This is a genomic window from Streptomyces sp. NPDC048481 (assembly GCF_043200075.1).
Classification (GTDB): domain Bacteria; phylum Actinomycetota; class Actinomycetes; order Streptomycetales; family Streptomycetaceae; genus Streptomyces.
Genome location: NZ_JBICXC010000009.1, coordinates 57,672 through 170,028 on the forward strand (window position 1 = coordinate 57,672; position 112,357 = coordinate 170,028).

The window sequence follows — 112,357 nt, forward strand, 5'->3', positions numbered from 1 at the left end:
CCATCAGCCGGCCGGTGTCCCGGTCGCCGGTGACGACGTTGAAGACGCCCTTGGGCAGGATCGAACCGATGATGTCGGCGATCAGGACCGTCGAGGCCGGGGTGGTGTCGGACGGCTTGAGGACGACCGTGTTGCCGGCCGCGATCGCCGGGGCGAACTTCCACACCGCCATCATCATCGGGTAGTTCCACGGCGCGACCTGCGCGCAGACGCCGACCGGCTCACGGCGGACGATCGAGGTCATCCCGTCCATGTACTCGCCGGCCGAGCGGCCCTCCAGCATCCGGGCCGCGCCCGCGAAGAAGCGGATCTGGTCCACCATCGGGGGGATCTCCTCGGAGCGGGTCAGCCCGATCGGCTTGCCCGTGTTCTCCACCTCCGCGGCGATGAGGTCCTCGGCGCGCTCCTCGAACGCGTCCGCGATCTTGAGCAGGGCCTTCTGGCGCTCCGCCGGGGTGGTGTCGCGCCAGCCGGGGAAGGCCCTGGCGGCGGCGGCCATGGCCGCGTCGACGTCCGCCGGGCCGGACAGCGGCGCGGTCGCGTACGCCTCGCCGGTCGCGGGGTTGACCACCTCGGTGGTCCGTCCGTCGGCGGCGTCCCGGAACTCACCGTCGATGTAGTTGCGCAGACGACGCAGCTCGGTGCTCACTGCCGGCCCTCCAGATGTGGGTGTCCATTGACTGAGACACCCACACTAATCAATGCGCTGACGTTTTCAACACCCCCGATCCCGCCACGGCTGCGGAATCCGCAGATCCCGCACACGTAAACGACGAATTTCATCGCCCCGACCTTGCGGAACTGTCGAGACGTCGTGCACAGTGTGGCCGTGGCCAGTCGAAGCGCAGAGCACAGGGACTCCCGCGAGTCCAGGAACGGCAGCACCCCTCACCTGGATGCCGTGAGCCTCGCCATCATCGAGCAGCTCCAGGAGGACGGCCGCCGGCCGTACGCCGCGATCGGCAAGGCCGTGGGCCTGTCCGAGGCGGCCGTGCGCCAGCGCGTCCAGAAGCTGCTCGACCAGGGCGTGATGCAGATCGTCGCCGTCACGGACCCGCTCACCGTGGGCTTCCGCAGGCAGGCGATGGTCGGGGTCCACGTCGAGGGCGACGTCGAGTCCGTCGCCGACGCGCTGACCGCCATGCCGGAGGTCGAGTACGTGGTGATGACGGCGGGCTCGTTCGACATCCTCGCCGAGATCGTCTGCGAGGACGACGACCACCTGCTCGACGTGATCAACAAACGCATGCGCGCCCTGCCCGGCGTGCGCTCCACCGAGAGCTTCGTCTACCTGAAGCTGAAGAAGCAGACCTACATGTGGGGAACCCGATAACCGTGAGGACCCGATAACCGTGAGCACCAAGGACCTCAGCCGCACCGCGTACGACCACCTGTGGATGCACTTCACCCGCATGTCCTCGTACGAGAACTCGCCGGTCCCGACCATCGTCCGGGGCGAGGGCACCTACATCTACGACGACAAGGGCAAGCGCTACCTCGACGGTCTCGCGGGCCTGTTCGTGGTCCAGGCGGGCCACGGACGCGTGGAGCTCGCCGAGGCCGCCTTCAAGCAGGCGCAGGAGCTCGCGTTCTTCCCGGTGTGGTCCTACGCCCACCCCAAGGCCGTGGAGCTGGCGGAGCGCCTCGCCCACCACGCGCCCGGCGACCTCAACAAGGTCTTCTTCACCACCGGCGGCGGCGAGGCCGTCGAGACGGCCTGGAAGCTCGCCAAGCAGTACTTCAAGCTTCAGGGCAAGCCGACCAAGTACAAGGTCATCTCCCGCGCGGTCGCCTACCACGGCACTCCGCAGGGCGCTCTGTCCATCACCGGTCTGCCGGCGCTCAAGGCCCCCTTCGAGCCGCTCGTCCCGGGCGCGCACAAGGTGCCGAACACCAACATCTACCGTGCCCCGCTCTTCGGCGACGACCCCGAGGCCTTCGGCCGCTGGGCCGCCGACCAGATCGAGCAGCAGATCCTCTTCGAGGGCCCGGACACGGTCGCGGCCGTCTTCCTGGAGCCCGTGCAGAACGCCGGCGGCTGCTTCCCGCCGCCGCCCGGCTACTTCCAGCGGGTGCGCGAGATCTGCGACCAGTACGACGTGCTGCTCGTCTCGGACGAGGTCATCTGCGCCTTCGGCCGCCTCGGCACGATGTTCGCCTGCGACAAGTTCGGCTACGTCCCGGACATGATCACCTGCGCCAAGGGCATGACCTCGGGCTACTCCCCGATCGGCGCCTGCATCATCAGCGACAAGCTGGCCGAGCCGTTCTACAAGGGCGACAACACCTTCCTGCACGGCTACACCTTCGGCGGCCACCCGGTGTCCGCTGCCGTGGGCCTCGCCAACCTCGACCTGTTCGAGCGCGAGGGCCTCAACCAGCACGTGCTCGACAACGAGGCCGCCTTCCGCTCCACCCTGGAGAAGCTGCACGACCTGCCGATCGTCGGCGACGTCCGCGGCAACGGCTTCTTCTACGGCATCGAGCTGGTGAAGGACAAGGCGACGAAGGAGTCCTTCAACGACGAGGAGACCGAGCGCGTCCTGTACGGCTTCCTCTCCAAGGCGCTCTACGACAACGGCCTGTACTGCCGTGCCGACGACCGGGGCGACCCGGTCGTCCAGCTCGCCCCGCCGCTGATCTCCGACCAGGAGACCTTCGACGAGATCGAGCAGATCCTGCGCGCCACGCTCACGGAGGCGTGGACGAAGCTGTGACGTCAGCCTGATCAGCTGATCAACACCGGCCCCGGCGTCGACCGTTCGAGTGAGAAACGGCGGCCCGGGGCCGCGTGCTGTCCGGATGCCCCCGCTCGCCTCCTTAGCGTGCCAGTGACCGATCGGCCCTGCCTTCGTTCCCCCGGTCGGGGGATCGGCACGGGAACCACAGATCTGAACCGAGGTGTACGCCCATGGAGGCCCCGCCGGACAACGACGTGCTCTGGGCACGCTCCCTGCACTTCTCGCACCCCGACGGCTCCCCCGGGCTGGCCGGAGTCTCGCTGGGTGTGCGGGAGGGCGAGATCCTCGCCGTCAGCGGCCCGCGCGGCAGCGGCAAGACGACCCTGCTGCGCTGTCTGTCGGGTCTGACGACCGCCCGGCGCGGCGAGGTCTGGTTCAACAGCGTGCCCGTGCACACGATGGGTCCGACGGCCCGCGAACGGCTGCGCCGCGACCGCTTCGGCTGGATCGACCCGGTGCCGCTCCTCGTCCCCGAACTGAACGTCTGGGAGAACGCGGCGCTGCTCCTGATGCTGCGCGGCACCGGTCGCCGCCGGGCCAAGGCCGCCGCGCTGGAGTGGCTGGAACGCCTGGACATCGGCGACCGGTCCCGCTGCCGTCCGCACGAGCTGACCCAGGCCGAGCGCCAGCGGGTCTGCATCACCCGTGCCCTGGCCCCGGCCCCCTCGGTCCTGTTCGCGGACGAGCCGACGGCCCCCCTGCACCGGGCGGACCGGGCGCACGTCCTGCGCACCCTGACCACCGCCGCCCGCTCGCACGGCATCACGGTCGTCCTCGCCACCCACGACGCGGAGACGGCGGCCCTCGCCGACCGCACGGTGCCGCTGCTGGACGGGCGCCGGGTCAAGACGGTCCACCTGCCCCCGGTCGCCGAGTCGGAAGGCCGGGGGGCGGCGTGCTCGCTCTCCGTCTGACCCGCGCCGCCCGTCCCGCCGTCCAACTGCGGCGGCTGCTGGTCGCGGCGGCGTCGGCGGGCACCGGGTTCCTCCTGCTGAGCACTCTCGGCCACGCCCTGACCCACCCCGAGAACCCGGCGGCCTCCGCGCTGCGGCTGGCCTGGTGCCTGGTCCCGCTGGCCGCGACCGTCCACCTGGCGTTGGCGGTCGCCCGCACCGACCCCGGCACCCGGCCCCGCCCCGGACTCGCCGCGATCGGCCTGGGCCCGGCCCGGCTGATGGCCGTCTCCGCGACGACGACGGCCCTGTCGACGCTGCTCGGCTCGATGCTGGCGCTGCTGTTCTTCCTCCATCTGCGCGGCGACCTCACGGGCATGCCCTTCGACGGGGCGGCCCGGGACTTCCTGGCGGCCGGACGGCCCCTGCCGTGGCCCGCCGCCCTGACCCTGCTGGCCCTCGCACCCCTGTCCTCGTCGATCGCGGTCGTGCTCATGCTGCGCCCGCGCGACACCCGGGTCGCGGCCCGGACCGCGCCGCGGATGTTCGGCCGGTTCGGTGCGTACGCGACGACGGGACCGGGCGAGACGTTCGGCGCGTACGGCAGGTTCGGCAGCCGGGCCGTCCGGCCCCTCGCCGGCCGCGCCGCCGCAACGGCTCCCGCCCCCGCCTCCGCCGCGCACGACGTGCCGTCCGCGCCGGACGGCACGCTCCCCGCCCCGGCGGACGGCGGCCCCGGCGAGACGGTCCCGGCCGCCGTGAACGGCTCCGCGCGGCAGGACGTCCCCCCGGCCCGCGACGTCCCGGCCCCCGACCCCACCGCCCTGCCCTGGGGCACGGCCCTGCTGGCGGTCGGTCTGGCCGTGGAGGCGTACGCCGGCCGCGGCCCCGACGTCGGCGGGCTCCCCCTGCCCGGCGGCCTGCCCACCGGGCCCGCCGCCGTCCTGCTCGGCTGGACGCTCACCGCGGTGGGGCTCGCGCTGGCCGGCCCCGGCCTCACCCACCTGTGCGGCCGGCTGCTCCAGGCGGCCCGCCCCGGCGCCCTGCGTCTGCTCGCGGGCCGCGGGCTGATGCAGGAGGCCTCCCGCATCGGCCGCCCGCTGGGCGTGGTCTGCGCGGTGGGCTCCGGCGCGTACACGATGGCCCGGCTGTACGACCCGGCCGACCCGTCCTTCGGTCCCCTCACCACCCTCGGCGCCGTGGTCGTGGCCGGCTGCACGCTCGCCACGCTGCTGACCGCGGCCGTGGAGGCCAGGCAGTGCCGTGCCGACACCACGGCCGCCCTCCTGCGGCTCGGCGCCCCCGCCAAGACGCTCCGCAGCGCCGCCGCCCTGCGCACCGCGGCCCTGCTGGCGCTCTTCGTCCCGCTCACCCTGCTCGTGGCCGAGCTGGCCGCCCTCCCGCTGATGCGCTGAACCCTCCCCGTTCCGCGCCTCCCCGGAAAAAATCTCTCCGGCTCCGATGAGTTCCGCGCGGCCACCCGGTCCACCCCTCGACACCGCACACGGCGACAGCGATCCCCCGGGAGAGACCAGATGAGCACCTCCGCCCACCAGCAGATGATCTTCGTGAACCTTCCCGTGAACGACCTCGACGCCTCGAAGAAGTTCTTCACGGAGCTGGGCTACTCGATCAACCCGCAGTTCAGCGACGACAACGCGGCCTCCGTGGTGATCAGCGACACGATCGTCGCGATGCTGCTCACCAGGCCGTTCTACTCGACCTTCACCAAGAAGGAGATCGCGGACGCCACGACCACCAGCGAGGTGCTGATCGCGCTGAGCGCGCCGAGCCGCGAGAAGGTCGACGAACTGGTCGAGCGGGCGCTCGCGCTGGGCGGTTCGCCGAGCGGCGAGACCCAGGACCACGGCTTCATGTACGGCCGCTCCTTCGACGACCTCGACGGCCACACCTGGGAGATCGTCTGGATGGACCCGTCGGCCGTCGAAGCCTGACCGGCGCCACACCGTCCGGACCGGACCAGAACGGCGAACGGCCCGGGGCGCCGGTCCGACGGTGCCTAGCATGGGCGGGTGCATCCGACGACACCCGCCCAGCCGTTCGACGGTTCCCCCGACCGCGAGATCGAGTCCCTCGCCGAGTTCGACGAGGTGGTGGCCGCCCACGGCTCTCTCGCCCACTTCCGCGTCCAGTCCGTCGACCTGACGGACCGTACGGACGCTCTGCTCTCCCTCGACGCCTCGGGCGCCGTCTTCCTCGGCTGCCCGATGGACCCGGCGGCCGCCGCCCGCGTCCGGGCCTGCGGCGCCCTGGTCTTCCCGCCCGTGCCGGGCCTGCCCTTCGACCCCTACCGCGGCCATGTCTACTCCCCGGACGAGCTGTTCGCCTCCCTCGACGAGGGGTACGAGGCGACCCCGGACGCGCTGACGTACGCCTGGTTCCAGCGCACGAAGGGGGACGGCGACATCTTCGGCTCCATGCTGCGCTCGATCCACGACGACGCCGTCTCGGACGCGCTCGACGAACTGCTCGCCGGGCAACGGGTGGTGGGCGTCATGGGCGGTCACGCGATGGCGCGCGGCACCGAGGAGTACACGGGCGCGGCCCGGCTCGGCCGTGAACTCGCCCGCGCCGGACTGACGGTGGCCACCGGCGGCGGGCCGGGCGCCATGGAGGCGGCCAACCTCGGCGCGTACGCGGCGCCCTTCAGCGCGGGAATGCTCACCGAGGCCCTGCGGATCCTCGCCAAGGCCCCGAGGTTCACGCCCTCGGTGACCGACTGGGCGCGGACCGCCTTCGAGGTCCGCGCGAACTGGCCCGGCGGCGGCCCCTCGGTCGCCGTGCCCACCTGGTTCTACGGTCACGAGCCGCCGAACCCGTTCGCCGCGCACATCGCCAAGTACTTCTCCAACGCCACTCGTGAGGACGGGCTGTTGGCCCGCTGCACCGCGGGCGTGGTGTTCCTGCCGGGCGCCGCGGGGACCGTCCAGGAGATCTTCGACAACGCGACGCCCAACTACTACGAGTCGCGGGGCGAGCCGACGCCGATGGTCCTCGTGGACCGGGCGCACTGGACGCGGCGGCTGCCCGCCTGGCCGCTCCTTCAGTCCCTGGCCCGGGAGCGGTCGATGGAGTCCCGCATCACCCTCGTCGACCGGATCGAGGAGGCTCCGGAGGCCCTGAAACGTCTCAGTGGTTAATAAGCAGGCAAAGCCAACCGCTCGCGGGGGTCGCGACATTGACAGTGCTTATGAAACGCTTATAGACCTGTGAGTCTGCTGGGGATGGTGACGCACTCGGCTCACCCGGGGGCGCCATCTCCCCCTCCACCCCCCGCAGTTGCGCTTCCCGTAAAGGACAAACGTGTCCCTTTCCCGCCGTACCGCCGCTCGTTCGGTGCGCATGCTCGGTGTCACCGCCGCCTCCGCGGCCCTTGCGCTCAGCGCCGCCGGCACCGCGCTGGCCTGCGACATATCCGAGTTCTCCGCCGCCGCCGCCTGTGACGGCGCCAAGGGCGTCATCACCGTCACCGACAAGGACCCCACGGGCGTCCCGGCCGTCGTCACGGTCTTCCTCGAGAACAACGGCGCCGACCTCCGCCAGGTCGGCAAGGAGCAGACCGTCACCGGCTCGAAGAAGGGCGTCACCGTCTCCTTCGCCGAGGACTGGGAGCCGAACGCCGAGTACCGGGTCCACGTCGTGGCCGTCAAGGGCAAGAAGACGCTCGTCGACGCCGACATCGCCCCGAACGTGACCACCCCGTCCAAGGCCTGCCAGGCCGACGACACGACGACCCCGACGACGAGCCCGTCCTCGTCTCCGTCGTCGACGCCCTCCACGCCGTCGTCGCAGACCGCGTCGCCGCCGGCCGGGACGGCCACCTCCTCGCCGGCCCCCTCCGACTCGGCGGGCGACAGCGCCGCGCCCCCGGCCCCGGCGAGCAACGCCCCCTCGCCCGCTGCGCAGGAGTCCAACCTCGCCGAGACCGGCGCCAACTCCAACACCGGCCTGATCGTCGGCATCGCCGCCGCTCTGGTCGTCGTCGGCGGCGGAGCGGTCTTCTTCGGGATGCGCCGCCGCGGGGCCAGCCACCGCTGACCCGAACGGCCGCGCGCCGCGCACGGCACACAGGGAGGGCCCGCCCCGCATCGGGGGGCGGGCCCCACCCGCGTCCGCGTCAGCCGAAAGTCGCCTTCTCCACCCACAGTTCCAGCAGGCCGCGCTCGCCCAGGACCTCCAGCTCCGGGCTGTCCAGCGGCAGCCGGCCGTAGAAGGCGAGCAGCACGGAGGTGAGCGGGCCGCGCAGGGTGACCGTCGCCCTCTCGTGGCCGGGGCGCCATTCGACGCCCCGCCCGGTGAGTTCGACCACTCTTCCCCACGCCCCGGCCGCGCCTTCGCCGGTCGCGCCTCGCACCGCCCCCGGCTCGGCTGGCGCGTCCGTGGCGTGCAGGTGGAGGGTGCCGTCCGCGAGGAGCAGTTCCCGGGCCGTCGCGTGCGGCTCGTTGCACTGCGTCCACCGCACGAGTTGCAGCCACTCGTCCACGGCGTCGGCGGCCACGTCCGGCGCGACCTCGTAGGGCAGTCCGGCGGCGAGCGCGGCGTCGGCGCGGTGCACGGTGATCTCGTGGGTCATCCGGCGCGCCCAGAACCCGCTGTCGGGCACTCCGGCCCAGCTCCACACCTTCGTGTCCGGCCCGGCCTCGCGCAGCGCGCCGACGACCAGTTCCCCGCTCCGCGCGAGCCAGGCGTCGAGCGCCGCCGGATCGCCCTCGCGGTCAGGTCCGCCGAGCAGCGGGATCCGCTCGTCCGGGACGTTCTCCCGCGCCCGCGTCCGCACCAGCGCGTCCACCCAGCGCAGGGCGCCGCCCATGTGCCGCACGAGCTGCTCCAGCGACCAGTCGGGGCAGGTCGGCACGGTCGCCGTTAGATCCGCCCCGGAGGTCACCACCGCCCGCAACTCATCCACCTGAAGGGCGATTTCGTCACAATACCGGTCATGCGCGAGAACAGTCACAGCGAGCACCCTAGGCGCCGTCGGTTGAGCACGGCATCCGGGTTTCGGCCCGGCGGCTCAGTCCGGCACCACGGTCTCGGCCGGGGCGCCTCAGTCCAGCACCACGGTCTCGGCCGGGTCGAAGGACACCCCCACCGTGCTGCCGACCTCGGGGGCGTCGCGCAGCGCGCACGCCGCCTCCAGTCTCGGCGCGCCCTCCGGCTGGAGGTGCAGGGCGACGTGCGTGCCCCGGAAGGTGCGGGCGGCGACCGTGCAGCGCAGCCCGTCGTCCGCGTCGCCCAGGAGCACGCCCGCCGGCCGCACCAGCAGGGTGCGCGCCCCCTGGGCGGACCCTGCCGCCACCTGCGTCTTGCCCCACGGCGTGACCGCGACCTCGCCGGTCACGGTGGCCTCCACGACGTTGTCGAAGCCGAGGAACCGGGCCACGAACGCGTCCGCCGGCCGCTGCCAGACGTCGAGCGGCGTCCCGGACTGGGCGATCCGGCCGTCCCGCATCACCACGACCCGGTCGGCCAGCGCGAACGCCTCGCCCTGGTCGTGGGTGACGGCCAGCACGGTGGTGCCCAACCGGTCGAACAGCTCACGCAGTTCGACGACAAGCCGCTCGCGCAGCGACCGGTCGAGCTGGCCGAGCGGCTCGTCGAGCATCAGCAGCCGGGGGCGCGGCGCGAGGGCCCGGGCCAGCGCCACCCGCTGCTGCTCGCCGCCGGAGAGCGAGGCCACGGCCCGCCTCGCCGCGCCCGGCAGCCCGACGAGTTCGAGCAGCTCCGCCACCCGCTCGCCCTGCCGGGCCCGGGGCATGCCCTGCATCCGCAGGCCGAAGGCCACGTTGCCGCCGACGTCGCGCTGCGGGAACAGCTGGTGGTCCTGGAACATCAGCCCGAGCTCGCGCCGGTGCGCGGGCACCCCGGCCTGGTCGCGCCCGTCGAGCGAGACCCGCCCGGCGTCCAGGGGCTGAAGACCGGCCACGGCCCGCAGCAGCGTCGACTTGCCGCTGCCGCTGGGCCCGAGCACGCACACCACCTCGTGCTCGGCGACGGCCAGATCGACGGCGTCCAGCACGGCCCGGCCGCCGAACCGCACGGTGGCCCGCTCCAGTTCGAGCGCTCGCATCAGAACTCCCCCGCCCGGTCGGTCCGCAGCCGCTCCAGCACCAGCAGGGCCACCGCGCACACCACCATCAGAATCGTCGAAAGGGCCATCGCCTGGCCGTAGTTGAGTTCCCCGGCCCGGCCGAGCAGCCGTGCGACGGCCACCGGCAGCGTCGGGTTGTCGGGCCGGGCGATGAACACCGTCGCCCCGAACTCCCCCAGCGACACCGCGAACGCGAACCCGGCCGCGACCAGCAGGGCCCGCCGCACCATCGGCAGGTCGACCTCGCGCCACACCCGCCAGGGCGACGCCCCGAGCACGGCCGCCGCCTCCCGCAGCCGCTGGTCCACCGCCCGCAGCACCGGCAGCATGGTCCGCACGACGAAGGGGACGCCGACCAGCGCCTGCGCCAGCGGCACCAGGATCCATGTGGTGCGCAGGTCCAGCGGCGGCTCGTCGAGCGCGATGAGGAACCCGAAGCCGACGGTCACCGCGGACACGCCGAGCGGCAGCATCAGCAGCGCGTCGAAGCCCCGGACGAGCCGTCCGGCGTCCCTGCGGGTGAGCGCGGCCGCGGCGAGGCCGCCCACGGTCACGGCGATCGCGGTCGCGGCGAGCGCGTACCGCAGCGAGTTGCCGACGGCGTCGATCGACGGGACGAGGAAGACGTTCCCATCGTCGCGGGTCAGCGCCCGGTAGTAGGCGAAGCCGGGCGCGTCCAGCGAACGCTGCACCAGCACCGCGAGGGGCAGGACCAGCAGGACGGCGATGCTCGCGAGCACCCCGGCGAGCAGCGCCCACTGCCCGGCCCCGCGCGGCCTGCGCGCCGTCCCGGCCGCGTCCACCAGCCGCAGCGAGGTCTCCCGCCGGCGCACCGTCCAGGCGTGCACGGCGAGGATCGCGCCGACGGCCGCGAACTGCACGATCGTCAGGACGGCGGCCGTGGACAGGTCGAAGATCTCGGAGGTCTGCCGGTAGATCTCCACCTCAAGGGTGGAGAAGGTGGGCCCGCCCAGGATCTGCACCACCCCGAAGGAGGTGAAGGTGAACAGGAAGACCATCAGCGCGGCCGCGGCGACGGCCGGCCCGAGCGCCGGCAGGGTCACCGTGCGCCAGGCCCGCAGCCGGGACGCGCCCAGCATCCGCGCCGCCTCCTCCTGCCGCGGGTCCAGCTGCGCCCACAGCCCGCCCACCGTGCGGACGACGACCGCGTAGTTGAAGAAGACGTGCGCGAGCAGGATCGCCCACACGGTGGTGTCGAGGCGCACCCCCCACAGCTCGTCGAGCAGCCCGCCGCGCCCGACGAGCGCGAGGAAGGCCGTGCCCACGACGACCGTCGGCAGCACGAACGGGACGGTGACGACGGCGCGCACCACCTGCCTGCCCGGGAAGTCCAGACGCGCGAGGACGTAGGCGCCCGGCAGCGCCACCAGCAGGGTGAGCGCGGTGGAGGCGAGCGCCTGCCAGGTGGTGAACCACAGCACGTGCCGGACGTCGGACTGCCCGAGCACGTCCCACAGCCGCCCGAAGCGCCACGCCCCGTCGACGTGGAGTCCCCGCGCGACGATCGCGGCGACCGGCCAGGCGAAGAAGACCGCGAAGAACGCGACGGGCACGGTCAGCAGGCCGAGCCGGGCCGCCGCGCCCCGCCGGCCGGCTCCCTTGCGCGGGCCTACTTCAGTACGAGCGAGGTCCACGACTTGACCCACTGGTCGCGACGGTCGGCGATCTTCGCCGGGTCCATGGTCTCGGGAGCCTTGGCGGCGGGCCCGAACCGGGTGAACTCGGCGGGCACGGCCGCGTCCTTCGCCACCGGGTAGACGAACATGTTGAGCGGCATGTCCTGCTGGAACTCCTTGCCGATCAGGAAGTCGATCAGCGCCTTGCCGCCCTCGCTGTTGCCGGCGTTGCTCAGCAGGCCCGCGAACTCGATCTGCCGGAAGCAGGTGCCGGTCGCGACGCCGGTCGGCGCGGTGGCCGGCTTCGGGTCGCCGTAGATCACCTCGGCGGGCGGCGAGGAGGCGTACGAGACGACGAGCGGCCGGTCCGCCTTCGCCTTCTTGCCCCCGGCGGAGCCGGAGAACTCCTCGTTGTAGGCCTGCTCCCAGCCGTCGACCACCTTGACGCCGTTGGCCTTGAGCTTCTTCCAGTAGCCCTCCCAGCCTCCGTCGCCGTACTTCGCGGCCGTGCCGAGCAGGAAGCCGAGGCCGGGCGAGGAGGTGGAGGCGTTCTCGGTGACGAGGAGGTCCTTGTAGGCGGGCTTGACCAGGTCGTCGAAGGAGGCGGGCGGCGCCAGCTCGTGCGCGGCGAAGTACGCCTTGTCGTAGTTGACGCAGATGTCGCCGAAGTCGACCGGCGTGACCCGGTGCTTCTTCGCGTCCAGCTGGTACCGGCCGTCGACCCGCGCCAGCCCCTTGGCCTCGTACGACTGGAACAGCCCGTTGTCGAGGGCGCGCGACAGCAGGGTGTTGTCGACGCCGAAGAAGACGTCGCCCTGCGGGTGGTCCTTGGTGAGGATCGCCTTGTTGACGGCCTGCCCGGCGTCGCCGTCCTTGAGGACCCGCACCTTGTACCCGGACCGCTTCTCGAAGTCGGCGAGGACGCTCTTGGAGACGGCCCACGAGTCGTGGCTGACGAGGGTGACCGTCTTCGAGGACGCCGAGGCCGTCGAGCCGGTCGTGCCCGAGGCGCCCTTGCCGTCCGTGGACCCGCACGCGGACAGCACGGGCGACACGACCAGGCCGAGCCCGACGGCCACGGCCACGAAGGTCTTGTTCTGCACTGGATTTTCCTCCTGGGGTTGACCAGGAAGAGACGCGGCCCCGCCCGGGTCCGCACGGACTCCGGGCAGGGCGCAACAGCTCGAGTGATGACCGAACTTCCTACCCAGAATGACCTGGGCGAGGTTCAGAGGGTCTGCGGGCCTGGGTGCCGCACTCTCAGCGCTGTGGCGCTCCCCTGTCGGAATATGAAGATGTCGGAATATGAAGTTGCGTACGGTCCTCAGACTACCGCTCGGTGGCCGCGAGCTGACCGCACGCCCCGTCGATCTCCTGACCACGGGTGTCCCGGACGGTCACGGGCACCCCGTGCGCGGCGATCGCCTCGACGAAGGCCTTCTCGTCCTCGGGCCGCGAGGCCGTCCACTTCGAGCCCGGAGTCGGGTTCAGCGGGATCAGGTTGACGTGCACGGGCTTGCCGCGCAGCAGCCGGCCCAGCCGGTCACCACGCCACGCCTGGTCGTTGATGTCCCGGATCAGCGCGTACTCGATGGACAGCCGGCGGCCCGACCGCGCGGTGTACTCGAACCCGGCGTCCAGCACCTCGCGCACCTTCCACCGCGTGTTCACGGGGACGAGGGTGTCGCGCAGTTCGTCGTCCGGCGCGTGCAGGGAGATCGCCAGGCGGCACTTGAAGCCCTCGTCGGAGAACCGCTGGATGGCCGGCACCAGCCCGACCGTCGACACGGTGATCCCGCGCTGCGACAGCCCGAGCCCGTCCGGCGCCGGGTCGGTCAGCGCGCGGATGGCGCCGACGACCCGCTTGTAGTTGGCGAGCGGCTCGCCCATCCCCATGAAGACGATGTTGGAGAGCCGGGCCGGCCCGCCGGGCACGTCCCCGTCGCGCAGCGCCCGCATCCCGTCGACGATCTGGTGCACGATCTCGGCGGTGGACAGGTTCCGGTCGAGCCCCGCCTGCCCGGTGGCGCAGAACGGGCAGTTCATCCCGCACCCCGCCTGCGAGCTGATGCACATGGTCACCCGGTCCGGGTAGCGCATCAGCACCGACTCCACGAGCGTGCCGTCGAACAGCCGCCACAGCGTCTTGCGGGTGGTCCCCTGGTCCGTCGACTGGTGCCGCACGACCGACATCAGATCCGGCAGCAGCGCCTCGCGCAGCTTCTCGCGCGCGCCGGCCGGGATGTCCGTCCACTCCGCCGGGTCGTGCGCGTACCGGGCGAAGTAGTGCTGCGCCAGCTGCTTGGCACGGAACGGCTTCTCCCCGATCTCCGCCACGACCTCCTTACGCTCGGCGGGCGAGAGGTCGGCGAGATGCCGCGGCGGCTTCTTGGCTCCGCGGGGGGCGACGAAAGTGAGTTCTCCGGGTGCAGGCATAACACGTCCAGTGTGGCAGATCATCGCCGGGGGCCCGGGCCGGGTGCGGGGTGGGGGTGGTCACCCGCCCCGCTCCGGAGCTCGATCGGGGACGCAGAGGGTCATGGGTGGGCCGGTACGACGCTGGGTGGGCCGGTACGACGCGGAGGCCGGACCGTCCGCGCTCGCACACGGCGTGGACCCCGGTTCGCATCCGGGTTTGGCCACCCTGGGTTCCCGGGGCGCGCGCCGGCATCCCTCGATGTCGGGGGCGTCCCCGGGGCGGGTGTGTCGGGCCCGCCCCGGGGCGGGCCGGGGCTCATGCCGGCAGCGGGCCCGTCGGTTCGTCGAGCGCTGCGGGCTACGCCGTGCGGTGCTCCAGTCGGTCCTTCAGGAGCCGTTCGTTCACCGGGAACTCCTTGCGGACCTGACGGCGGACGACGAGGGGGACGAGGAGCTTGCCCATCCCCTTGCCCTCGAAGTCGAGGTCCATGATCACGCGGGAGCGGCGGCCCTCGTCGACGGGGAGGATCTCGCCGTGGAAGTGGCCGCGTACGGGGCCGTCGACGCCCTGCATGGACCAGGCGCGCGGCGGATCGTACTCGGTGTACTCCATGGTCATCGGCATCTCCCGGCTACCGATGTGCCGGGTGACCCGCACGCGGGAGCCGACAGCGGTCGGCCCGGGGTCGAGACGCTCCGCCGATACCGCGCTCGCCTGCCATTCGGGCAGGTGGGAGGGGTCGATGACGTAAGCCCACACGTCGTCGGGAGTGGCGTCGACCTCGATCGACTCATGGAAGTCGGACATACAGCCCGCCCCCTTTCAGGGCGATCCCCCCTTTTTGCTGACTCTGCCGGGCGCCCCCGTGTGCCGCCCTCTCCAGGATCGTCCCACCGGGCCGTCTCCGCGACCACGACGTCCTCGCGACCACGACGGCGGGCCCCCTGCCCGGACGGTCGGGAAGGGGGCCCGCAAAGGCCGGTGCGGTCGTACGGTCAGCCCGACCCCACGAACAGCACGAGCAGGAGCCAGACGACGGGCGCCGTCGGCAGCAGGGAGTCCAGTCGGTCCATGATGCCGCCGTGGCCCGGGAGCAGCGTGCCCATGTCCTTGATGCCCAGGTCCCGCTTGATCATGGATTCGCCGAGGTCGCCGAGGGTGGCGCTGGCGGCGACGGCGAACCCGAGCACCAGGCCCTGCCACCAGGTGCCGTCGTCGATGAGGAACTGCATGCACAGCGCGCCGGCCGCCATCGCGAACGAGACCGCGCCGAGCAGGCCCTCGCGGGTCTTGCCCGGGCTGATGCGCGGGGCCAGCTTGGTCCTGCCGAAGCGCCAGCCGACGGCGTACGCGCCCGTGTCGCTGACGACCGTCAGGAGCAGGAAGGTCATGACGCGGAACGCGCCGTCCTCGGCGGTGAGCATGAGGGCGACGAACGTGGCCAGGAACGGGACGTAGAAGGCCGCGAAGACGCCGGCGGTGACGTCCTTGAGGTAGCCCTCGGGCGGTTCGGTCATCCGCCAGACCAGCACCGCGAGCGCGGTGAGGGCCATGGCCACCCAGGCGCCCTCCGGCCCGCGGACGTATCCGGCGACCACCATCCCAGCCCCGCCGACCGCGAGCGGCACGAGCGGAGCCTTGATGCCCTTGCGCTCTTGGAGCCTGCTGGTCAGCTCCCACAGGCCGACGACGACGGCGACGGCGATCACGCCGATGAAGACGGCCTTGACGACGAACAGCGACGCGACGATGACCACGCCGAGGCCGACCCCGACCCCTATGGCCGCGCCCAGGTCGCGGCCGGCGCTCTTCTTCGGCGGCGGCGCGGTCGCCGGGTGAGGGGCGTCGGGCATGGGCTCCGGATTCTGCGGCGCCGCCGCATGGGGCTGTGCCGTCGAGGTGTCGTCGCCGTGGGCGGCGAGGCCGTGGGGCCGGCCGCCGTAGGGCGCGTTGCCGTGGTTCTCGTGGAACAAGGGGCCGCCCACGCGGGCGGCCCCCCGGTCGTCATCCTGGTTTCCGCCGTGTGCGGGGACGTCGGGGACGATGGGCATGGGGCGAGTCTGCTGCGCCTCAGGCGCATCGTACGCGGGACCCGCCGGGGCGGCTCCCTGGACGGGCCCCTGGTCGGCGGGCCCCCAGTATCCGGCCCGCGACCCGGCGTGCGGCGGTGAGCCCCAGGAAGAGTCGTTCATCAGACCTCGAGCAGCTCCGCTTCCTTGTGCTTCAGGAGCTCGTCCACCTGCGCGACGTACTTCGCGGTGGTGTCGTCGAGTTCCTTCTCGGCACGGCGGCCCTCGTCCTCGCCGACCTCGCCGTCCTTGATCAGCTTGTCGATCGCGTCCTTGGCCTTGCGGCGGACGGCGCGGATGGACACCTTGGCGTCCTCGCCCTTGCCCTTGGCGACCTTGATGTAGTCGCGGCGGCGCTCCTCGGTCAGCTCGGGGAACACCACTCGGATGATGTTGCCGTCGTTGCTCGGGTTGACGCCCAGGTCGGAGTCGCGGATCGCCTGCTCGATGTTGCGCAGCGCGGTCTTGTCGAACGGCGTCACGACCGCCATGCGCGGCTCCGGCACGGAGAACGAAGCCAGCTGGTTGATCGGCGTCGGCGCGCCGTAGTAGTCGGCAACGATCTTGTTGAACATCGCCGGGTGCGCACGGCCGGTGCGGATCGCGGCGAAGTCCTCCTTGGCGACCACGACGGCCTTCTCCATCTTCTCCTCGGCCTCGAGGAGGGTCTCTTCGATCACCACTTGCTCCTGCGTGTCTTGAGTAGGCCCGGCTGCGGATCCTTGCGAGAGGGCGGCGGCCGGCTGCGTCGCGTCTTCTTCCTGCACGGTTCCCGACCGGCAGGACATTGTCCATCCTCCGCCCAGGGTCCGTCCCCCGGTCGGACGTTGCCGGGGAGAGCCCGGACGGCGCCGGTCAGGACCGGCTGCCCTGCTCCCCCACGAGCGTGCCGATCTTCTCACCCTTGACCGCGCGGGCGATATTGCCCTCGGCCAGAAGCTCGAAGACGAGGATCGGCAGCTTGTTGTCGCGGCACAGCGTGATCGCGGTCATGTCGGCGACCTTGAGGTCGCGGGTGATGACCTCGCCGTAGCCGAGGGCGTCGAACTTGACGGCCCCCGGGTTGGTCTTCGGGTCGGAGTCGTAGACGCCGTCCACGCCGTTCTTGCCCATGAGCAGCGCCTCGGCGTCGATCTCCAGCGCACGCTGGGCGGCGGTGGTGTCGGTGGAGAAGTACGGCATGCCCATTCCGGCGCCGAAGATGACCACGCGGCCCTTCTCCAGGTGCCGCACGGCCCGCAGCGGGATGTACGGCTCGGCGACCTGGCCCATGGTGATGGCGGTCTGCACGCGGCTGTCGATGCCCTCCTTCTCCAGGAAGTCCTGGAGGGCGAGGCAGTTCATGACCGTGCCGAGCATGCCCATGTAGTCCGAGCGGGCCCGGTCCATGCCGCGCACCTGGAGCTCGGCGCCGCGGAAGAAGTTGCCGCCGCCGATGACGACCGCGATCTCGGCGCCGTCACGGACCACGGCCGCGATCTCCCGGGCGATCTTGTGCACCACGTCGGGGTCCACGCCCAGGCCTCCGCCGCCGGAGAATGCCTCACCGGACAGCTTCAGCAGAAACCGGCCGCGTAGTTTGCCGTCGTCGTTCTTCTGGGCCTTGGTGGTCATGGGAGATCCCGCCTCTTTCACGTGGTGCACATACGAAGAAGGCCACTGCCGGTGGGGGGTCGTGGGCAACCCGTGCGCGGCAATGGCCTCCTCGTCAGATCTGCTGTCGTCCGTCACGCGTGCGCGTGACGGCGTACCGGACGACTGCTTCCGACCCTATCGGGCCGACGCGTCGCTCGCGGTACGGACTCAGATGCCGACCTTGATGCGCGTGAAGCGCTTCAGGGTGACACCGGCCTCGTCCAGGACCTTCTGGACGGACTTCTTGTTGTCCAGGGCGTACGGCTGACCGAGCAGCGTGGCGTCCTTGAAGAAGCCGTTGAGGCGCCCCTCGACGATCTTCGGCAGGGCGGCCTCGGGCTTGCCCTCGGCGCGGGTGGTCTCCTCGGCGACGCGGCGCTCGGACTCGACGACCTCGGCCGGCACGTCCTCCTTGGAGAGGTACTTCGGCGCGAAGGCGGCGATGTGCTGGGCGACGCCCTTGGCGATCTCGGCGTTGGGCTTGTCGAGCTCGACCAGGACACCGATCTGCGGGGGCAGGTCGGGCATCGTGCGGTGCATGTAGGCGGTGACGTAGCCGTCGGCGAACTGCGCGAAGCGGTCCAGCACGATCTTCTCGCCGAGGTTGGCGTTGGCCTCGTCCACGAACGCCTGGACGGTCTTGCCGGGCTCGATCTCGGACGCGAGCAGCGCCTCGATGTCGGCCGGGGCGGTCTTGGCGACGTGCTCGGCGATCGCGGTGGCGACGGCCTGGAACTTGTCGCCCTTGGCGACGAAGTCCGTCTCGCACTTCAGCTCGACGAGGACGCCGGAGGAGTTGTCGTCGGCGATGATCGAGACCACGGCGCCGTTCTCGGCGGAGCGGCCCTCGCGCTTGGCGACGCCCTTCTGGCCCTTGATGCGGAGCGCCTCGACGGCCTTGTCGACGTTGCCCTCGGCCTCGTCCAGCGCCTTCTTGCAGTCCATCATGCCGGCGCCGGTGAGCTCACGGAGCTTCTTGACGTCAGCGGCGGTGTAGTTCGCCATGATCTGTGAATCTCTCTCGGAGTTCGAAGTCTCGAAGATCTACGAAGATCTGGGGGCTGTGGGTGAACGGCGGGCGGCGCACTCGGCGCCCCCCGCCGTCACTTCGTCCCTGGGCCGTGCGGGCGCGACGGCGACCGCACGGCTCACGGCCTGGATCAGGCCTGCTCGCCCTCGGCGGCCGGAGCGGCCTCGGCGGCGGGAGCCTCGGCCGGGGCCTCGGTCTCGGCGGCCGGAGCCTCGGCGGCGGGGGCCTCGGCAGCGGCCTCGGCGGGCTTCTCGGCGGCGTCCGCGTTGTCGGCGTCGGCCTTCTTCTCGCCCTCGAGGAGGTCGCGCTCCCACTCGGCCAGCGGCTCACTCGCGGCCTTCTCGCCCTTGTCGCCGGTGGCGACGCCGGAACGGGAGATGAGGCCCTCGGCGACGGCGTCGGCGATCACGCGGGTGAGCAGGGTGACGGAGCGGATCGCGTCGTCGTTGCCCGGGATCTTGTAGTCGACCTCGTCGGGGTCGCAGTTGGTGTCGAGGATGGCGACGACCGGGATGTTGAGCTTCCGGGCCTCGCCGACCGCGATGTGCTCCTTCTTGGTGTCCACGATCCAGACGGCGCTGGGCACCTTGGACATCTCGCGGATACCACCGAGGGTCTTCTCGAGCTTGGCCTTCTCACGCGAGAGGACCAGGAGCTCCTTCTTCGTCAGACCCGAGGCGGCGACGTCCTCGAAGTCGATGAGCTCGAGCTCCTTGAGGCGCTGGAGGCGCTTGTAGACGGTCGAGAAGTTGGTGAGCATGCCGCCCAGCCAGCGCTGGTTGACGTAGGGCATGCCGACGCGGGTGGCCTGCTCGGCGATGGCCTCCTGCGCCTGCTTCTTCGTGCCGACGAACATGACCGTGCCGCCGTGGGCGACGGTCTCCTTGACGAACTCGTAGGCGCGGTCGATGTACGACAGCGACTGGAGCAGGTCGATGATGTAGATGCCGTTGCGCTCGGTGAAGATGAAGCGCTTCATCTTCGGGTTCCAGCGACGGGTCTGGTGACCGAAGTGGACGCCGCTTTCCAGCAGCTCCCGCATCGTGACGACGGCCATGGCCGTTCTCCTCGTTTTTCTCGGTTGTGCCGCGAGTGCCGGACGGCTCCCGCGCCTGACGCCCGCGATGCGCCGAGCCACTGAGGACCGAGGGGCGCGAGTACCGGAAGACCGGCCGGAGCCGGCCCCCGTTACCGGGGCGTGCGAAGTCGACCCGGTGACCCGGATCGCCAGAAGAAGTGTACGGGACCCGGGGGGCACCGGGTGACGCCGCTGTCCACAACCGGGCAGCGGTCCACAGGTCCGGGCGGCGCCGGGCGGGATGCGCGACGGTTCCCGCATGCACGTGAAGCGACTTCTGCGCGGCCTGGCGCCGCTGCTGATCCTGTCGGTGCCGGCGGCTCCGGGCCGGGCGACCCCGCCGCCACCGCCCCACGCCTCCGCACCCCCGCCCGCCTCCCCCTTCCCCATCCACCCCCCAACCCCTTCGCCCGTCCCGCCCGCCTCACCGGCCCCACGACCCCCGTCGACCCCGGCCACACCCCTTCCATCGGCCACACCCACTCCACCGGCCACGCCGGCCACACCGGTCCCTCAGGCCCCGACCGCTCCGGCCACCCCAGCAGGACCAGCGGCCTCTTCAGCCCCGGATGCCCCGGGCAGCCCGGACGCCCCGGGCCCGGACGTCGTGACCGTCCCGGCGGTGGCCCGGCTCTGGCCGGTGGGCTCGCGCCCGCGGGTGGTGCGCGGCTGGGAGCCGCCGACGACGCCGTACGCCCGCGGTCACCGCGGGGTCGACCTGGCGGCGCCGCCGGGGACCCCTGTGCGGGCGGTGGCCGCCGGCCGGGTGTCCTTCGCGGGACGGGTGGCGGGCAGGGGTGTCGTCGCGGTGGAGCTCGCGGACACGGGCGCGCCGCCGCTGCGGACGACGTACGAGCCGGTGGCCGCGTCGGTGCACGCGGGAGACCGGGTGGCCGCGGGCCAGGTCGTCGGCGCGGTCGAACCGGCGGGCTCGCACTGCTCCGACGGCTGCCTGCACTGGGGCCTGCTGAGAGGCGAGACCTACCTGGACCCGCTGTCCCTCCTGCCGCCCTGGCTGAGGCGCGGCCTCCCGGCCCGCCTCCTCCCGGTCCTCGGCGTCCCCCTGCCCTGAGCCCGGCACCGCCGCCCTCGGCGTCCCCTTCCAAGAGCACCGCCGCCCGGCCTGCGGCACCTGCCGCGCGGACCGGGAGCCCGCCCCTGCCGCCTCTGGCCGCGGGCACCTGCCGCTTGGGGGCGAGCCCTCGCCCCCCCGCCTGCGCCTGCGGACCTGGCGGGACGGCGCGCCTTCCTCCTGCTGCCCCTGACGCGAGCCGCTGCCGGCAGCGGAGCACCAGGTCCGGCGTCGCCGCCACCCCACGGCCCCTTGCCATGGGCGGCGCACCGACCACCTCCTCCAGCCTGCGGGCGGCGGGCGGAGGGCGGCGGGGCGTGCGAGCCCGGCCTCGCCGTCTCCGGCCACGGGCATCTGTCGCTTGGGACGCGAGCCCGACTCTGCGGCGTGCCCGGCGGCCTGCTCCGACCACTGGGGCCGGGACGCCTGCCATGGACCGCCTGCCGGAGACTCAGGGGCCACGGGCAGGGGGCCAGGCTCGGTCGGACGGGGTTTCAGCCGCTGACTCCGTGCAGGGCCATCGCCACCGCCGCGTCGGTGATCGCCTCGGGTTCTTCGGCGGCCCCGAGTTCGATGCGCCGAACCGCCGCGTCGACGACGCCCTGGAGGAGCATGGCCGTCAGCCGGGGCTGGGTGTGGCCCAGGTCGGCCAGCGCCTCCCCGATCATCGCCACGAGGGCGCCGTGCGCCGCGCGGATCTTCTCCCGGGCGCCCGCGTCCAGTTCGCTCGCCGAGATGGCCACGACGGCCCGGTGCCGCCGGTCCCCGACCAGCGCGAGCTGACCGCGGACGTAGGCCTCGACCTTGGCCTGCGCGCCGTCGGCCGCGGCCATCGCCGCCTCGACCTCCGCCGTCCACACGGGGAAGTCGACCGCGCACAGCTCCTCGACCACGGCGGCCCGCGACCGGAAGTACTCGTACACCGACGAGCGCGCGAGGCCCGTCCGCTCGGCGAGGGCCGGGAAGGTCAGCGCCTCCGTCCCGCCCTCGGACAACAGGGTGCGCGCCGCGTCCAGGAGGGCTGCACGCTGCATCGACCGGTGCTCGGCCACGGAGGCCGCTCGAATCCTTGGCACGGCGTCCACTTTACGGACGCGTCGCCCCCGACAGGAGTGACGCCGACGAGGTCCGTGTCGTCCGCGCAGGTCAGCGACCGAAGCTCGCCAGTTTCGCGCGCAACTGGAGCACGGACTTGGTGTGGATCTGGCTGACTCTGCTCTCGGTCACGCCCAGCACGTTGCCGATCTCGGCGAGCGTCAGGCCCTCGTAGTAGTACAGCGTGACGACCGTCTTCTCCCGGTCGGGCAGCGTGTTGATCGCCCGGGCCAGGAACCTCCGCAGCTCGCGGTCCTCGGCCACCTCCACCGGGTTGTCGGCGGCGGTGTCCTCCAGCGTGTCCATGAAGCTGAGGCCGTCGCCGTCGTCGCCTCCGACGTGCAGCAGCTCCTCCAGCGCCACCACGTTGGCCAGCGACAACTGGCTGAAGACGGCGTGCAGTTCCTCGACGGCGATGCCCAGCTCCGCGGCCACCTCGTACTCGGTGGGCGTCCGCCGCAGCCGGGCCTCCAGCGTCGCGTAGGCCCGCTCCACGTTGCGGGCCTTCTGCCGCACCGACCTCGGGATCCAGTCCAGCGCCCGCAGTTCGTCGATCATCGCGCCCCGGATCCGGGTGATCGCGTACGTCTCGAACTTGATCTCCCGGTCGACGTCGAACTTCTCGATCGCGTCGATCAGACCGAAGACGCCCGAGGAGACGAAGTCGGCCTGTTCCACGTTGGGCGGCAGACCGACGCTCACCCGTCCCGCCACGTACTTCACCAGCGGCGAGTAGTGCAGGATCAGCTGTTCGCGCAGCCGCTCGTCGCCTGTCGCCTTGTACGACCGCCACAGCTCGTCGAGCGTCGAGGGAGCGGGCGGCCGCACGCTGCCACCGTCACGGGCGGCTGGGGGGATCGCCGCCCGGTCGGACCCGGAGGTGTGCTGGGGCATTCGTCGCCTTGTGCCGTTCTGCCGTGAAGTGCGTGAGGTCGGTACCGCGTGGTGCAGTGGTCCGGTCTGTGCCGGAATCCACGTGAGCGTAGCGTGACTGAGGTGTCGCGGTGAGCGAAGGGCATGCCCGGACCGGTACGCAGATACGTTCCGCTGAACGCTCTCCGGAGTCACGGCGGTCGCTGCGGGTGACGGTGGTGCGGGTCAACTGCCTGAATTCTCAAGGCTTTCGACGTTCCCCCGGACGGCCGAACCCCCCGGGTCAACATCGTGGCCGGCCTCCTCGAACGGAGACCATCGCCTGGCGTGTCAACTTCCAGCAGTCGCCGTGTCGTTCGACGTAGCCGAGCGCGCGGAGCTCGTACAGCCGGGCGATCGCGTCGTCAGGTGTGGTGCCCGCCTCCCGGGCGACCTCGTGCGGGGCGGCGGGCCGCCGGGCGGGGAGGGCGGCCAGGACCTGGCGGGCACCCGGCTCCAGCAGGTCGCGCGGCAGCTGCGGCCCGCGCCGCTCCGGGGCCAGCTCCCCCATGTCCCCGACGAGTTCGACGACCTCCGCCGCGTCGGTGACCAGCACTGCCTCGCCCCGCAGCAGTTCGTGCACCCCGGCGGACAGCCCGCTGGTGGCGGGCCCGGGCACGCCCATGGTGTGCCGGCCCAGCCGTTGCGCCGCCCTCGCGGTGACCAGTGAGCCGCTGCGGTAGGCGGCCTCGACGACGACCGTGCCCCGGGTGAGCGCGGCGATCACCCGGTTGCGCTGGATGAATCTGGTGGGCGTGGGGTGGTCGCCCGGCGGCAACTCGCCCACCACCAGACCCTGTTGCGCGATCCTGCCGATCAACTCCGTGTGGCCGCTCGGGTAGGGCCGGTCGACCCCGCAGGCCAGGACGGCGACCGTCGCGCCGCCCGCGCCGAGGGCGCCCCGGTGGGCGGCGCCGTCGACCCCGTAGGCCCCGCCGGACACGACCACCCACCCTCGTTCGGCGAGGCCGCAGGCCAGCGTGGCGGCCATGTGGGCGCCGTATCCGGTGCAGGCGCGGGCCCCGACCACGGCGACCGACCGCAGCGCCCACATGCGCAGGCTGGGCCGCCCGCGCACCCACAGCCCGAGCGGCCTGGAGTCCCCGAGTTCGTCCAGCGTGCCCGGCCACTCGGCGTCGCCGGGGCAGACGTAGCGCACCCCCGCTTCCCGGGCGACGGCGAGATCGCGCCGGGGGTCGGCCTGCTCGGCCCGCGCGAGCAGCCCGGCCCAGCGTCGGGCGGTCACCCCGGGCAGCGGCTCCCCGTCCCCGCGCAGCCGGCGCACCACTTCCCGCACGCCCCGTTCGCGCACCCACTGACCGCTCACCTCGTCCCCGGGCTCGACGACCCTCCCGAGGAAGACCCGGGCGAGCCGCTCCTCGTCCGGAGGTCCGACGTCCGGACGATCACCGTCCCGCGGACGGTGGGCCGGAGATCCGTGGTCCGGAGAACCGTGGGCCGCAGAGGTCCGGGCCGGAGAACCGTGGGCCGGAGGGTCGTAGGTCGAGGGGTGGTCGGGCCGGGGGCTGTCGTCCTGGGGGCCGCCGGGCGTCATGTCGGTGCTCCCAGGGCCATGGGGACTCCGCGGGGCACCCCTGTGCGCAGTTGCAGGGCGAGGGCCACGTCCATCGCGTCCGGCCGGTCGTGGCCGACGAGGTCGGCGACGGTCCAGGCGACACGCAGCACCCGGTCGAGGCCGCGCGCCGTCAGCACCCCGCGCTCCAGGTTGCGTTCCGCCTCGTCCATGGCTCCCGCCGCGGCGTGCCAGCGGTTGCGCAGTTCACGGCCCGGCACTTCGCTGTTGGTCCGCCACGGCGTCCCCGCGAGCCGGGCCGACGCCCGCTCGCGGGCGGCCCTAACCCGGTCGGCGACGGTCCGGGTGGACTCGCCGCCCGGCCCCCGGTGGGCCAGCTCGGCACGGCCGACCGGGTCGACCTCGACGCGCAGGTCGACCCGGTCGAGCAGCGGGCCGGACAGGCGGGCCTGGTAGCGGCGGATCGCGGAGGGCGAGCACTCGCACAGGGTGTCGCGCTGCGAGAAGCGGCCGCACGGGCACGGGTTGGCGGCGAGGACCATCAGGAACCGTGCCGGGAAGCGCACCACGCCCGCGCTGCGCGCGATCACGACGTGGCCCGCCTCCAGCGGCTGACGCAGGGCGTCGAGGGCGTGGCTGCCGAATTCCGGTGTCTCGTCGAGGAAGAGCACCCCTCGGTGGGCCAGCGACACGGCGCCGGGCCGGGCGACTCCGGGGCCGCCCCCGACCAGCGACTGCATCGTGGCCGAGTGGTGCGGCGCGCAGTAAGGGGGCACGTCGATGAGGGGCTTGCCCGGTGGCAGCAGCCCGGCCACCGAGTGCACGGCCGTGACCTCCAGGGACTCCTGCCTGCCGAGCCGGGGCAGCACCGCCGGCAGGCGTTCCGCGAGCATCGTCTTGCCGGCTCCCGGGGGCCCTTCCAGGAAGAGGTGGTGGCCGCCGGCCGCGGCGACCTCGACGGCGGTGCGCGCCGAGCGCTGCCCGACCACGTCCGCGAGGTCGTGCCCCTGGTCCTGCTGGGCGGCGCCCATGCTGTGCATGCCGGTGGCCGCGCCGGTGCCGGGCATCCGCAGTCCGGCCAGGAGCGGGTCGGGGCGGCCCGCCTCGTCGGGCTCCTCCTCGGGCACCGGCTCGTCGGCGAGGACGGCGATCAGCTGGCGCAGGCTGCGCACGCCGAGCACGGAGACGCCCGGCACCAGGGAGGCCTCGGCGGCGGCGCATTCGGGCACGACCACCTGTTCGTATCCGGCGTCGGCAGCGGCGAGCACCGCGGGGAGGATGCCGCGGACCGGGCGCACCCGGCCGTCCAGGCCCAGTTCCCCGATCATCACGATGTCGGCGAGCACCCTGGGGTCGATGCGTTCGGCCGCGCCGAGCACGGCGCAGGCGACGGCGAGGTCGAACCCCGACCCTCCTTTGGGGACGGAGGCCGGGCTGAGCCCGACCGTGAGCTTCTTCTGCGGCCACTCGGCGCCGGAGTTCACGACCGCCGCCCGTACCCGGTCCCGGCTCTCGCTCAGGCTCTTGTCGGGCAGCCCCACCAGGGTGAACGCCGCCACTCCGGGCTCCAGGTCGGCCTGGACCTCGACGACGACTCCCTCGACGCCGACCAGCGCCACCGAGCACGTACGCGCGAATCCCATCTCAGGCCACCCCCCGCGCGTGCTCGACGACGGGCGCTCCGCGGCGGGGCAGGACCACGCCGACGAGGTCGATGCGGACGCCGCCCGGCGGGGCTCCCCCGTGCGCCTGGATCCATCGCGCGGCGAGTGCGAGGAGCCGTTGTGCCTTCTGCGGCGTCACCGCGGCCATCGGGTGCTGGAACGCGCCGCCCCTGCGGGTCTTCACCTCGCAGACGACCAGGACGTCGCCGTCGCGGGCGACGATGTCGATCTCGCCGGTCCTGCCGCAGCGCCAGTTGCGCTCCAGGACCGTCATGCCGGCCTCGGCGAGCCGCCGTGCGGCCAGGTCCTCGCCGTACCTGCCGAGTGCTCCGCGGGCCAGATCCGTGTTCGTGCTCATGTGGGCACCACCTCCGGCACCCACGCTCACGCATCCGCCGCCCCGGAAAGGATCTTGGTGGACAACCCGGAGGCTGTGGAAAACCCCGTCACCCGCACGGGCGGCGCTCCGGGGCGGTGCGCGGGACTCAGCTGCTCGGAAGCTCCAGGTCGCTCTTGTTCAGCTCCTCGATGTTCACGTCCTTGAACGTGAGCACCCGTACCTGCTTCACGAACCGGGCCGGCCGGTACATGTCCCACACCCAGGCGTCGGCCATCGACACCTCGAAGAACACCTCGCCCTGGACCGAGTGCACCTGCATCTCGTAGTCGTTGGTGAGGTAGAAGCGCCGCTCGGTCTCGATCACGTATTTGAACAGACCGACGACATCGCGGTACTCCCGGTAGAGCTTCAGCTCCATCTCGGTCTCGTACTTCTCGAGGTCCTCGGCGCTCATGGCATGTTCCCCTTCAGCCGTGCGATCTCCCCATTGTGCGCCAGTCCCGCGCGCCCCTAGACGATTTCCGTGTCCAGGGTCACGGGCCCGGCGGGGAGACCGTCGTCGAGCAGCGTGCGCAGCAGCTCGGCGAGTCTGGTCGGATACACCGTCTCATGTGCCCGGGCCAGTTCCCGACACGTCCACCAACGCGATCCGGCGACGCTGCGGCGCTCCAGCTCGGTCAGGGCCGTCGCCCCGGTCGCCGTGCCCGTCGTCCGGGCCAGGAAGTACCACTCGTCCTGGTCCCAGCGACGGCCGGCGAAGGGGAACGAGCACATGCGCCGCCACAGCACCGGGCCCAGCTCGACCTCGGTGATGCCGGTCTCCTCGGCGAGTTCGCGCAGGGCGGCCTCCGCGCGGGTCTCGTCGCCCTCGACACCGCCGCCGGGCGTGAACCACCAGTCGTCGGAGGGGTCGTCCGGCTCGTGGCCGTGCAGCAGCAGGATGCGGTCCTGCGGGTCGAGGAGCACGACCCGGGCGACCTTGCGCAGCCCGTCCCCGGCGGGGGCGGCGTCGGCCGGCCCGTCCGCCGTCTCAGCGGGCACCGGCGGCCTCCGGCCCGGCGCGGCGGCCCGAGGTCCGCTTGGCGATCGGGCCGTACGCGCCGCCGCCGAGCACCAGGACCGCCCCAGCGACGATCAGCCAGCCGATCGTGCCCAGCGGGCCGGGCTGGGAGAGCGCGCCGAGGGTCTCGAAGCCGGTGGGGCGCTTCAGCATGCCGTTCATCGGCCAGACGACGGCGTCGACGCGGGCCTTGACGGCGGTGCGCGCGACGGTTCCCTGGGCCGCGTCGGTGAGGTGGGCGGTGGAGTCCAGGGAGCCCTCGCGCTCGTCGCCGAGCAGGAACAGCCGGCCGTCCGGGACCTTCACGGTCGGGATGTTCTTGTTCTCGGCCAGGCTGCCGGCGGGAAGATACGGTTCTTCGATCTGCTTGCCGTTGACGGTCAGCTTGCCGTCGGTGCAGCAGGAGACCGTGTCGCCGCCGACGGCGACCACCCGCTTGACCACGGGCGCGTCGCTGACCCAGGTCTTGTCGGTGAAGACCACCACGTCCCCGCGGCGCACCTCGCCGCCGTCGACCCGCTCGGCCAGCACCCGGTCGCCGGCGGCGATCGTCGGGCTCATGGAGCTGGTGGGCACGGTGTACGGCCGGTAGACCAGGGCGCCCCAGCCGAATCCGCCGAGGAACAGCACGAGGCCCAGCGCGACGGCCAGACCGGACAGACGCTGTCCGGTCCGGCTGCCCACCGGGCCACTGCTGGTGCCGCCGCTGTGCGGGGCCGTACGTGTAGTGCTCTCGCCACCCATGGATCCGCACCCTACCCGGCGGTACCGAGCCGGGTCAGCCCTTCACCAGGGTCTTCCCCGGCCTCGTCCACAAGCTTGGGAAAGGGTTTGCACGGCGGAGAGGGGGAGGTCAGCGGTTCCCGGCGGTCCGGTCGCGCCGACGACGCCACAGGACGACCGGTACGGCGCCGACCAGGGCGAGGCCGCCGGGGGCGGCCGTCAGCGCCGCGGAAGCCGCTGACTGGTCGTTCAGACCGGTCTGGTCGAAGGTGTCCGGCACCGGCAGCGTGCCCCAGTGGCTGATCGGCCAGGCCTTGACGATGGCGCGTCCGACGACCTGGTCGACGGGGACCATGCCGTGGTTCTTGTCCGACTGGTTGTAGCGCGAGTCGCGCGAGTTCTGCCGGTGGTCGCCCATCACCCAGACGTAGCCCTTGGGGACCTTCACCGAGAACTGGCCGCCCTGGTCGTCCTGGCTGCACGGGGTGTTGCCGGGGTAGACGTACGGCTCGTTCAGCGCCTTGCCGTTGACCGTGAGCGGGCCCGTGCCCTTGCAGGAGACCGTGTCGCCGCCGACGCCGATGACCCGCTTGATCAGGTCCTTCTCCTCCGCGGACGGCATCAGGCCGATCCAGCTGAGGACGGTCTGGAAGGCGTTCGGCTCAGCCGTGTTCTCGCCCGCCAGCCAGTCGTCGGGGTCGTGGAAGACGACGACCTCGCCGCGCTCCGGCTCGGAGCCGAACCACGGGGTCAGTTTGTCCACGAGGACCCGGTCGCCGATCTTCAGGGTGTTCTCCATCGACGCCGACGGGATGGAGAACGCCTGCACCAGGAACGTCTTGATCAGCAGCGCCAGGACGAGCGCGATGCCGATCAGGATCGGCAGCTCCTTCCAGAAGGAGCGGGGCTTCTTCGCCTTCGGCGCCGGGCCGCCCGATCCCTCGCCGCCCGTCCGGGGCGGCTCGCTCGACGGCGGGCCGTCGCCGCCCGCCGCAGGGTCACTCCCGGAGGTCACGCCGTCGTCCGGCGCCGGGTCGGCGGCTTCCACGGGGTGTCCGCGATGATCCTCGCCGTCGTGCCCGGACCGTGCGCCAACCGCCACATCCCCCACGCCAACTCCTCACTCTGTGCCGCTGCCCGCGCCACGTACGACGCAGGCCCACCACTCCCATAACGAGCGGGAGTTCCGCAGGGCTCGGGAGTTGCCGGACCGATCCGTTCGGATTCGGATCGCCGGTAGCAACACTATGCGACAGCCGGGGTGACGCGGTCGCCCCGGCGGCCGAGCCGGTCACGGCGGAGAAAGTTTGCGGTTCCTTGAGACGCACCCAGTGGCCCAGCGGCCAGGCGATGACCATGGCCCGGCCCACCACCTCGTCCTCCGAGACGGTGCCGCCGTAGTCGGTGTTCTGGTGGAACCGGGAGTCGGCCGAGTTGGCCCGGTGGTCGCCCATCACCCACAGCCGGCCGGGCGGGACGGTGATGTCGAACGGGGTGCTGGAGGGCGCGTTGCCGGGGTACAGATACGACCCCTCCTCCAGGGGAGCACCGTTGACGGTCACCCGGCCCTGGGCGTCGCAGCACACGACGCGGTCGCCGCCCACTCCGACGACCCGCTTGATGAGGTCCTTCTCGTTGTCGGAGGGCAGCAGACCGATGAAGGTCAGCCCTTCCTTGATCTGCTTGACGACGACCGGGTCCTTCTTCTTGACGGTGGTCTGCTCGTCGTTCAGCCAGCCGCCCGGGTCCTTGAACACGACGACGTCCCCGCGCTCGGGCTTCGAGCCGAACCACGGGGTGAACTTGTCGACCAGGACGCGGTCGCCGATCTGGATCGTCTGTTCCATGGAGCCCGAGGGGATCACGAAGGCCTGGACGAGGAACGTCTTCAGGACGAGGGCGATCAGCACGGCGACGCCGACCAGCAGCGGGATCTCCCGGACGGCCGACCGCCTGCGCTTGCGCTTGACCTTGCGCTGCAATTTGCGCCGCTCCGCGCGCGAGCGTCCGCCGCCGGGGCTCGCGGCGCGCCGTGAGCCGGTGGGCAGCAGGTTGTCCGCCGGGGACGGGGACACGCCGCGCGGTCTGCCGCGGTTACCCATGGGCGCCCTCCGCGCCGGGCACGCGCGCGTAGGCGCTCGGGCGGGACAGCCGGGTCAGGTGCGCGTAGGGCCAGACGATCCAGTCGGCGCGGCCGACGACGTCGCCCACGGGGATCATGCCGCCGCCCGGTGAGCCGAGGTGGTCGCGCGAGTCGCTGGAGCGGGCGCGGTGGTCGCCGAGGACGAAGAGCCTGCCGTCGGGCACGACGACGTCGAAGCCGACCGTGGACGGGCTGTCACCGGGATACAGGAACGTCGACTCGTCGACCGACCGGCCGTTCACCTGGATCCTCCCCTCCTTGTCGCAGCAGACCACGTGGTCTCCCCCTACCCCCACGACGCGCTTGACGTAGTCGGAGTTCCCGAAATAGCCGGTGCCGTCGAAGACGACGACGTCGCCGCGCCGGGGTGCGGCACCGAAACGGTACGCCAACTTATTTACGAGAACCCGGTCCCCGATCCTCAATCCGTTCTCCATGGATCCGCTGGGGATCTGGAACGGTTGCGCCACGAAGGCGTTGACGGCGAGCAGGCACACCAGGCAGACCAGCAGCGTCGCAGTGACCCGGCCGCCCGGGAGCCGGCGGGCCAGACGCCCCGCGAACGCGAAACGCGACCGGCCCTCCGGTCCCTCCGGGCCCCGGGTCTCCGGGGAGACGTCGGGTGCGGAAGGTCGGGAGGAGCGGTCGCGCTGCGTCGGCTGAGCTTCGGTGTCCATCGGGGCCAGATGTTATCCGGCCCCTCTGTGAACCCCGGAAGGCGCTCAGTTGTCGCGCTTCTCCTTGATCTTCGCGGCCTTGCCGCGCAGCTCACGGAGGTAGTAGAGCTTGGCGCGACGCACGTCGCCGCGGGTCACGAGCTCGATCTTCTCGACGATCGGGGTGTGCACCGGGAAGGTGCGCTCCACGCCCACGGAGAAGGAGACCTTGCGGACCGTGAAGGTCTCGCGGACACCGGCGCCCTGACGGCGGATGACGACGCCCTTGAACTGCTGCACACGGGAGCGGTTGCCCTCGATGACGCGGACGTGGACGTTGACGGTGTCGCCCGGGCGGAAGGCCGGGACGTCGCTGCGCAGCGACGCGGCGTCGACGGTGTCGAGCAGGTGAGACATTTCGTCTGCTTTCTTCGCTGATGCCACAGGTCATCAACGGAACTAGAAGTTCGGGGATTGATTGCCGTGTGCCCGTCGAGGCGGGCGTCGTGTCCCCCTGTGGCAGGGGCGCACACCGGACGGCGCACAACAGCGACCTATTGTTCCACGCCGTCGGTCCTGCGCCAAAATCGACCGTGGGACTCGCCCTCGGGATCGGGCGCCCACCCCAGGATGGAGAGCATCTCGCGGTCCTTCTTGTCGAAGGCCTTGGGCGGGCAGCGCTCTATCAGGTCGGGCCGGTTGGCGGTGGTGCGGCGCAGCGCCTCGTCGCGCCGCCAGCGGGCGATCCTGCCGTGGTGCCCGCTGAGCAGCACCTCCGGGATCTCCCGGCCGCGCCAGGCGGGCGGCTTGGTGTAGACGGGGCCTTCCAGGAGGTTGGCCATGGCGCCGGGGGCGAAGGAGTCGTCGCGGTGGGACTCGGCGTTGCCGAGCACGCCGGGCAGCAGCCGGGCCACCGCCTCGGTGACGACCAGCACGGCGGCCTCCCCGCCGGCCAGCACGTAGTCGCCGATGGAGACCTCGTAGACGGGGAGCCGGGTGGCGTACTCGTCGACGACGCGCCGGTCGATGCCCTCGTAGCGGGCCGGCGTGAAGATGAGCCAGGGGCGCTCGGAGAGCTCGACGGCCAGTTCCTGGGTGAAGGGACGTCCGCTCGGCGTCGGGACGACGATCGCGGGGGCGTGCGCGCCCCGCTCGTAGCCGTCGGCCAGGACGGAATCGAGGGCGTCGCCCCAGGGGTCGGTCTTCATGACCATGCCGGGGCCGCCGCCGTAAGGGGTGTCGTCGACCGTGTTGTGCCGGTCGTACGTCCACTCCCGCAGGTCGTGCACCCGCACGTCGAGCTGCCCGCGCGCGCGTGCCTTGCCGACGAGGGAGACGTTCAGCGGTTCCAGGTACTCGGGGAAGATCGTGACGACGTCGAGGCGCATCAGGACCCGTCCTCGGTCGCGCCCTCGGCCTCGTCGCGGGAGGAGGCGATCTCGGCGCGGTCGTCGATCAGGCCGGGCGGCGGGTCGATGACCGCCCGCTGCTCCTCCAGGTCGATCTCGGTGACGATCGACTCGACGAACGGGATCATCACCTCGCTGCCGTCGGGCCGCTCGACGATGAAGAGGTCCTGGGAGGGGAGGTGGGAGATCTCGGTGATCCGGCCGACCTCCTCGCCGTCCTTGGTGACGACGTCCAGGTCCATCAGCTGGTGGTCGTAGTACTCGTCCTCCTCCTCGGGCAGCTCCTCGGGGTCGACCTCGGCGATGAGGAGCGTGTTGCGCAGGGCTTCGGCGGCGTTGCGGTCGCGGACGCCCTCGAAGCGCAGGAGGAGACGGCCGCTGTGCACCCGGCCGGTCTCGATGGTCAGCGGGCCGGTCGAGGCCGGGTCCGTGGACAGGACGGCGCCGGGCGCGAGCCGCAGTTCCGGCTCGTCGGTGCGTACCTCGACGGTGACCTCGCCCTTGATGCCGTGGGCGCGGCCGATCCGTGCGACTACGAGCTGCACTTCTCAAGATCTCCTGTCGTGCCTGTCGTGCCTGTCGGTGCCGGCGATGCGCGGGGGCACGAGTACGTCGTACCTGCGGGGGTGCGGGTGCCGGAACGACTGCGGGCCGGGGAAGGCCCAGTGGCCCTCCCCGGCCCGAGCCGGTGCTGCGAAACGCGTCAGCGGACGTGGTCCACGTCGACGAGGTCGACGCGGACGCCCCGGCCGCCGATGGCGCCCACGACGGTGCGCAGAGCGCGCGCGGTGCGGCCGTTGCGGCCGATCACCTTGCCGAGGTCGTCCGGGTGGACCCGGACCTCGAGCACGCGCCCGCGGCGCAGGTCGCGCGAGGCGACCTGCACATCGTCGGGGTTGTCGACGATGCCCTTCACGAGGTGCTCAAGCGCCTCTTCGAGCATGGTGCTCAGGCCTCGGTCGACTCGGAGGACTCGGCGGCAGCCTCGTCCTTCTTCTCGGCCTTCTTCTTCTGGGTGATCGCCTCACCCTTGCCCGAGTCGTCGCCACCGAGGGCCTCGAACGACGGGCGGGCCTTCTTCGGCTCGGCGACGAGCAGCGGCGCCGGGGCGGGCTCGCCCTTGAACTTCTGCCAGTCGCCGGTCTTCTTCAGGATGGCGAGGACGGGCTCGGTCGGCTGCGCGCCGACACCCAGCCAGTACGCCACACGGTCGGCGTCCACCTCGATGATCGACGGGTGGTACGTCGGCTGGTACTTGCCGATCTCCTCGATCGCACGACCGTCACGACGGGTACGGGAGTCGGCGACGACGATGCGGTAGTGAGGCGAACGGATCTTGCCCAGACGCTTCAGCTTGATCTTGACTGCCACTGGAGTGGGTTCTCCTGGTTTTGACGTGATTGGGCACGGCGAAGTTGCCGCGTGGGGTTGCGGTACCCGAGTGCCCGATGGACGCGTCAGCCGGAGGAGAGAGGGGTCCTGTGCGACTGTCGAGTACAGCTTGCCATTGTGCCACACCCCGCGGGGCGCCTCGGGCCGAGGTCCCGTCGGCGGCCGCCCGGCCCCGGCCGGGCACACCGCAGGGGCGTCCGGCGCCGCGGACGCCTGCCGGGTGCGCGGCCGGGGCCATGAGGCCCCGGGCCGCGCCCGTCCGTGCCGACCGGCCGTCGACCGGCAGCCACGAGATGCCGGTGCCGGGCCGCCCGGGTTACGCCGCGCCGGCGATCTCCGGGATCCGGAACGGCTTGCCGCAGCCCCCGCACACGATCGGCGCCTGGGCCAGGACCGAGGGCACGACCCGAACGTTGCGCCCGCAGTCGCAGACGGCCTTGACCCGGACGCCTCCGCCCGAGGAGCCGTGCCGGGCCGCCGGACCGCGGAAGGTGCGGGCGGTGTCCGCGGAGGTGGCCGCCGTGTGGGCCTTCAGGGCCCGCTGGAGGCGCTCGATCGTCGGCCGGTAGCGGCGCTTGGCCTCCGGGTTGAGCGTCACCAGGGAGAACCCGCTGCTGGGGTGCGGCTCCTCGGGGTGGTCCAGCCCCAGCTCCTCGGCGATCGCGAGGAACCGGCGGTTGTGGTAGCGGCCCGCGCGGGAGGTGTCGCGGACGCCGCGGGCGGCGGCGATGCCATGGACTGCCTCATGGAGCAGTCGCTCGAAGGAGAGCTCGTGACCGCAGGCGGACGACGACTCCCCGATCAGGGACTCTGGCGCGGCGAGATCCGGCAGCTCGGGGTGGTACCGCTGAATGTCGGCCCACGCCTCTGCCAGCTCTGCGGCGAGAACTGGTGGTGTCTGTGTCGTGCTCACGTAATGACAACGAGCGGGGGTGCCCCTGTGTTCCTATTCCGGGGCATCCCAAATAATTTGCACGTACCCGTCAGTCGGTACTGATGCGTCCGGACGAGGGCGGGTGCGCTGATCTGCGGAGAAGCCTCACAGCTCATACCAAGCTGGTGCGTAGGCCGCGCTACGACCCGGCGCGTAGGCTCGCCCCGCGCGCCGGGGCGCGGTTGTTCCGAGGGGCGCAAGGGGCCTTTCGGACGCTCTCGCCGGCGAAGGGCGCTGCCTGGGTAAGCGCGTGCGACGACCGTGACGTTACCGCGAGCGTCCTCGCCGTCCGGCACCGGCCCGCCCCCGGACGCCCGGTGGGGGCGAGAGCCTCGGCCACGGCCGCGATGGTACGGCCCCGCGTTGCCGGAATGTGAATTCTCGCCACAGGCACATGCCGTCCCCAACCCGGACGCCGCAACCCCTGGACGCGGCCGCAGACGGGGAGTTACCTGGCATACGGGAGCGGTGCGAGGGCACTGCACGGGGGCCCACCTGAGCGAGTCGAGCGGCAGACTCACGGCGGATTGGGGCGCTTTTCCATGACACCTGTGCTCGTGCGACGGAACCTGGCTCACGCGGGGCCGGCGCCCCGCGCTGATCTGGGCGCCCGCGCGCGTGACTGGTCCGAGATCCAGGAACGGATGCTGGTCCCGCTCTACGAGGCGGTCCACGAACGACTGGACGTGGGGCCGGGCACCCGGCTCCTGTCCCTCGGCTGCGGCTCCGGGCTCGCCCTGGTGATGGCGGCCTCCGCGGGAGCGGCCTTCACGGGCGTCGAGCCGGCCTCCCCCGCCCGGCTGGCCCTCGCCCGCGAGCGGCTGCTCGGCGAGAACACGGGGACACGCGCGCGTGCGGACGTCCGGCTCACCGACCGCCTGCCCGCGGCGGCCGCGGACCGGCCGGGCGGACAGCCGTCCGCGTACACGGCGATCACGGCCTTCGAGCCGATCGGGCGCGTGGCGGGCGACGCGGAGGAGCTGGCCGGGACGCTGGCGGCCGCGACGCCGCTCGCCCGGCGCGGCGCGCCCGTGGTGCTGGTGAGCTGGGGCCCGCCCGAGCGCTGCGCCACCACGGCGGTGCTGCGGGTCGCGGCCAGGGCGGCCGACCAGGACCGCGGCACGGTCCGGCTGCGTCCGGCGGTCCGCGACGACCTGGAGAACGTCGCCCGTCGGGCCGGGCTGCGGCCCGACGGCTCGGGACGCGTGGCCTGCCCGTTCGGGTACGCCGACCTGGACAGCGCCCTCAAGGGGCTGCTCTCCACGGGCCTGTTCGACGCGGCGGTGGCGGCGACGGACCAGGCGCAGGTCGACAAGGAGGTCACGGAGGCGCTGCACCCGTACCTGCGGCCGGACGGGACGGTGTGGATGCCGAACGTGTTCCGGTACCTGATCGCCCGTACCCCCTGACGCACGCGCGTCCGGGGCCGCGGGCCGGGTCGCGGCCGTCAGAGCTGCGTGTCGGTCTTGGTCAGCCGGGAGACGCCGGCGATCCGGTACGCGTCCGCCTCCTCCAGCGTCTCGTGTTCCAGCAGCGCGTGGGCGAGGGCGTCCAACTGGCCGCGGTGGTCGCGGAGTTTGCGGCAGGCCTCCTCGTAGCACTCGTCGACGAGGCGGCGCATCTCGCTGTCGATGACGTCGAGGGTGGCCGGTGCGGCGGCGAGGCCGTAGGCCTGCTGGGCGTCGCCGGGCAGGGCGGAGAGGCGGCCGACCCGTTCGCTCATGCCCCAGCGCGCCACCATCCCGCGCGCGATGTGGGTGACCTGTTCCAGGTCGTTCTCGGCGCCCGTGGTCACGACGCCGTACACGACCTGCTCGGCCGCCATGCCGCCGAGGGCGCCGATGATCCGGCCGCGCAGGTACTCCTCTGAGTGCGCGTAGCGCTCGACCTCGGGGGTCGACATGGTGACCCCGAGGGCCCGGCCGCGCGGCACGATGGTGACCTTGCGGACCGGGTCGGCGCCGGGTTGCAGCATGCCGAGGAGGGCGTGGCCGCTCTCGTGGAAGGCGGTGCGCCGGCGGTCCTCCTCGGGCATGACCAGCGTGCGCTCCGCGCCGAGCTGCACCTTCTCCAGCGCCTCGGACAGGTCGGACTGCGTCACCTGCTCCTGTTTGCGCTTGACGGCGAGCAGGGCGGCCTCGTTGGCGAGATTGGCCAGATCCGCTCCCGTCATGCCGGGGGTGGTCCGGGCCACCCGGGTCAGGTCCACGTCCGGCGCGAGCGGGATGTCGCGGGTGTGGATGGCGAGGATGGCCTCGCGTCCGGCGCGGTCCGGCGGGGAGACGCTGACCACCCGGTCGAAGCGGCCGGGCCGGGTCAGCGCCGGGTCGAGGATGTCGGCGCGGTTGGTGGCCGCGATGACGACGACGCCCTCGGAGCCGGTGAAGCCGTCCATCTCGGTGAGGATCTGGTTCAGGGTCTGCTCGCGCTCGTCGTGGCCGCTCACCGAGGCGCCGCCGCTGCGGGCCCGTCCGATGGTGTCGATCTCGTCGATGAAGATGATCGACGGCGCCACCTTGCGGGCCTCGGCGAACAGTTCGCGGACCCGGGAGGCGCCGACGCCGACGATCATCTCGATGAACTCGGACGCCGAGGCGGAGAAGAACGGCACGCCGGCCTCGCCCGCCACCGCGCGTGCCAGCAGGGTCTTGCCGGTGCCGGGCGAGCCGGCGAGCAGCACGCCGCGGGGCATCTTCGCGCCCATCCGGCGGTACCGCTCGGGGTGTTCGAGGAAGTCGACGACGTCGTCCAGCTCGCCCTTGACCTCGTCGATCCCGGCGACGTCGGCGAAGGTGGTGCGCCGGCCGTCGGGCCGCAGTTCCACGGGCCGGGGCGGGGTCTTGCGCCCGAGCATGCCGCCCGCGCCGCCGAGGCCGCCGCCGAGACGCCGGGCGAAGAAGATCCACAGGGCGGCCAGCAGCACGATCGGCGCCAGCGAGAGCAGCACGTTGGACAGCAGGCTGCGCTGCTGCACGACCGGGCGGGCGGTCACGGTGACGTCGTGGCGGTCCAGGCTCCGCCAGAGGTCGTCGTCGGCGAAGGCCGGGCGCTGGGTCTTGAAGGTGGTGTACTGGCCGCCGCCGTCGGGGTCGTCGCGGGCCTTCTTCAGCCGGCCCTGGATGGCGTCGCCCTTGGAGTAGATCTTCTCGACGTTGCCCGAGTCGACCTGTCTGCTGAACTCCGTGTAGGAGATCGTCGGTTCGTCTCCCCCGCCGAGGTAGTTCAGCCCGATGTAGGCGAGAAGGAAGACGATCACCGCGGTGACGGCCAGCCCCCACCAGCGGCCCCGCGGTCTCCTGCCGTCCGGGGATCGCTGCCGGTCGTCCGGGGTGCCCTCGGTTCGCCACGGCTTGTCGGGGTCCTTGCGCGCCGGAGCGGCATTGCTCATATCTGGACGTTACGGCAGAGCGCGCGGTACGGCATGCGCTGAGGGCGCCCTCCGGTGCGGAGAGCGCCCTCGTGGCCTTGCGGGGCCTCAGCCCATGAACTTCTTGAACTCGTCCGGCAGCTCGAAGTCCTGCGCGCCCTGCTGGGGCAGGCCGAGCGCGTTTCCGCCCTGGGCCTGGGCCTCGCGCCGCCGGGCGGCCTCCAGCTCCTGCTGCTTGCGCTTCATGGGGTTGCCGGAGCGCTGCTTGCCCTTGGCCTGCTTGGGCTGCTTCTTGGTCCGGCCGGCGCCGCCGCCCATGCCCGGCATCCCCGGCATTCCGGGCATGCCGCCGCCCTGGGCCATGCGGGACATCATCTTGCGGGCCTCGAAGAACCTCTCGACCAGGCCCTTCACGGCACTGACCTCGACGCCGGAGCCCTTGGCGATACGGGCGCGGCGCGAGCCGTTGATGATCGTCGGGTCCTGGCGCTCGCCCGGGGTCATCGACTTGATGATCGCGGCCGTGCGGTCGACGTCGCGCTCGTCGAGGTTGGCGATCTGGTCCTTGATCTGGCCCATGCCGGGCAGCATGCCGAGCAGCTTGGAGATGCTGCCCATCTTCCTGACCTGTTCCATCTGGGCCAGGAAGTCGTCCAGGGTGAAGTCCTGGCCCTTCTTGGACGCCAGCTTGGAGGCCATTTTCTCGGCCTCTTCCTGACTGAACGTCTTCTCCGCCTGCTCGATCAGGGTGAGCAGGTCGCCCATGTCGAGGATGCGGGAGGCCATCCGGTCGGGGTGGAACGCGTCGAACTCGTCGAGCTTCTCGCCGTTGGAGGCGAACATGATCGGCTTGCCGGTCACCGAGGCGATCGACAGGGCCGCACCGCCGCGGGCGTCGCCGTCGAGCTTCGACAGGACGACGCCGTCGAAACCGACGCCGTCGCGGAAGGCCTCGGCGGTGTTGACCGCGTCCTGGCCGATCATCGCGTCGACGACGAAGAGGATCTCGTCCGGCGAGACGGCGTCGCGGATGTCGGCGGCCTGGCGCATCAGCTCGGCGTCGATGCCGAGGCGGCCGGCGGTGTCCACGATCACGATGTCGTGGACCTTGGACTTCGCGAACTCGATGGAGTCCTTCGCGACCTGGACCGGGTCGCCCACGCCGTTGCCCGGCTGCGGGGCGTAGACCGCGACGCCGGCGCGCTCGGCGACGACGCTGAGCTGGTTGACGGCGTTGGGGCGCTGGAGGTCGCAGGCGACGAGCAGCGGCGAGTGGCCCTGCTCCTTCAGCCAGCGGCCGAGCTTGCCCGCGAGGGTGGTCTTGCCGGCGCCCTGGAGGCCGGCCAGCATGATCACGGTGGGCGGCTGCTTGGCGAAGCGCAGCCGGCGCGTCTCGCCGCCGAGGATCGTGACGAGTTCGTCGTTGACGATCTTCAGGACCTGCTGGGCGGGGTTCAGCGCCCTGGAGACCTCGGCGCCGAGGGCCCGCTCCTTGACGTTCTTGATGAAGGTGCGGACGACCGGCAGGGCGACGTCGGCCTCGAGGAGCGCGATGCGGATCTCGCGCGCCGTGGCGTCGATGTCCGCTTCGCTCAGGCGCCCCTTGCCGCGCAAGTTCTTGAAGGTCGCTGAGAGGCGATCGGAGAGAGTATCGAACACGGCGGCGTCGGTCCTCGGAGTCGGGGGCAGTCTGAGCGTCTTCCAGGGTATCCGGCCGCGCAAGACATTCGCCCCCGCCTGCCGCATTCAGCGACGGGGACGACGCACGCGGCCCGTGCTCACGCCCGCAGCGCCTCCTCCAGCTTGCGGGTGACGGAGGCGGCCTCGTCGGCGGGCAGGGGCGCGCCGTCGGCGCCGGTGACGTAGAAGGCGTCGACGGCGTTCGCGCCGAGGGTGGAGACGTGCATGCTGCGCACGTGCAGGCCCTCGTCCTCCAGGGCCTGCCCGATGCGGAACAGCAGGCCCGGCGCGTCCTGGGCGCGCACTTCGATGACGGTGGCGTGCCGGGAGGCCGCGGGGGCGACGGTCACGCGCGAGGGCGGCGGCACCACGCCGCGGCGACGGGGGTAGGCGGCGTCGCGTTCGGCGAGCCGGCCGGCGATGTCCAGCGAGCCGTCGAGAGCACGGACCAGGTCGGCGCGCAGCCGGGTGGCCTGGGGAAGCGAGCCGTACTCGGCGGCGACGCGCCAGTTCAGCAGCAGGACGGAGCCGTCGACCCCGGCGGGCAGGTCGAGGGCGCGCAGTTCGGCGGTGCGCACGGTGAGCCGGTGCACGGCGAGCACGCCGGCCACCGCGGGCAGCACGCCGGCCTGGTCGGGCACCGCGATGAGCAGTTCCACGCCGAGCGGTTCGGGGTCGCCGGCCGGCCCGTCCTCGGCGGGCGGCTCGGTCTGGGCGTGCAGGGACAGCACCGGGCTGCCGGTGGCGATCGCCTCGATGGCGAGCCGTTCCTGCTCGGCGGTGGGCGCGGCGGCGGCGGGCTCGTCGGGCTCGTCCCCGGCGAGGACCGCCGCGACCCGCTTGACCAGGTCCGTCACGAGCGAACCGCGCCAGGAGGACCAGGCGGCGGGCCCGGTGGCGAGCGCGTCGGCCTCGGTGAGCGCGTGCAGCAGTTCCAGGGTGCTCTGCGAGCCGACGGCGTCGGCGACCGAGCGGACCGTGGCCGGGTCCTCCAGGTCGCGCCGGGTGGCCGTCTCGACGAGCAGCAGGTGGTGCCGGACGAGGCAGGACAGCACGGCCGCGTCCGTGCGGTCGAAGCCGATGCGGGCGGCGACGTCCTTGGCGATGATCTCGCCCGCCACGGAGTGGTCGCCGGGCCAGCCCTTGCCGATGTCGTGCAGCAGCGCGGCGACGAGGAGGAGGTCGGGGCGGCCGACGCGGCGGGTGAACTCGGAGGCGCGCACGGCCGTCTCGATGAGGTGCCGGTCGACGGTCCAGATGTGCACGGCGTTGCGCTGGGGGCGGCAGCGCACCCGCTCCCAGTCGGGCAGCAGCCGGGTGATCAGGCCCTCGGCCTCCAGCGCCTCCCAGACGTCGACGGTGGGCGGGCCGGAGCCGAGCAGGGTGACGAGCTGCTCGCGGGCCTCGGCGGGCCAGGGCGTGGGCAGCGGGCGCACGGTCGCGGCGAGGCGGCGTACGGCGTGCAGGGAGAGCGGGAGGCCGGCCTGGGCGGCGGCGGCCGCGGCGCGCAGCGGGAGCACGGGGTCGCGCTCGGGGCGTGCGGCGCGGGCGAGCACCACTTCGCCGTCCTGTTCGACGACGCCCTCGGCCAGCGGCGACCGCTCGGGCGCGGGCTTGCCGCCGCCCACCAGTCTGCGCAGCCGCGGCCGTACGGCGCGCGAGCGCAGGACGCGTCCCACCTCGCGCCAGGTGACGTCACTGGCGTACGAGATGACGCGTGCCGCCTCGTACACCTGCCGCAGCAGGGTGTCGGCGTCCAGCAGGCCCAGCTCGGCGGCGACCTGGTCCTGTTCCTGGAGGGCGAGCCGGTCGGTGGCGCGGCCGGTGGCCAGGTGGAGGGCGTCGCGTACGTCGAGGAGGCGGCGGCGGGCGTCGTCGAGGCCCTCGCGGGGCGCGTCCGCCAGCCAGGAGGCGGCGACGGCGCGCAGCGCGGTGGCGTCCCGCAGCCCGCCGCGCGCCTCCTTGAGGTCGGGTTCCAGCAGGTACTGGAGTTCGCCCTGGCGTTCGGCGCGCTCGGCGCACAGTTCCTGGAGTTCGGGCAGCCGCCTGGGCGCCTGGTTGCGCCAGTCGGCGAGGACCGAGGTGCGCAGCCCGGCGGTGAGGCCGAGGTCGCCGGCGAGGTGGCGGGCGTCCAGCAGGCCGAGCTGGACCTTGAGGTCCTCCCCGGCGGTCCTGCGGGCCTCGGCCGGGGTGCGGACCGAGTGGTCGAGGGCGAGGCCCAGGTCCCAGACGGGGTACCAGAGCCGGTCGGCGAGGGCCGCGACCGCCTTGGTGTCGCCGCCGTCGTGCAGCAGGAGGAGGTCGAGGTCGCTGCGCGGGGACAGCTCGCCGCGCCCGTAGCCGCCGACGGCGACCAGCGACACGCCCTTCAGGTCCTCGGAGCCGGCGGCGAACAGGCCGGCCAGCCATTCGTCGGTCAGTTCGGCGAGGGCCGCACGGCGCGGCGGCCCGGACCGCGCCCCCTCGGTGAGGAGGCGCAGCCGGGCCGCCGCGTAGCCGCTGGGTCCCGAGTCCTCTGCATCCTTGCGCACGTTCGTACTCGTCACCCAGCGACTCCTGTTCTGTTCTGCCGTCAGAGCGCGTCCGGGCCGCGTTCGCCGGTGCGGACCCGTACGGCCGTCTCGACCGGGAGGGACCAGACCTTGCCGTCACCGATCTTGCCGGTGCGGGCCGCCTTGACGACGACGTCGATCAGCTGTTCGGCGTCCTCGTCCTCGGCCAGCACCTCGATGCGGATCTTGGGCACCAGGTCGACGGTGTACTCCGCGCCACGGTAGACCTCGGTGTGTCCCCGCTGACGACCGTAGCCGCTGGCCTCGGTGACCGTCAGGCCGTGCACGCCGAACGCCTGGAGGGCTTCCTTGATCTCGTCGAGCCGGTGGGGCTTGACGACGGCCGTGATGAGCTTCATGCGTCCACCTTCTTGTTCGCGCCGGCGACCGCGGTCGGCAGGGCGGTCGTGCGGGCGGCGCCACCGCCGGCCCCGCTGAAGTCGTATGCGGTCTCGGCGTGCTCCGCCTGGTCGATGCCGGCGATCTCGTCGTCCTCGGAGACCCGCATGCCGATGGTCTTGTCGAGGAGGAAGGCGAGGATCGCGGAGGCCACCAGCGAGTAGGCGAGAACCGCGAAGACTCCGGCGCACTGCTTCCAGAACTGGTCGAGGCCGCCGCCGTAGAAGAGGCCTTCGGCGTCGGACTGGCCCTTGCCGGTGGCGAAGAAGCCGATCAGCAGGGAGCCGACGATTCCGCCGACCATGTGGACGCCGACGACGTCGAGCGAGTCGTCGTATCCGAACTTGTACTTCAGGCCGACGGCCATGGCGCACAACAGGCCGGCGATGGCGCCGACCGCGATCGCGCCGAGCGGGGAGACGGCACCGCCCGACGGGGTGATGGCGACGAGACCGGCGACCGCGCCGGAGGCGGCGCCCAGCGTGGTGAACGCGCCGTGGCGGATCTTCTCATAGACGAGCCAGGCCAGCATGGCGGCGGCGGTGGCGACCTGCGTGTTGACGAACATCAGCGCGCCGACGCCGTCGTCGTTGCCGAGCCACGAGCCGGCGTTGAAGCCGAACCAGCCGAACCACAGCAGACCGGCGCCGAGCATGACCAGCGGCAGGCTGTGCGGGCGCATCGGGTCCTTCTTGAACCCGACGCGCTTGCCGATGACGAGGATCACGCCGAGGGCCGCGGCGCCGGCGTTGATGTGGACCGCCGTACCGCCCGCGAAGTCGATGACGCCCAGTTCGAAGGCCCAGCCGCCGGCGCCCCAGACCCAGTGCGCGACCGGGAAGTAGACGACGGTGGCCCACAGCGCGACGAACAGCGCCCAGGCGGAGAACTTCACGCGGTCGGCGAGCGCGCCGCTGATCAGGGCGGGCGTGATGATGGCGAACATCATCTGGAAGACCATGAAGACGAAGACCGGGATGGTGTAGCCGTCCCACAGGTCCGTCAGGCCGATGTTGCTGAGGCCGACCCAGTCGGAGTTCCAGCCGATGAGGCCGCCGGAGTCGGTCCCGAAGGCGAGCGAGAAGCCGTACAGCACCCACAGGATGGTGATGATCCCCATGCTGATGAAGCTCATCATCAGCATGTTGAGCGTGCTCTTGACGCGGACCATGCCGCCGTAGAAGAAGGCGAGGCCCGGGGTCATGATCAGCACCAGGGCGGAACAGATGAGCATGAAGCCTGTGTTCGCGGAGGACAGCTTGGGTGCCTCCGCGGCAAGCGTGATGGCTGCTGCCATCGGCGTCTCCTCGTCGTAGGTACGGCCCCGTGCGGGCGAAGCCGGAGCGGGTTCGTGAGGGGCGGGCCGGTTATGCGCCACGAGATTCGCGCAGTGCCGTTTCGGTGGAAGCCCCTCGTTGTTTCGCCGCCGTGACGAAGACGCCTCCCGCGTTACGCCTCGATGAACTGCCCTGTGTCCGGCGAGTGGATCGTTGTCGTGGCGCGACCTGCACGGCGGGAAGCGGACCGGCCGCGGTCGGCCTTCCGATGACCTGGCACGGGGGAGCCGAGTCGGGCTGTTCGGGAGGGCCGGCCGCGGCCGGGGTACCGGGGGTGCTGCCGGGCGGTCAGACCGCCTCGGCCGTCTCCGGGAGTTCGATGGTGAGCCGTTCGGTGAGGTCCACGACCTCGGAGAGCTCCCCGAAATCGCGTACAGCGCTGTCGACGGTTTTGCGGATGCGCGTGTTGACCCGTTCGGAGCGCACCTTCTTCGCCTCCTTCATGGCCTGGGTGGCGAGGGCGGCGCTCTGTTCGGGCTCACGCTGCAGCAGATGGACGGTGGCCATGCCGATCAGGTTGAGCACGTACGACCGCTGGTGGTCGCGGTCGCCCGCGAACAGCTCGACGGCCCTGCGCATCAAGGGCTCGGCGAGCGAGGCGTACGCGGGGCTGCGACCGGCGACGTAGGCGAGGTCGCGGAAGGAGTGGCTGTTCTCGCCGTACAGCTCGGCCTCGGAGAAGAAGCGGATCCAGTCCGGGTCCGGCTCGTCCCACTCGCCGGCCTCGGCGAAGGTGTCCTCGGCCATCCGCACGGCCCGCTTGCAGCGGCCGGGCTGCCCCATGTTGGCGTAGGCGCGGGCCTCCATCGCATACAGCATGGACTGGGTGCGCGGGCCGGCGCAGTCCCGGCTGCCGTACTGGGCGAGGTGGATGAGTTCCAGCGCGTCCTCGGGGCGGCCGAGGTGGATCATCTGACGGCTCATGCTGGACAGCACGTAACTGCCCAGCGGCCGGTCGCCCGCCTCCTTGGCGGCGTGCAGGGCGAGGACGAAGTACTTCTGCGCGGTCGGGTGCAGGCCCACGTCGTACGACATCCACCCGGCCAGCTCCGCCAGTTCGGCGGCGACCTTGAAGAGCTTCTTCGCGGTGGCCTCGGGCTGCGGTTCCTGGAGCAGGTCGGTCACCTCGTGGAGCTGTCCGACGACCGCCTTGCGGCGCAGCCCGCCTCCGCACTGGGCGTCCCACTGCCGGAACATCACGGTGGTGGACTCCAGCAGCTCCAGCTCGGGCCGGGAGAGCCGGCCGCGGGCCCGGCTGGTCGGCATCGAGTCCGGTTCGGGGAGCGGGGCGGGCGGCGAGGGGACCAGCCAGCGCTGCATCGGCTCGATGAGGGACGGTCCCGCGCACAGCGCGAGCGAGGTGCCGAGGAAACCGCGCCGGGCCAGCATCAGGTCGCTGCGCGAGAACTCGCTGAGCTGGGCGACGGTCTGCGGGGCCGTCCAGGGCAGGTCGACGCCGGTCGCGGAGGGCGCCTGGCGCGCGGCGCGCAGACCGAGGTCCTCGACGGAGACGACGCAGCCGAACCGCTCGGAGAACAGCTCGGAGAGGATCCTGGGGATGGGTTCGCGGGGGTTCTCGCCGTCCAGCCAGCGGCGCACCCGGGAGGTGTCCGTGGAGATGTGGTTGGCGCCCAACTGGCGGGCTCGGCGGTTGACTTGGCGGGCCAGTTCGCCCTTCGACCAGCCGCTGCGCACGAACCACGAAGTGAGCAGCTCGTTCGGGCGCTTGTCCGCGCCCGCAGCGTTGGTTCCGCTTCCGCCGTTGCCGCTCACTGGAACGCCCCCATTCCTGAGACCACTTGTCACCGAGTGCGCCAAGCCCTATCAGAATGCCGGTAAATACGGCCCGCCGTACGGCACTTGTCACCCTTCGAACGGAAAGGCGACTTGCCTCCGGCATACCCACAAGCGCATGTGCCTCCATGACCCGCATACTCAAAGTAGTCCTACGATCACGCTCCCAGCCACGGCGATCCCGGAATCGCCACCATTCGCCACCCCTTCGAATGAACTCTCGGCAGCCCGCACGCGATTCACTTGACATAGGACGGGCGGGAGTGAGCGGAGGGGTGCACTCAGGGGCGCGCGGAGCCGGGCACGCCACCGAGGACGCTTCCGGGCGCTGCCTGGAACGCGCAGCCCGCGGGAAAGCGACAACACAGAGCGTCACGGAATGGGATCGCTGCGTAACCATCGGTGCGGCGGGCCCGTTGGAGGGGGCAGTCGGACCCGTTGGAGGGGGCATGGGCTTCACGATCGGCGGCATTCGCGAGATCCGATCCGGGGCGCGCAGGCGGGGCCGCGCGTCCGAGTGCACCGCCGTCGCCGAGTTCACCGGGCTGTGGGGCTGGGACGCGGTGCCGGGCGCGCGGGCCTCGGCGGGCGTCTGCTCGTGCGGCCGCCCCGACTGCCGCGCACCGGGCGCGCACCCTCTGGAGTTCGCCCCGCGGGTTCCCGCCGGGGCCACCCTCGACGACGTGACCAGGACCTGGTCGGAGTTCCCGGGCGCCGCGATCATGCTGCCCGTGGGGCGCGCGTTCGACGTGATCGACGTCGCCGAGGCGGCCGGGCGGCGCGCCCTGGTCCGCCTGGAACGCATGGGGCTGCCGCTCGGCCCGGTCGTCGCCGCCCCGCAGGGCCGCACCCAGTTCTTCGTCGCGCCGGGCGCCGCCGCCGAACTGCCCGGCCTGCTCTACCGCATGGGCTGGGACGATCCCACCGCCCTCGACCTGCGCGGTCTCGGCCCCGGCACGCACATCACGGCCCCGCCCTCCGACCGCGGCGGCCTCGGCCCGGCACGCTGGCTGCGCCCGCCCGCGCTGGACTCGGCCACCCGCCCGCCGGAGGCGCGGCTGCTGCTGGGCACCCTGGCCTACCTGGCCCACCGCGCCCGCGCCTGAGCCGGGGCGGCCGGCCGCACGCGCCGGCACACAGCGAAGCGCCCGCTCCCACTGCACCTGGGGGCGGGCGCTTCTCGCCGCCGGCGGCCGGGGCCCCGAAGCCATGAGGCTCCCGGGGCGGGGCCGCTCCTCGGGTGGGTCGCTCAGTCGCCGATGAGCGCGTCGACGAACGCCTCCGGCTCGAACGGCGCCAGGTCGTCCGCGCCCTCACCGAGCCCCACCAGCTTGACCGGGACGCCCAGCTCGCGCTGGACCGCGACCACGATGCCGCCCTTGGCCGTGCCGTCCAGCTTGGTCAGCACGATGCCGGTGATGTCCACGACCTCGGCGAAGACCCGGGCCTGGACGAGTCCGTTCTGCCCCGTGGTGGCGTCGAGGACGAGCAGCACCTCGTCCAGCGGGGCGTGCTTCTCGACGACCCGCTTGACCTTGCCGAGCTCGTCCATGAGGCCGGTCTTGGTGTGCAGCCGGCCGGCGGTGTCGATGAGGACGACGTCGACCCCCATCTCCTTGCCCTCCTTCACCGCGTCGAACGCGACGGAGGCGGGGTCGCCGGCCTCGGGCCCGCGCACGGTGTGGGCCCCGACGCGCTCGCCCCAGGTCTGGAGCTGGTCGGCGGCGGCGGCGCGGAAGGTGTCGGCCGCGCCCAGCACGACGGTGCGCCCGTCGGCGACGAGCACGCGCGCGAGCTTGCCGGTGGTGGTGGTCTTGCCGGTGCCGTTGACCCCGACGACCATCACGATCCCCGGCTTGCGGTCCGCGGGCTCGGTCTTCACCGTGCGGTCGAAGTCCGTGCCGACCAGCTTGAGGAGTTCGTCGCGCAGCAGGGCGCGCAGTTCCTCCGGGGTGCGGGTGCCGAGCACCCGCACGCGCTCGCGCAGCCGCTCGACCAGTTCCTGGGTGGGCTGCACGCCGACGTCGGCGGTGAGCAGGGTGTCCTCGATCTCCTCCCAGGTGTCCTCGTCGAGGTGCTCGCGCGACAGCAGCGTGAGCAGCCCCTTGCCGAGGGCGTTCTGCGAACGGGAGAGCCGGGCGCGCAGGCGGACCAGACGGCCCTCCGTCGGCTCCGGGATCTCGAGCTCGGGGACCTCGGGAGCGGGCGGCTCCTCGACGGCGGTGCCGGTCGCGCCGCCACCGGGGAGGTCCACCTCCTCGATCGTGCGGCGCGGTTCGTCGCGCGGCGTCTCGGCCTCGTCGCCGACGTGCGGCTCGGTCGGCGGGGCGGTGATGTCGGGCGTGGTGGGGGGCGGCGGGGGCAGCGACTTCTGCCGTCGACTGCCGACGACGAGCCCGCCGAGCACCGCTAGCACGACCACGGCGATGACTACAGCAAGGATGACGGTTTCCATAACGCACCCAGTATGCGTGACCCCTCCACACCAGCACGGTCGGCTCCACGCCGGAACACCGACACACCGAACGGTGCCGCGGACCCGGGGCAGGGGGCGGGGCGCGGCCCGGCGGCGAGGGCGGGGGCGGCACGGGATGGGCGGGGGCGAGAACGCGAGGCTCGGGCACAGGCAGGACGGGGCGCGAGGCCGGGCGGGGGTGCGGCGGCGCGGCGGGGCCTCGCGCGACGGCAGCGCGGGGCCGACGTGATCCGCGCGCAGGACGGGAGCGCTGCGCCGGGCAGCTGCGGCACACGCGCGCGGGACGAGATCGAGTCGCGGCACACGGGCCCGACGTGATGCGCGCACAGGGCGGCGCCCAGGCACGTCAGTCGGGCGGACGCCATGGCCTGCCCCGCGACCGCAGCACGCGGGCCGACGTGATCCGCGCGCAAGGCGGGAGCGCGGCGCGAGGCGGCAGGGCCGCCAGGGCCCGCGCGCGCAAGGCGACACCGAGCCACGCCGGCCCGGCGGCCGCCGAACCCCGCCCCGCGACCGCAGCACGCGGGCCGGCGTGGCCCGCGCGCAGGGTGGGAGGACCGCGCGAGCGGAATCGTCCACGCGCGGGGCGACACCGCGGCGCGAGGCCACGATGGGACAGCCCGTCAGCCCGGGGGTGGCCGCCGTGGTGCGCCCCGTGTCCGCTGCCGTGGGTCGGCGGTCGCTGAGGTGGTCGTGGGCGGTGCTGGTGTCACGGTCAGCGCGGGGGTTCGCGGGGATGGCTATCTGACGTTGCGTCAGTTACCTTCCCTCGCATCCGCCTAAGGGGGTCGCCATGCCCGTCACCGTGGTCCGGTTCAACCTCGTCGCGCCCGGCGCGACCCCCGCCGAGCTGGGCGCCCGTTACCGGGCCGCGCTGGAGATGGCCGCGTACGCGGACGGGCACGGGGTCACTACCGTGCAGACCGAGGAGCACCACGGCGTCGAGAACAACTGGCTGCCGTCCCCGTTCACGTTCGCGGGCGCGGTGCTGGGGGCGACCCGGCGGCTGGCCGTGACCGTCTCCGCCGTCATCGGCCCGCTGCACGACCCGCTGCGGCTCGCCGAGGACATCGCGGTGCTCGACCTGCTGAGCGGGGGCCGGCTGGTGACCGTGGCCGGGATCGGCTACCGGCCCGAGGAGTACGCGCGCGCGGGCGTCGAGTGGAAGCGCCGGGGCCGGCTCCAGGACGAGCTGCTGGAGACCGTGTTGCGCGCGTGGACCGGCGAGGAGTTCGAGTACCGCGGCCGCACCGTACGGGTCACCCCGCGTCCGGGGACCGCGCCGCACCCGCTGCTGCTGGTCGGCGGCTCCTCGCGGGCCGCCGCCCGCCGCGCCGCCCGGCTGGGCCTGCCCTTCTTCCCCAGCGCGCATCTGCCGGAGCTGGAGGCGTACTACAAGGAGCGGCTGGTGGAGTACGGGACGGAGGGCTGGACGATGATGCCCGCCGCCGAGACGCCGCTGCTGCACGTGGCCGAGGACCCGGACCGGGCCTGGGCGCACTACGGCGGGCACTTCCTGCACGAGGCCCGGACGTACGCCTCGTGGCAGTCCGGGGACATCCGCTCGGCGGTGCGCTCGGGCGCGCTCACGGTCGAGGAGCTGCGCGACGAGGGCGTGTACCGGATCCTCACGCCGGACGCGTGCGTGGCACAGGGGCTCGACAACCTCGTCCTGCATCCGCTGGCGGGCGGGATGCCGGTGGAGGAGGCCTGGCGGAGCCTGCGGCTGTTCTGCGAACGCGTGCTGCCCCGGCTCGGGGGGTGAGCCGGGGCGGCACGCGTCACGGGTGTCGAGGAGCGGGCAGCGGGGACTTGGCCCGGCTCCTCGAGCTCGGGGGATCGCGGGCCTCGTCACGAGGCCCGGTCGGGATCCGTGGTTCAGCCCATCTCCTCCAGCGCCTTGCCCTTCGTCTCCTTGACGAACTTGAGGACGAACGGGATGGAGAGCGCGGCGAAGACGGTGTAGATCACGTAGGTGCCGGACAGGTTCCAGTCGGCCAGCGACGGGAAGCTCGCGGTGATGGCCCAGTTGGCGATCCACTGCGCGGAGGCGGCGACGCCGAGGGCGGCGGCGCGGATCCGGTTGGGGAACATCTCGCCGAGGAAGACCCAGACGACCACACCCCACGACAGGGCGAAGAAGAGGACGAACACGTGGGCGGCGATCAGGGCGATCCAGCCCTGGGTGGCCGGGAGCTTGCCGTCGACGAGGTCGAAGGAGAACGCCCAGGCCTCCAGCGCGAGGCCGACGACCATGCCGACCGAGCCGATGAGGGCGAGCGGCCTGCGGCCGACCCGGTCCACGAAGATCATGGCGATGACGGTGCCGATGATGTTGATGATCGACGTCGTGAAGGAGTAGAAGAACGACTCCGTCGGGTCGACGCCGACCGACTGCCACAGCGTCGAGGAGTAGTAGAAGGCGACGTTGATGCCGACGAACTGCTGGAAGACCGACAGGCCGATGCCGATCCAGACGATCGGCTTGAAGAAGAAGGAGCCGCCGAGCAGGTCCTTGAAGGTGGACTTGTGCTCGCTCTTCATCGCGTGCTCGATCTCGGCGACGCGGGCGTCCAGGTCGATCTTGTCGCCCTCGACCTCTTCCAGGATGTCGCGGGCCCGCTCACGCCTGCCGACGGAGATCAGGAAGCGCGGGGACTCGGGGATGGCGAAGGAGAGCAGCCCGTACAGGACGGCCGGGACGACCATCACGCCGAGCATGACCTGCCAGGCCTCCAGGCCCATGAGCTTGCCGCGCTGGTCGCCGCCGGCGGCGTTGAGCAGACCCCAGTTGACCAGCTGCGAGATCGCGATGCCGATGACGATGGCGGCCTGCTGGAAGGAGCCGAGCCGGCCGCGGTAGGCGGGCGGGGCGACCTCGGCGATGTAGGCGGGGCCGATCACGGAGGCCATGCCGATGGCGAAGCCGCCGACGACCCGCCACAGGGCGAAGTCCCACAGCGCGAAGGGCAGGGCCGAGCCGACGGCGCTGACCGTGAACAGGACGGCGGCGATCTGCATGACCCGGATGCGGCCGATGCGGTCGGCCATGCGGCCGGCGGTCGCGGCGCCGACGGCGCAGCCGATCAGGGCGATGGCGATGACCTGTGCGAGGGCGGCGGAGCCCACGTCGTAGCGGTCGCGGATGGCCTCGACGGCGCCGTTGATCACGGAACTGTCGTAGCCGAACAGGAAGCCGCCCATCGCGGCCGCCGCGGCGATGAAGATGACATGCCCGAGATGATCGGGGTGAGCCGTCCCGGCTCCTGACTTGGGTGCCTGCGCTGTGCTGGTCACGTGAACTCCTCGGGCCACCGGCAACGCCGCCGGCGTGGTCAGCCCTCCAGGTAGGTGGCACCTGAAGGTAAATCCAACGTTCCTGACCTTATGCCTTCAAGTTTCAAATTCAAACGTGGCAGGTTGTGAGAACCCAGACAAGATCGAGGGCAGACGTGTTCACTTATTGAAGGCAACGCGCATCGCGGCCTGCGCCCCGGAACCGGGCGGCCCGGTCGTCAGCGCAGCCGCTGACTGATCACCTTGGACACGCCGTCGCCCTGCATGGACACGCCGTAGAGCGCGTCGGCGACCTCCATCGTGCGCTTCTGGTGGGTGATGACGATCAGCTGCGAGGCCTCCTGAAGCTCCTGCATGATCCGGATCAGCCGCTGAAGGTTGGTGTCGTCGAGAGCCGCCTCGACCTCGTCCATGACGTAGAACGGGCTCGGGCGGGCCTTGAAGATCGACACCAGCATCGCGACGGCGGTCAGCGAACGCTCGCCGCCCGAGAGCAGGCTCAGCCGCTTGACCTTCTTGCCGGGAGGCCGCGCCTCGACGTCGACGCCCGTGGTGAGCATGTTGTCGGGGTCGGTCAGGACCAGCCGTCCCTCACCGCCCGGGAACAGCCGGCCGAACACGCCCTCGAACTCGCGGGCGGTGTCGCGGAACGCCTCGGTGAAGACCTGCTCCACCCGCTCGTCGACCTCCCTGACCACCTGAAGCAGGTCGGTGCGGGTCTTCTTGAGGTCCTCCAGCTGCTCGCTGAGGAACTGGTGGCGCTCCTCCAGCGCGGAGAACTCCTCCAGGGCCAGCGGGTTGACCTTGCCGAGCTGCTGATAGGCGCGCTCGGCGGCCCTGAGCCGCTTCTCCTGCTCCGCGCGGTCGAACGCCCTCGGCCGGTTGCGCGGGTGTTCCGGGTCCTCCGGCAGCTCCTCGCCCTCGGCGGGGGGCGAGGGCGGCACCGGCAGCTGCGGACCGTACTCCGACACGAGTCCCGCCGGTTCGACACCGAACTCCTCCAAAGCCTTGGTCTCCAGCTGCTCGATCCGCAGCCGCTTCTCCGCTCCGAGTACCTCGCCCCGGTGAACCGAATCCGTCAACTTGTCGAGTTCCGCCTTGAGATCACGCCCAGCGGTGCGGGCGGCGGCCAGCTCCTGCTCCCGGCGCGCCTTCGCCGCGTCGGCCGCTACGCGCTCCTCCTGCGCCCGCCCGAGGGACACCTCGACATGGGCGAGCAGCTGCCGGGCGCCGGAGGCCACGGCCTGCGCGACGGCCGCCTCGTGCCGCAGCCGCGCCCGCCGCTGCTCGGCACGCGCGCGTGCCTCGCGTTCGGTGCGCGCGGCCCGGTCCAGCGAATCGGCCCGCCCGGCCAGCCCCTTGACCCGCTCCTCGTGGGTGCGCACCTGAAGCCGCGCCTCCATCTCGGTCTGCCGGGCGTTCGCCCCGTCCGCGGCGAGCCGGTCGCGCACGGAGGTGTCGGGCTCCTCCTCGACCGGCATCTCCTCGGCCACGGCCAGCCGTTCGGCCAGCTCCTCGGCCTCCTCGACGGCCCGGTCCAGCGCGTCCTGGGCCCGCGCCGCCGCCGCCGCGGACCGCTCGGCCTCGCCCGCCGCGCCCCGCGCCTGGCCCGCGAGCCGCCCGAGCTGCTGCGCCACGGCCGACTTCTCCCGGTCGGCGGCCCGCCGCCGCTCCCCCAGCTCCTCGACGAGGGCGGCACACTGCGCGCGCCGCTCCCCGGCCGCGCTCTGCGCCCGCGCCAGGTGCTCGCACCGCACCGCCAGTTCCTCCAGCTCGACGTCGGCCTCGTCGACCGACGCCTGCACCTCCAGCAGACTGGGCGCCCCGGCCGACCCGCCGTGCGCGAAGTGCGCCCCCAGCAGATCGCCCTCGGCGGTGACGGCGACGAGGTCGGGGCGGCCGTAGACGAGGTCCTCGGCGTCCTCCAGGGTGCCGACGACGACGATCCCGCGCAGCAGCCGGCGCACGGCGGGCATCAGCTCGGCGGGGCCCCGCACGAGATCGGAGGCAAAGGGCGGACCGTCGCCGCGCCGTTCCCCGGGCGGCTCGTCGGCGGCGCCGCTCAGCAGCAGCGCGGCCCGGCCGGCGTCCTGCTTGCGCAGCAGGCGGATCGCGTCGGCCGCCGACGCCGGCGTCGCCACGGCCACCGCGTCCGCGGCCGCCCCGAAAGCGGCCGCGAGGGCGACCTCGTGTCCCGGGGTCACCGTGAGGAGTTCGGCGGCGGGACCGAGCAGGCCGCTCAGCCGGTCGCGCGCGTCCAGCAGCACGCCGGTGCCGTCCTTGCGGCGCAGCCCGAGCGCGAGGGCGTCGCGGCGGGCCCGGGTCGCGGCGCGGCTGCGCTCGGCGGCCGTGGTCGCCTCGCGGGCCTCGGCGAGGGCGGCCTCCGCCTCGGCGAGCCGCAGCCTGGCCGTCTCGTGCCGCTCCCCCAGTTCGTGGTCGTCGGCGTCGAGGCCGTCGACCTCGGCCTTCAGCGTCTCGTACTCCTCCTGCGCGGCGGCGGCGCGCTCCTGTGCCTCGTCGCGGGCGGCGGCCAGCCGGTCGATCTCGGCCTGGGCGGACGCGGCGCGCGAGCGGGCGGCGTTGACCTGCCCGTTCAGACGGGCCAGCCCTTCCCGCCGGTCGGCGATCGCGCGGGCCACGTCCTTCAGCCGGCGTTCCTCCCCGGCGAGTTCCCGCTCCAGGTCGGCGCGGTGGGCGACGGTGTCGTCCAGGGCGTGCCGGGCGGCTTCGAGAGCCGCCTCCAGCTCGGCCTCCTGCTCGCGGACGCGGGCGGCCTCGCGTTCCATGTCCTCGGGGTCGCGGCCGCGCCGCTCCTCGGGGGGCGCCGAGGTGGCGCTCTTGATCCGCGCGTCGGCGAGCGAGACCGTGCCGCGGACGCGCTCGGCGAGCTGGGACAGCTCGTACCAGGTCTGCTGGGCGCGCTGGAGCCGGGGCGTGAGGCGGCGGACCTCGTCCTCCAGGAGGGACTCGCGCTGAAGCGCCTTGCGCAGCTCCTGTTCGGCGGCGTCCTTGCGCTCCTTGAGGGCGGCCTCGTCGGCGATCTCGCCGCGCAGGGCCTCGCGCAGCGTGACGAGGTCGTCGGCGAGGAGGCGCAGCCGGGCGTCGCGCAGGTCGGCCTGGATGACGGCGGCCCGGCGGGCGACGGCCGCCTGGCGGCCGAGGGGCTTGAGCTGGCGCCGCAGTTCGTCGGTGAGGTCCTGCACGCGCGCGAGGTTGGCCTGCATCGCGTCCAGCTTGCGCAGCGCCTTCTCCTTGCGCTTGCGGTGCTTGAGGACGCCCGCGGCCTCCTCGATGAAGGCGCGGCGGCCCATCGGATCGGCGTGCAGGACGGAGTCGAGCTGGCCCTGGCCGACGATGACGTGCATCTCGCGGCCGATGCCGGAGTCGGACAGCAGGTCCTGGATGTCGAGCAGGCGGCAGGTGTCGCCGTTGATCTGGTACTCGCTGCCGCCGTTGCGGAACATGATCCGCGTGATGGTGACCTCGGCGTACTCGATGGGCAGCGCCCCGTCGGAGTTGTCGATGGTCAGCGACACCTCGGCGCGGCCCAGCGGGGGGCGGCCGGTGGTGCCGGCGAAGATGACGTCCTCCATCTTGCCGCCGCGCAGGGACTTGGCGCCCTGTTCCCCCATGACCCAGCTGAGCGCGTCGACCACATTGGACTTGCCCGAGCCGTTCGGACCCACGACGCAGGTGATGCCCGGTTCGAACCGGAGTGTGGTCGCCGAGGCGAACGACTTGAATCCCCGGAGGGTCAGGGCCTTGAGGTGCACGGCGCTGGACTCTACCTTCCGGCCCTGTCTCACTCCATGAACGCGCGGTTTCACCGGTGAACACGCAGGGCACACCAGACGTCAAGAGAGTGAAAGGGTGCGTGGGGGAAGCGTCGGCGGGGGCCACGGGGACGGCGGGAAAGAAAGAAGGGACGCCGAGGAGGCGTCCCTTGCAAACTCTGACAACTTAGCGGTCCGACGCGGTTGGTGTGTGCCGCCCGACCACTGCGATGCCGTTGTGCAGCGGTGCAGCGATCAGGTGAGCGCAGGCTCCGCCTGGCGTGCGTCGATGCTCTCCAGAAGCGATTCGTGAGAAGCGGCAGCCGTCAGCGCGTCGTTCTCGGCCTGGATCCGTCCGAGCTCGGATTCCAGATCCTGTACACGCTGCTGGAGCCGTCGCATCTCGGCGAGGAGTCGCGGGTCGGAGCCGCCGACGTAACCGAGAAGCGCCTTTGCCATGATGGATGGTCCTCCACAATGAGTGACCGACCGAAGCGGTGTGGGTCGTGAGGGATTCGCACCCGCGATGCCTGGCGGGATCTTGTTCTTGCTGCCGTTGATCCATGCCGGACAGCGGAGGTGCGCGGGGTGCTTTCAGCGTCTCACCAAAAAGTTTGACGGTCAACACGATCACGCCCCGTATTGGCGGGCGACCCGGTGGCATGCGGCCGTCACGGCGGCGCTGCGGCTCCTGCGGGGCCCTGGAGGCGTGGCGATCATCCTTGCGTGCGGAGCCTGCCACTGCAAGCGATTCTTGGCAACCACCTGCCACTTTCCTCTTCGGGCAGCTGCCGGTGGCACATCCGCCCGTTTCCGGAGCGCCGGACCGCTTCCCCCGATCAGCGGATGGCGAAGCCGTCGTAGCCCCCGCGCGGTGTGTCCCATATCTCGGTGACGCCGTCCACGCGCCCGGGCGTGTCGTCACCGAGGAGCCAGTCGAGCAGTCCCTCGCAGCCCTTCCGTCCGCCCTCTGCCACGACCTGGACCCGGCCGTCGGCCAAATTGAGAGCAAAACCACTCAGGCCGCCGATCTCCAGGGCCTTGGCCCGCGTGAACCAGCGGAATCCCACGCCCTGGACGTTTCCGCGCACCCAGGCGACCAGCCGTACATCCTCGCTCATGGGTGCAACCTAACCGGGCAAAGTCACTCGGGACACTTCCTCCCCGGGCGCCATGCGGTACCGTCCCCACCCAATGATTCTCATATGAAACTCACTCCATCGGGTGAGTCCGGTCGACCAGGGGAAGCAGGAGGCGCGCGACGCCCCGACCCCCGGCCGACCCTGGGGAAACACCGCTTGGACGAGGAAGGCAAGGACATGGGACGCCACCGACGCTCCGCCGCCGGCCGCGCCGCCACGAGCCGCGCCACGGGGGTCGCACAGACGCACGGCTCGCTCACGGACGGTCACACCCCGCAGGGCCGGTACGGCGCCGACCGCCCCACCATGGGCATCGCCCCGTACCTGAACCCCGAGGCCTACGCCGACTCCGTGGCCCGCAGCCAGGAGTACCTGTTCGCGATGGACGACGAGCACGGACGCGCCGACACCGCCGTCTTCGCGTCCGGCGGGTTCGCTCCCGGCGGCAGGCCCCCGGGCCGGGAGGGTTCGGGCCGCCGCCGCAAGAAGCGCGTCGTCACCCCGGTGAAGACGGGGCTGCTCGGCGTGTCCGCGGCGGTCGCCCTGGGCACCGTCGCGGTGGCCACGGGCGTGGTGCCGGGCCTGGACAGCTACCGGCTCGGCGGCGGCAGCGGCCCCGCCGACAAGGTGCAGGCGGCGGGCTCGCCGACCAACTCGGCCGCCGAGCAGGGCGGCACGTCGGGCTCCGCCGAGTCCGGCCGCGGCCCCGCGTCGACCAGCCGTGACGCCGGCCGGGCCGCCTCGCCCTCCGCCTCCTCGGCCGCCCCGTCCGCGTCCGCCTCCGCGCCCTCGGCTTCGGCCTCGCCCTCGCCGAGCAAGACGGCGGCCGAGAAGCCGCAGGTCACGCCGTCGAAGCCGACCCGGAAGCCGCAGAGCACGCCGTCCAGCTCGAAGCCGTCGGCCAAGGCGCCGCAGCGGGCCGAGACGCCGATCACCGTCTCCGCCGAGGCCCAGGCCGCGGCCGAGGTGCTGAGCCTGGTCAACGAGGAGCGGGCCAAGGTCGGCTGCGTCCCTCTCTCAGCGAACAGCGCCCTGTCGGACCTCGCCGAGAACTTCAGCGACGACATGGCCGCGCGCGGCTTCTTCGACCACACCGACCCGGACGGGGCGAGCCCCTGGGACCGGGCGGCCAAGGCCGGCATATCCGACCTCGGCGGCGAGAACATAGCCCGCGGCCAGTCCGACGCCGCCGCGGTCATGGCGGCCTGGATGAACAGCCCCGGCCACAAGGCGAACATCCTGAACTGCGACTTCAAGACCCTCGGCGTCGGCGTCCACTTCGGCTCGGGCGGTCCCTGGTGGACGCAGGACTTCGGCTACTGAGGGCCGTCGCCCGGCCCTGAGCGCAGAAACGATCAAGCAGCCCGGTTGCCGCCGGCCAGGAAGACCGCGGCCGTCTCGGCGACCCTGCGCCCCAGGTGCTCCGCCGTCGCGAGGTCGGCCTTGTGCACGCCGTCCGGGCCCTCGTCGACGTTGGTCTGGGCGGCCGCGCCGAGGAACACGCCCAGGCGGTTGAGGTCGTTCTCGGAGCCGGTGGAGCTGTTCCAGCCGGGCAGCAGGCCGAGGCTGACCCAGTGCATGCCGAGCTGCGCGGCCAGGATCTGGAAGAACTGCAGCGTGTGCAGCTTGTCGCCGCTCTTGGAGCCCGAGTTGGTGAACCCGGCGGCCAGCTTGTCCTTCCAGGCCTGGGTGGCCCAGCGCGCGGAGGTCGCCTCACCGAAGGCGTGGAAGGCGCCGGACGCGGTGCCCATGTAGGTGGGCGAGCCGAAGACGATCGCGTCCGAGCCGTCGAGCAGGGACCACTGCTCCTCGGTGATCTCGTCGACCTTGATCAGGTGCACCTCGGCGCCGGCGTCCAGGGCGCCGGCGCGCACGGCCTCGGCGAGGACGGCGGTGTGGCCGTAGCCGGAGTGGTAGGCGATGGAGACGACGGGCGAGGCGGGGACGACGGGGGCGGTGCCGACGGCCGTGGTGACAGGGGCGGACATGCTCACTCCTCATGAACAGAGCCGTTGGGCAGCTCAGGGACAGTGAGTGAAGGAAAGCACTAACTTTTCGTTAGTGCAACCTGCCGGTTAGCGCTGCCTTGGAGTACGCTCGTGTCATGACCACCACCCGGACGAACGAGGAGGACCAGGCCCTCCCGTTCAACGTGTTCGCCAGGGCCTGCCCCTCGCGCGGCACGCTGGAGCACATCACCGGCCGCTGGGGCGGGCTCACGCTCGGCGCGCTGTACGAGGGCTCACTGCGGTTCAACGAGCTGCGCCGCCGGGTCGACGGCGTGAGCGAGAAGATGCTGTCGCAGACACTGCACGCCCTGGAGCGCGACGGGCTGGTGCACCGCGAGGCGCAGCCCACCAACCCGCCCCGCGTGGACTACGAACTGACCCCGCTCGGGCGTGAGGTGGCCGAACGCCTGCTCAGCCTGATCCATCACCTCGAAGGGCGGATGGACGACGTCCTCGCGGCCCGCGAGCGTTACGACGGTATGCGCGGCGGCGTCTGACACTTCGGGCAGAAGTAGCTGGACCGGTTCATCCACGGGCGCCGGCGCATGGGCGTGCCGCAGCGCTTGCAGGGCAGGCCCTCGCGCCCGTAGGCGTCCAGCGACCGGTCGAAGTAGCCGGATTCGCCGTTGACGTTGACGTAGAGGCTGTCGAAGCTGGTGCCACCGACGGCGAGCGCCGCGTTCATCACGTCCCGGACGTGGCCCAGGAGTTCACGCGTGCGCGGGCGGGCGAGGTTCCCGGTCGGGCGGTCGTAGTGCAGACGGGACCGCCACAGCGCCTCGTCCGCGTAGATGTTGCCGACTCCGCTGATCAGCGACTGGTCGAGCAGGGCCCGCTTGATCGTGGTGCGCTTGCGCCGCAGGGCCTGGTGGAAGGCCTCGTCGTCGAACAGCGGGTCGAGGGGGTCGCGGGCGATGTGCGCGATGACGTCCGGCAGTCCGTCGGGGGTGACGTCGTGCAGGGACAGCCCGCCGAAGGTGCGCTGGTCCACGAAGCGCAGTTCGGTGTCCACGTCGTCGGCGAAGCGGACCCGGACGCGCAGGTGTTTCTCGTCAGGGGCCGCGTGCGGCTGCACCAGGAGCTGGCCGCTCATCCCGAGGTGGGCCAGGACCGCGAGGCGGGTGTCCTCCAGCGGCAGCCACAGGTACTTGCCGCGGCGGCTGGGCGTGCCGACGCGATGCCCCTCGACGCGGTGCGCGAAGTCGTCGGCGCCGGCGAGGTGCCGGCGCACGGCGCGCGGATGCAGCACCTCGGCGCCGGCGACCGTGCGATGGGCGACCCACCGCTCCAGACCGCGCCGGACGACTTCGACCTCGGGCAACTCGGGCATGGGATCCCCCGTACGGAACGCCCGCCTCCCTGCAGGGGGCGGGCGTTCGTCTCGTACTGCTGGTGCTGCTGATGTTGCTGGGTACTGCTGGTGCCGGCACCGCGGTGCTGCTGTGTCGCTGCCGCGGTGCTCGTCAGGCGGAGGCGGACTCGGGGTCCGGCGTGCTGCCGTCGGCGACCGGGACGGCCTGGGCCGTCTGCTCCGCCTTGGCGCGCTCGTCCGCCGCGGCCCGGATGGACCGCCATGCGGACTCGGCGGCCTGCTGCTCCGCCTCCTTCTTGCTGCGGCCGGTGCCGGTGCCGTACGAGACGCCTCCGACGCGGGCGGCAGCAGTGAAGGTCTTCTCGTGGTCGGGGCCGGTCTCCGTGACCAGGTACTCGGGGACGCCGAGCCCTTCGGTCGCGGTGAGCTCCTGGAGGCTGGTCTTCCAGTCCAGGCCGGCGCCGAGGTTCGAGGACTTCTCGATCAGCGGATCGAACAGGCGGTGCACCAGTTCGGAGGCCGCTTCGAGGCCCTGGTCGAGATAGACCGCGCCGATCACCGCTTCCAGGGTGTCGGCGAGGATGGACGCCTTGTCCCGGCCGCCCGTGCCCTCTTCGCCCCGGCCGAGCCGGATGAAGGAGCCCAGGTCGAGGCCACGGCCGACCTCCGCCAGCGCGCGCGAGTTGACCACCGCGGCCCGAAGCTTGGCCAGTTGGCCTTCGGGCAGGTCGGGGTGGGTGCGGTACAGCGTGTCCGTGACGACGAGGCCGAGCACGGAGTCCCCGAGGAACTCCAGCCGCTCGTTCGTCGGCAGACCGCCGTTCTCGTACGCGTAGGAACGGTGGGTCAGCGCACGCACCAGAAGGGCGGACTCGAGCTGATAGCCGAGCCGCCCTTCCAGAAGCGTGTGGGACGAGGCTGTGGTGTCCGCCTTTTTCTTGGCGGTCGTGTCCGCCTTGGCGTCAGACATGAAGCCTCTCACCAGCCGCTCAGACCTCGAGGACCTGGCGCTTGTTGTAGGTGCCGCAAGACGGGCACGCGATGTGCTGCAGCTTGGGCTCGTGGCAGCGCTCGCACGCAACCAGGGTGGGGACCGCAGCCTTCCACTGCGACCGGCGGTGGCGCGTGTTGCTGCGCGACATCTTCCGCTTCGGAACAGCCACGGCTACTTCTCCTGCTTCTCGTCGGCGGGCGCTGATCGAGGCACGCCGCCGCTCATCTCGTCCTTCTCGCCGTCTTCGAGTGAACCGGCGAGTCCCTGCAGTGCCGCCCAACGGATGTCGGTGGCGTCATGGTGGTGTCCCGGGTCGTCCGCCAGCCGGGCTCCGCACTGGGAGCACAGGCCGGGGCAGTCGTCCTGGCACACCGGCTGCATCGGCAGTGCGAGCACCACCGCATCACGCAGCACGGGTTCGAGGTCGAACAGGCCGTCCTCGAGAAAGAGCCTGTCCTCGTCTTCCTCGGCGTCGTCGGCCGGCTCCGCTTTCACACGGCCCCGGTCGTCGGCGTCAGGGTACGAGAACATCTCCTGGAACTCCGCTTCGAGATCGAGCTCGAGCGGCTCCAGACACCTTACGCACTCCCCCTCGGCCTGTGCACGGGCGGTGCCTGTGACGAGCACCCCTTCCATGACCGACTCGAGTCGGAGCGCGAGCTCCACCGGGGCGCCTTCCGGCACCCCGATCACTCCCTGGATCCCGAGATCCCTGGGAGCGTCGATCTCACGGGTCAGGCGCTGCAGCGCGCCAGGACGCCGCCCCAGCTCGTGTGTGTCGAACACAAGAGGGTTGCGGTGGTCGAGGCGGGCGTTCAGAGCCATTCCTGCTTTCGATCTTCGAACTCGGGACGCCGCCCCCGGTGTAAACGGGCGGCATCGATCGCGGGCGCATGCGAAATCGGCCAGGCGCACACGCGACCGAAGAGCCAGGATACTGGAGCTTTCGCCCACAGCCCAATCGGGTGGTGCCGGGCCGCCGCGGGCGCTCCTACAGGCCGCGCTCCTGCTCGTACGCGCGCAGCTGCTCGGCACTGATCATGCTGGTGTCGAAGAGGCTCGTCTCGTCCAGGGCGTACCCCGGCCGGTCCTGCTGCTGTTGCTGCGCCTGCTGGGCCTGCTGGGCCTGCTGGACGGCCTGGTGGGGGTCGTAGGCCGCCTGCCCGCTGTCGTAGCCGTACGCGTAGGGGTCCGCCTGCTGGTAGCCGTAGGCGTCCTGCCCGCCGTAGGTCTGCTGCTCCTGCTGCTGGTAGCCGCCATAGGGGTCCGCCTGCTGCGGGTAGCCGTCCCCCGGCTGCTGGTAGCCGTACGCCGGCTGCGGCTCCTGCTGTGCGTACGGCTGCTGGACGGGCTGTCCGGCGTTCGCGTCCTGCTCCGCGAGAGCGGCCAGGTCGGCGAGGTAGTCGGCGTCCGAGGAGTGCTGGAACGTCGTCGGGTCGCCGGCGAGGGCGCCGAGATCGTCCGTGGCGATGCGGCCGTGCAGCTTCTGACGGCCCCGGCCGACCGCCTCCAGGGTCTTGGCGAGGACCGCCTCGAAGGCGCCCAGCTTGGTGTCGACGTAGGCGTCGGCGTCCCGGCGCAGGGTCTCGGGGTCGTGGCTGCGCTCGGGGGCGTCCTCGTCCTCGTAACCGTTCTCGTCGACGCCCGGGCCGGTGCCGAGGAGCTTCTCGCGGCCCCGGCCGACGGAGCCGAGCGTCTTGGTGAGGACGACCTCGAAGTTCGCGAGCTTGGAGTCGACGTAGTCGTCGGCCTCGGCGCGGACCTCCTCGGCCTCCTTGCGGGCCTCGGCGAGGATCCGGTCGGCCTCCGCCTGCGAGCGGCGGGCGATCTCGGTGTCGGAGAGCAGGGAGCCGCGTTCGGCGTGCGCGGTGGAGATGATCCGCTCGGCCTCGACGCGGGCCTGCTCCACCATCTGCTCGCGGCCGCCGATCAGCTCCTCGGCCTGGGCCAGGGAGTCGGGCAGGGCCGCGCGCACCTCTTCGAGCAGGGCGAGCAGGTCCGCGCGGTTGACCACGCACGAGGCCGACATCGGCATCGACCGGGCACTGGAGACCGCCGTGACGATCTCGTCGAGCTTCTTCTGCACGTCCACCGGTTGCTCGCCACTCTCTACAGCTGGGTTGGAGACGGACGGGACGACTGTAAGGCCACGGGGTGTCCGCCGGACAGCGGATGACGGGCCGTCAGGAGCCCCGGCCGGCGTCAGTCCTGCCGCAGGCGCTCGCCGAGCGCCGCGAGGACCTGCGCGGGCACCAGGTGGGAGACATCGCCACCCCAGGTGGCGACCTCCTTGACCAGGGAGGACGACAGGAAGCTGTAGGTGGGGTTGGTCGGCACGAACAGCGTCTCGACGCCCGAGAGGCCGTTGTTCATCTGGGCCATCTGAAGCTCGTAGTCGAAGTCGCTGACCGCGCGCAGGCCCTTGACGATGGCCGGGATCTCGCGTTCCTTGCAGAAGTCGACGAGGAGGCCGTGGAACGCCTCGACGCGGACGTTGCCGTACTCGGCGGTGACCTCGCGGATCAGGTCGATCCGCTCGTCGATCTCGAACAGGCCCTTCTTCGACTTGTTGATCATCACCGCGACGTAGACCTCGTCGTACAGACGGGAGGCGCGGGAAATGATGTCGAGGTGTCCGTTGGTGATCGGGTCGAACGACCCGGGACAGACGGCACGGCGCACTTGTGGTCCCTCGCTCTCCGGTCCGGTCATCGTGCGTCTTCGCACGTAGAGGCGGCGCGACCGTACCAAAACGTTCCCTCGCCGTAGCGACGGGCCCGGAGCGCCGCGAAGCCGTCCGGCCAGTGGAACTCCCCGCCTCTGGTGCTGCGCTCCACGGTGACGAGGGCATCGGCCGCTAGCCAGCCCCCCGAGCGGAGTGTGAGCAGGATCTCGCGAAGATCGTCGTCGGAGACGGCGTACGGGGGGTCGAGGAACGCGAGGTCGTAGGGGGCGGCGGGAGTCTCCTGGACGACCTGGCGGGCCTTGCCCGCGCGGACCTCGGCACCGGGCAGGCCGAGCGCCCTCACGTTCTCCCGGATCGTGCGGGCCGCGCGGGCGTCCGCCTCGACCAGGAGGGTGTGGCCCGCGCCGCGGGAGAGGGCCTCCAGGCCGACGGCGCCGGAGCCGGCGTACAGGTCGAGGACGCGTTCGCCGTCCAGGGGCCCGCCGAGGAGCGACTGCCAGGTGGAGAAGAGGCCTTCGCGGGCGCGGTCGGAGGTGGGACGGGTGCCGTTCCCCGGCGGGACGGCCAGGCGACGTCCGCCTGCTGCGCCAGCGATCACGCGGGTCATCTCGGGTCCTTGTTCGGCAGGGGTCACGGGGCCGCCCGTTGCGGACGGGCCCGGCGGTCACGGGTCCAGTCTCTCAGGCGGGGACGGGACGCCCTCGTGGCCCGCGGCGGCCGCCGCGGCTCAGCCCTTCTCCAGGTACTGCTCCCGCTCCTCGTCCAGCAGGGCGTCCAGGGCCGTGCGCAGGCCCGGGTAGGCGCCGAGTTCCGGGTCGGCCGTGACCACCGCCACCGCCTCCTCACGGGCCTCGGCGATGACCTCCTCGTCCTCGATCACCGCCAGGACGCGCAGGGAGGTGCGGGCGCCGGACTGGGCCTGGCCCAGGACGTCCCCCTCACGGCGCTGTTCGAGGTCGATGCGGGAGAGCTCGAAGCCGTCGAGGGTGGTGGCGACGGCGGCGAGGCGCTGCCGGGCCGGGCTCGCCTCCGGCATCTCGCTGACCAGGAGGCACAGGCCGGGGGCCGAGCCCCGGCCGACCCGGCCGCGCAGCTGGTGGAGCTGGGAGACGCCGAAGCGGTCGGCGTCCATGATCACCATCGCGGTGGCGTTGGGGACGTTGACGCCGACCTCGATGACGGTCGTCGCGACGAGGACGTCGATGTCGCCGGCGGCGAAGCGGCGCATCACGGCGTCCTTGTCGTCGGGGTGCATCCGGCCGTGCAGCACCTCGACGCTCAAGCCGCTCAGCGGGCCCTTCGCCAGTTGCTCGGCCACCTCCAGGACCGCGAGGGGCGGGCGCTTCTCCGCCTCGTCCTCGGCGGACTTCTTCCGGCCGCCCTTCCCGGACCCCCCCGGTTCGTCGGCGTCGTCGCCGATGCGCGGGCAGACGACGTAGGCCTGGTGGCCGCCCTCCACCTCCTCGCGCACGCGCTCCCACGCGCGCGCCAGGAAGTGGGGTTTGTCGGCGGCCGGGACGACATGGCTGGCGATGGGCGAGCGGCCGGCCGGGAGCTGGTCGAGGACGGAGGTCTCCAGGTCGCCGAAGACGGTCATGGCGACGGTGCGCGGGATCGGCGTGGCCGTCATGACCAGCAGGTGCGGGGGCTGCTTGCCCTTGCCGCGCAGGGCGTCGCGCTGCTCGACGCCGAAGCGGTGCTGCTCGTCGACCACGACCAGGCCGAGGTCGTGGAACTGGACCTTGTCCTCGATCAGCGCGTGCGTGCCGATCACGATGCCGGCCTCGCCGGTGACCAGGTCGAGGAGGGCGTGGCGGCGGGCGGCCGTGCCCATCGAGCCGGTCAGCAGCACGACCTTGGTGCCGTGGTCGGATCCGCCGAGCATGCCCCCCTCGGCGAGGTCGCCCATCATCTCGACGACCGATCGGTGGTGCTGCTGGGCGAGGACCTCGGTGGGCGCGAGCAGCGCGGCCTGCCCGCCGGCGTCGACCACGGCGAGCATGGCGCGCAGGGCGACCAGGGTCTTGCCCGAACCCACCTCGCCCTGGAGCAGCCGGTGCATCGGGTGGTCCGTGGCCAGGTCGTCGAAGATCTCTCTGGAGACCTTCCGCTGGCCCTCGGTGAGGGTGAACGGCAGGCGGGCGTCGAAGGCGGTGAGGAGGCCGTCGGGGGCGGGCCTGCGGGGGACGGCCGGGAGTTGGGCGTCGGCGTGCCGGCGGCGGGCCAGGGCGACCTGGAGGACGAACGCCTCGTCCCACTTCAGGCGGGCGCGGGCGTCGGCGATGTCGGCCTTGGTGTGCGGGCGGTGGATCTTCAGCAGGGCCTCGGGGAGGGAGACCAGGCCGCGGCCCTCGCGCAGGGAGTCGGGGAGCGGGTCGACGGCGTCGCGGGCGTCGGGCAGGACGGTCTGGACCGCCTTGGCGATCTTCCACGACTCCAGTTTGGCGGTGGCCGGGTAGAGCGGGATCAGGGCGCCGGCCCAGCTCTCGACGGACTCCTCGGAGTCGGCGCGCAGCAGCTCGTAGGCCGGGTGGGCGAGTTGGAGGCGGCGGTTGAAGACCGAGACCTTGCCGGAGAACATCGCGCGTGTGCCGGGCAGGAGGTCCTTGTGGGGCTTGTGCACGCCGCTGCCGAAGAAGACCAGTTGCAGCCGGCCGCTGCCGTCGGTGATCGTCACCTCCAGGCGCTGGCCCTTGCCGCGGGGGGCCTTGGCGGAGGCGAAGCTGTGCAGCCGGGCTTCGGCGACCTGGGCGACCACGGTGACGTGCTCGTCCATGGGGAGGTCGGCGAGGTGGGTGAGCTGGCCGCGCTCCTCGTATCTGCGGGGGTAGTGGTGCAGAAGGTCGCCGACGGTGTGCAGGCCGAGGTGCTCGGCCATCACCTTCGCGGTGGCGGGGCCGAGCACTGACTTCAGCGGTCGTTGCAGTGGTTCTTTCAGCGCGGGCACGGGATCCATTGCACACCACGGCACTGACATCGCCGCACAGGTGTCCCGAAACCCCTGGTCAGACGGCTCGTTCGGGCCCTACGATGGCGCTTTGGCCATCATCCGCGGTCACCGCCCCACCGGGACCGCCCGACCCCGCGCCGTGCTCCTCCCCCAGCCCGCGGCGCTGCAGCGATGGACTCCCAGACCTCACAGTCATCCCAGGCGCCCCGGCCGCCTCACACGTTCCAGGTCGACCTGCGCGGCCTGGTGGACCTGCTGTCCCATCACCTGTACTCCAGTCCGCGGGTCTATCTGCGCGAGCTGCTTCAGAACGCGGTGGACGCCGTCACCGCCCGGCTGGCCGAGGAGCCCGGCGCCCCGGCGCGGGTGCGGCTGGTCGCGGCGGACGGGCGGCTGAGGGTGGAGGACTCGGGCATCGGGCTCACCGAGGCCGACGTGCACAGCCTGCTGGCCACCATCGGGCGCAGTTCCAAGCGCGCCGAGGGCCTCCAGGAAGCGCGTTCGCACTTCCTCGGGCAGTTCGGCATCGGACTGCTGGCCGCTTTCGTGGTGGCCGAGCGGATCCGGGTGGTCAGCCGCAGCGCGCGGACGCCGGACGCGCCGCCCGTGGAGTGGACGGCCCGCGACGACGGCTCGTACACCGTGCGGACGCTGCCCCACGAGGAGCGCCCCGAGCCGGGCACCACCGTGCACCTGGAGGCGCGGGCGGGCGCCGCGGAGTGGCTGACGCCGTCGCGGGTGCGGGAGCTGGCGCGGGATTTCGGGTCGCTGCTGCCGTACGACGTCCGGGTCGGCGACGAGGCGGTCACCGACCTGCCCGCGCCCTGGGACCGCCCGTATCCCTCCCCCGCCGCCCGGCGGGTCGCGCTGGCCCGGCACTGCCACGAGCTGTTCGGCTTCACACCGCTGGACGCGGTCGAACTGGACGTGCCGCTGGCGGGCGTCCGCGGGGTGGCGTACGTGCTGCCGTCGGCGGTCAGCCCCGCGCAGCGCGGCGGTCACCGGGTGCACCTCAAGGGCATGCTGCTGACCGAGCGCGGCGAACAGCTGCTGCCCGACTGGGCGTTCTTCGTGCGCTGCGTCCTGGACACCGACAGCCTGCGCCCCACGGCGTCGCGGGAGTCGCTGTACGAGGACGAGACGCTGGCGGCGGTGCGCGAGGCGCTGGGCGGGCGCATCCGGTCCTGGCTGACGGGGCTGGCCGCCGGCGATCCGGAGCGGCTCACGGCCTTCCTGGCGGTGCACCACCTGGGCGTGAAGTCCCTGGCGCGCCACGACCGGGAGATGCTGCGGACGATGCTGCCGTGGCTGCCCTTCGAGACGACCGACGGACGGCTGTCGCTGGAGGAGTTCGCCCGGCGCCACCCGGTGGTGCACTTCACCCGGACCGTGGAGGAGTACCGGCAGGTCGCGCCGATCGCCTCCGCGCAGGGCGTCGGGGTGGTCAACGGCGGTTACACGTACGACGGCGAGCTGGTGGAGGCGCTGCCCTCGGTGCGGCCGGGGACCGTGGTCGCCGAGCTGGACGCGGACACCGTGACGGCCCACCTGGACGGCGTCGACGCGGCCGACGAGCTGGCGCTGGCGGGCTTCCTGGCGGCCGCGCGCGCCAGGCTGGACCCGCTGGGCTGCGACGTCGTCCTGCGGGCCTTCCATCCGCTGTCGGTGCCGGCGCTCCATCTGGACGACCGGGCGGCGAGGCACGAGCAGGCGCGCGCACAGGCCGAGGAGGAGGCCGACGACCTGTGGGCGGGGATCCTGGGCTCACTGCGCGGGAGCGCCCCACGCGCGCGTCTGGTGCTCAACCATCTCAACCCGCTGATCCGGCGGATCGGTTCGCTGCGCGATCCCGAGCTGATCGGCACGGCCACGGAGTCCCTGTACGGGCAGGCCCTGCTGATGGCGCAGCGACCCCTGCGCCCGGCGGACTCGGCGCTGCTGAACCGGGCGTTCGTCGGCCTTCTGGAGTGGGCCACACACGGGGAGCCGGCCCATCGGGAGCCGGCGGAGGGACAGGCGGCCGACGATGAGTGAGATCACGGACTTCGACTCGCTGCGCCGGGCGATGGCGGAGAACGGCGAGCAGCCGGAGGGGCCGGCCCGCAACGCGCGCGCGGAGCAGTTGCTGGCGGAGGCCGAGAGGCTGGGGATCGCGCTGGCCGTGATCGAGGCGCTCGGGCACCAGCTGAAGGTCTACAACTACAGCTCCGAGAAGGCGAAGATGTTCGTCCCGTTCGCGCGGCTGCTGCGCATGTGGGACGAGCGGCCCGAGGACTTCGACGCGTACGAGACGCACGCGCTGCACTGGGTCTTCAAGTGGATGTCGGCCGGCATGCTCGACCAGCCGCACGTGCCGCTGGCGTCGGTGGAGAAGTGGCTGGGCGAGATGGAGCACCGCTACCGCCTCGCCGGGCACTCCGAGCGGGCGGTGCGCAGCGCCGAGTTCAGCGTCGCCGCGCACGTGGGCGACGTGGAGCGGGCCGAGCGGGCGTTCGCCGCCTGGCTGGCCGCGGACCGGGACGCCATGGCCGACTGCCATGCGTGCGAACTGCACGGGCAGGGCTGGTGGCAGGCGGAGCGCGGCCGGGACGCCGAGGCCCTGGAGGTGTGGGCGCCGGTCCTGGAGGGCGAGTACACGTGCGCGCACGAGCCGCACACCGTGCTCGCCTCCTCCCTGCTGCCGCTGCTGCGGCTGGGCCGCGCGGAGGAGGCCCGCGCCCACCATCTGCGCGGGTTCCGGCTGGTGCGGCCCATGGAGTCGATGCGGGGGGCCTACGCCGCCCACGTCGAGTTCTGCGCGCTGAGCGGCAACGAGGCGCGCGGTCTGGAGCTGCTCGCGGAGCGGCCCGCGTACTTCACCGACGAGGGACACCCGCGCAGCAGGCTGGAGTTCCTGAGCGTGGCGGCGCTGCTGATGGACCGGCTGACGGAGCTGGGGCTCGGCGGTCAGCAGGTGCCCGGTCCGGCCGGCCGGGAGTGGACCGCCGCCGCGCTCGCCGATCACGCGCGCGTGGAGGCGCTCGCGCTGGCCGCGCGTTTCGACGAGCGCAACGGCACCCGGCACGTCAGCGAGCGGGCCCGCGCGCGGATGGCGCGGCGGCCCCTGGTGGAGCGGCTGCCCCTGGGGGTGCGGACCGCGCGCCCGGTGTCCGCCGGGGCCGTCCCGAAGCCCTCGGCGCAGGCTCCGGCCGCGGCCGGGGAGCCCGGCGGGCCGCAGCCGGCGGCTCTGCTCGCCGAGGCCCGACGGCTGTCGGAGACCCTTCAGCCGCACGCCGTCGAGGCCTGGGCGCGGGTCGCCGAGGCGGCCGCCGGCCCGGAGGGCCTGGAGCTGGGGGCGCGTGACCGCGCGGAGATCGCCGACCACGAGGCGATCGGCCTGGGCCCGGAGGGCGCCGAGAAGTTCGAGGAGGCGGCCGGGCTGTACGAGCGGGCGGGCGACCCGGGCGAGGCGCTGGCCGCACGCGCGCGTGCCGCCTACGTCCGCGCGCTCGCCGGCGAGGTGGACGAGGCGCTCGCGGCGGTGGCCGGCCCCTACGACCGCGTCCTCTCGCTGTACGCCGACGGCGGTACCCAGGTGCCGCAGGCGGCGGGTGTGCTGATGGCGCGGGCCCGGATCCTGATGCGGCACGTCCACGGGGCCGAGGGTCCGGTGCCGGACGGCGTGCTGACGGCGGCGGAGGCGGCCGTGCGGGAGCTGCTGGCGCTGGTGGAGGGCCGGGCGGGCGACGACGTGCGGCTCGCCGCACGGGTCGCCGAGGGCCACGCGATGCTCGCCGAGCTGGCGGTGCGGTCCGGGGACCCGCACGGGGGCGTGGAGCTGTTCGCCCGGGCGGCCGGCGAGTTCGTGGCGGCCGGACTGCCGTGGTTCGCCGTGGAGTACGAGGCACGGCTGGCCGGTCTCGCCCACCAGCTCGACGACATGGCGGAGGCGGAGCGGGCGCTGCGGGCGGCGCTGGAGCACGGCGGGCCGTACCTGGAGGCGGTGGGGCGTGCCCAGCTGCATCTTCAGCTCGCCGAGGTGGTCGGGGGCCGGGGGGAGGACGCCGAGGCCGCAGAGCACGCCCTGGAGGCGTCGCACTGGGCCGACGAGGCGGGCGTGGGCCCGACGTTCGGCGCATGGGCGCGGCACCAGCTCGGCGGGTACCTGGTGCGGCAGGGCCGCTGGGCCGAGGCCGCGGAGGTGCTGGAGTCGGCGCTCGCGGACCTGAGCGCGGACACGCACGGCGACGGCGCGGTCGTCCAGACGCAGTGGTGGCTGGGCGACTGCCTCAGCGAGCTGGGGGAGCACCGGGACGCAGCCGAGCGGCGGTTGCAGGCCGCCGAGACCGCCCGCCACTGGCCCGAACAGCACGACCACGCGACCCTGGCCCACCTGGCAGCCGAGTCGCTCGGCCAGGCCGGTCTGCATGCCGACGCGGACCGGGCCTACGCGCGCGCGGGCGCGCTGTGGCGCGAGCTGGGCAACGTCCACGGGCTGGTCCGCTCACTGCGGGCCCGCGCGTGGCTGGCGTTGCGCGCCGAGGACGGCGCCGAGGCGGCGCGCGACCTGATGGCGAGCGCCCTGGAGGAGTGCGCGGACGCGTTCGACGCGGCCCGCGACGACGAGGTGCGCCGCCGGATCGTCGCCGAACTGGGCGACACCCACCGCCAGTTCGGGGATCTGCTGGCCCGCTCGGCCGCCGAGGACGCCGACGACGACTCGATCCGGGCCGCTCTGGACGAGGCGCTCTCCCAGATGTCCGAGGCCGTCGCGGTGTTCGTCGCCCTGGGCGACAGCGCCCTGCACGCCCGGACCGGCGCGGAGCTGGCCGCGGGCTGGCTGGAGAGCGACCTGGGGCGTCCGGCCGAGGCGGCGGCACGCGCGCGTGCGGTGCTGGGCGCCTACGCGGACGCGCAGTCGCGTGCCGGCTCGGGCGCCGAAGCGGAGGCCGGACACGGCCGCCTCGACGAGCCCGGCGAACACGGTGAAGGCGGCGAGCACGGTGCGTACGGCGGCGGCCGGGGCGGTCGCGGCCCCCAGGGCGACGACGCAACGGCGCGGGCGCGGCGGGCCGAGGCGGAGCAGTTGCTCCAGGTGGCGGAGGAACAGAAGGACCGCTGAACGCCCCGGCGGCCCCAGGGGCCCGCGACCGCAGGCCCGCGAACCGCAGGGCCCGCGAGTGGTGCGGCCGTGGGCCGCCCGCCGTCGGGCCCGCCGCACCCGTGCCCGCGAGGTCCGGTCCGGGTCCGGGGCCGGGTTACTCCACGCCGATGAGGAGCAGGGCGCCCTGCCGGCCGCCCCGGTACACCACCGTGTCGACGGCGAGGTACGCCTCCCGCACCCGTGCCTCCAGATGCTCGGCGACCCCCTCGGGGGCCTCGTCGCCCAGCACGAGGGTGACGAGTTCGCCGCCGGCCGACAGCATGCGGTTCAGGAGGGTCTCGGCGGTGGCGGTCACGTCGGAGCCGATGACGGCCACGTCGCCGTCGACGAGTCCGAGGACATCGCCCGCCTGGCAGATGCCGGCCATGGTCCACGACTGGCACTCGGCCAGGACGATCTCGGCGTGCCGGGTCGCGCCGGCCGCCGAGGTCATCGAGACGACGTCCTCGTCGAAGCGGCGTTCCGGCTCGTGGACGGCGAGGGCGGCGATCCCCTGCACGGCCGAGCGGGTCGGGATCAGGGCCACCCGGATGCCTTCCGTGCGGGCCTGCTCGGCGGCCGCGGCGGCGGTGTGGCGCAGGTCGGCGTCGTTGGGCAGCAGCACGACCTCGCGCGCGTGGGCCCGTCGTACCGCGTCGACCAGTTCGCCGCTCGCGGGCGGCTCCCCGGGGCGGGCGAGCACGGTGGTCGCTCCCGCCTCGGCGTAGAGCCCGGCCAGCCCCTCCCCGGGGACGACGGCGACGACGGCGCGCTGGACGCGCTCGCGGGGCGGACGCTCGCTCCCGCGCGTGTGCGCGTCACCGGCGCCGAAGTGGGTGATGCGGATCCGGTAGGGCCGGCCCGCGTCGACGCCGGCCTCCACGGCGGCGCCCGCGTCGTCGACGTGCACGTGGACGTTCCACAGTCCGTCGCCGCCGACCACGACGAGCGAGTCGCCCAGGGCGTCGAGCCGTCGGCGCAGCCGCCCCACGGCGGCGTCCTCGGCCTCCAGCAGGTAGATCACCTCGAAGGCGGGGCCGCTGCCGTGCTGCGGCCCGTCGCCGCAGTCCTGCGCGGGGCCCTCGCCGCCGTCGGCCAGGTCCGTCCCGCCCTCGTCCCCGCCCGCCCCGCGCTCTCGCACCGGGCCCCCGGACGCGACCGGGGAGAACCCGGGCGCCTCCCCGGTGAACGTCTCCACCAGGGCCGCGAGCACCGCGACCAGCCCCCGGCCGCCCGCGTCCACGACCCCCGCGCGCTCCAGTACGGCCAGCTGCCCCGGGGTCGCGGCGAGCGCCGCGCAGGCTCCCTGGTAGGCGGCGCGGGCGACGATCCCGCAGTCGTCCTCCGCCCCCTCGGCCCCCACGGCCGTCCCGGCGGCGTCGGCGGCGGCCGAGGCGACCGACAGGACGGTGCCCTCGACGGGGTGGGCGACGGCCTGGCGGGCCGAGTCGGCCGCCCGCCGGAGGGCCAGCCGCAGTCCGCGTCCGTCGGTGTGAGAGGCCTCACCCTCGGCGGCGAGCACCTGGGCCATGCCGCGCAGCAGCTGCGCGAGGATCGTCCCCGAGTTGCCGCGCGCCCCGATCAGCGCGCCGTGCGCCATCGCGCGGGCGGCGTCGGCCAGGGCGGGCTTCCCGGCGGGCGCGGAACCGGCGCCCGCACCCGAACCGGCCTCGTACCCGGCGAACACCGCCTCGACGGCGGTCGCCGCCGACTCGACGGTCAGATACAGGTTGGTGCCGGTGTCCCCGTCCGCGACCGGGTAGACGTTGATGGCGTCGATCTCCTCGCGCGCCCGCCCCAGCGCCGTGAGGGCTAGGCCGCACCAGGTGCGCACCGCGAGAGCATCGAAGAATGTCTGCGGCACCTGCGCCACCTGCGCCTCCCTGGCTGCTGGACTGGACGCAGCGTAGACCCCGGACGGGTGAACGGCGGAAAGCGGCCGGGCCGGGCCGGAGCGGGCGGGACGGCTCCGGGCGGGGGCCGGGCCCCTGAGCAGCCATGGTAGTTTCGTTGTACCGGCGCGGCCGTTGTATGCTGCTCCGGTTGCCCGATCCGCATCGGGCCATCCCCCTGGCACCGCCACTCAGATCCTAGATCCGATCCCGGCATGCCGGGATCATCCGTAAGTGCATCTGAAGTCTTTGGAGTGACCCGTGGCTGCCAACTGCGACGTCTGTGGCAAGGGGCCGAGCTTCGGCAACAACATCTCGCACTCGCACCGCCGTACGTCCCGTCGCTGGAACCCGAACATCCAGCGCGTCCGTACCGTGGTGGGCGGGACGCCGAAGCGCGTGAACGCTTGCACCTCGTGCATCAAGGCCGGCAAGGTCTCGCGCTGACGCACGTTCCCCCGCGCTCGACTCCGTTCGAGCCGGCGGGATCCCCATCGCGCGCGGCCACTGCTGGTTCGCTGCATCGAGCCGGTCCACCCAGTGTGGACCGGCTTTTTGCTGTCCAAGGCCGTCAGGACGCCTGGGCTTCCCGGTCGAGGGCCCAGCCGTGGTCCACGGGGCCGATGCCCGCCCCGAGCGCGAAGCCGGCGGCGATCGCCCCGGTCACGTAGCTCTTCGCCGCCGTCACCGCCTCGGGCACGGACCGGCCCTTCGCGAGGTGCGAGGCGATCGCCGACGCGAGGGTGCAGCCGGTGCCGTGCGTGTGCCGGTTGTCGTGCCGTCGGGCGCGCAGCCAGTGCTCCTCGACGCCGTCCGTCAGCAGGTCCACCGCGTCGCCGGGCAGATGGCCGCCCTTGATCAGCGCCCAGCGCGGCCCGAACGCCAGCACCGCGGCCGCCGCCTCCCTGAGCTGCTCCTCGGACTCGACCCGCACGCCGGTCAGCCGGGCCACCTCGTCGAGGTTGGGGGTGGCGACCGTGGCCCGCGGCAGCAGCTTCGTGCGCACGGACTCCAGCGCGGAGACCGCCAGCAGCGGATCGCCGTGCTTGGAGACGCCGACCGGGTCGACGACGACGGGCGCGTCCGTCCCGGCCAGCAACTCGGCGACCGTCTCGACGAGTTCGGCGGAGGCGAGCATGCCCGTCTTGACGGCCTGGACGCCGACGTCGTCGACGACGCTGCGGTACTGGGCCCGGACCGCCTCCACCGGCAGCTCCCAAGCCCCCTGCACGCCGAGGGAGTTCTGCGCCGTGACGGCCGTGACGACGCTCATGCCGTGCACCCCGAGGGCGAGCATCGTCTTCAGGTCGGCCTGGACGCCGGCCCCGCCGGCGGAGTCGGAGCCGGCCACGGTCAGCACCCGGGGCGGGGCCGGTCGGGCGGTCACGACTCCATGTCCCCGAAGTGGTCCCAGCCGCCCTTGCTGGTCCACGGCGCCCCGTCGACCGTCACCTGGGGCAGCGCGGACGGGTTGAGCACCTCGCCGATCACCTTCCAGCGGGCGGGCAGTTTCACGTCCGGCGGGAAGGTCGCCACGATCGCGTGGTCCTCTCCCCCGGTGAGCACCCACTGGATGGGGTCGACGCCGACAGCCTGTCCGATGTCGTTCATCTGGGTGGGGATGTCTATGGCGCCGGAGCGGATGTCGATGCGGACCTTGCTGGCCTCGGCGATGTGCCCGAGGTCGGCGATCAGCCCGTCGCTGACGTCGCACATCGCCGTCGCGCCGAGCCCGGCGGCCGCCGGACCGGCGTGGTAGGGCGGCTCGGGACGGCGGTGGGCCTCCACGAAGGCGCGGGGCGAGCGGAAGCCGCGGGAGAGGACGGCGTACCCGGCGGCGGACCAGCCGAGCCACCCGGTCACCGCGACGAGGTCGCCGGGCTGGGCTCCGCCGCGGGTGACGGGCTCCTGGTTGCGCAGATCGCCGAGCGCGGTGATCGACACCATGATCGTGTCGCCCCGCACGACGTCGCCGCCGACCACGGAGGCGCCCGCCACCTGGCACTCGTCGCGCAGTCCGTCCATCATCTCCGACGGCCAGGTCACGGGCAGTTCGGCGGGCACCACGAGGCCGAGCAGCAGGGCCGTCGGCACCGCGCCCATGGCGGCGATGTCGGCGAGGTTCTGCGCGGCGGCCTTGCGGCCGACGTCGTAGGCCGTCGACCAGTCGCGGCGGAAGTGCCGGCCCTCCAGCAGGATGTCGGTGCTGGCCACGACCCTGCGGTCGGGCGCGGCGACCACCGCGGCGTCGTCGCCGGGGCCGACCCGCACCGCGGGGGTCGTGGTGAGACGGGAGGTGAGCTCCCTGATGAGCCCGAACTCGCCGAGTTCACCGACAGTGCCCTTCATTTGCCCTTCGGCCCCTTCTGTACCCGTCCGTGCCCGGTCGCGCATACCCAGTGTCCTCGATACGGTCGAGGCGACCGCCGACTTCTTCCGTGCCCCCGTACCCCGGCGCGCGAGCCGTGGTCCTCGTAGGTCTCCCCGCGGCGCGCGGCGACGCGATACCGTGGCGTTCCTTTTCCCCACATGATCCTCGTGGCCGCCCTGGAGGTTCCGTGGTACAGGCGTACATCCTCATCCAGACGGACGTCGGCAAAGCGTCGACCGTCGCCGAGGAGATCGGCAGAATCCCTGGCGTGGTCCAGGCCGAGGACGTGACGGGACCCTATGACGTGATCGTGCGAGCCCAGGCAGACACCGTGGACGACCTCGGCCGCATGGTGGTCGCCAAGGTCCAGCAGGTGGACGGGATCACCCGCACCCTGACCTGCCCGGTGGTCCATCTGTAGCCCCCGTCTAACCTTGGCCGGTGAACCTTTTCCGTCCCCGGCCCGTCATCCTGCCCTCGCTCGCTCTCCTGCTCGCTGCGGGGGGCTGCTCCTCAGCAGACGGCTCCACGTCGACGGCGGTTCCCAGTCCCCCGGCAGCGGTCACCGAGCTGTGCCGAAACCTGGACGAGGCGCTGCCGTCCGCCGTGGACGACCTCGGCCGCCGGGATCCCTCGCCCGCGTCCGCGCTGACCGCGGGCTGGGGGAACCCGGCGATCATACTGCGCTGCGGTGTCGAACGACCCGCGAAGCTGAACGACCCCGAGGCCGAGGGCGTCGAAGTGGACGGGGTGGGCTGGCTGCTGGAGAAGCGGGACGGCGGGGCGTTCCGGTTCACCACCACCCTGCGCAAGGCGTACGTGGAGGTGACGATCCCCGAGAAGCGCACGGGGGACGGCATGGCGCCGCTCGTCGACGTCGCCCCGGCCGTGAAGAAGGCGATCCCCGAGGGGATCGCCGACTAGGTTCCGCACGTCCTGCACGTCCCGCACGTCCTGCTCGTCCGGATCCGGCCGGTTCCGCCGGGGTCACGGCCCCGGACCGAGCCGCCGGACGGCCCCGGGCCGCAGGTCAGCGCAGGCCCGTGGACCTGCGCAGCGCCGCCTGCACCAGGCGGTCCACCAGCTCGGGGTAGCCGATCCCGGTCTCCTGCCACATCTTGGGGTACATCGAGATCGGCGTGAAGCCGGGCATCGTGTTGATCTCGTTGATGACGAACTCGCCGTCCTCGGTGAGGAAGAAGTCCGCGCGGACCAGGCCCTCGCAGGACGCCGCGTCGAAGGCCTCCACCGCCAGCCTGCGGACCTGCGCCGTCTCCTCGTCCGTCAGCGGCGCCGGGACGATCCCCGGGGTCGAGTCGATGTACTTGGCGTCGAAGTCGTAGTAGGCGTGCGCGTCCGGCGGCGGGATCTCGGCCGGGAGGGAAGCGCGCGGCCCGTCCTCGAACTCCAGGACTCCGCACTCGATCTCGCGGCCCCGCAGCGCCGCCTCGACGAGGATCTTCGGGTCGTGGCGCTGGGCCTCGGCGATCGCATCGTCCAGGCCGGACAGGTCGTCGACCTTGGTGATGCCGATGGACGAGCCCGCGCGCGCGGGCTTCACGAAGAGGGGCCAGCCGTGCTCGCCCGCGAAGTCGACGATCTTCCTGCGGGCGGCGGACTCGTCCTGCGCCCACTCGCGCGGGCGGATCACCACGTACGGGCCGACCTTGAGCCCGAAGGAGGTGAACACCCGCTTCATGTACTCCTTGTCCTGGCCCACGGCCGAGGCGAGCACGCCCGCGCCCACATAGGGGACGCCGGACAGCTCCAGCAGGCCCTGGAGCGTGCCGTCCTCGCCGTAGGGGCCGTGCAGCACCGGGAAGACGACGTCGACCTCGCCGAGCGCCTTCGGCACCGACCCCGGCTCGTAGTAGACGACTTCGCGGTTGGCGGGGTCGACGGGGAGCACCACTCCGCCGTCCCGCGACTCGGCCAGCTCCTCGACGTCGGGCGTGCGGCGGTCGGCGATCGCCATGCGCTCGGGCGCGTCGGCGGTGAGGAACCAGCGGCCCTCGCGCGTGATGCCGATCGGCAGGACCTCGTACTTGGTCCGGTCGATGGCCCTGAGGACCGCGCCGGCGGTCACCACGGAGATCCCGTGCTCGGAGCTGCGGCCGCCGAAGACGACGGCCACCCGCGGCTTGCGGACGGGCTGCTGAGGGCTCTGGGGGAGGTTCTCGGTGCTCATATCGGTGTGAGAGTACCCGGTGGTAGGGCCGGGAGTCAGCGTCCGCCCGCCGGGGTCGCTCAGCGTCGTTCGGGCTTCGCGCTGCGCGACATCAGCTCCTTGACGGCGACGACCGGAGGCTTGCCCTCGTGCACGATGGCGACGACCGTCTCGGTGATCGGCATGTCGACGCCGTGCCGGCGGGCCAGATCCAGCACCGACTCGCAGGACTTGACGCCCTCGGCGGTCTGCCGGGTGACCGCGATGGTCTCCTGGAGGGTCATGCCCTTGCCGAGGTTGGTGCCGAAGGTGTGGTTGCGGGACAGCGGCGAGGAGCAGGTGGCCACCAGGTCGCCCAGGCCGGCGAGTCCGGCGAAGGTGAGCGGGTCCGCGCCCATGGCCAGGCCCAGCCGGGTGGTCTCGGCGAGCCCGCGGGTGATCAGCGAGCCCTTGGCGTTGTCCCCCAGGCCCATGCCGTCGGCGATGCCGACCGCGAGCCCGATGACGTTCTTCACCGCGCCGCCCAGCTCGCAGCCCACCACGTCGGTGTTGGTGTAGGGCCGGAAGTAGGGCGTGTGGCAGGCGGCCTGGAGCCGCTGGGCGACGGTCTCGTCGGTGCAGGCGACCACGGCGGCGGCCGGCCTGCGGGAGGCGATCTCCTTGGCGAGGTTGGGGCCGGTCACCACCGCTACGCGGCCGGGGCCCACCTTGGCGACGTCCTCGATGACCTCGCTCATCCGCATGGTCGTGCCGAGTTCGACGCCCTTCATCAGCGACACCAGGACGGTGTCCGGGGCGAGCAGCGGCGTCCAGTCGGCGAGGTTGGCGCGCAGCGTCTGCGAGGGCACCGACAGCACGGTGTAGTCGGCGCCGGCGGCGGCCTCGGCCGGGTCCGTCGTGGCCCGCAGACCGTCCGGGAGCTCGACGCCGGGGAAGTAGTCGGGGTTGGTGCGGGTGGTGTTGATCGCCTCGGCCACCTCGGGGCGGCGCGCCCACAGGGTGACGTCGCACCCGGCGTCGGCGAGCACCATGCCGAACGCCGTCCCCCACGAACCGGCGCTGAACACCGCCGCCTTCACGGACTTGCTCACTTGCTGTTCTCCCCCTCGTGACGGTCCTGCGCGCGGTCGGTCTGCGACTGCGTGCGGCGGCGCTGCTCGATCCGCTCCCGGCGCGGGTCGTAGGGCCTCTCGGGCGCCTTCTCGCCGCGGATCTCCTCCAGCTGGGCGGTGACGGCCGCCATGATGACCTCCGTCGCCTCCTTCAGCAGCTCGGGGGTCATCTCGTGGCCGTAGAACCGCGAGAGGTCCACGGGCGGGCCCGCGAGCACATGGTGGGTCTTGCGCGGGAAGACGTGGGGCTTCTTGGCGTAGGGCGGCAGCAGTTCGTTGGCGCCCCACTGGGCGACGGGGATCACCGGGCACTTGGTCTGAAGGGCCACGCGGGCCGCGCCGGTCTTGGCGGTCATGGGCCAGCCGTCGGGGTCGCGGGTGAGGGTGCCCTCGGGGTAGAACGCGACGCACTCGCCGCGTTCCACGGCGTCGATCGCGGCCCGGAAGGCGCTCAGCGCGTCCGTGCTCTCGCGGTACACGGGGATCTGCCCGGTGCCGCGCATCGCGGCTCCGACGAATCCCGACTTGAAAAGCCCGCTCTTGGCGAGGAATCGCGGCACCCGCCCGGTGTTGTACTGGAAATGGGCGTACGCGAAGGGGTCGACGTGCGAATTGTGGTTCACCGCGGTGATAAATCCACCCTCGGCCGGAATGTGCTCCATTCCGCGCCAGTCCCGCTTGATCAGAACCACCAGCCAGGGTTTGCACAGGACCGCTGCGAAGCGGTACCAGAAGCCGATTCTGCGGCGGGGCACGCGGACACCTTCCTCTAGGACTTCCCGAGGCCTGCTCCTGGACCCGGGGCCGCACAAGTGTCGCCCCGGGCCGCTGGTCTGTCGAGAACACCGTACGCCCGCCTCCGCGGCGTGCCGACGGGCCGGGTGACAATGGCCGCGACGAGAGAGGGACGGTACACCGGTGCAGTGGAGCTTGGTCATACCCCTGAAGCCCTTGGCGCTGGCCAAGAGCAGGCTCGCGGACACCGCCGCCGACGGGCTGCGCCCCGGTCTCGCCCTGGCCTTCGCCGAGGACACCGTGGCGGCTGCACTGGCCTCGCCCGGCGTGCGGGATGTGGCCGTAGTCACGGACGACGCGCTGGCCGCGCGGTCCCTGGCGGCGCTGGGCGCCCGGATCGTGCCGGACGAGCCGCGCGCGGGCCTCAACGCCGCGCTGGCGCACGGCGCGGCCGCCGTACGGGCCTTTCGCCCGGATTCCGCGCTCGCGGCCCTCAACGCCGACCTGCCCGCGCTGCGCCCACCGGAATTGGCGCGCGTGCTGGAGGCGGCCGCCGAATTCCCCCGCGCTTTTCTCGCCGACGCGGCCGCGATCGGCACGACTCTTCTCACCGCCGCTCCCACAAGCGCGTTGCGGCCCGCGTTCGGCGTGGATTCCCGTGCCCGCCACCGGGCCCGCGGAGCCGAGGAACTGCGTCTCGACGCGGTGGATTCCGTGCGCCAGGACGTGGACACCGGCGAGGACCTGCGTGCGGCGCTGGCCCTGGGGGTGGGCCCCCGGACGGCCGCGGCGACCGCGCGGCTGCTGATCCCCGGGCAGTAGGCTGCCGCCATGCAGGCGACCGCGTACACGTACGACCCCGCCACGCGCAGCGGACAGGTGCTGCTGGACGACGGCACACCCGTCCCCTTCGACGCGTCGGCGTTCGACGCGGGCGGGCTGCGGCTGCTGCGGCCCGGGCAGCGGGTGCGCGTGGAGACGGAGGACGGCGGCGACGGCGCCGGCCCGCGGATCACCCTGGTGACGCTGCAGACCTTCTGAGCGGGCCGCGCACACGCCGCGGGCCGGGCTCCGTACGGGAGTCCGGCCCGGCGTGTGAGTGCCCCAGCTGCCCTACGCCTTGCGAGCGGTGGCCTTCTTGGCGGTGGTCTTGCGCGCGGTCGACTTCTTGGCGGGGGCCTTGGTGGCCGTCGTCTTCTTCGCGGCCGGGGCCTTCTTCGCCGTCGTCTTCTTGGCGGTGGCCGACTTGGCGGCCGTGGTCTTCTTCGCGGCCGCCGGAGTCGCCTTCTTGGCGGTGGTCTTCTTTGCCGTCGTCTTCTTGGCGGCGCCCGTGGTCTTCTTCGCCGTCGTCTTCTTCGCCGTGGCCGTGGTCTTCTTCGCGGCGCCGGCCCTCGTCGAGGGGGAGGCCTTCTTCGCGGCGGCCTTCTTGACCGTGGCGGAAGAACCGCCGGTCAGGCTGCCCTTGGGGGCCTTCTTGACGGCGACCTCGCCACCGCGGGGAAGCTTCTTCGACCCGCTCACCAGGTCCTTGAAGCCCTGGCCGGCGCGGAAGCGCGGGACAGACGTCTTCTTGACCCGCACCCGCTCGCCCGTCTGGGGGTTGCGGGCGTAGCGGGCCGGCCGGTCGACCTTCTCGAACGAACCGAATCCGGTGACCGAGACCCGGTCGCCGGCGACCGTCGCGCGGACGATGGCGTCCAGGACCGCGTCGACCGCGTCGGCGGCCTGCTGGCGGCCGCCCACCTTGTCGGCAATCGCTTCTACGAGCTGCGCCTTGTTCACGTCTTCCCCTTCGGAGACATTAGCCGGAACGATACGTTCAAGCTTTTTCGCACGTTAGGCAGATATATACCGCAAATCAAACACGAAACGGGCTAATCACCCTTGTGCCGCAACGAAATCGGCGGCTCCGGAGGCGATCAACGCCCCTCTTCGGGCGTTCGCCCTTCGTCGAGGTCCGCCATGAACCGCTCCAGACGCCTTGTCGCATCGGCGAGATCGTGCTTGGCCGCGGCCGTAATGACCAGCAGCTTCCGGGTCAGCGCCATCCGTACGCCCTCCGGGACTTGCAGTGCGCGCACTCTCGCGTGCGCTTCCTTGAGTTGGTTCGCGACCGCCGTATAGAGCTCGAGTTGGCCGTCGTGTTCCATGCACAGATTGTGCCATCTGGGGCGAGTTGTCGCCCGCTCAGGGGGCAACTGCCGCCTCGGACGGCCGTCCCGGCACCTGCGGCGGTCGCGTCGTCATCAGCCGCGTACCCCGGCAACACCCCGCTTAACGTGGGAAGTTGGCAGCGGCGGACCGGACCCGCAGGGCCGAACGGGTGCAGACACAGCCGTACCCCCGATCGGCGGGATCGGGGGTACGGCGGGGGTGTCGCGGTGGCCGAAACTCGACCTGCCCGGGGCTTGCCGGGCTCCGTGATCAGACCGGGAGCGTCCTCGGCTTGTACGACGGGCGCTTGGCCTCGTAGGCGGCGATGTCGTCCTCGTTGCGGAGGGTGATGGAGATGTCGTCCAGGCCGTTCAGCAGCCGCCAACGGGCGTTCTCGTCGAGCTCGAACGCCGCGGTGACACCCTCGGCGCGCACCTCGCGGGCCTCCAGGTCGACGGTGATCTCGGCCGTCGGGTCCTTCTCGCTCAGCTCCTGGAGCGCCTCCACGGTCTTCTGGTCCAGGACGACCGTGAGCAGGCCGTTCTTGAGCGAGTTGCCCCGGAAGATGTCGGCGAAGCGGGAGGAGATCACGGCCTTGAAGCCGTAGTTCTGCAACGCCCAGACGGCGTGCTCACGGGAGGAGCCGGTACCGAAGTCGGGGCCGGCGACCAGCACGCTCGCGCCCTGCCGCTCGGGGCGGTTGAGGATGAACTCCGGGTCCTTGCGCCAGGCCTCGAACAGTCCGTCCTCGAAGCCGTCCCGCGTGACCTTCTTGAGCCAGTGAGCAGGGATGATCTGGTCGGTGTCGACGTTGGAGCGGCGCAGCGGGACGGCCCGGCCGGTGTGCGTGGTGAATGCTTCCATGACTGATCAGACTCCAGCGGGCGTACGGTTCTCGGCGTCGGACAGGTCGGCCGGGGAGGCCAGGTGGCCCAGGACGGCCGTGGCGGCAGCGACCTGCGGCGACACCAGGTGCGTGCGCCCGCCCTTGCCCTGCCGGCCCTCGAAGTTGCGGTTGGAGGTGGACGCGGAGCGCTCACCCGGCGCGAGCTGGTCGGGGTTCATGCCGAGGCACATCGAGCAGCCCGCGTGCCGCCATTCGGCGCCGGCTTCCTTGAAGACGACGTCCAGGCCCTCGGAGACGGCCTGGAGGCCGACCCGCGCGGAGCCGGGGACGACCAGCATCCGTACGCCGTCGGCGACTTTGCGGCCCTCGACGATCGCGGCGGCGGCGCGCAGGTCCTCGATGCGGCCGTTGGTGCAGGAACCTACGAAGACGGTGTCCACGCTGATGGAGCGCAGCGGCTGTCCGGCCTCCAACCCCATGTACTCCAGGGCCTTTTCTGCGGCGTGGCGCTCCGATGCGTCTTCGTACGAAGCCGGGTCGGGGACGTGGGCCGAAAGCGGCGCGCCCTGGCCCGGGTTGGTGCCCCAGGTGACGAACGGCGACAGCGCGGCGGCGTCGATGACGACCTCGGCGTCGAACTCGGCGTCGTCGTCCGTCCGCAGCGTCTTCCAGTACGCGACGGCGGCGTCCCAGTCCTCGCCCTCGGGCGCGTGGGCGCGGCCCTTCAGGTAGGCGAAGGTGGTCTCGTCGGGGGCGATCATGCCCGCGCGGGCGCCGGCCTCGATCGACATGTTGCAGATGGTCATCCGGGCCTCCATCGAGAGCTTCTCGATGGCGGAGCCGCGGTACTCCAGGATGTAGCCCTGGCCGCCGCCGGTGCCGATCTTCGCGATGATCGCCAGGATCAGGTCCTTGGCGGTGACGCCGTCGGGCAGCTCGCCGTCGACCGTGATCGCCATGGTCCTGGGGCGGGCCAGCGGCAGCGTCTGGGTGGCCAGCACGTGCTCGACCTCCGAGGTGCCGATGCCGAACGCCAGCGCGCCGAAGGCGCCGTGCGTGGAGGTGTGCGAGTCGCCGCAGACGACGGTCGTGCCGGGTTGGGTCAGGCCCAACTGCGGGCCCACGACGTGCACCACGCCCTGCTCGACGTCGCCGAGGGGATGCAGCCGCACGCCGAACTCGGCGCAGTTCTTGCGCAGCGTCTCCAGCTGGGCGCGCGAGACCGGGTCGGCGATCGGCTTGTCGATGTCGAGGGTCGGGGTGTTGTGGTCCTCGGTCGCGATGGTGAGGTCGAGACGGCGCACGGGGCGGCCGTTCTGACGGAGGCCGTCGAAGGCCTGGGGGCTGGTCACCTCGTGCAGCAGGTGCAGATCGATGAAGAGGAGGTCGGGCTCGCCCTCGGCGCGCCGGACGACGTGGTCGTCCCAGACCTTCTCCGCGAGTGTCCTACCCATCGCTTTCCCTCCGGCCGGCGCAGGAGCACCGGCCCAACTAGAGATCTGGTGGAGGCGACGCCCTCGTCCTGTTCTCGGCGTTCCCGGGCACTCGCCGCCAGGCCCGTTGGTCTGCGGGCCGTCATGTCTCCAAGGGTTGCGCGTCTCACGGAAAAATGAACTTGCGTTTCACAGAGTGAGACGGGAGTATCGTTTCATGGACAACAGTAGCGGCGTCGGCGTCCTGGACAAGGCAGCCCTTGTCCTGAGCGCCCTGGAGTCCGGTCCGGCCACCCTCGCAGGCTTGGTCGCTGCCACCGGACTCGCACGACCCACGGCCCATCGTCTGGCCGTGGCACTGGAACACCACCGTATGGTGGCGCGGGACATGCAGGGACGGTTCATCCTGGGCCCCCGGCTGGCCGAGCTGGCCGCGGCCGCGGGCGAGGACCGCCTGCTGGCCACCGCCGGCCCGGTGCTCACCCACCTGCGGGACATCACGGGCGAGAGCGCGCAGCTCTACCGCCGCCAGGGCGACATGCGCATCTGCGTGGCCGCGGCGGAACGCCTGTCCGGTCTTCGGGACACGGTCCCGGTGGGCTCCACGCTCACGATGAAGGCCGGCTCCTCCGCGCAGATCCTGATGGCCTGGGAGGAGCCCGAGCGCCTGCACCGCGGCCTTCAGGGCGCCCGGTTCACGGCGACGGCCCTGTCGGGCGTGCGGCGCCGCGGCTGGGCCCAGTCCATCGGCGAGCGCGAGCCGGGCGTGGCCTCGGTCTCGGCCCCCGTGCGCGGTCCCTCGAACCGCGTGGTGGCCGCCGTCTCCGTCTCGGGCCCGATCGAGCGCCTGACCCGGCATCCGGGCCGTATGCACGCCCAGGCCGTGATCGACGCGGCGGCCCGTCTGTCGGAGGCTCTGCGCAGGACGGGCTGACCCGCCGGGGGGACGAGGGCAGCCTCAACGCCGCGGCGGCCCTCTCCCCTACGGCGCCGACCGGTGCGCGAACCGGTCCTTGGCGTACCGTCCCCGCCGCTCCAGCGGGATCTGCCCGTGCGCGGCCGCGAGGCCGAACGCGGGCATGTCCCCGTAGACCGCCTCGTAGGAGCCCTCCGGCACGACGTACGTCTCGTGCCAGATCCCGACGTGACCGCGGATCCGCCCGCGCCGCTCCAGGCGGTTGATCTTCGCCCACGCCTCGTGGTGGAACGCGTCGGGAGCGGTCGCGTAGGCGTAGAGCTTCTCCTTGGACTCCCAGTACTGGACGACGTAGTACGTGCGGGGCGAGGCCGTCAGCAGCACCCGGGAGAGCAGTCCGCGCTCCGGGTCCTTCTTCAGCTCCGCGAGCATGCGGAACATGGCCAGCATGACCGGCACCCACTGGTGCACGGCCCAGAAGTGGTTGACGCGCATGCCGATCAGGAGGACGACCACGTCTCCCCGGGCATCCGCGGTGGTGCGGGTGGCTTCGACGGACATGCTTGGACAGTGGCGCTTCCCAAGGAGAGACGCAAGACATGCGACTGGCCGAACTGAGCGAACGCAGCGGTGTGTCCACCGCGACGATCAAGTACTACCTGCGCGAGGGCCTGTTGCCGCCCGGCCGTCAGGTCAACCGGACCACCGCGGAGTACGACGAGGAGCATCTGCGCCGGCTGCGACTGGTGCGCGCGATGATCCAGGTGGGCCGGCTGCCGGTGGCCACGGTCCGCGAGGTGCTCGGCCATGTCGACGACGACTCCCTGGGCCGCACGATGCGCCTCGGCGCGGCCCTGTGGGCGCTGCCCCAGGCGCCCGAGCCGGACGCGGACGACGACCACGTGCGCGCGGCGCGTCAGGAGGCGGACGAGCTGCTCGCGGGCCTGGGCTGGGAGAACGCCCGGCTGCTGACGTCCCTGTCCCCCGCCTACCGTTCACTGGTGGTGTCGGTGGCCGCACTGCGTCGGCTCGGCTACGAGTGGGACGCCGAACTCCTCGCGTCCTACGCCCGGTTGATGCACCGGGCGGCCTCGCTGGATCTCGACTTCGTGGAGACGCAGGAGTCGGAGGCCGAGCGGGTCGAGGCGGCGGTGCTCGGCGCGATCCTCGTCGAGCCGATGCTCCAGGCGCTGCACCGGCTGGCGCAGGAGGAGGAGTCGGCCCGGCGGTACGGCTTCGAATGAGCGCGACCACAGGAGGGCCGGGACGCCCGCGGACGCACGACGAAGGCCCCCCACCGCAGTGGAGGGCCTTGCCTGAGGTGTACCCCCGACCGGATTCGAACCGGCGCTACCGCCTTGAGAGGGCGGCGTGCTAGGCCGCTACACAACGGGGGCGAGGATCGTGCGAGCGTGTGAACTGCACCGCCGCAGATCCGAGCTGGTCTACCAGGACTCGAACCTAGACTAACTGAACCAGAATCAGTCGTGCTGCCAATTACACCATAGACCAATGTGGTTTAGACCAGTTTGTACCCCCGACCGGATTCGAACCGGCGCTACCGCCTTGAGAGGGCGGCGTGCTAGGCCGCTACACAACGGGGGCCCTAGCGATCCTGCATCGAGGCGAGCGGGAGCTACCCGAACTCCCCCCGCGGGAAGGATCTGTACCCCCGACCGGATTCGAACCGGCGCTACCGCCTTGAGAGGGCGGCGTGCTAGGCCGCTACACAACGGGGGCGTTTGCGGAGATGATCTCCACGTGCGCAGATGAGCTCTGCGAGCTGGCCTACCTGGACTCGAACCAAGACTAACTGAACCAGAATCAGTCGTGCTGCCAATTACACCATAGGCCACTGGAACGCAAGCCCCGAAGGGGATCTCGTTCTAGTTTCGCTCCTCCGGTTCCGGCCTTTCGGCCCGCTCTCCGGCGGCGCAGGAAGAACATTACCCGAAGGTGGACTGCGCTCCAAAACGGGTATCCGCGCCGAGCAGCGCGGGAAGTTCGGCGAGGCTGACGATGCGGTGCCGGCCGGACGGCAGCTCGACGGTGGCGCCGCCTCCGGGGCGGTCGATCCACACGGACAGCAGTCCGGCGTCGGCGGCGCCCTGTCCGTCGATCTCCGGATGGTCGCCGACGTAGGCCACCTCGTGCGGGGGCAGGGACAGGGCTTCGCAGGCCGCGAGGAAGGCGGCCGCCTGCGGCTTGGAGACGCCCAGCTCCGCGGCGCACAGGACGGCCTCGAAACGGTCGTGGACGCCGAGGACGCGCAGCTTGTGGTCCTGCACGTGGATGCTGGAGTTCGACAGCACGGCGTGACGGTGGCTGGCGGCGAGGGCGTCGAGCACGGGCAGGACGTCGGGGAAGAGCGACCAGGCCGCCTCGTAGTGCGTGATGTAGCGGCGGAACCAGGCGTCGGCCTCGTCGTCGGTCAGCTCCGGCCGCTCCAGGAACGCCCGTACCCGGTCGCGGCGCTGGTCCTCGAAGGTCATCCCGCCCGCGGAGAACCGCGCCCACTGCTGGTCGGTCACCTCCCGCCAGCGCGCGAGGGCCTCCTCCGCGGTGCCGAAGCGGTCGAGCAGCCGCTCGGTGGTGAGGTACGACCGCATGCCCTCGCGGTCGGCGGTCGTGTAGTCGAAGAGGGTGTCGTCCACGTCCCACACCACGGCACGAATGCTCATGCCCCGACCGTATCGCGGGCCGGCACACCAAGGACATGAGCGAGTGCCGGGTCCAGTTCACCGTCGAGGCCCGGGCGGCCTACGACGGTCTGCCGAGCGAGCGACGGGCGCACCTGGACAGAGCCGTGCGGATACTGGCGCGCGACCCCTTCCGCAAGGCATCCACCGCGCAGCTCGGTCCTGACGAGCATCTGCGCAAGGCGTATGTCGCCCCGGGCGTCGTGGTCGAGTACATGGTCGCGGCGGCCGTGCTGGTCGTCGTCGAACTGGAGATCTTCGACGAGTTCGCCTGCCTGATCGACGAGAACGACGCCGTCTGAGGTGAACGCGTGAGGGGCGGCTCCCGGTGTCCCAGAGCCGCCCCTCACGTGCGTTCCGCCGCTACGCGGCGAGCTTCGCCAGGGCCGCGTCGATGCGGGCCAGGGTCTTCTCCTTGCCCAGGATCTCCAGGGACTCGAAGAGGGGCAGGCCGACGGTGCGGCCGGTGACGGCGACGCGGACGGGGGCCTGGGCCTTGCCGAGCTTGAGGCCGTGGGCCTCGCCGGCGGCCAGGACCGCCTCCTTCAGCGACTCGGCCGAGGACCAGTCCGCCGCGTCGAGCTTCTCGCGCGCCGTGGTGAGCAGCGCGTCGCTGCCCTCCTTCATCGCCTTCGTCCAGGACGCCTCGTCGAAGGCGGGCTCCGGCAGGAAGAGGAAGTCGACGTTGTCGGTGATCTCGGAGAGGACCTTCAGACGGGTCTGGGCGTGCGGGGCGATCGCCTGCCACTTCGCCTCGTCGAAGTCCTCCGGCGCCCAGGGAGCGGCGGGGGCCTTCAGCCAGGGGGCGCAGCGCTCGGTGAAGTCCTTCACGTCCAGCAGGCGGATGTGGTCGGCGTTGATCGCCTCGGCCTTCTTGAGGTCGAAGCGGGCCGGGTTGGGGTTGACGTCCGTGACGTCGAAGGCGGCGACCATCTCGTCCATCGTGAAGATGTCCTGGTCTGCCGAGAGCGACCAGCCCAGCAGCGAGAGGTAGTTGAGCAGGCCCTCGGGGAGGAAGCCGCGCTCGCGGTAGAGGTTGAGGGACGACTCCGGGTCGCGCTTGGAGAGCTTCTTGTTGCCCTCGCCCATGACGTACGGCAGGTGGCCGAAGGCGGGCACGGACTTCGCGATGCCCAGCTCGGTCAGCGCCTTGTAGAGGGCGACCTGGCGGGGCGTGGAGGAGAGCAGGTCCTCGCCGCGCAGGACGTGGGTGATCTCCATCAGGGCGTCGTCGACCGGGTTGACCAGCGTGTACAGCGGGGCGCCGTTCGCGCGGACGATGCCGTAGTCGGGGACGTTCTCCGGGGTGAACGTCAGCTCGCCGCGGACCAGGTCGGTGAAGGTGATCGTCTCGTCGGGCATCCGGAAGCGGACGATGGGCGTGCGGCCCTGGGCCGTGTACTCCTCGACCTGCCCGGCGCTCAGGTCGCGGCAGTGGCCGTCGTAGCCGGACGGCCTGCCTGCGGCGCGAGCGGCCTCGCGGCGGGTGTCCAGTTCCTCCTGGGAGCAGTAGCAGCGGTACGCGTGCCCGGCTTCCAGGAGCTTGTCGGCGACGTCCTTGTAGAGGTCCATGCGCTGCGACTGGCGGTACGGCGCGTGCGGGCCGCCGACCTCGGGGCCCTCGTCCCAGTCGAAGCCCAGCCAGCGCATCGAGTCCAGCAGCTGGGCGTAGGACTCCTCGGAGTCGCGGGCCGCGTCGGTGTCCTCGATGCGGAAGACCAGCGTGCCCTGGTGGTGCTTGGCGAACGCCCAGTTGAACAGGGCGGTGCGGACCAGGCCCACATGGGGGTTGCCGGTGGGCGAGGGGCAGAAACGGACGCGTACCCCCTCGCCGAGCGGGGTCGGGGACGCGGGGGACGGTGAGGCGGGTGCGCTAGCCACGCTTGACAACCTTGTTGGTGAGAGTGCCGATGCCTTCGATGGTGACGGCGACCTCGTCGCCGACAGCCAGGGGGCCGACCCCTGCCGGGGTGCCCGTGAGGATCACGTCGCCGGGGAGCAGCGTCATGGCCTCGGTGATGTTGACGATCAGATCCTCGATGGAGTGGATCATCTCGCTGGTGCGGCCGAGCTGCCGCTGGGCGCCGTTGACCGTGAGCTGGACGGTGAGGTCGCCCGCGGTCTTCAGGTCCAGTCCGGTCTCCACCCAGGGGCCGAGGGGGCAGGAGGTGTCGAAGCCCTTGGCGCGGGCCCACTGCTTCTCGCGCTTCTGCACGTCGCGGGCGGTGACGTCGTTGGCGCAGGTGTAGCCGAAGATCACGTCCTTGACGCGTTCGCGGGGCACCTCACGGCACAGCCGGCCGATGACGACGGCCAGCTCGGCCTCGTGGTGGACCTCCGCGGAGAAGGACGGGTACTGGATGGCGTCGCCGTCGCCGATCACGGAGGTGGACGGCTTGAAGAAGGCGAACGGCGCGTCCGGGACCTCGTTGCCCAGCTCGCGCGCGTGTTCGGCGTAGTTGCGGCCGAAGGCGACGACCTTGTTGGGCAGCACGGGCGGGAGCAGCCGGACCTTGCTCAGCGGCACCTTGGTGCCGGAGAGCTCGAAGTCCGTGAACGGGATGCCCTTGATGATGTCGAGGACGAGCTCGTCCGGCTTGTCGCCCTCGACCGCGCCGAAGGCGACGTTCCCGTCGATGGAGAACCTGGCGATGCGCACGGGTTGGTTGGCCCCTTGACTGAGCTGGCTGGAGTGTGACGCTCCAGGCTAACGCGGAAGGGCGTCCCCGGCCGGGGGACGCCCTTGACATCGGGGACGGCCGCCTTGAGCATTCGGCGGCCGCCGCCCGTACTCCTCCACGAAGATCGGCGAACGACGACGAGCGTGTGGAGCGACGGGTGGGTCTACTGCGCGACGGAGGCCGCGACCGGGATCTCCATGAGGACGGTGCGGCGGGGGTTGGCGGTCTGGGCCGGCAGGTCGACGGCGTGCTCCGGCTGCTCGGGGAGCTGCAGCTCGTCGGCGCCCGCGAGGTGGGCCAGCGTGGTGCGCCGCGGGTTGGCGATCTTGTGGAACATCGTCGTCGTCTTCACTGTTCTACTGGACCTTGTCGTTTCCGGGCGCCGGAGAGGCCTTCAAGGGCCTTCGCGCAGGCGCGTCTTGTCGGATTTGCCATCCCTGTAAAACGTCAGGCTAAACACGCGAATGCCGGTGAACCCGTGAAGGTCACATGATCGGCGTGTGAGTTTCCTCACGAATCCAGGGGCAAACCGGTCAATTCAGACTCGCAAGGGAACACAACGAAACGGACATTGGGCACCTGAAGCCCTCATTCCGCTCCTGATCATCGCGACTGGGACACCGCCCGCACCCTGCGGCTTCGCCCACTTATGTCCGCCTTATGCGGGATCGGTTTCTACATGCCGTGACGCCACCCTCACTTCGTGTCACGGATGTCACAGCCTGGCCAACGGGCCTTGTTGGAGATCCTGCACTGTGCTGGAATTCCTCGGACCGCCGCGGGATCGAGCCGGCGCACAGAGGGCGCGTCAGAGCGCCCGGTGGCGGCGAGGTTAGGGGGAGCCGGCGCCGGTACTCACGACCATTCGGGGGGCGTAATTCAGGACGCCCCTCCACACGCCGACACCGTCCTTCCGTTCACGCGGAAGGGCGCCTGGTCCAGAGGTTGCGACGCTAGTGCAGGGACGTTTCAAGAGGGATGGCAGCGCTTCGGCCGAGCCGGAGCCGCACGGCGGGACTGGCCCGATGGCAGTCGGCTCCTCGCCCCAGCACGCCCAGAACCCGGGCCATGCTCCGTCCGGCGACGGAGGTGAGCGCTCCGGGCGCCCCGGCGCGTCCGCGTCGCCGAGTTCTCCCCCGCCCACTCCGACGGTGAAGCCGCCGGCCGGTCCCCCCGGTCCCGGCTCGCGCGTGGCGCTGCGCAACTGGCGCATCTCCACCCGCCTGGTGGCGCTGCTGACCCTGCCGGTGGTCGCGGCCACCTCGCTGGGCGCGCTGCGCATCAACCAGTCCATGGACGACATCCAGCAGCTCGACAACATGAAGCTGCTGACGGACATGACCAAGCAGGCCACCACGCTGGCCGACCGTCTCCAGGACGAGCGCGACAACTCGGCCGGCCCGCTGTCGCACGGCGGCAAGGCGAACGACTTCGGCGTCACGGGCTACCGGCAGAAGACCGACAAGGCCCTCACCGCGTTCCAGGACGCCTCCGAGGAGATCGACGCCGCCACCACGGACGGCAACATGGAGGGTGTCCGCGACAGCCTCGTCGGCCTCCTGAGCGACCTCGGCAACCTCGGCAAGATCCGCAACACGGCCTATGCCGAGCGGGGCAACTCGACCCAGACCATCGAGGCCTACCACCGGCTGATCACCAGCCTCCTCGACCTGTCGCAGGACATGGCGCAGGCCACGAGCAACCCGGAGATGATCCAGCGCACGCGTGCCCTGGCCGCCTTCTCCGCCTCCCAGGAATACGCCTCGGTCCAGCGCGCCGTGCTCGCCGCGGCCCTGCCGGTGGGCAACGCCGTCACAGGCAAGATGTCCGAGAACGACCGGCAGTACGGCGAGGCCGCGGTCGACAACGAGGACTCCGAGGAGACGAGCTTCCGCAGCATCTACGGCAACGAGGCCGCCGACGAGCTGCTCCAGCCGATCGACAAGGGCAACCCTGTCATCGAGGAGGCCAACACCTACGCCCGCCGCGCGCTCGGCTCCAGCACGGGTCTTCAGTCCCTGGACAAGCGCTCGTACCGGGACTGGATCGACGACAGCTCGACCAAGATCAAGCAGATGAACAACATCGAGCACACGCTGCTCGAGGACATGGAGCAGAAGGCGCGCGAGCTGCGCTCCGAGTCCGAGCGCGAGGCGATCATCTCCGGTGCGCTCATCCTGCTCGTGCTGGGCGTGTCGCTGGTCGGCGCGTTCGTCGTCGCCCGGTCCATGATCCGCTCGCTGCGCCGCCTCCAGGAGACCGCCACCAAGGTCGCCCAGGACCGGCTGCCCGAGCTGGTCAAGCAGCTGTCCGAGTCCGACCCGCAGGACGTCGACACGTCCGTGGAGTCGGTCGGTGTGCACTCCCGGGACGAGATCGGCCAGGTGGCCGCGGCCTTCGACGACGTGCACCGCGAGGCGGTCCGCCTCGCCGCCGAGCAGGCCCTGCTGCGGGGCAACGTCAACGCGATGTTCACCAACCTCTCGCGCCGCTCCCAGGGCCTCATCCAGCGTCAGCTCTCGCTCATCTCCGAACTGGAGTCCCGCGAGGCCGACCCGGACCAGCTGTCCTCGCTCTTCAAGCTCGACCACCTCGCGACCCGCATGCGCCGTAACGGTGAGAACCTCCTCGTCCTCGCGGGCGAGGAGCCCGGCCGCCGCTGGACCCGGCCGGTCCCGCTGGTCGACGTCCTGCGCGCCGCGGCCTCCGAGGTGGAGCAGTACGAGCGCATCGAGCTCTCCTCCGTGCCGACCACCGAAGTGGCCGGCCGGGTCGTCAACGACCTCGTGCACCTGCTCGCCGAGCTGCTCGAGAACGCCACGTCGTTCTCCTCCCCGCAGACCAAGGTCAAGGTCACCGGTCACGCGCTGCCCGACGGCCGCGTGCTGATCGAGATCCACGACACCGGCATCGGCCTGTCCCCCGAGGACCTCGCCGCGATCAACGAGCGGCTCGCCTCGCCGCCGACCGTGGACGTGTCGGTCTCCCGGCGCATGGGTCTGTTCGTGGTCGGCCGGCTGTCGCAGCGTCACGGCATCCGCATCCAGCTGCGCCCGTCCGACTCCGGTGGCACGACCGCGCTGGTCATGCTGCCGGTGGACGTCGCCCAGGGCGGCAAGAAGCCCCAGCCCAAGCCCGGCCAGGGCGGCTCGGCCGGCGGTCCCGCCGCCGCGCAGGCCGCCGCCGGCGTCGCCGCCGCGCGTCGCCAGAACGGCTCGCAGGGCGGTGCGCTCGGCGCGGGCGCCCCGAACGGCGGCGGCGCCCTCGGCGCCGGTTCCGCCGGGGGCGGCCGGCTCGCCGGCGGCCAGGGTCCCCGGGCCGCGCTGCCCGGCCGTGACGGCGGCGGCCGTCCCGGCGGCCAGCCGCCGCGCGGGCCGCAGCAGCCTCCGCTCTCCCCCCAGCAGGGCCGTCCGGCTCCGGCCGGTGCCGGCTTCGGCGGCCAGGCGCCGGGCGCGCCGCAGGGCATGCAGCCCGCCGGCACCGGCACGCAGGGCACGGACATGTTCGGAGGCGGACGTCCGCCGCAGCAGCGGGGCGCCAAGAACGAGCAGGGCGGCCGCGGCCGTCAGCCGCAGCTGCCGCCGCGCGGGGGTCCGCGCGCCGAGCTGCCCGGCGGCAACCCGCAGCCGCGCGTGACCAGCTGGGGCGACGACAACGCCCAGCCGCCGGTGCCGCGCACCCCGCTGGACGCTCCGCGCGGCCACGAGGAGCCGGACGTCGCCCAGACGTCGCGCATGCCGCGCATCGACGACCGGCAGGGTCCCGGCGCCACCGCCGAGATACCCGCCGTCCCGCGGATGGACGAGCGCCAGGGCCCTGCGGGCCCCGCCGACTTCGGCCGTCCGGTCGCGAACGGGCTGCAGAGCACGGGCCAGTTCCCGGCCGTGAGCGCCCCGCAGGGCGGCTACGACGGACGCCAGGACACGGGCCAGTTCCAGCGCCCGGGCCTGAACGGCGTCAACGGCAACAGCGGTGCGAACGGGCAGCAGGACGGCGGCGGCTTCACCCGCTCCGACGTCTTCGGCGCCCCCGGCGGGCAGAACGCCCCGGCGAACCCCGGCCAGTTCGCCCCGCAGGCCTACGACAACGGCTCCACCGGCCAGTACGCCGCCCCCGGCTACGACGGTTCCGGCACCGGGCAGCACGCGCTGCCCGACCGCCAGGACCCCTCGGCCGCGGGCCGGTTCGCCGCTCCGCAGCCGAACGGCTACGGCGCTCCGGAGCGGCCGGAGGCCCTGCCGCCGGCCGGTCCGGGCGACGGCCGCACCCCGCTGTACGACACGCTGGAGACCAACTGGTTCCACGGTCAGCAGGCGGGCGGCACGGCTCCGGAGCCCCAGCAGCCGCAGCCGCAACAGCCGGCTCCGGCCGCACCCCAGCGTCCCGCCGCCACTGCCTCCTGGCGCACCTCGCCGAACGACGAACTCGTCCGGCAGGCAGAGCGTGTCAGGCAGCCGGCCGCGGGCGGCGTCACCACCTCCGGTCTGCCGCGCCGGGTGCCCCGGGCGAATCTCGTCCCGGGCACCGCTCAGCAGCAACAGCACCAAAGCGGTCCGCAGGTCTCGCGTGCGCCTGACGACGTACGCGGCCGGCTGACCAATCTCCGTCGGGGCATCGCACAGGGTCGACAGGCCGGCAACGGCCCCCAGACCGGCAGCTTCCCCAGCCCCACTCACCAGCAGGAGCGTTAGTTGAGCCAGATGAGCCAGGCAGCACAGAACCTGAACTGGTTGATCACCAACTTCGTGGACAACACCCCAGGGGTGTCCCACACCGTCGTGGTCTCCGCCGACGGGCTCCTGCTCGCGATGTCCGAGGGCTTCCCGCGCGACCGTGCCGACCAGCTGGCGGCCGTCGCGTCGGGACTGACCTCGCTGACCGCCGGCGCGTCCCGGATCTTCGAGGGCGGCAGCGTGGCGCAGACCGTCGTCGAGATGGAACGAGGGTTCCTCTTCCTCATGTCCGTCTCGGACGGCTCGTCGCTCGCCGTGCTCGCGCACCCGGAGTGCGACATCGGCCTCGTCGGCTACGAGATGGCGCTCCTCGTCGATCGTGCGGGAGCGGTGCTCACGCCGGATCTGCGCGCCGAGCTCCAGGGCAGTCTGCTCCACTGACCCGCCCTCGTACCACCCACCTCACGAAATCACCGTCCGGCCGACACAATCCCCCCACCGGCCCAGACGGACGGCACGACAATCCGAGAATGCTGTCCCGCCCGGAGGATCCATGACCCCGCCCACCGCCCATCATGACCCGTACGCGGAGCCGTACGGGGATGAGGGCGACCAGCCGCTGGTGCGTCCGTACGCGATGACCGGTGGCCGGACCCGGCCGCGTTATCAGCTCGCCATCGAGGCGCTGATCAGCACCACGGCCGACCCGGCAGCGCTCATGGGGCTGCTTCCCGAGCACCAGCGCATCTGCCACCTGTGCCGTGAGGTGAAGTCGGTCGCCGAGGTGTCGGCGCTGCTGGCCATGCCGCTGGGCGTGGCTCGGATCCTCGTCGCGGACCTCGCCGAGGCCGGTCTGGTGGCCATCCACCAGCCGGGCGGCGACGAGAACAACGGCGGCGCACCTGACGTGACGCTGCTCGAAAGGGTGCTCAGTGGACTTCGCAAGCTCTGACGGAGGGCGGGCCACCACCTCCGCGAAGATCGTGGTGGCGGGCGGCTTCGGCGTGGGCAAGACCACGTTCGTGGGCGCCGTCTCCGAGATCAACCCGCTGCGCACGGAGGCCGTCATGACGTCCGCGAGCGCGGGCATCGACGACCTCACCCACACCGGGGACAAGACCACCACCACGGTGGCCATGGACTTCGGCCGCATCACGCTCGACCAGGACCTGATCCTCTACCTGTTCGGGACGCCGGGTCAGGACCGCTTCTGGTTCATGTGGGACGACCTGGTGCGCGGCGCGATCGGCGCCGTGGTGCTGGTGGACACGCGGCGGCTGGCCGACTGCTTCCCGGCGGTCGACTACTTCGAGAACAGCGGCCTGCCGTTCGTCGTCGCCCTCAACGGCTTCGACGGCCAGCAGCCCTACCAGCCCGAAGAGGTGCGCGAGGCGCTCCAGATCGGTCCGGACACCCCGATCATCACGACGGACGCGCGGCACCGCTCGGACGCCAAGAGCGCGCTGATCACGCTGGTCGAGCACGCGCTGATGGCACGACTGCGGTAACTTTCAACAACGCCGTGCACATACGGCGGTTGTCGTAGACGCTTCGGAGCCGGCTGTGGCCTTTGACACGGCCGGCTCCGGTGTTCATAACGTTTCGGCAGAGGAATCGGCGGACGCGGCCACGCGTCGCGGTCACTCGGTCTCGCTGTGCGCACGAAGGCCCCGTCTTTTGGCGGGGCTCGCTCTTTTTGACCGTTTTATCTGGGGTTTACATCACGTCGAACCCTCTCTTACCCATGTTTGGAAGAGGACTGGTCGTCGTGCTGGAATGCCTGAACTGCCCAATAGTCAATGACGTACTCATGGTCGATGGCTGACCGGGCTCTGAGACACTGCGGCACGACGAAGGTGCCGACCGCCGAGAGGTTGTTGGTCGAGTGAGGCGAAGCAAGAAAAGTCCCGAGCCGGCGGCGCGGGGCAACTTCACCCCGCCGCCGCGCGGAGCGGCGACCGCCCCCGGGGCCGGCTCGGAGCCGGCGGCCGCGCCCGCGAAGAGCGGCGGCCGTCTCTCCCCGCGCAACTGGCGGGTGCCGACCAAGCTGAACGCGATCCTGCTCATACCCGTGGTGGTCGGCCTGGTCATGGGCGGCTTCCAGGTGAAGAGCTCGATCGACACCTGGCAGGAGGCCGAGGACGCGGAGAACACCGCGCGTCTGGTGCGGGCCGCCCTGAGCTACGGCGACGCCCTCTACAAGGAACGCGACGTCTCCGCCGCGCCCCTGCTGGCCGGCAAGAAGGACGACGCCACGGTCACGGCGTCCCGCAAGGCCACCGACGACGCCGCCGACGCCTTCGACGCCGCCGCACAGGACATGCCGTCCAAGCCCGGCCTGGAGCGCAGGCTCAAGCTGTTCCGCGTCACCGAGACCAAGCTTCCCGCGCTGCGCGCGGCCTCCTACACCTCCAAGCTCAGCGGCGTGCAGACCGAAGAGGGCTACACCCAGGTCGCGCACCCGCTGATGGAGTTCTCCAACGAGCTGGGTCTGGGCACCGGAAACATCACCTCGTACGGCCGTACCGTCTACGCCATCTCGCTGACCAAGGCCGCGCTCTCCCTGGAGCGCTCGATCGGCATGCACCTGCTGATCAAGCCGGGCCCGCAGGACACGGACTTCGCCAAGCAGAAGGTCTCCCTCTCCTCCTACGCCTACCTCGAGGGCATCGCCGTCGAGGAGTACATCGGCGGCGGCACCGAGGCGGACGCGAAGCGGCTGGAGGATGCCACCGCGAAGATCAAGAGCGATGGCGCCGCGCTGGCGGCCGAGCAGAAGCAGAAGGACCCGGACTACGTTCCGCCGCCGTCCGACCCGGTCACGATGGTCGGCGCGATCTCCACGATGGAGACCACCTCGGGCGCCGAGCGCGCCGGTCTCGCCCAGAAGGGCATCAGCAAGGAGAACTGGTGGGCGGTCACCACGCTGAAGTACGACGCCTACCGGCAGATCGAGTCGGACATGGCCGACAAGGCCGTGACCGAGGCCTCGGACATCGCCGCTGACGCCAAGACGTCCGCGATCATCACCGGCGCCGCCGTCGTCGTCGCCCTGCTCCTGGCGTTCATCCTCGCCGGCGCCGTGGCCCGCCAGATGAGCCGCGCCATGCGCCAGCTGCGCAACGCGGCCTTCGGCATCGCCGAACAGCGGCTGCCGATGCTGGTCGACCAGCTCTCGCGCACCGACCCCGGACGCGTGGACACCCGTGTCCAGGCCATCCCGATCACCACCACGGACGAGATCGGCGAGGTCGCCCGCGCCTTCGACCAGGTCCACCGCGAGGCGGTCCGGCTCGCCGCCGAGCAGGCCCTGCTGCGGGGCAACATCAACGCGATCTTCACCAACCTCTCGCGCCGCAACCAGTCGCTGATCGAGGGCCAGCTGACCCTGATCACCGACCTGGAGAACAACGAGGCCGACCCGGACCAGCTGGAGAACCTCTTCCGCCTGGACCACCTCGCGACCCGTATGCGCCGCAACGGCGAGAACCTCCTGGTCCTCGCCGGCGAGGAGCCGGGCCGCCGCTGGGACCAGCCGGTCCCGCTGGTCGACGTGCTGCGCGCCGCCTCCTCCGAGGTGGAGCAGTACGAGCGCATCGAGCTGTCGGGCGTCCCCGAGGCCGAGATCCACGGCCGCGCCGTGACCGACCTCGTGCACCTGCTCGCCGAGCTGCTGGAGAACGCCACCACGTTCTCCTCCCCGCAGACCAAGGTCCGGGTGACCGCCACCCGTCTCCCCGACGGCCGGGTCATGATCGAGATCCACGACAAGGGCATCGGCCTCACGGCCGAGGACTTCGCGGACATCAACCACAAGCTGGCCAACCCGCCGACCGTCGACGCCGCGATCTCGCAGCGCATGGGCCTGTTCGTGGTCGGCCGGCTGTCCGACCGGCACGGCATCCGCGTCCAGCTGCGCCCCTCGGGCGAGCAGGCCGGCACCACCTCGCTGGTCATGCTGCCGGACGCCATCACCCACGGTGGCGGCGGCGAGCAGCAGCAGTCGCGCGACGACTTCACGGTCTCGCAGATCATCCCCGAGCAGCAGCAGAGCTTCGGCGGCGAGGACTTCAACACCGGTCTGCCGATGCGCACGGCCGCCGAGCTGGGCTTCGACGACAGCCGCTACGAGGTCCCGGACGACATCCGCGAGCTGGACCCGGTGGGCCGCTCCCTGCTGCGCGAGGAACGACGCGCCGCGCTGGAGACCCCCGGCGACCAGCAGGACCAGCCGGGACAGCAGGGGAACCAGGTACAGCAGGGCGGGCAGAACCAGCAGGCCGGTCAGTTCGGGCAGCAGCCGGCCGAGGCCGCCTCCTACGCCGAGGGCTTCGACGCCCCCCACCGGCAGGAGTACGGCGCGGGGCAGAACGGCTACGACCCCGCGCAGAACGGCGCCCAGAACGGCTACGACCCCAACGCCACCGGCTACGCCGACCGGCCCGGGACGTTCGACCGGCAGACGGCGTACGAGGAGCAGCAGCGCCCGGCGTACGACGACCAGTACTTCGGTCAGAACGGCGGCCTGCCGCAGAACGACGCCTTCACCACCGACGGCGGCCTGCCGCAGAACGACGGCTTCACCTCGAACGGCGGCTATCCGGACCCCGCGTACGCGGAGCCCGTCCAGCCCGCCCAGGAGGAGCGGACGCCGGCCCGGGCCGACGGCTCCGAGGGCTTCCGGCCCTACGAGGAGCAGCAGTCCTACCAGGACGACTGGCCTCAGCAGAACGGCCACACGAACGGTTACCAGAACGGTTACCCGGACCAGTACGCTCCGGAAGCGGAATCCGTGCCGGCCGCTGACGCGGGCGAACAGAACCGCGTAGGCTTCGACCGTCCGGGACCGGGCCCCTCCGCCCCCCACGCGCTGACCGAAGCCGGTCTGCCTCGCCGCGGATCCACCGCAAGCGGTGCGAACGGCACGCGGCCCGCGAGGCAGGAAGCGCCGGCCACCTCCTCCGAGAGCGGCGGCAGCGACGTCTGGCGTTCGGCGAACGACGAGCGCTGGCAGCAGGCCTCCGCTCTGAAGAAGCCCAAGGCGGGCGGGGTCACCTCCTCCGGCCTGCCGCGGCGGGTGCCCAAGGCCAATCTGGTCGAGGGCGCTGCCGAGAACACACCTCAGGGCGGCCCACAGGTCTCCCGCGCCCCGGAGGACGTCCGAGGCAGGCTGAGCAACCTGCGTCGGGGCGTCCAGCGCGGACGCAACGCAGGCAGCAGTGAAACGAACGGTCAGGGCTTCGGTTCTGACAGCACCTACGACCAGGAGCGTTAGTGTGAGCCCGATGAGCCAGGCGGCACAGAACCTGAACTGGTTGATCACCAACTTCGTGGACAACACCCCCGGGGTGTCCCACACGGTGGTGGTCTCCGCCGACGGACTCCTTCTGGCGATGTCCGAAGGCTTTCCCCGTGACCGTGCCGACCAGCTCGCGGCCGTCGCCTCCGGGCTGACGTCCCTGACGGCGGGCGCCTCCCGGATCTTCGAGGGCGGCAGCGTGAACCAGACGGTTGTGGAGATGGAGCGGGGATTCCTCTTCATCATGTCCGTATCCGACGGTTCCTCGCTCGCGGTGCTCGCACACCCGGAGGCGGACATCGGCCTCATTGGGTACGAGATGGCCCTTCTGGTGGACCGGGCCGGCTCGGTCCTGACGCCCGACCTTCGAGCGGAGCTCCAGGGGAGCCTTCTCAACTAACAGCGGGACGGTGCGGTTTGGCGTCCCGAGGCCGTAGGGTTTCGGGACGCGGCTTCCATGCGATGGGCGCCAGGCACAGTCGGAGGAGGAGAGAGAGTGGCAACACCACCAGGCGGTTCCAATTCGGGTAACTGGTCGTACGGCCCTGCCCAGGGCCAAGGCGACGGTTCCCAGAACCCGAACCGTTACAACTTCCCCTCCGCGCCCAGCCAGCAGCGGCCGTACGCACCCCAGGCCCCCCAGGGCCCCGGGCCTTCCCCGTACGACCAGCCGCAGGCGCCGCGCATCCAGCCCGTGCAGCCCCATCGCCGCACTCCCGAGGCGGCTCCCGCCGGGGCGGCGAACAACCCGCTGGTGCGTCCGTACGCCATGACCGGCGGCCGGACCCGCCCGCGTTACCAGCTCGCCATCGAGGCGCTGGTGCACACCACCGCGCAGCCGCACCAGATGCAGGGCCAGCTGCCCGAGCATCAGCGGATCTGCAACCTCTGCCGAGAGATCAAGTCGGTCGCCGAGATCTCGGCGCTGCTGACCATCCCCCTCGGCGTGGCCAGGATCCTCGTCGCCGACTTGGCGGAGGCGGGACTGGTCGCCATCCATCAGCCCGGCGGCGACGAGAGCGCCGGCGGCCAGCCAGACGTGACACTGCTCGAAAGGGTGCTCAGTGGACTTCGCAAGCTCTAGCGGGGGTCCCTCCCGCTCCACCACTTCCGCGAAGATCGTGGTGGCGGGCGGCTTCGGCGTGGGCAAGACCACGTTCGTCGGGGCTGTTTCGGAGATCAATCCGCTGCGCACCGAGGCCGTCATGACGTCAGCGTCGGCGGGCATCGACGACCTCACCCACACCGGGGACAAGACGACCACCACGGTCGCGATGGACTTCGGCCGCATCACCCTGGATCAGGACCTGATCCTCTACCTCTTCGGCACGCCCGGCCAGGATCGTTTCTGGTTCATGTGGGACGACCTGGTGCGCGGCGCCATCGGTGCGATCGTGCTCGTCGACACCCGCCGTCTCGCCGACTGCTTCCCCGCGGTCGACTACTTCGAGAACAGCGGCCTCCCCTTCGTCATCGCGCTCAACGGCTTCGACGGCAACCAGCCGTACAACCCGGACGAGGTGCGCGAGGCGCTTCAGATCGGCCCGGACACCCCGATCATCACGACCGACGCGCGCCACCGCGCGGACGCGAAGTCGGCTCTGATCACGCTCGTGGAGCACGCGCTGATGGCGCGCCTGCGGTAGTCGGGCACGCGGCCACCGGGCCGCCCGGGACGTGCGCAGGCCGTCCCGGGCGGCCCGTGTCCGTTGCGCGGCCGGCCGTGCGCGCTGCACCACCGCCCGCCGTCCCGTTCTCGACGCCGTCGCCCGCTTGGGCACACCGCCTCGGCACACCTGCGCATACGACGACGAAGGGCCCCTCTCCGGGAGAGGGGCCCTTCGTCGTCGCGCGGTGCGGATCAGCGCCAGCTGTGCGGGGCGCGGAAGCCGCCCTCGCGCTCCAGGCGGCGCCAGCCGGCCTTGGGCCGGATGCGGTGCCCGGTGGGCTCGGAGGGACGGGCGGCCGCGCGGGCCAGGAGGATCGCCGTGATGGCGGCGACTTCCTCGGGCTCGGCATGGCCCTTCTCGACGCGGATGTCGGGAGCGTTCATGGGTGTCAGTCTCCGTTGATGAGGTTTCCGCAGGGGGTCCGCCGGGTTGCCGGCGGGCTACTGCGGGGGGTTGCCGTGCTTGCGCGAGGGCAGGTCCGCGTGCTTGGACTGCAGCATGACCAGGGACCTGATGAGGACCTCGCGGGTCTCGGCGGGGTCGATGACGTCGTCGACCAGGCCGCGCTCGGCCGCGTAGTAGGGGTGCATCAGCTCGGACTTGTACTCCTTGACCATGCGGGCCCGCATGGCCTCGGGGTCCTCGGCCTCGGCGATCTGACGGCGGAAGATGACGTTGGCGGCGCCCTCGGCGCCCATGACGGCGATCTCGTTCGTCGGCCACGCGTAGGTGAGGTCGGCCCCGATGGACTGGCTGTCCATGACGATGTAGGCGCCTCCGTACGCCTTGCGCAGGATCAGTGAGATCCGGGGCACGGTCGCGTTGCAGTAGGCGTACAGCAGCTTCGCGCCGTGGCGGATGATTCCACCGTGCTCCTGGTCGACGCCCGGGAGGAAGCCGGGTACGTCCAGAAGGGTGACGATCGGGATGTTGAAGGCGTCGCACATCTGCACGAAACGCGCGGCCTTCTCACTGGCCTCGATGTCCAGGACGCCCGCGAGGGACTGCGGCTGGTTGGCGACGATGCCGACGACCTGACCGCCGAGGCGGGCGAGGGCGCAGATGATGTTGCGCGCCCAGCGCTCGTGGACCTCCAGGTACTCGCCGTCGTCGACGATCTCCTCGATGACCTTCGTCATGTCGTAGGGCCGGTTGCCGTCGGCCGGGACCAGGTCCAGCAGGACGTCACCGCGCCGCTCGGCCGGGTCGGAGGAGTCGACGCGCGGCGGGTTCTCGCGGTTGTTCTGCGGCAGCAGCGACAGGAGGTAGCGCACCTCCGCGATGCAGGTCTCCTCGTCGTCGTAGGCGAAGTGGCAGACGCCGGAGGTCTCGGCGTGGACGTCCGCGCCGCCCAGGCCGTTCTGGGTGATCTCCTCACCGGTGACGGCCTTGACCACGTCGGGGCCGGTGATGAACATCTGAGAGGTCTCGCGGACCATGAAGACGAAGTCGGTCAGGGCCGGGCTGTAGGCCGCGCCGCCCGCGCACGGGCCCAGCATCACCGAGATCTGCGGGATGACCCCGGACGCCCGGGTGTTGCGCTGGAAGATGCCCCCGTACCCGGCGAGCGCGGACACGCCCTCCTGGATCCGGGCGCCCGCACCGTCGTTGAGGGAGACCAGCGGCGCCCCCGCCGCGATGGCCATGTCCATGATCTTGTGGATCTTCGTGGCGTGCGCCTCGCCCAGCGCGCCGCCGAAGATGCGGAAGTCGTGGGCGTACACGAACACCGTGCGGCCCTCGACCGTCCCCCACCCCGTGACGACCCCGTCGGTGTACGGCTTCCTGGCCTCCAGCCCGAACCCGCTCGCCCGGTGCCGGCGCAGCTGCTCGACCTCCTGGAAAGACCCCGGGTCCACCAGCAGCTCGATCCGCTCCCGCGCGGTCAGCTTGCCCTTGGCGTGCTGCGCCCGGGTCGCCTTCTCGCTCGGGCCGGCCAGCGCCTGCGCACGGATCCCGTGCAGCTCGGCCACGCGACCACGCGCGTCCGTGGGCTCCGTGGTCGGCTCACCGGTCGTCTCTTCCAAAACGGTCATGTAGTGACCTTACGAAGCCCGCCAAGGAAAGAGTGACGTCGACTCCGTACAGTCCTCGGAGCGTTTTCCTGGTACGACCGAACAGAACCGGGTCGGCATGCAGCCGTTCCGACTGCTCAGAGGGCCCGGGGGTTGTAGGTGTCGCACAAACCCCGCGGCGGAGACCCCGCTCACATTTCGCCCCGCGTCTGCCCTCCCCGGGGTGAACCGGCAGCGCCGGACGGCGGCCGCCGGGGCCGTCCGGGCGGGACGCGGAGCCCCTGCGGGACTGCCCCGGAATTCCCCGCCAGATTAAGTTGAAAGTTGAACTGAATGGGTCTACAGTCGTCCATGTCAGCTCGTTGAAGGTTAAACATCTTCGACCTCCTCCTCCGTCCCCAAGGAGCACGTCATGGGCATCTTCAGCCGCAAGAACACCGACGAGACCACCGCCGCCACCGTCGACACCGCCACCGTGAACCCCGGCCTCGCCGCCCTGACCGGCGAGTACGCGATCGACCCGGCGCACTCGACGATCGGCTTCACCGCCCGCCACGCCATGGTCACCAACGTCAAGGGCAAGTTCGGCGACTTCAGCGGCTCGCTGCTGCTGGACGGCGTCGACCCGTCCCGCTCGACCGCCTCCATCGACGTCAAGATGGACAGCATCGACACCGGGTCCGCCGACCGCGACGGCCACCTGAAGAGCGCGGACTTCTTCCGCACCGACGAGTTCCCGCTGATGACGTTCCGCTCCACCTCCGCCGAGGCCCTGGGCGGCGACGACTACCGCGTCTCCGGCGAGCTGAGCATCCTCGGCGTGACCAAGCCCCTCACCATCGACCTGGAGTTCAACGGCTCCGCCAAGGACCCGTTCGGCAACGAGCGTGTGGGCTTCGAGGGCAAGGCCGAGATCCTGCGCTCCGACTGGGGCCTGACCTGGAACGCGGCGCTGGAGACGGGCGGCGTCCTGATCTCCGACAAGATCAAGCTGAACTTCGACATCTCGGCGATCAAGAACGCCTAAGCCTGTGGCCGAATACGGCGAATACCGGCAGAAAGGGGCCGGAAGCGAAGAGCTTCCGGCCCTTTGATGTGTCCTGTGTCACAGTCGCGAACCATGAGCATCAAGACCGGACCCCAGCACTACCCCGGCGCCGACCGCGAGCACTGGTACCAGGACGACTTCGGCGGTGACCGCATGGAGGTCAACGTCGTCGTCCTGCACACCACGGAGGGCCGCTCACTGCCCGACTACCAGGGCGGGGCGGTCGCGCCCAACCTGACGGCCGTGCCCGACCTGGCCGCCAAGCGGCTCAAGTGGTACCAGCACTTCGAGATCGACGTCTCCTCGCGCGCGCTGGCCAACCGGCGCGGGGGCGTCGAGACGAACACGCTCAACGTCTGCCAGGTGGAGCTCGTCGGCACCTGCGACCCCAAGGTGCACACCAAGTGGAACACCCACGGCCAGGCCCACGTCTACTGGCCCAAGGCCCCGGAGTGGGCGCTGCGCGCCGTCGCCCAGTACCTGGCCTGGATGCACATCCACCACGACGTGCCGCTGCGCGGGCCGACGCTGTGGCCCGCGTACCCGAAGTCCGCGGGCACCGGGGGCGGACAGCGCATGAGCTACGAGCGCTGGAACGGCTTCAAGGGCGTGTGCGGCCATATGCACGTGCCCGAGAACGACCACGGCGACCCGGGGGCGATCGACTTCGAGACGCTGATCGGCTTCGCCAAGTCCGCCGCCCAGGACTGACCGCCCGTTCGGCGGGGCCGCGGGCGGCGCGCGGCGGTGCCCGGCCGGGCGCGCCGCGTCAGCTTCGCAGGCGGGCGTTGAGCCGGGCGGCCCGGCGCGTCAGATGGTCGCGCTCGGCGAGGTCGGGCGCCTGGTGGGCCGCCTCGGCATACAGGCGCGCGGCCCTCTCCAGGTCGCCGTCGCGCTCGTGGAGATACGCCGCGACGGCGGTGTGCCGGGGCAGCGACGCGTCCAGCGCGGCGAGCGCCGCGAGACCGGCGCGCGGCCCGTCGGCCTCGCCGACGGCGACCGCGCGGTTCAGCCGGGCGACCGGGTTGCCGGTCAGGGCCACGAGTTCGTCGTACCACTCGACGATCTGCACCCAGTCGGTCTCCTCGGTGGTGGGCGCGTCGGCGTGCAGGGCGGCGACGGCGGCCTGGGCCTGGAACTCGCCCAGCCGGTCGCGGGCGAGCGCCCCCTGGAGGACGGCCACCCCCTCCGCGATCGCCACGGTGTCCCACCGGCCGCGGTCCTGCTCGGCGAGCGGCACCAGGCTGCCGTCGGGCGCGGTCCGGGCGGCGCGCCGGGCATGGTGGAGCAGCATGAGGGCGAGCAGGCCCGCCGCCTCGGGGTGGTCGACGGCGGCCGCGAGCTGCCGGGTGAGCCGGATGGCCTCGGCGGCGAGGTCGACGTCGCCGGAGTAGCCCTCGTTGAACACCAGGTACAGCACGCGCAGCACGGTGGCGACGTCGCCGGGCCGGTCGAACCGGACGTCGGAGACGGTGCGCTTGGCCCGGCTGATCCGCTGCGCCATGGTCGCCTCGGGCACCAGGTAGGCCCGGGCGATCTGACGGGTGGTGAGCCCGCCGACGGCGCGCAGGGTGAGCGCGACGGCGGACGACGGCGTCAACGACGGATGGGCGCACAGGAAGTACAGCCGGAGCGTGTCGTCGGCCGTGGGCGGGGGGCCGGGGGCCGGCTCCTCGTCGACGCGGTCCTCCCGCCGGCGGCGGGCGGCGTCCGCCCGTCTCGCGTCGAGGAACCGGCGCCAGGCCACGGTGATCAGCCAGCCCTTGGGGTCGCGCGGAGGGTCGTCCGGCCAGACGCGCAGCGCCTCCAGGAGCGCGTCCTGGACGGCGTCCTCGGCGGCCGCGAAGTCGGCTCCGCGGCTGACGAGGACGGTGAGCACGCTCGGCATGAGGCCGCGCAGCAGTGCCTCGTCCATCGTGGCGGTCACTCCGTGACGGTGCAGTGCTCGCCCATGAGCGGGCGGACCTCGAGCCATTCGTGGATCGGCCTGCCGCCGGCCCCGGGGGCGGCCGACAGTTCACCGGCGACCTCCAGGGCCCGTTCGTAGCTGTCGACGTCGATGACCGTCCACCCGGCGATGAGGTCCTTGGTCTCGGCGAAGGGGCCGTCGGTGACCGGCGGGCGGCCCTCGCCGTCGTAGCGCACGAACGTGCCCTCGGGGGCGAGCGCCTGGCCGTCGACGAATTCGCCGGTGTCGCGCAGGCGGTCGGCGAAGTCGTTCATGTACCGCACGTGGGCGGAGATCTCCTGCGGGGTCCAGTGCTCCATGGGCACGTCGTTCACCGGGGCCGGGGCGCCTCGGTAGTGCTTGAGCAGCAGGTACTTGGCCATGGCGGTTCTCCTCCGTGCGGTGTGCGGCCCATTGTGGCCGCGTTCGCGCCGGGGACGTGGCCGGACGCGGGTTCTCGACATCGCCGTCCGGTGGCCGAATCGCCTCTTGTGCGCGGGGCGGCACGGTTCGCATAATCCAGCCATGGTTTTGACCTGACCATGTCAGGAGGATGAGCGATTCTTTGCGTGCGCCGCATGGATTGACATGCGCACGCCAGTGCAGGGCGACCCCCCACGGAGGGCAGCACCATGAAGAAGCTCCTCACCGCACTCAGAAGATGCGCCGTCGTCGGCGCGGCCGCGCTGGCGATCGCCGGCCTCCAGCCCGTGTCGGGCGCGCAGGCGGCCCCCGCGCCCGTAGTCGGCGGGACCCGCGCCGCACAGGGCGAGTTCCCGTTCATGGTCCGGCTCTCCATGGGCTGCGGCGGGGCGCTCTACACCCAGCAGATCGTGCTCACCGCCGCCCACTGCGTCGGCCGGACCGGCGCCGACACGGGCATCACCGCGACCGCCGGCGTCGTGGACCTTCAGTCCACCGCCGGCCGGGTCCAGGTCAGGTCCGCCTACGTCTACCGCGCCCCTGGCTACAACGGCAACGGCAAGGACTGGGCGCTCATCAAACTCGCCTCGCCGATCACGAACCAGGCCACTCTGAAGACCGCCACCACCACGCAGTACAACACCGGCGCCTTCACCATCGCCGGGTGGGGCTCCGCGTCCGAGGGAGGCGCCCAGCAGCGCTATCTCCTCAAGGCCTCCGTGCCCTTCGTGAGCGACGCGACCTGCCGTTCCTACCGGGGATACGGCGGGCTCGTGGCGAGCGACGAGATCTGCGCCGGGTACGCGGCCGGCGGCACCGACACCTGCCAGGGCGACTCGGGCGGCCCGATGTTCCGCCGCGACGACGCCGGCGCCTGGATCCAGGTCGGCATCGTGAGCTGGGGCATCGGCTGCGCGCGGGCCAACGCCCCCGGCGTCTACACCGAGGTGTCCACCTTCGCCTCCGCGATCGCCTCGGCGGCCGCCACGCTCTGACCCGCACCCCGGCGCCGGGCCGCGACGTCCCACCGGCACACGTCCGGCAGACCCCCCACGGGATCCACGGGCCCGGCGCCGCCGCACCCCGCGGCGCCGGGCCCGTACCCGTGCCGCGGGTGGGGATGGGGGGGTGGGGCCCCGGTCAGAACCCCCCGCCGAAGTCCCCGCCGCCCCCGCCGCCGAAGTCCCCGCCTCCTCCGTCGCCGAAGCCGCCCCCGAAGTCGCCGGGGTCGAAGTCCGCGCCGGAGACGTCGCCGCCGTCGTAGCCGCCGCCGAAGTCCCCGTAACCGGCGCCGTATCCGGCCGCGTACGAGGGGGTGGCCATCATCGAGCCGAGCATCGTGCCGACGAGGAGGCCGGGCAGGATGCCGCCGCCGAAGTAGCCGCCCGCCCAGGGACCGTAGGCGGGACCCGCCTCCCAGTACGGGCGGCGGCCGTAGTCGCTGTCGACCTCGCGGATCACGGGGTCGCGGCCGTCGGCCAGCCGGGTCGCGTCCGCCGCGCAGACCGGGACCTCGCGGGTGGCCCCGCCCGGCGGCGTCCAGGTGGCGTCGGCGGCCGAGGGGCCGTGGCGGGGATCGAAGAAGCAGGGCGGACGGCGCTCGGGCAGCGGCCTGCCCTCCCGGCGGGCCGCCAGCGACGCCAGACAGAACCGGCCGTCCTCCAGCGCCTCGGTGACGGCCCGGACGTCCTGCGGTCTGCCCGCCGCCGCCATGGCCGCCTTCGCCCGCTCGTAGGCGTCCAGGGCGCGTTCGTAGTCGGCCCGCATCGCGTCGTCGGCGCCCGCCTCGGCCGGATGGAAGTCGAGGCGGTCGAGTTCCTCGCCGAAGGCGGTGATGTCCTCGTCCACGACGACCCGCAGCCGGTCGAGCGCCGCCCGCTGCTCCTCGGCCCGGCGCCGGCGGCCCCGCCGCACCAGCGTGTACGCGCCCGCCCCGCCGGCCGCCAGGACCGCGCCCGCGACGATCAGCCCGGAGGACGAGATGCCCCCGCCGCCCGGGGAGCCCCAGCTCGCGGGGGCGGAACCGCCCATGCGGGTGAGGGCGCGGTCGGTGAAGTCGGTCAGCTGGGTCGCGGCGTCCCCCTCGCCGTCGACGCTGCCCACCAGGTTGCGCACGGCCGTCCGCGGCAGGACCGAGGAGTCGGCGCGGGCGTCGAAGCGGTCGCCCAGACGGATCGCGTACAGACCGGTCACGCCGGTCGCGGTGCGCAGGTCGCTGAAGAGTCCGGCCGTCGGGTAGCCGGCCGGGAGGACGGCGATGAACAGCGGTTTGTCGGCGTCCTCGATCCGCCGCTCCAGGGCGCGCTCCTGCGCCGGGGACAGCTGCCCGGCCGCCTCGGGGTCGACGTAGACCGGATCGCGGCGCAGGGAGTCGGCGATCGTCGAGACGCCCGTGGCGGCGGCGGCCCTCGGGGCGCCCGCCCCCCACACGGTCCACACCGTGAGGGCGGCGAGCACCAGCGCGAACAGCGCGCCGGTGAGGGCTCGGGCCCGACGGGCCGAGAACACGGCCTTCATCCTTCGACGCTACCGCGAACCCTCACCGGGCGGGCGCCGGCCGCCTTCCGACGTCACTGCGCCGGGTCCACGCCCGCCCGCAGCAGTCCGTACGTGTACGCGTCCTCCAGGGCCTGCCACGAGGCGGCGATGACGTTCTCCGCCACGCCCACCGTGGCCCACTCCCCCGTGCCGTCGGTCGTGGAGATCAGCACGCGGGTGGTGGACTGGGTGCCGTGGACGCCCTCCAGGATGCGGACCTTGTAGTCCACCAGGTCGAGCTTGGCCAGCTGGGGGTAGATCTTCTCCAGGGCCACCCGCAGGGCGCGGTCGAGGGCGTTGACCGGTCCGTTGCCCTCGGCCGTCGCGACGATGCGCTCGGCCTTGGCCCAGAGCTTCACGGTGGCCTCGTTGGCGTGGGTGCCGTCGGGGCGGTCCTCGACGATGGCGCGCCAGGACTCGACGTCGAAGTACTTCAGCGGCCGGCCCTCGACCTCGGCGCGCAGCAGGAGTTCGAAGGAGGCGTCGGCCGCCTCGTAGGTGTAGCCGCGCAGCTCGCGCTCCTTGACCCGCTCCACGACCCGGCCGACCAGCTCGCGGTCGCCGCCGAGGTCGACGCCGAGTTCCTTGCCCTTCAGCTCGATGGAGGCCCGGCCCGCCATGTCGGAGACCAGCATGCGCATGGTGTTGCCGACCTGCTCGGGGTCGATGTGCTGGTAGAGGTCGGGGTCGACCTTGATCGCCGAGGCGTGCAGCCCGGCCTTGTGGGCGAACGCCGAGACGCCCACGTAGGGCTGGTGGGTGGATGGGGTGAGGTTGACGACCTCGGCGATGGCGTGCGAGATGCGGGTCATCTCCCGCAGGCGGCCCTCGGGCAGCACCTTCTTGCCGTACTTCAGCTCCAGGGCGGCGACCACCGGGAACAGGTTGGCGTTGCCGACGCGTTCGCCGTAGCCGTTCGCCGTGCACTGGACGTGGGTCGCGCCCGCGTCCACCGCGGCGAGGGTGTTGGCCACCGCGCAGCCGGTGTCGTCCTGGGCGTGGATGCCGAGCCGGGCGCCCGTGTCGGCGAGCACGGTCGAGACCACGGCCTGGATCTGCGCCGGGAGCATCCCTCCGTTGGTGTCGCACAGGATGACGACGTCCGCGCCGGCCTCGGCGGCGGCCCGGACGACCGCCTTCGCGTACTCGGGGTTGGCGCGGTACCCGTCGAAGAAGTGCTCGCAGTCGACGAAGACCCTGCGGCCCTCGCCCTTGAGGAAGGAGACCGTGTCGCTCACCATGGCCAGGTTCTCGTCCAGGGTGGTGCGCAGCGCCAGTTCGACGTGCCGGTCGTGGGACTTCGCCACCAGGGTGATCACTCCGGCGCCCGACTCCAGCAGCGCTCTGACCTGCGGGTCCTCCGCGGCCTTCGCACCGGCCCGGCGGGTCGCGCCGAAGGCGACCAGCTGGGCGTGCCGGAAGGCGATCTCCTCCTGCGCGCGGGCGAAGAACTCGGTGTCGCGGGGGTTGGCGCCGGGCCAGCCGCCCTCGATGAAGCCCACGCCGAAGTCGTCCAGGTGCCGGGCGATGGCCAGCTTGTCGGCGACCGTGAGGTTGATGCCCTCCCGCTGCGCGCCGTCGCGCAGGGTGGTGTCGAAGACGTGGAAGGAATCGTCGAGTTCGCTCGGTGCGGTCATGGTCTGAAGGCTCCTGTGTCGGATCTCGGTCGTTACCGGAATGACCGGCTCCACCGTCCCCCCATGGTCCCGCGCGCGCTCGCTCCCGGCTGTGGGTGGGCCAGAAAAGCGAAAAACCCCTCGCGGGTGCGAGAGGTCTGCGCGCGGGTCGAGGACGACGGTGGCCGCTCGTACCTGGTCGTACGGAGCGGTCACTGCGGACCGGCGCGCCTGCTGCCAATAATCATGGCGAACGAGAGCACGGGGGCAGTTTTGCACAGACCGTCCTCGTGCTCACGGGGTGTCTCAGGATGCGAACAGCGCGTTCTCAGACGTCGGTGAGCAGGCTCCCGGCGAGGAACTCCCCGACGTGTGCGAGGACCTGTGCGCGGTCCGTGCCGCGCAGGCCGACGGCGACGTGGATGGAGAACCCGTCGAGCAGGGCCCGCAGCCGGGCCGCGAACCGGTCGGGGTCCACCCGCCGGAACTCTCCGCGGGAGGTCCCCTCCGCGAGCAGGGCGACCAGGTCGCGGTGCCAGGCGCCCTCGATGGCCGCCTGGCGGTCGCGCGCGTCCGTGTCGTCCGCGGCGTTCTGCGAGCGGTTCCAGACCTCCAGCCAGAGCGTCCAGTGCGGGTCGCGGGGGCCGTCGGGGACGTACAGACCGACGTAGGCGTCGAGGCGCTC

General features: G+C 72.1%; 105 protein-coding genes, 5 tRNA genes and 1 riboswitch (2 of these 111 only partly in view). Of the genes, 34 read left to right on the forward strand and 76 right to left on the reverse strand.

What is annotated here, in order from left to right; translation table 11 throughout:
• On the reverse strand, nt 1-649 hold the start of the coding sequence (locus ACGFSH_RS25110; RefSeq protein WP_329414130.1) for a gamma-aminobutyraldehyde dehydrogenase. Its footprint begins 791 nt before the window's first position; the window shows 649 of its 1,440 coding nt (coding positions 1-649); its start codon is at nt 647-649; its stop codon lies off the left edge, out of view.
• A 165-nt stretch (nt 650-814) separates the two neighbouring features.
• Between ACGFSH_RS25110 and ACGFSH_RS25115 the strand changes: the two genes are divergently transcribed.
• The 7 genes from ACGFSH_RS25115 (at nt 815) to ACGFSH_RS25145 (ending at nt 7,693) form a co-directional block, all read left to right on the forward strand.
• Nucleotides 815-1,333, forward strand: coding sequence for an Lrp/AsnC family transcriptional regulator (locus ACGFSH_RS25115; protein ID WP_393352408.1), 519 nt, complete (start codon nt 815-817; stop codon nt 1,331-1,333).
• A gap of 19 nt (nt 1,334-1,352) precedes the next feature.
• On the forward strand, nt 1,353-2,717 hold the full coding sequence (locus tag ACGFSH_RS25120) for an aspartate aminotransferase family protein (RefSeq protein WP_393352411.1): 1,365 nt from the start codon (nt 1,353-1,355) through the stop codon (nt 2,715-2,717).
• 194 nt (nt 2,718-2,911) lie between these two features.
• On the forward strand, nt 2,912-3,655 hold the full coding sequence (locus ACGFSH_RS25125) for an ABC transporter ATP-binding protein (RefSeq protein ID WP_393352414.1): 744 nt from the start codon (nt 2,912-2,914) through the stop codon (nt 3,653-3,655).
• Nucleotides 3,637-5,049 carry a hypothetical protein gene (locus ACGFSH_RS25130; RefSeq protein ID WP_393352417.1) on the forward strand — a complete coding sequence of 471 codons (1,413 nt, stop codon included), beginning with the start codon at nt 3,637-3,639 and terminating at the stop codon, nt 5,047-5,049. Before ACGFSH_RS25125 ends, ACGFSH_RS25130 begins: the two co-directional genes overlap by 19 nt.
• A 120-nt stretch (nt 5,050-5,169) precedes the next feature.
• The gene (locus ACGFSH_RS25135) at nt 5,170-5,589 is read left to right on the forward strand and encodes a VOC family protein (RefSeq protein ID WP_393352420.1); all 420 of its coding nucleotides are present in this window, start codon (nt 5,170-5,172) and stop codon (nt 5,587-5,589) included.
• A gap of 78 nt (nt 5,590-5,667) precedes the next feature.
• Nucleotides 5,668-6,795, forward strand: coding sequence for an LOG family protein (locus tag ACGFSH_RS25140; RefSeq protein ID WP_393352423.1), 1,128 nt, complete (start codon nt 5,668-5,670; stop codon nt 6,793-6,795).
• Between the two features lie 163 nt (nt 6,796-6,958).
• A complete protein-coding gene (locus ACGFSH_RS25145; protein ID WP_393352425.1) occupies nt 6,959-7,693 on the forward strand; it encodes an LAETG motif-containing sortase-dependent surface protein in 735 nt (244 codons plus the stop codon).
• A 79-nt stretch (nt 7,694-7,772) separates the two neighbouring features.
• Here ACGFSH_RS25145 and ACGFSH_RS25150 read toward each other — a convergent pair whose 3' ends face one another.
• The 11 genes from ACGFSH_RS25150 to rpsB all read right to left on the reverse strand — a co-directional run bounded on the left by ACGFSH_RS25150 (nt 7,773) and on the right by rpsB (nt 19,590).
• The gene (locus ACGFSH_RS25150) at nt 7,773-8,609 is read right to left on the reverse strand and encodes a maleylpyruvate isomerase family mycothiol-dependent enzyme (protein WP_393352426.1); all 837 of its coding nucleotides are present in this window, start codon (nt 8,607-8,609) and stop codon (nt 7,773-7,775) included.
• A 90-nt stretch (nt 8,610-8,699) separates the two neighbouring features.
• Complete coding sequence (locus ACGFSH_RS25155) at nt 8,700-9,722, reverse strand: ABC transporter ATP-binding protein (protein WP_393352428.1); 1,023 nt, start codon at nt 9,720-9,722, stop codon at nt 8,700-8,702.
• Complete coding sequence (locus tag ACGFSH_RS25160) at nt 9,722-11,398, reverse strand: ABC transporter permease (protein ID WP_393352429.1); 1,677 nt, start codon at nt 11,396-11,398, stop codon at nt 9,722-9,724. Before ACGFSH_RS25160 ends, ACGFSH_RS25155 begins: the two co-directional genes overlap by 1 nt.
• A complete protein-coding gene (locus tag ACGFSH_RS25165) occupies nt 11,374-12,483 on the reverse strand; it encodes a thiamine ABC transporter substrate binding subunit (RefSeq protein ID WP_393352431.1) in 1,110 nt (369 codons plus the stop codon). Before ACGFSH_RS25165 ends, ACGFSH_RS25160 begins: the two co-directional genes overlap by 25 nt.
• Nucleotides 12,484-12,562: 79 nt before the next feature.
• A riboswitch (TPP riboswitch) is annotated at nt 12,563-12,671 on the reverse strand.
• 38 nt (nt 12,672-12,709) lie between these two features.
• Nucleotides 12,710-13,816 (reverse strand): 23S rRNA (adenine(2503)-C(2))-methyltransferase RlmN, encoded by a 1,107-nt coding sequence (rlmN, locus tag ACGFSH_RS25170; RefSeq protein WP_393352433.1) that lies wholly within the window; start codon nt 13,814-13,816, stop codon nt 12,710-12,712.
• A gap of 340 nt (nt 13,817-14,156) precedes the next feature.
• Nucleotides 14,157-14,606 (reverse strand): SRPBCC family protein, encoded by a 450-nt coding sequence (locus ACGFSH_RS25175; RefSeq protein ID WP_393352435.1) that lies wholly within the window; start codon nt 14,604-14,606, stop codon nt 14,157-14,159.
• Between the two features lie 188 nt (nt 14,607-14,794).
• Nucleotides 14,795-15,991: a phosphatidate cytidylyltransferase gene (locus tag ACGFSH_RS25180; protein WP_393352437.1), complete on the reverse strand. Its 1,197-nt coding sequence runs from the start codon at nt 15,989-15,991 to the stop codon at nt 14,795-14,797.
• On the reverse strand, nt 15,991-16,548 hold the full coding sequence (gene frr / locus ACGFSH_RS25185) for a ribosome recycling factor (protein ID WP_020128692.1): 558 nt from the start codon (nt 16,546-16,548) through the stop codon (nt 15,991-15,993). The genes ACGFSH_RS25180 and frr overlap by 1 nt, the downstream gene beginning before the upstream one ends.
• Before the next feature lie 175 nt (nt 16,549-16,723).
• Complete coding sequence (pyrH, locus tag ACGFSH_RS25190) at nt 16,724-17,482, reverse strand: UMP kinase (RefSeq protein ID WP_393352440.1); 759 nt, start codon at nt 17,480-17,482, stop codon at nt 16,724-16,726.
• 189 nt (nt 17,483-17,671) lie between these two features.
• Entirely contained in the window at nt 17,672-18,508 is an 837-nt protein-coding gene (tsf, locus tag ACGFSH_RS25195) for a translation elongation factor Ts (RefSeq protein ID WP_393352443.1), read from the reverse strand.
• A 155-nt stretch (nt 18,509-18,663) separates the two neighbouring features.
• On the reverse strand, nt 18,664-19,590 hold the full coding sequence (rpsB, locus tag ACGFSH_RS25200) for a 30S ribosomal protein S2 (RefSeq protein WP_393352446.1): 927 nt from the start codon (nt 19,588-19,590) through the stop codon (nt 18,664-18,666).
• Nucleotides 19,591-20,218: 628 nt separating this feature from the next.
• On the opposite strand from rpsB, the gene ACGFSH_RS25205 reads away from it, so the two are divergent.
• A complete protein-coding gene (locus ACGFSH_RS25205) occupies nt 20,219-20,683 on the forward strand; it encodes a M23 family metallopeptidase (protein ID WP_393352449.1) in 465 nt (154 codons plus the stop codon).
• A 494-nt stretch (nt 20,684-21,177) separates the two neighbouring features.
• Here the strand turns inward: ACGFSH_RS25205 and ACGFSH_RS25210 are convergent, their stop codons facing one another.
• The 17 genes from ACGFSH_RS25210 to ACGFSH_RS25290 all read right to left on the reverse strand — a co-directional run bounded on the left by ACGFSH_RS25210 (nt 21,178) and on the right by ACGFSH_RS25290 (nt 34,524).
• Nucleotides 21,178-21,735: a TetR/AcrR family transcriptional regulator gene (locus ACGFSH_RS25210; RefSeq protein WP_393352841.1), complete on the reverse strand. Its 558-nt coding sequence runs from the start codon at nt 21,733-21,735 to the stop codon at nt 21,178-21,180.
• Nucleotides 21,736-21,829: 94 nt separating this feature from the next.
• Nucleotides 21,830-22,672, reverse strand: coding sequence for an RNA polymerase sigma factor WhiG (gene whiG / locus ACGFSH_RS25215; protein WP_329414086.1), 843 nt, complete (start codon nt 22,670-22,672; stop codon nt 21,830-21,832).
• A gap of 262 nt (nt 22,673-22,934) precedes the next feature.
• A complete protein-coding gene (dprA, locus tag ACGFSH_RS25220; RefSeq protein WP_393352452.1) occupies nt 22,935-24,245 on the reverse strand; it encodes a DNA-processing protein DprA in 1,311 nt (436 codons plus the stop codon).
• Nucleotides 24,242-25,867, reverse strand: a complete 1,626-nt coding sequence (locus ACGFSH_RS25225; protein WP_393352454.1) for a YifB family Mg chelatase-like AAA ATPase — start codon at nt 25,865-25,867, stop codon at nt 24,242-24,244. The genes dprA and ACGFSH_RS25225 overlap by 4 nt, the downstream gene beginning before the upstream one ends.
• A gap of 1 nt (nt 25,868) precedes the next feature.
• Nucleotides 25,869-26,246 (reverse strand): YraN family protein, encoded by a 378-nt coding sequence (locus ACGFSH_RS25230; RefSeq protein WP_393352457.1) that lies wholly within the window; start codon nt 26,244-26,246, stop codon nt 25,869-25,871.
• Nucleotides 26,247-26,373: 127 nt separating this feature from the next.
• Complete coding sequence (locus ACGFSH_RS25235) at nt 26,374-26,682, reverse strand: DUF2469 domain-containing protein (RefSeq protein WP_055510545.1); 309 nt, start codon at nt 26,680-26,682, stop codon at nt 26,374-26,376.
• Nucleotides 26,683-26,738: 56 nt separating this feature from the next.
• Nucleotides 26,739-27,269, reverse strand: coding sequence for an NUDIX hydrolase (locus ACGFSH_RS25240; RefSeq protein WP_393352460.1), 531 nt, complete (start codon nt 27,267-27,269; stop codon nt 26,739-26,741).
• Nucleotides 27,259-28,032: a signal peptidase I gene (gene lepB / locus ACGFSH_RS25245; RefSeq protein WP_393352463.1), complete on the reverse strand. Its 774-nt coding sequence runs from the start codon at nt 28,030-28,032 to the stop codon at nt 27,259-27,261. The genes ACGFSH_RS25240 and lepB (ACGFSH_RS25245) overlap by 11 nt, the downstream gene beginning before the upstream one ends.
• 109 nt (nt 28,033-28,141) lie before the next feature.
• The gene (gene lepB, locus ACGFSH_RS25250) at nt 28,142-29,122 is read right to left on the reverse strand and encodes a signal peptidase I (protein ID WP_393352466.1); all 981 of its coding nucleotides are present in this window, start codon (nt 29,120-29,122) and stop codon (nt 28,142-28,144) included.
• Nucleotides 29,010-30,113, reverse strand: coding sequence for a signal peptidase I (gene lepB / locus ACGFSH_RS25255; protein ID WP_393352469.1), 1,104 nt, complete (start codon nt 30,111-30,113; stop codon nt 29,010-29,012). Before lepB (ACGFSH_RS25255) ends, lepB (ACGFSH_RS25250) begins: the two co-directional genes overlap by 113 nt.
• Nucleotides 30,106-30,831, reverse strand: a complete 726-nt coding sequence (gene lepB / locus ACGFSH_RS25260; RefSeq protein WP_393352472.1) for a signal peptidase I — start codon at nt 30,829-30,831, stop codon at nt 30,106-30,108. Before lepB (ACGFSH_RS25260) ends, lepB (ACGFSH_RS25255) begins: the two co-directional genes overlap by 8 nt.
• Nucleotides 30,832-30,876: 45 nt before the next feature.
• Nucleotides 30,877-31,227, reverse strand: coding sequence for a 50S ribosomal protein L19 (rplS, locus tag ACGFSH_RS25265; RefSeq protein ID WP_030943163.1), 351 nt, complete (start codon nt 31,225-31,227; stop codon nt 30,877-30,879).
• A 137-nt stretch (nt 31,228-31,364) separates the two neighbouring features.
• Complete coding sequence (gene trmD, locus ACGFSH_RS25270; RefSeq protein WP_393352475.1) at nt 31,365-32,198, reverse strand: tRNA (guanosine(37)-N1)-methyltransferase TrmD; 834 nt, start codon at nt 32,196-32,198, stop codon at nt 31,365-31,367.
• Nucleotides 32,198-32,764: a ribosome maturation factor RimM gene (gene rimM / locus ACGFSH_RS25275; protein ID WP_393352477.1), complete on the reverse strand. Its 567-nt coding sequence runs from the start codon at nt 32,762-32,764 to the stop codon at nt 32,198-32,200. The genes trmD and rimM overlap by 1 nt, the downstream gene beginning before the upstream one ends.
• Before the next feature lie 158 nt (nt 32,765-32,922).
• On the reverse strand, nt 32,923-33,162 hold the full coding sequence (locus tag ACGFSH_RS25280; protein ID WP_005479813.1) for an RNA-binding protein: 240 nt from the start codon (nt 33,160-33,162) through the stop codon (nt 32,923-32,925).
• 5 nt (nt 33,163-33,167) lie between these two features.
• The gene (gene rpsP, locus ACGFSH_RS25285; protein WP_351356742.1) at nt 33,168-33,590 is read right to left on the reverse strand and encodes a 30S ribosomal protein S16; all 423 of its coding nucleotides are present in this window, start codon (nt 33,588-33,590) and stop codon (nt 33,168-33,170) included.
• A 337-nt stretch (nt 33,591-33,927) separates the two neighbouring features.
• On the reverse strand, nt 33,928-34,524 hold the full coding sequence (locus ACGFSH_RS25290) for a hypothetical protein (protein WP_069773287.1): 597 nt from the start codon (nt 34,522-34,524) through the stop codon (nt 33,928-33,930).
• 563 nt (nt 34,525-35,087) lie between these two features.
• Here ACGFSH_RS25290 and ACGFSH_RS25295 point away from each other — a divergent pair.
• Complete coding sequence (locus ACGFSH_RS25295; protein ID WP_393352480.1) at nt 35,088-35,954, forward strand: SAM-dependent methyltransferase; 867 nt, start codon at nt 35,088-35,090, stop codon at nt 35,952-35,954.
• Between the two features lie 38 nt (nt 35,955-35,992).
• Here the strand turns inward: ACGFSH_RS25295 and ftsH are convergent, their stop codons facing one another.
• From ftsH to ACGFSH_RS25325, 6 genes are all read right to left on the reverse strand, one after another.
• On the reverse strand, nt 35,993-37,933 hold the full coding sequence (gene ftsH, locus ACGFSH_RS25300) for an ATP-dependent zinc metalloprotease FtsH (RefSeq protein ID WP_393352483.1): 1,941 nt from the start codon (nt 37,931-37,933) through the stop codon (nt 35,993-35,995).
• A gap of 87 nt (nt 37,934-38,020) precedes the next feature.
• A complete protein-coding gene (gene ffh, locus ACGFSH_RS25305) occupies nt 38,021-39,571 on the reverse strand; it encodes a signal recognition particle protein (RefSeq protein ID WP_393352484.1) in 1,551 nt (516 codons plus the stop codon).
• 119 nt (nt 39,572-39,690) lie between these two features.
• Complete coding sequence (locus ACGFSH_RS25310) at nt 39,691-42,138, reverse strand: [protein-PII] uridylyltransferase (protein WP_393352486.1); 2,448 nt, start codon at nt 42,136-42,138, stop codon at nt 39,691-39,693.
• 26 nt (nt 42,139-42,164) lie between these two features.
• Nucleotides 42,165-42,503, reverse strand: coding sequence for a P-II family nitrogen regulator (locus ACGFSH_RS25315; RefSeq protein ID WP_329414046.1), 339 nt, complete (start codon nt 42,501-42,503; stop codon nt 42,165-42,167).
• On the reverse strand, nt 42,500-43,840 hold the full coding sequence (locus ACGFSH_RS25320) for an ammonium transporter (RefSeq protein WP_393352488.1): 1,341 nt from the start codon (nt 43,838-43,840) through the stop codon (nt 42,500-42,502). The genes ACGFSH_RS25315 and ACGFSH_RS25320 overlap by 4 nt, the downstream gene beginning before the upstream one ends.
• A gap of 328 nt (nt 43,841-44,168) precedes the next feature.
• A complete protein-coding gene (locus ACGFSH_RS25325) occupies nt 44,169-45,653 on the reverse strand; it encodes a hypothetical protein (protein ID WP_393352490.1) in 1,485 nt (494 codons plus the stop codon).
• A gap of 470 nt (nt 45,654-46,123) precedes the next feature.
• On the opposite strand from ACGFSH_RS25325, the gene ACGFSH_RS25330 reads away from it, so the two are divergent.
• Nucleotides 46,124-46,780, forward strand: a complete 657-nt coding sequence (locus tag ACGFSH_RS25330; RefSeq protein WP_393352492.1) for a bifunctional DNA primase/polymerase — start codon at nt 46,124-46,126, stop codon at nt 46,778-46,780.
• Nucleotides 46,781-46,923: 143 nt separating this feature from the next.
• Here ACGFSH_RS25330 and ftsY read toward each other — a convergent pair whose 3' ends face one another.
• Complete coding sequence (gene ftsY / locus ACGFSH_RS25335; RefSeq protein WP_329414034.1) at nt 46,924-48,129, reverse strand: signal recognition particle-docking protein FtsY; 1,206 nt, start codon at nt 48,127-48,129, stop codon at nt 46,924-46,926.
• Between the two features lie 814 nt (nt 48,130-48,943).
• Here ftsY and ACGFSH_RS25340 point away from each other — a divergent pair.
• Nucleotides 48,944-49,915, forward strand: coding sequence for an LLM class flavin-dependent oxidoreductase (locus ACGFSH_RS25340; protein WP_393352495.1), 972 nt, complete (start codon nt 48,944-48,946; stop codon nt 49,913-49,915).
• Between the two features lie 113 nt (nt 49,916-50,028).
• On the opposite strand, the gene ACGFSH_RS25345 is transcribed toward ACGFSH_RS25340, so the two are convergent.
• The 4 genes from ACGFSH_RS25345 to ACGFSH_RS25360 form a co-directional block, all read right to left on the reverse strand.
• Nucleotides 50,029-51,447 (reverse strand): sugar porter family MFS transporter, encoded by a 1,419-nt coding sequence (locus ACGFSH_RS25345; RefSeq protein ID WP_393352498.1) that lies wholly within the window; start codon nt 51,445-51,447, stop codon nt 50,029-50,031.
• Between the two features lie 218 nt (nt 51,448-51,665).
• Nucleotides 51,666-55,220 (reverse strand): chromosome segregation protein SMC, encoded by a 3,555-nt coding sequence (gene smc, locus ACGFSH_RS25350; RefSeq protein ID WP_393352500.1) that lies wholly within the window; start codon nt 55,218-55,220, stop codon nt 51,666-51,668.
• A 255-nt stretch (nt 55,221-55,475) separates the two neighbouring features.
• Nucleotides 55,476-55,679 (reverse strand): hypothetical protein, encoded by a 204-nt coding sequence (locus ACGFSH_RS25355; RefSeq protein ID WP_020128723.1) that lies wholly within the window; start codon nt 55,677-55,679, stop codon nt 55,476-55,478.
• Nucleotides 55,680-56,059: 380 nt separating this feature from the next.
• Nucleotides 56,060-56,341 carry an acylphosphatase gene (locus tag ACGFSH_RS25360; RefSeq protein WP_393352502.1) on the reverse strand — a complete coding sequence of 94 codons (282 nt, stop codon included), beginning with the start codon at nt 56,339-56,341 and terminating at the stop codon, nt 56,060-56,062.
• Between the two features lie 198 nt (nt 56,342-56,539).
• Here ACGFSH_RS25360 and ACGFSH_RS25365 point away from each other — a divergent pair, with 198 nt between their 5' ends.
• The gene (locus tag ACGFSH_RS25365; protein ID WP_393352504.1) at nt 56,540-57,685 is read left to right on the forward strand and encodes a CAP domain-containing protein; all 1,146 of its coding nucleotides are present in this window, start codon (nt 56,540-56,542) and stop codon (nt 57,683-57,685) included.
• Between the two features lie 32 nt (nt 57,686-57,717).
• Here ACGFSH_RS25365 and ACGFSH_RS25370 read toward each other — a convergent pair whose 3' ends face one another.
• On the reverse strand, nt 57,718-58,350 hold the full coding sequence (locus ACGFSH_RS25370) for a flavodoxin family protein (protein ID WP_393352506.1): 633 nt from the start codon (nt 58,348-58,350) through the stop codon (nt 57,718-57,720).
• Nucleotides 58,351-58,466: 116 nt separating this feature from the next.
• On the opposite strand from ACGFSH_RS25370, the gene ACGFSH_RS25375 reads away from it, so the two are divergent.
• Nucleotides 58,467-58,868, forward strand: a complete 402-nt coding sequence (locus ACGFSH_RS25375) for a winged helix-turn-helix transcriptional regulator (protein WP_393352508.1) — start codon at nt 58,467-58,469, stop codon at nt 58,866-58,868.
• Here ACGFSH_RS25375 and mutM read toward each other — a convergent pair.
• The 8 genes from mutM to recG all read right to left on the reverse strand — a co-directional run bounded on the left by mutM (nt 58,841) and on the right by recG (nt 66,319).
• Nucleotides 58,841-59,701 (reverse strand): bifunctional DNA-formamidopyrimidine glycosylase/DNA-(apurinic or apyrimidinic site) lyase, encoded by an 861-nt coding sequence (mutM, locus tag ACGFSH_RS25380; RefSeq protein ID WP_393352509.1) that lies wholly within the window; start codon nt 59,699-59,701, stop codon nt 58,841-58,843. The two genes, ACGFSH_RS25375 and mutM, sit on opposite strands and share 28 nt — an antisense overlap.
• A gap of 133 nt (nt 59,702-59,834) precedes the next feature.
• On the reverse strand, nt 59,835-60,653 hold the full coding sequence (gene rnc / locus ACGFSH_RS25385) for a ribonuclease III (RefSeq protein ID WP_329414009.1): 819 nt from the start codon (nt 60,651-60,653) through the stop codon (nt 59,835-59,837).
• A gap of 19 nt (nt 60,654-60,672) precedes the next feature.
• The gene (gene rpmF / locus ACGFSH_RS25390; protein WP_007493396.1) at nt 60,673-60,846 is read right to left on the reverse strand and encodes a 50S ribosomal protein L32; all 174 of its coding nucleotides are present in this window, start codon (nt 60,844-60,846) and stop codon (nt 60,673-60,675) included.
• A gap of 2 nt (nt 60,847-60,848) precedes the next feature.
• Complete coding sequence (locus tag ACGFSH_RS25395) at nt 60,849-61,502, reverse strand: YceD family protein (protein ID WP_329414007.1); 654 nt, start codon at nt 61,500-61,502, stop codon at nt 60,849-60,851.
• Nucleotides 61,503-61,668: 166 nt separating this feature from the next.
• Complete coding sequence (locus tag ACGFSH_RS25400; protein ID WP_393352513.1) at nt 61,669-62,769, reverse strand: ATP synthase F0 subunit B; 1,101 nt, start codon at nt 62,767-62,769, stop codon at nt 61,669-61,671.
• A gap of 110 nt (nt 62,770-62,879) precedes the next feature.
• Entirely contained in the window at nt 62,880-63,359 is a 480-nt protein-coding gene (coaD, locus tag ACGFSH_RS25405; protein WP_393352844.1) for a pantetheine-phosphate adenylyltransferase, read from the reverse strand.
• Nucleotides 63,360-63,385: 26 nt separating this feature from the next.
• Nucleotides 63,386-63,997 (reverse strand): 16S rRNA (guanine(966)-N(2))-methyltransferase RsmD, encoded by a 612-nt coding sequence (rsmD, locus tag ACGFSH_RS25410; RefSeq protein WP_393352515.1) that lies wholly within the window; start codon nt 63,995-63,997, stop codon nt 63,386-63,388.
• Nucleotides 63,998-64,090: 93 nt separating this feature from the next.
• Complete coding sequence (recG, locus tag ACGFSH_RS25415; protein ID WP_393352517.1) at nt 64,091-66,319, reverse strand: ATP-dependent DNA helicase RecG; 2,229 nt, start codon at nt 66,317-66,319, stop codon at nt 64,091-64,093.
• 165 nt (nt 66,320-66,484) lie between these two features.
• Here recG and ACGFSH_RS25420 point away from each other — a divergent pair, with 165 nt between their 5' ends.
• Complete coding sequence (locus ACGFSH_RS25420) at nt 66,485-68,347, forward strand: HSP90 family protein (RefSeq protein WP_393352519.1); 1,863 nt, start codon at nt 66,485-66,487, stop codon at nt 68,345-68,347.
• The gene (locus tag ACGFSH_RS25425) at nt 68,340-71,414 is read left to right on the forward strand and encodes a tetratricopeptide repeat protein (RefSeq protein ID WP_393352522.1); all 3,075 of its coding nucleotides are present in this window, start codon (nt 68,340-68,342) and stop codon (nt 71,412-71,414) included. Before ACGFSH_RS25420 ends, ACGFSH_RS25425 begins: the two co-directional genes overlap by 8 nt.
• 136 nt (nt 71,415-71,550) lie before the next feature.
• On the opposite strand, the gene ACGFSH_RS25430 is transcribed toward ACGFSH_RS25425, so the two are convergent.
• Complete coding sequence (locus ACGFSH_RS25430; protein WP_393352523.1) at nt 71,551-73,308, reverse strand: DAK2 domain-containing protein; 1,758 nt, start codon at nt 73,306-73,308, stop codon at nt 71,551-71,553.
• A 280-nt stretch (nt 73,309-73,588) separates the two neighbouring features.
• Between ACGFSH_RS25430 and rpmB the strand changes: the two genes are divergently transcribed.
• On the forward strand, nt 73,589-73,774 hold the full coding sequence (gene rpmB, locus ACGFSH_RS25435; RefSeq protein WP_013000438.1) for a 50S ribosomal protein L28: 186 nt from the start codon (nt 73,589-73,591) through the stop codon (nt 73,772-73,774).
• A gap of 124 nt (nt 73,775-73,898) precedes the next feature.
• On the opposite strand, the gene thiD is transcribed toward rpmB, so the two are convergent.
• Both thiD and ACGFSH_RS25445 read right to left on the reverse strand, forming a co-directional pair.
• Nucleotides 73,899-74,714, reverse strand: coding sequence for a bifunctional hydroxymethylpyrimidine kinase/phosphomethylpyrimidine kinase (gene thiD / locus ACGFSH_RS25440; RefSeq protein WP_393352525.1), 816 nt, complete (start codon nt 74,712-74,714; stop codon nt 73,899-73,901).
• Nucleotides 74,711-75,676 (reverse strand): thiamine-phosphate kinase, encoded by a 966-nt coding sequence (locus ACGFSH_RS25445; RefSeq protein ID WP_329413989.1) that lies wholly within the window; start codon nt 75,674-75,676, stop codon nt 74,711-74,713. The genes thiD and ACGFSH_RS25445 overlap by 4 nt, the downstream gene beginning before the upstream one ends.
• Before the next feature lie 209 nt (nt 75,677-75,885).
• Here ACGFSH_RS25445 and ACGFSH_RS25450 point away from each other — a divergent pair, with 209 nt between their 5' ends.
• On the forward strand, nt 75,886-76,119 hold the full coding sequence (locus tag ACGFSH_RS25450; RefSeq protein ID WP_329413987.1) for an Lrp/AsnC ligand binding domain-containing protein: 234 nt from the start codon (nt 75,886-75,888) through the stop codon (nt 76,117-76,119).
• Between the two features lie 20 nt (nt 76,120-76,139).
• The gene (locus ACGFSH_RS25455; RefSeq protein WP_393352528.1) at nt 76,140-76,622 is read left to right on the forward strand and encodes a DUF3515 domain-containing protein; all 483 of its coding nucleotides are present in this window, start codon (nt 76,140-76,142) and stop codon (nt 76,620-76,622) included.
• 106 nt (nt 76,623-76,728) lie between these two features.
• On the opposite strand, the gene ACGFSH_RS25460 is transcribed toward ACGFSH_RS25455, so the two are convergent.
• Genes ACGFSH_RS25460 through ACGFSH_RS25470 form a run of 3 tightly spaced genes read right to left on the reverse strand, consistent with a single transcriptional unit; the run spans nt 76,729 to nt 79,732 of the window.
• A complete protein-coding gene (locus ACGFSH_RS25460; protein WP_393352531.1) occupies nt 76,729-77,886 on the reverse strand; it encodes a D-alanine--D-alanine ligase family protein in 1,158 nt (385 codons plus the stop codon).
• 59 nt (nt 77,887-77,945) lie between these two features.
• A complete protein-coding gene (locus ACGFSH_RS25465) occupies nt 77,946-78,956 on the reverse strand; it encodes an NAD(P)H-dependent glycerol-3-phosphate dehydrogenase (RefSeq protein WP_393352534.1) in 1,011 nt (336 codons plus the stop codon).
• On the reverse strand, nt 78,953-79,732 hold the full coding sequence (locus ACGFSH_RS25470) for a lysophospholipid acyltransferase family protein (protein ID WP_393352536.1): 780 nt from the start codon (nt 79,730-79,732) through the stop codon (nt 78,953-78,955). The genes ACGFSH_RS25465 and ACGFSH_RS25470 overlap by 4 nt, the downstream gene beginning before the upstream one ends.
• A 163-nt stretch (nt 79,733-79,895) precedes the next feature.
• Here ACGFSH_RS25470 and cofC point away from each other — a divergent pair, with 163 nt between their 5' ends.
• Both cofC and ACGFSH_RS25480 read left to right on the forward strand, forming a co-directional pair.
• Complete coding sequence (cofC, locus tag ACGFSH_RS25475; protein WP_393352539.1) at nt 79,896-80,534, forward strand: 2-phospho-L-lactate guanylyltransferase; 639 nt, start codon at nt 79,896-79,898, stop codon at nt 80,532-80,534.
• Nucleotides 80,535-80,543: 9 nt separating this feature from the next.
• The gene (locus tag ACGFSH_RS25480; protein WP_329413977.1) at nt 80,544-80,753 is read left to right on the forward strand and encodes a hypothetical protein; all 210 of its coding nucleotides are present in this window, start codon (nt 80,544-80,546) and stop codon (nt 80,751-80,753) included.
• Nucleotides 80,754-80,825: 72 nt separating this feature from the next.
• Here the strand turns inward: ACGFSH_RS25480 and ACGFSH_RS25485 are convergent, their stop codons facing one another.
• From ACGFSH_RS25485 to leuC, 4 genes are all read right to left on the reverse strand, one after another.
• A complete protein-coding gene (locus ACGFSH_RS25485) occupies nt 80,826-81,494 on the reverse strand; it encodes an HU family DNA-binding protein (RefSeq protein ID WP_393352542.1) in 669 nt (222 codons plus the stop codon).
• Nucleotides 81,495-81,631: 137 nt separating this feature from the next.
• Nucleotides 81,632-81,862 carry a hypothetical protein gene (locus tag ACGFSH_RS25490; protein WP_069773489.1) on the reverse strand — a complete coding sequence of 77 codons (231 nt, stop codon included), beginning with the start codon at nt 81,860-81,862 and terminating at the stop codon, nt 81,632-81,634.
• Between the two features lie 274 nt (nt 81,863-82,136).
• Entirely contained in the window at nt 82,137-82,730 is a 594-nt protein-coding gene (gene leuD / locus ACGFSH_RS25495) for a 3-isopropylmalate dehydratase small subunit (protein WP_393352546.1), read from the reverse strand.
• Nucleotides 82,731-82,736: 6 nt separating this feature from the next.
• A complete protein-coding gene (gene leuC, locus ACGFSH_RS25500; RefSeq protein WP_393352548.1) occupies nt 82,737-84,167 on the reverse strand; it encodes a 3-isopropylmalate dehydratase large subunit in 1,431 nt (476 codons plus the stop codon).
• Between the two features lie 196 nt (nt 84,168-84,363).
• Here leuC and ndgR point away from each other — a divergent pair, with 196 nt between their 5' ends.
• Nucleotides 84,364-85,080, forward strand: coding sequence for an IclR family transcriptional regulator NdgR (ndgR, locus tag ACGFSH_RS25505; protein ID WP_007384919.1), 717 nt, complete (start codon nt 84,364-84,366; stop codon nt 85,078-85,080).
• Nucleotides 85,081-85,128: 48 nt separating this feature from the next.
• Here the strand turns inward: ndgR and ACGFSH_RS25510 are convergent, their stop codons facing one another.
• Nucleotides 85,129-85,623, reverse strand: coding sequence for a DUF4188 domain-containing protein (locus ACGFSH_RS25510; protein ID WP_393352551.1), 495 nt, complete (start codon nt 85,621-85,623; stop codon nt 85,129-85,131).
• Nucleotides 85,624-85,661: 38 nt separating this feature from the next.
• Here ACGFSH_RS25510 and ACGFSH_RS25515 point away from each other — a divergent pair, with 38 nt between their 5' ends.
• Nucleotides 85,662-86,306: a MerR family transcriptional regulator gene (locus ACGFSH_RS25515; protein WP_393352553.1), complete on the forward strand. Its 645-nt coding sequence runs from the start codon at nt 85,662-85,664 to the stop codon at nt 86,304-86,306.
• 80 nt (nt 86,307-86,386) lie between these two features.
• Here ACGFSH_RS25515 and ACGFSH_RS25520 read toward each other — a convergent pair.
• The 6 genes from ACGFSH_RS25520 to ACGFSH_RS25545 all read right to left on the reverse strand — a co-directional run bounded on the left by ACGFSH_RS25520 (nt 86,387) and on the right by ACGFSH_RS25545 (nt 87,743).
• A tRNA-Glu gene (locus ACGFSH_RS25520) sits at nt 86,387-86,459 on the reverse strand.
• 43 nt (nt 86,460-86,502) lie between these two features.
• Nucleotides 86,503-86,574, reverse strand: a tRNA-Gln gene (locus ACGFSH_RS25525).
• A 20-nt stretch (nt 86,575-86,594) separates the two neighbouring features.
• Nucleotides 86,595-86,667: transfer RNA gene (locus ACGFSH_RS25530), tRNA-Glu, on the reverse strand.
• Between the two features lie 62 nt (nt 86,668-86,729).
• Nucleotides 86,730-86,802, reverse strand: a tRNA-Glu gene (locus ACGFSH_RS25535).
• Nucleotides 86,803-86,845: 43 nt separating this feature from the next.
• Nucleotides 86,846-86,917: transfer RNA gene (locus ACGFSH_RS25540), tRNA-Gln, on the reverse strand.
• Nucleotides 86,918-87,008: 91 nt separating this feature from the next.
• Entirely contained in the window at nt 87,009-87,743 is a 735-nt protein-coding gene (locus tag ACGFSH_RS25545; protein ID WP_393352555.1) for an HAD family hydrolase, read from the reverse strand.
• A gap of 35 nt (nt 87,744-87,778) precedes the next feature.
• Between ACGFSH_RS25545 and ACGFSH_RS25550 the strand changes: the two genes are divergently transcribed.
• Entirely contained in the window at nt 87,779-88,063 is a 285-nt protein-coding gene (locus ACGFSH_RS25550) for a hypothetical protein (RefSeq protein ID WP_393352557.1), read from the forward strand.
• Nucleotides 88,064-88,124: 61 nt separating this feature from the next.
• Here ACGFSH_RS25550 and gltX read toward each other — a convergent pair whose 3' ends face one another.
• The 3 genes from gltX to ACGFSH_RS25565 all read right to left on the reverse strand — a co-directional run bounded on the left by gltX (nt 88,125) and on the right by ACGFSH_RS25565 (nt 90,794).
• Complete coding sequence (gene gltX, locus ACGFSH_RS25555) at nt 88,125-89,642, reverse strand: glutamate--tRNA ligase (protein WP_393352559.1); 1,518 nt, start codon at nt 89,640-89,642, stop codon at nt 88,125-88,127.
• Nucleotides 89,635-90,420, reverse strand: a complete 786-nt coding sequence (locus ACGFSH_RS25560; protein WP_329413960.1) for a fumarylacetoacetate hydrolase family protein — start codon at nt 90,418-90,420, stop codon at nt 89,635-89,637. The genes gltX and ACGFSH_RS25560 overlap by 8 nt, the downstream gene beginning before the upstream one ends.
• 185 nt (nt 90,421-90,605) lie before the next feature.
• Complete coding sequence (locus ACGFSH_RS25565; RefSeq protein WP_329413958.1) at nt 90,606-90,794, reverse strand: hypothetical protein; 189 nt, start codon at nt 90,792-90,794, stop codon at nt 90,606-90,608.
• A 604-nt stretch (nt 90,795-91,398) separates the two neighbouring features.
• Between ACGFSH_RS25565 and ACGFSH_RS25570 the strand changes: the two genes are divergently transcribed.
• The 8 genes from ACGFSH_RS25570 to ACGFSH_RS25605 all read left to right on the forward strand — a co-directional run bounded on the left by ACGFSH_RS25570 (nt 91,399) and on the right by ACGFSH_RS25605 (nt 102,060).
• On the forward strand, nt 91,399-95,133 hold the full coding sequence (locus ACGFSH_RS25570) for a nitrate- and nitrite sensing domain-containing protein (RefSeq protein ID WP_393352561.1): 3,735 nt from the start codon (nt 91,399-91,401) through the stop codon (nt 95,131-95,133).
• A gap of 9 nt (nt 95,134-95,142) precedes the next feature.
• Complete coding sequence (locus ACGFSH_RS25575; protein ID WP_003993189.1) at nt 95,143-95,556, forward strand: roadblock/LC7 domain-containing protein; 414 nt, start codon at nt 95,143-95,145, stop codon at nt 95,554-95,556.
• Between the two features lie 112 nt (nt 95,557-95,668).
• Nucleotides 95,669-96,067: a DUF742 domain-containing protein gene (locus ACGFSH_RS25580; protein WP_009190816.1), complete on the forward strand. Its 399-nt coding sequence runs from the start codon at nt 95,669-95,671 to the stop codon at nt 96,065-96,067.
• Nucleotides 96,048-96,623 (forward strand): ATP/GTP-binding protein, encoded by a 576-nt coding sequence (locus ACGFSH_RS25585; RefSeq protein WP_030793795.1) that lies wholly within the window; start codon nt 96,048-96,050, stop codon nt 96,621-96,623. Before ACGFSH_RS25580 ends, ACGFSH_RS25585 begins: the two co-directional genes overlap by 20 nt.
• Before the next feature lie 377 nt (nt 96,624-97,000).
• On the forward strand, nt 97,001-100,390 hold the full coding sequence (locus ACGFSH_RS25590) for a nitrate- and nitrite sensing domain-containing protein (protein WP_393352563.1): 3,390 nt from the start codon (nt 97,001-97,003) through the stop codon (nt 100,388-100,390).
• A 10-nt stretch (nt 100,391-100,400) separates the two neighbouring features.
• Complete coding sequence (locus ACGFSH_RS25595) at nt 100,401-100,814, forward strand: roadblock/LC7 domain-containing protein (protein WP_037781109.1); 414 nt, start codon at nt 100,401-100,403, stop codon at nt 100,812-100,814.
• A 96-nt stretch (nt 100,815-100,910) separates the two neighbouring features.
• Nucleotides 100,911-101,498 carry a DUF742 domain-containing protein gene (locus ACGFSH_RS25600; protein WP_393352565.1) on the forward strand — a complete coding sequence of 196 codons (588 nt, stop codon included), beginning with the start codon at nt 100,911-100,913 and terminating at the stop codon, nt 101,496-101,498.
• Entirely contained in the window at nt 101,479-102,060 is a 582-nt protein-coding gene (locus ACGFSH_RS25605; RefSeq protein ID WP_026248371.1) for an ATP/GTP-binding protein, read from the forward strand. The genes ACGFSH_RS25600 and ACGFSH_RS25605 overlap by 20 nt, the downstream gene beginning before the upstream one ends.
• A gap of 215 nt (nt 102,061-102,275) precedes the next feature.
• On the opposite strand, the gene ACGFSH_RS25610 is transcribed toward ACGFSH_RS25605, so the two are convergent.
• Together ACGFSH_RS25610 and ACGFSH_RS25615 are read right to left on the reverse strand one after the other, a co-directional pair.
• Nucleotides 102,276-102,467, reverse strand: a complete 192-nt coding sequence (locus ACGFSH_RS25610) for an acyl-CoA carboxylase subunit epsilon (RefSeq protein WP_393352567.1) — start codon at nt 102,465-102,467, stop codon at nt 102,276-102,278.
• A 57-nt stretch (nt 102,468-102,524) separates the two neighbouring features.
• A complete protein-coding gene (locus tag ACGFSH_RS25615) occupies nt 102,525-104,120 on the reverse strand; it encodes an acyl-CoA carboxylase subunit beta (RefSeq protein WP_393352569.1) in 1,596 nt (531 codons plus the stop codon).
• A 391-nt stretch (nt 104,121-104,511) separates the two neighbouring features.
• On the opposite strand from ACGFSH_RS25615, the gene ACGFSH_RS25620 reads away from it, so the two are divergent.
• Together ACGFSH_RS25620 and ACGFSH_RS25625 are read left to right on the forward strand one after the other, a co-directional pair.
• Nucleotides 104,512-105,126 (forward strand): YceI family protein, encoded by a 615-nt coding sequence (locus tag ACGFSH_RS25620; RefSeq protein ID WP_393352571.1) that lies wholly within the window; start codon nt 104,512-104,514, stop codon nt 105,124-105,126.
• Between the two features lie 93 nt (nt 105,127-105,219).
• Entirely contained in the window at nt 105,220-105,858 is a 639-nt protein-coding gene (locus ACGFSH_RS25625) for a hypothetical protein (RefSeq protein ID WP_393352573.1), read from the forward strand.
• 58 nt (nt 105,859-105,916) lie between these two features.
• Here ACGFSH_RS25625 and ACGFSH_RS25630 read toward each other — a convergent pair whose 3' ends face one another.
• Entirely contained in the window at nt 105,917-107,062 is a 1,146-nt protein-coding gene (locus tag ACGFSH_RS25630; RefSeq protein ID WP_393352845.1) for an RNA polymerase sigma factor, read from the reverse strand.
• A gap of 8 nt (nt 107,063-107,070) precedes the next feature.
• Nucleotides 107,071-107,478: a YciI family protein gene (locus ACGFSH_RS25635; protein ID WP_393352576.1), complete on the reverse strand. Its 408-nt coding sequence runs from the start codon at nt 107,476-107,478 to the stop codon at nt 107,071-107,073.
• Between the two features lie 249 nt (nt 107,479-107,727).
• On the opposite strand from ACGFSH_RS25635, the gene ACGFSH_RS25640 reads away from it, so the two are divergent.
• Nucleotides 107,728-108,513, forward strand: coding sequence for a serine protease (locus ACGFSH_RS25640; RefSeq protein WP_393352578.1), 786 nt, complete (start codon nt 107,728-107,730; stop codon nt 108,511-108,513).
• A 145-nt stretch (nt 108,514-108,658) separates the two neighbouring features.
• Here ACGFSH_RS25640 and ACGFSH_RS25645 read toward each other — a convergent pair whose 3' ends face one another.
• The 3 genes from ACGFSH_RS25645 to ACGFSH_RS25655 all read right to left on the reverse strand — a co-directional run.
• Nucleotides 108,659-110,035 (reverse strand): hypothetical protein, encoded by a 1,377-nt coding sequence (locus tag ACGFSH_RS25645; RefSeq protein WP_393352582.1) that lies wholly within the window; start codon nt 110,033-110,035, stop codon nt 108,659-108,661.
• Between the two features lie 53 nt (nt 110,036-110,088).
• On the reverse strand, nt 110,089-111,693 hold the full coding sequence (gene cimA, locus ACGFSH_RS25650; protein WP_393352584.1) for a citramalate synthase: 1,605 nt from the start codon (nt 111,691-111,693) through the stop codon (nt 110,089-110,091).
• A 307-nt stretch (nt 111,694-112,000) separates the two neighbouring features.
• A protein-coding gene (locus tag ACGFSH_RS25655; RefSeq protein WP_393352587.1) for a TetR/AcrR family transcriptional regulator crosses the window boundary here: on the reverse strand, nt 112,001-112,357 show its 3' portion. It continues 258 nt past the right edge of the window; 357 of the gene's 615 nt are visible here — the last part of the coding sequence; its start codon lies off the right edge, out of view — the gene reads right to left on this strand; it ends in the stop codon at nt 112,001-112,003.

What these genes read in the sequence shown, in the direction of transcription:
- ACGFSH_RS25490 (WP_069773489.1), bottom strand. Translation starts at nt 81,862, where the DNA reads ATGGAACACGACGGCCAACTCGAGCTCTATACGGCGGTCGCGAACCAA.
- ACGFSH_RS25610 (WP_393352567.1), bottom strand. Translation starts at nt 102,467, where the DNA reads ATGAACGCTCCCGACATCCGCGTCGAGAAGGGCCATGCCGAGCCCGAG.
- ACGFSH_RS25615 (WP_393352569.1), bottom strand. Translation starts at nt 104,120, where the DNA reads ATGACCGTTTTGGAAGAGACGACCGGTGAGCCGACCACGGAGCCCACG.
- ACGFSH_RS25480 (WP_329413977.1), top strand. Translation starts at nt 80,544, where the DNA reads ATGCAGGCGACCGCGTACACGTACGACCCCGCCACGCGCAGCGGACAG.
- ACGFSH_RS25340 (WP_393352495.1), top strand. Translation starts at nt 48,944, where the DNA reads ATGCCCGTCACCGTGGTCCGGTTCAACCTCGTCGCGCCCGGCGCGACC.
- recG (WP_393352517.1), bottom strand. Translation starts at nt 66,319, where the DNA reads ATGGATCCCGTGCCCGCGCTGAAAGAACCACTGCAACGACCGCTGAAG.
- ACGFSH_RS25425 (WP_393352522.1), top strand. Translation starts at nt 68,340, where the DNA reads ATGAGTGAGATCACGGACTTCGACTCGCTGCGCCGGGCGATGGCGGAG.
- ACGFSH_RS25280 (WP_005479813.1), bottom strand. Translation starts at nt 33,162, where the DNA reads ATGCTCGAAGAGGCGCTTGAGCACCTCGTGAAGGGCATCGTCGACAAC.
- lepB (WP_393352472.1), bottom strand. Translation starts at nt 30,831, where the DNA reads ATGGACACCGAAGCTCAGCCGACGCAGCGCGACCGCTCCTCCCGACCT.
- ACGFSH_RS25175 (WP_393352435.1), bottom strand. Translation starts at nt 14,606, where the DNA reads ATGTCCGACTTCCATGAGTCGATCGAGGTCGACGCCACTCCCGACGAC.
- ACGFSH_RS25225 (WP_393352454.1), bottom strand. Translation starts at nt 25,867, where the DNA reads ATGGGATTCGCGCGTACGTGCTCGGTGGCGCTGGTCGGCGTCGAGGGA.
- ACGFSH_RS25155 (WP_393352428.1), bottom strand. Translation starts at nt 9,722, where the DNA reads ATGCGAGCGCTCGAACTGGAGCGGGCCACCGTGCGGTTCGGCGGCCGG.
- tsf (WP_393352443.1), bottom strand. Translation starts at nt 18,508, where the DNA reads ATGGCGAACTACACCGCCGCTGACGTCAAGAAGCTCCGTGAGCTCACC.
- ACGFSH_RS25625 (WP_393352573.1), top strand. Translation starts at nt 105,220, where the DNA reads ATGAGCATCAAGACCGGACCCCAGCACTACCCCGGCGCCGACCGCGAG.
- ACGFSH_RS25580 (WP_009190816.1), top strand. Translation starts at nt 95,669, where the DNA reads ATGACCCCGCCCACCGCCCATCATGACCCGTACGCGGAGCCGTACGGG.
- trmD (WP_393352475.1), bottom strand. Translation starts at nt 32,198, where the DNA reads ATGCGCCTCGACGTCGTCACGATCTTCCCCGAGTACCTGGAACCGCTG.
- rnc (WP_329414009.1), bottom strand. Translation starts at nt 60,653, where the DNA reads ATGTCTGACGCCAAGGCGGACACGACCGCCAAGAAAAAGGCGGACACC.
- ACGFSH_RS25365 (WP_393352504.1), top strand. Translation starts at nt 56,540, where the DNA reads ATGGGACGCCACCGACGCTCCGCCGCCGGCCGCGCCGCCACGAGCCGC.
- ACGFSH_RS25545 (WP_393352555.1), bottom strand. Translation starts at nt 87,743, where the DNA reads ATGAGCATTCGTGCCGTGGTGTGGGACGTGGACGACACCCTCTTCGAC.
- ACGFSH_RS25320 (WP_393352488.1), bottom strand. Translation starts at nt 43,840, where the DNA reads ATGGCAGCAGCCATCACGCTTGCCGCGGAGGCACCCAAGCTGTCCTCC.
- ACGFSH_RS25330 (WP_393352492.1), top strand. Translation starts at nt 46,124, where the DNA reads ATGGGCTTCACGATCGGCGGCATTCGCGAGATCCGATCCGGGGCGCGC.
- mutM (WP_393352509.1), bottom strand. Translation starts at nt 59,701, where the DNA reads ATGCCCGAGTTGCCCGAGGTCGAAGTCGTCCGGCGCGGTCTGGAGCGG.
- ftsY (WP_329414034.1), bottom strand. Translation starts at nt 48,129, where the DNA reads ATGGAAACCGTCATCCTTGCTGTAGTCATCGCCGTGGTCGTGCTAGCG.
- ACGFSH_RS25510 (WP_393352551.1), bottom strand. Translation starts at nt 85,623, where the DNA reads ATGTCCGTCGAAGCCACCCGCACCACCGCGGATGCCCGGGGAGACGTG.
- ACGFSH_RS25295 (WP_393352480.1), top strand. Translation starts at nt 35,088, where the DNA reads ATGACACCTGTGCTCGTGCGACGGAACCTGGCTCACGCGGGGCCGGCG.
- ACGFSH_RS25595 (WP_037781109.1), top strand. Translation starts at nt 100,401, where the DNA reads ATGAGCCAGGCGGCACAGAACCTGAACTGGTTGATCACCAACTTCGTG.
- ACGFSH_RS25620 (WP_393352571.1), top strand. Translation starts at nt 104,512, where the DNA reads ATGGGCATCTTCAGCCGCAAGAACACCGACGAGACCACCGCCGCCACC.
- ACGFSH_RS25315 (WP_329414046.1), bottom strand. Translation starts at nt 42,503, where the DNA reads ATGAAGCTCATCACGGCCGTCGTCAAGCCCCACCGGCTCGACGAGATC.
- whiG (WP_329414086.1), bottom strand. Translation starts at nt 22,672, where the DNA reads ATGCCCCAGCACACCTCCGGGTCCGACCGGGCGGCGATCCCCCCAGCC.
- leuC (WP_393352548.1), bottom strand. Translation starts at nt 84,167, where the DNA reads ATGGGTAGGACACTCGCGGAGAAGGTCTGGGACGACCACGTCGTCCGG.
- ACGFSH_RS25125 (WP_393352414.1), top strand. Translation starts at nt 2,912, where the DNA reads ATGGAGGCCCCGCCGGACAACGACGTGCTCTGGGCACGCTCCCTGCAC.
- rlmN (WP_393352433.1), bottom strand. Translation starts at nt 13,816, where the DNA reads ATGCCTGCACCCGGAGAACTCACTTTCGTCGCCCCCCGCGGAGCCAAG.
- ACGFSH_RS25575 (WP_003993189.1), top strand. Translation starts at nt 95,143, where the DNA reads ATGAGCCAGGCAGCACAGAACCTGAACTGGTTGATCACCAACTTCGTG.
- ACGFSH_RS25515 (WP_393352553.1), top strand. Translation starts at nt 85,662, where the DNA reads ATGCGACTGGCCGAACTGAGCGAACGCAGCGGTGTGTCCACCGCGACG.
- dprA (WP_393352452.1), bottom strand. Translation starts at nt 24,245, where the DNA reads ATGACGCCCGGCGGCCCCCAGGACGACAGCCCCCGGCCCGACCACCCC.
- ACGFSH_RS25235 (WP_055510545.1), bottom strand. Translation starts at nt 26,682, where the DNA reads ATGAGCGCCGAGGACCTCGAGAAGTACGAGACCGAGATGGAGCTGAAG.
- pyrH (WP_393352440.1), bottom strand. Translation starts at nt 17,482, where the DNA reads ATGACCACCAAGGCCCAGAAGAACGACGACGGCAAACTACGCGGCCGG.
- ACGFSH_RS25355 (WP_020128723.1), bottom strand. Translation starts at nt 55,679, where the DNA reads ATGGCAAAGGCGCTTCTCGGTTACGTCGGCGGCTCCGACCCGCGACTC.
- ACGFSH_RS25460 (WP_393352531.1), bottom strand. Translation starts at nt 77,886, where the DNA reads ATGAGCACCGAGAACCTCCCCCAGAGCCCTCAGCAGCCCGTCCGCAAG.
- ACGFSH_RS25395 (WP_329414007.1), bottom strand. Translation starts at nt 61,502, where the DNA reads ATGGCTCTGAACGCCCGCCTCGACCACCGCAACCCTCTTGTGTTCGAC.
- lepB (WP_393352469.1), bottom strand. Translation starts at nt 30,113, where the DNA reads ATGGGTAACCGCGGCAGACCGCGCGGCGTGTCCCCGTCCCCGGCGGAC.
- ACGFSH_RS25370 (WP_393352506.1), bottom strand. Translation starts at nt 58,350, where the DNA reads ATGTCCGCCCCTGTCACCACGGCCGTCGGCACCGCCCCCGTCGTCCCC.
- rpsB (WP_393352446.1), bottom strand. Translation starts at nt 19,590, where the DNA reads ATGGCCGTCGTCACGATGCGGGAGCTGCTGGAAAGCGGCGTCCACTTC.
- ACGFSH_RS25420 (WP_393352519.1), top strand. Translation starts at nt 66,485, where the DNA reads ATGGACTCCCAGACCTCACAGTCATCCCAGGCGCCCCGGCCGCCTCAC.
- ACGFSH_RS25640 (WP_393352578.1), top strand. Translation starts at nt 107,728, where the DNA reads ATGAAGAAGCTCCTCACCGCACTCAGAAGATGCGCCGTCGTCGGCGCG.
- ACGFSH_RS25550 (WP_393352557.1), top strand. Translation starts at nt 87,779, where the DNA reads ATGAGCGAGTGCCGGGTCCAGTTCACCGTCGAGGCCCGGGCGGCCTAC.
- ACGFSH_RS25635 (WP_393352576.1), bottom strand. Translation starts at nt 107,478, where the DNA reads ATGGCCAAGTACCTGCTGCTCAAGCACTACCGAGGCGCCCCGGCCCCG.
- ACGFSH_RS25645 (WP_393352582.1), bottom strand. Translation starts at nt 110,035, where the DNA reads ATGAAGGCCGTGTTCTCGGCCCGTCGGGCCCGAGCCCTCACCGGCGCG.
- ACGFSH_RS25135 (WP_393352420.1), top strand. Translation starts at nt 5,170, where the DNA reads ATGAGCACCTCCGCCCACCAGCAGATGATCTTCGTGAACCTTCCCGTG.
- ACGFSH_RS25180 (WP_393352437.1), bottom strand. Translation starts at nt 15,991, where the DNA reads ATGAACGACTCTTCCTGGGGCTCACCGCCGCACGCCGGGTCGCGGGCC.
- lepB (WP_393352463.1), bottom strand. Translation starts at nt 28,032, where the DNA reads ATGGGTGGCGAGAGCACTACACGTACGGCCCCGCACAGCGGCGGCACC.
- ACGFSH_RS25375 (WP_393352508.1), top strand. Translation starts at nt 58,467, where the DNA reads ATGACCACCACCCGGACGAACGAGGAGGACCAGGCCCTCCCGTTCAAC.
- ftsH (WP_393352483.1), bottom strand. Translation starts at nt 37,933, where the DNA reads ATGAGCAATGCCGCTCCGGCGCGCAAGGACCCCGACAAGCCGTGGCGA.
- ACGFSH_RS25630 (WP_393352845.1), bottom strand. Translation starts at nt 107,062, where the DNA reads ATGGACGAGGCACTGCTGCGCGGCCTCATGCCGAGCGTGCTCACCGTC.
- ACGFSH_RS25445 (WP_329413989.1), bottom strand. Translation starts at nt 75,676, where the DNA reads ATGAAGGGCACTGTCGGTGAACTCGGCGAGTTCGGGCTCATCAGGGAG.
- leuD (WP_393352546.1), bottom strand. Translation starts at nt 82,730, where the DNA reads ATGGAAGCATTCACCACGCACACCGGCCGGGCCGTCCCGCTGCGCCGC.
- cimA (WP_393352584.1), bottom strand. Translation starts at nt 111,693, where the DNA reads ATGACCGCACCGAGCGAACTCGACGATTCCTTCCACGTCTTCGACACC.
- ACGFSH_RS25360 (WP_393352502.1), bottom strand. Translation starts at nt 56,341, where the DNA reads ATGAGCGAGGATGTACGGCTGGTCGCCTGGGTGCGCGGAAACGTCCAG.
- ACGFSH_RS25230 (WP_393352457.1), bottom strand. Translation starts at nt 26,246, where the DNA reads ATGAGCACGAACACGGATCTGGCCCGCGGAGCACTCGGCAGGTACGGC.
- rplS (WP_030943163.1), bottom strand. Translation starts at nt 31,227, where the DNA reads ATGTCTCACCTGCTCGACACCGTCGACGCCGCGTCGCTGCGCAGCGAC.
- ndgR (WP_007384919.1), top strand. Translation starts at nt 84,364, where the DNA reads ATGGACAACAGTAGCGGCGTCGGCGTCCTGGACAAGGCAGCCCTTGTC.